The sequence below is a fragment of the Pseudoalteromonas xiamenensis genome (assembly GCF_030994125.1).
GTDB classification, from domain to species: domain Bacteria; phylum Pseudomonadota; class Gammaproteobacteria; order Enterobacterales; family Alteromonadaceae; genus Pseudoalteromonas; species Pseudoalteromonas xiamenensis_B.
In genome coordinates this window covers 2,560,001-2,675,343 of the sequence record NZ_CP099917.1, presented here as the reverse complement: position 1 = coordinate 2,675,343, position 115,343 = coordinate 2,560,001, and the positions used below count along the sequence as shown (strand labels likewise).

The window sequence follows — 115,343 nt, the reverse complement described above, 5'->3', positions numbered from 1 at the left end:
CCTTTGATGCCATTTTCCAGCCAAAAAGGAAACGTCAACGACGTATGATGTGGTTGTGACAACGCACTTAAACGATGTATTTCAGAAAGTTGAGGAATATAGGGAACCAGCCATTCCAGCAAAGTACCAGGGGAGCTATCAAGTAAATGGACTTGCTCATCCGACAATTGCAACAGTGCAGGCTTTAACTCTGGCCAAGGGATATCATCACAGGCGAACGCAACTTGCTGCCAATACGCTTGTGTTTCATGGAGTAATTCATCTAATCGGGAAAAACGCGCGGAAAATGGCATTGTCTTAGCCTACACAAAAGGCGATAGTTTACTAAGCATCTTCAAAACTACAAAGCACTAGAAGGCAAAGTAATAATTTTAGCATCACAACTATTTTGGCTATTCATGCCATTTTGAATAAAGTCTTTAATTACCCCTTCATGGTTCAATGTCATCATTGCAGCATCAAGCTGAGGTAACAAGGATTGATGTTTTCGGTGTACATAATGATAAACCTCCGTTGTCAAAGTCAGCTCTGGTCGATAATAAAACGTGCGATAATGAGAGTTACACATCACGGTTCGCGCAATCCAATCTGCAGACAACAACACATCTCCAACCCCAGAGCCAATCGTTTTAAATGCCGATTCATCATTGTTAACCGGTAAACACGTCAATCGGTGGGTGTCGCAAAACTCGGTTAATAACCTACTGCCTTTTGGCACAATAAACACCGTATCTTCATCAAAGTTTTGACACGCTTGCTCTTTTAAACAGTAGTAACCTACGGTGAGTTCAAGCAATGGTGTTTGTACTTGAACTAAGTTGGGATAACTCGACGCCACCGTATCAACCCTTGCCGCTTCAGCATCCAGCTCACCGCTGTTAACCATTAGCATGCCTCGTGAAGAAGGGAGCATGACAAAACGAGGCGTTATATCGATTCGTGCATAGAGCGCTTCGAGTAGCTTAATAATGACGTCTTTGGCTTCAGGGGATGCAACACTTTCAGAAATATTAATGGTATAGGGTGGTTCTTCTGACGCGAGTACATGACCGCCAATCAACCCAAGCAACACACAAATTGCAGATTTTGTCATTGCCGCCTCATTAATTTGTATTTTCGCTGCTTAAAGAAAATCAGGTAGATATACATTGGAATTGAAACAATGGTCAGAACTACGGCGGCAATCAGCATCCAAGACCAAACTGGCTTGTCTAACGGTCGAGAGTACAACAAAAAACCAGATAAAGAACGGCCCGAGGTATCACGGTCAAAACCATACAAATCCGCTATCCATTCCCACTTATTTAAGGTCATATTGCCAATCGGCACACCGGGCACAGAGATATAACTCGAGAGTTTTTCCGCTTCATAAGCAAGTTGTTCCATGGTTTTATCTTTTGCATAACGCGAATGCGTGATAGTTAGCGCTTCTTGTAGGTTGAGTAATGCATATCGCCAACCTCTCAAACTCGCTTGTAAAAACCGCTCTGCAAGTTCTGGGTTGTTTTTAAGAAGCTGTTCGCTCGTGAAGAGAATATCTCCGTAGACATTTAATCCGTAACGTTTGGGACAAATAAGCCGCACGTCGATACCAAGCTGCGCCATTTGAAAAGGCTCGTTAGTTACATAAACTTGTAGAGCATCAACGATACCACGTTGGAAATCTCGAATAGGATGTAAGCCAGCATACAAGGCAAGGTCTTTAGCCTCTACCCCAGCGCGTTCGAGCATGACCAGCAGCTCCGCATTTTCGCTGCGACTAATATGACTCACTCGTTTATTCACGAAATCTTTTGGGCCATTAATGCCACTTTGCGCTTTAACCATCCAACAATACGGTGACGACTGTAAAATCGCGGCCATTGCGACAAGGGGCTTGCCTTCTAAACGTTGCTGCAAAATACCTGAATGTGTAAGACCAAATTGCGCTCGACCTGACAAAACACTAAAAAAGGTATCAGGATTGCTCGGATCTGCGGGGACGATATTAACGTGCAGGCCCGCTTCTTTGTAAAATCCTTTCTCTTTCGCAACATAATACCCAGCAAATTGGAATTGGTGAGTCCATTTTAACTGTAACGTGACGTTTTCGATGGCTGTACTTTGAAATGAAAACAACAGTAAACCCAAAATCAGGCCTATTTGGCGAACGAGCGAAACCTTGCGCGCTGCTTTCATCTGTGAGCTCCGTGCTTTTCTATGAGCTAACTATAGAAAAGCACGTTAAATTTTCAAGCTATCCGGCCTTTCGAGCAAGACTTGGTGGTGTTTTCAAATATTGGCGAAAACATGGATTCTCCGTTTCATCTTGATATTGATAACCAAGTCGCGCCAAATGCGCATCAAACTCTTCATACTGTTGAGGTGTGATGTCAAATCCAGCCAATACATTACCTTGTGCGGCACCATGATTTCGGTAATGGAACAACGTAATATTCCAATTGCTGCCCAACATTTCTAAAAAGCGCGCCAACGCGCCTGGATATTCGGGGAATTCGAAGCGCAACAAGCGTTCTTGCAATGCGACGGGCGGTTTGCCACCAACCATGTAACGGATGTGGAGTTTTGCCAGTTCGTTATCGGAAAGATCGTCAAAATGATAACCATCTTGAACCAAACCAGCTTTCAACTGCTCAAGCTCAATTTGCCCATTGCGTAAGCCCACACCGACGAATATCTGAGCATCCCCTTCTCCCGCATAACGGTAGTTGAATTCGGTTATTGAGCGACCACCTAATGCCTGACAAAAACGTTTAAAACTCCCTTTTTCTTCTTTAATGGTCACACCTAACAGCGCTTCGTTCTTCGCCCCGAGAGCGGTTCGCTCAGCGATGTAGCGCAACCTATCAAAGTTCAAGTTCGCACCCGACAGCACCGCTGCAAGGTTCAAGCCCCTCACCTGATTGTCTCGGCACCATTTTTTTAATCCCGCAGTCGACAACGCCCCTGATGGCTCAGCAATGGCACGGGTCGCAACAAAAATGTCTTGAACAGCGGCACAAATTTCGTCAGCCGTTACTGTGACCACTTCATCACAAAACTTTTGCGCCAAACGGAACGTCTCTTTTCCTATAAGCTTTACGGCAACGCCGTCCGCAAAACTTCCGACGCTGCTGAGCTCCACTGGGTGCCCTGCGTCTAGCGCGGCTTTTAAACATGCACTGTCTTCAGCCTCTACACCTATGATCTGAATGTCGGGACGAAGCGATTTGATGTATACCGCCATCCCTGCGAGTAACCCACCACCGCCAACAGGAATAAAGACGGCATCCACTTCATCCAACTGCTGCATTAATTCGCGCGCAATAGTGCCTTGACCAATGATTACGTCTTTGTCATCGAAAGGCGGCACAAATACCGCTCCCGATTTTTCACAAAGAGATAAGGCATGGGCGTTTGCAGCATCAAAATGATGTCCAAACAACACGACTTCACCACCCAATTTACGCACCGCATTAACCTTAATTTCGGGCGTTGTAACAGGCATAACGATGGTCGCATGATGACCTAAATGGGCTGCTGAGAGCGCAACACCTTGAGCGTGATTACCCGCAGAAGCCGTAATCACGTTGCTACCCTGAGGAAGCTGTCTAAGCTTGTTAAATGCACCGCGCAACTTAAAGGAATACACCGGTTGTTGATCTTCACGCTTAAGCCAAACCTGATTACCTAATTGCTCCGATAACGCCGCCATTTCGCTGACTTCAGTGACCTTGGCTAATGGCTCCATATTGGCTTGGATGATAGCCCGAAAATAATCGAGTTCTTGAGCAACCATTAGCTGAGTTCCTCTAGTTTACTTAAATCTCGAACAGCTCCTTTATCTGCACTCGTGGCAAGCAATGCGTAGGCTTTCAAAGCAGGACTAACAGAACGCTCACGATCAAGTGGCTTATAAGCCAATTTACCACGCGCTAATTGCTTTTCATGCCGCGCTGCAAGTTCACTCTCATCGACTAATAAGTGGATACCACGATTTGGAATATCGATTTGAATGCGGTCACCGTTTTCGACCAATGCAATCACCCCACCACTTGCAGCCTCTGGTGATGCATGACCAATCGATAAACCTGATGTTCCACCAGAGAAGCGTCCATCGGTTAATAAGGCACAGTATTTATCTAAGCCCATAGATTTAAGATAGCTCGTTGGGTACAACATTTCTTGCATACCTGGGCCACCCTTTGGCCCTTCATAGCGAATGACCACGACATCGCCTTTTTTAACCTGTCCGCCTAAAATACCTTCGACAGCATCATCTTGCGATTCAAACACAACTGCCGTTCCCGTGAAGTTCAACATTTCATCCACTACACCGGCGCTTTTAACAATACAGCCATCATCCGCTAAATTGCCTTTTAACACAGCCAAACCACCATCTTGGCGGAACGCATGTTCTACACTGCGAATACAGCCCTGTTGACGGTCTAAGTCGAGAGATTCCCAGCGATAAGATTGACTCATAGCTTGTGTTGTACGGATCCCCGCAGGTCCTGCTCGGTAGAAGGTTTGTGCTTTTTCATTTGATTCATCGGCTGCATCCCAACGGGTTAGCACCTCACCTAGAGTACCACCTGCGACATGGCCTACTGACAAGTCAAGTTTATCTGCACGCGCCAATTCATTAAGGATTGCCATGATCCCACCTGCACGATGAACGTCTTCAATGTGATACTGTTGTGTTGCGGGCGCAACTTTACATAAGAACGGCGTCGCGCGCGATAGACGGTCAATGTCATTCATATCGAATGCAACTTCACCTTCTTGCGCGGCGGCTAATAAATGCAGCACTGTATTGGACGAGCCTCCCATTGCGATGTCGAGTGTCATCGCATTCATAAACGCCGCTTGATTCGCGATATTGCGCGGTAGGACAGCCTCATTGTCCTTGCCATAATATTCATCGCAAAGCGCCAAAATACGTTGACCAGCAGCCACGTACAATTGCTTGCGATCCGAATGCGTAGCAAGGGTTGTCCCATTGCCTGGCAACGCAAGACCTAGCGCTTCAAGCAAGCAGTTCATGGAGTTGGCCGTGAACATGCCGGAACACGAACCACACGTTGGGCACGCAGAACGTTCAACTTGCTCTGAATCGGCATCTGACACCGATGGGTCAGCACCTTTCACCATCGCATCAACCAAGTCTAGTTTAATATCAATGTCAGCCAAACGTGTTTTACCTGCTTCCATGGGACCACCTGATACAAAGATCACAGGTATGTTTAATCTCAGTGCGGCTAACAACATTCCAGGGGTAATTTTGTCACAGTTTGATATACACACCATGGCATCGGCACAATGCGCATTAACCATGTATTCAACTGAATCCGCGATTAAATCGCGCGATGGCAATGAATACAACATGCCTCCATGCCCCATGGCGATACCGTCATCGATCGCTATCGTATTAAATTCTCTTGGCACACCACCCGCATCACGAATGGTTTCCGCCATTAATTCACTCAGCTGATTAAGGTGAACATGACCCGGTACGAATTGCGTATAAGAATTCACAACGGCGATAATTGGCTTGTGAAAATCTGCATCAGTCATACCTGTTGCGCGCCAAAGCGCGCGAGCGCCTGCTCGTTGTCTGCCTTCCGTTGTTGTTTTGCTACGTAATTTAGCCATGTTCTACCCTTATTTAATTTGCGTGGTGACGACCACGACTTTCCTCATTCCCAAAACTTTCTATAGCTGACAAAGTGCCAGCCCTGCATAAATAGCGCGATGCGCTTATTCGTTAACGTAATCCAACCTACCGCGTTGATCTTCAGAAGAACCTTTAACTAAATCGAAATACGCCTTTTTTAGCTCTACCGTAGTGAATAGAGTGGCTCAACACGCGAGTTGTCGCTTGATCACATGGGGTTATTTCGCCATTGTGCCAAACAAAATATGATTTTTTTGTCATCTGCTCATACCTTATTGGTAATCTCTTTTAAATAGCCTGTTGCTTTAAGGTATGCAGTTGTACATCTTTTACTTCAACCAATTTACTAAGTTGGGTTGTCAGTAAATAGATAGGTCTATCGCTATCTACCGTCATCTTTACATGGAAAAGTTCGTCGTTTGTAGCGCCTTCAAGTTCTAGATTCGTCAATGCAAAACCACGATGACGCGCCACGCGCAAAAAACGCTCTATCGCGATACTGTGCTTTTTTACTGCAAGGGTCAATTGGTGTTTCATTTCGCGTTCTCCGTCATCATTTCATCGTTTGCAGCCCCTGGTGGTACAAGTGGCCATACGTTTGCTTTGTCATCTATACACACATGAAGTAGATAAGGGCCCGGCGATGACACCAATGCTTCAATTGCTTTATCTACCTCTTCACCACGAGTGATGGTTTGCCCTGGAATCCCAAAGACAGCAGCCAGTTGAACGAAATCGGGATTGTCAGATAGATTCGTTTCACTATAACGACCCTCAAAAAACAATTGCTGCCACTGTCTAACCATACCCAGTCTTTGGTTATCTAAAATCAGAATTTTTACAGGAAGGTTGTTACGACGAATTGTCGCCAATTCCTGAATGTTCATCATAATAGAACCATCGCCTGATACAGTAAGTACCAAGTCCTCAGGACGGGCGATTTGCGCACCAATTGCAGCCGGCAGACCAAATCCCATGGTACCCGCTCCACCACTACTTAAATGATTTGAAGGGTGAGTAAACTTCATGTGTTGAGCAACCCACATTTGATGTTGCCCAACATCACAACACACGACTGCATTGTCGGGAAGTTGCTGACTCAATTGATTCAAAAGCCTTGGTGCATAAACCTCTTCACCAGGAAAATCATAGCGCCATGTATGTGTACTCATCATATCTTGCACATGTTGTTGCCACGCCTCAGAAGAGAGCACGGGTTTAAGTGCGGGCAAGGACGCTTTCAAATCCGCATGTAACATTGCCGCAACGGGTTTACGTTTACCTATTTCAGCCCGGTCGATATCTAGGTGGATTACCTTTGCCTTTGCCGCAAACTTTGCCAAATTTCCCGTTACACGGTCGTCAAATCGCGCACCGATACACACCAAAAGATCGCATTGTTGGACCGCTAGATTCGCCGCTTGTCCACCGTGCATGCCAAGCATCCCCAAATCGTATTCATAACTTGGCAGTACGCTGCCAAGCGCTTTCAACGTAGACACTGCTGGCATTTTGGAGGCGTTAAGAAACGCCATTAATTCGCTTTGTGCATCTGCGCTTTGTACGCCGCCACCCACATAGGCCACAGGACGCTGTGCTTGTGCTAAAAGTTCGTTGGCTCGTGCCAATTGCGTCTCACATACTGTGGGGTGTTCATCAAACTCTTCCGCTAGCCATGGATGAAAAGGTACTTGCGCCATCTGAATGTCTTTCGGAATATCAACCAAAACGGGACCTGGACGACCACTTTGCGCAACGTGCATTGCTTCTTGTAATACTTGAGCGAGCTCGTCCACATGCTCAACCATGTAACTGTGTTTCGTGCATGAAAGCGACATACCTAACACGTCCACTTCCTGAAATGCATCAGAACCGATGGCAGCCGTAGGCACTTGTCCTGTAATCGCAAGTAGTGGCACCGAATCCATCATGGCATCAGCAAGTGCCGTGATTAGGTTTGTCGCGCCAGGACCAGAAGTAGCTAGGCATACGCCAAGTTTTCCTGTGCTACGTGCATATCCAACCGCGGCAAACCCTGCACCTTGCTCATGACGCGTTAGGTAATGTTTAACTGGCGCACCGTAGAGGGCGTCGTAAATTGGCATAATTGCACCACCAGGATACCCAAATACCTCTTTAACCCCTTGCCTCGAAAGCAACTCTACTACCAACTGTGCGCCTGTCATTCCTCATCCCCATTCGTAACGTAAAATTAAATTTTGATCCTAAAACGAAGAAGCCCCCGAACTTTTCAGTGCGGGGGCTTCTCTAAATGCTTTTCAATTTTCTTCAAGCATTAGCCAGCCCCCGCGGTAATAATAATCACCACGTTGATAATCACGACTAGGACTAGCTTTGCTGTTAACATTTTCGTTTCTCTTAAACCGAATTCTTTTAGTCAGGTAGCCATAGCGAATTTGCGCTGGCTATCCATCAATCTACCTTTTCTATTAGTACATACGGGGACAGGCTTCGTCAAGCATAAAAACAATGCAAATTACAAATAAAAAACCACGAAAAACAAAATTAAAATCCAATAAAGACTCACATATTGAATTATAAATTCAACCTATCTTTAAAGCATAACTTCGACACCTCAAAAACACGCTTTCATCGAACGATTAAAACTTTGTTCGAGCAGACATTAAATTTTTGTGATTTACACTGGGAATTGGATATGATCTGGTAACAACTACATCTCGGACTGACCAACATGTCATTTTTGCATTTACTACGCCCCATTTTTCTCCTCTGCATTTTTTGCTTTTCGGCTGTCTCTTTTGCTGAGCCTGGTCTTTGGCAAATTAAAAAAAACCACCATACATCTTATCTTTTCGGTACGATCCATGTGGGCGATAGTAGCATGTCAGCATTGCCTGATTCGGTTATTGATGGATTGGAAAAATCAAACGCCGTAGTGGTTGAACTGGATACAACTACCCTCACCCCCGAATACCTGCAAACTCATATTTACCCATTAATGACGTTGCCAAATTCGGCGTCGCTCAGTCAACGCTTAAAACCAGAGCTATACCAGAAACTTGCAAAAGCATTACAGGAAAACGGTCTGTCGATAACTCAGTTTGAACACATTAAACCTTGGGCCGTTTCGATTAACTTAACGGCCATGAGCTATCAAAGAGCTGGATACCTTTCAAACTTTGGGGCAGATATGCAGGTGCTTGGTTTTGCGAAGAAAAAGCAACTTGAGATCATCGAGCTTGAATCGGCTAAAGAGCAATTTGGCTTTTTTGACCAAATAGACCAAGATAGCAACTACCTCCTTAGCGAAACACTTAAATCAATGGACGACGCGGCCACTTACATACACCCACTTGTCAACGCGTGGAAAGCAGGTGATTTAAACAAACTAACCGACTACTACCACTTGTCATTTGACGGCTCACCACTCAGTCAAGCTGCGGAAAAGGTGATTCTTAAGGACCGAAATGCTCGCTGGACCAACACGCTTGTTCCATTACTAGAAAAACGTTCCTTATTCATCGCGGTTGGTGCTTTGCATCTGCCCACAGAACATGGACTTATCGCACTATTCAAAAAAAATGGCTTTGAAATAAAAAAATTAACTAAGACTTTAAACCTTTTCATTCGCGATAAACGTCAAATAAGAAAATACAGAACAACAGGACATTGATAATGAAACACACACTCCTTGCTTTGACATCCGCTTTGGTTATCAGCCAAAGTGTTTTTGCAGATGAACAACGCTCTATTAGTAAAACATTTTCTCAAGGTTCTTCACACGAACTCGCGATTGAATTTCCGGTTGGTCAACTGGATATACAAACGACTGAAGGGGAAAACATCGAGATCAACGTAGTACTTAAACCGAAAACAGACGACAGTTGGTTCAGTAAAAACGTCGAGTTAGATACAATAGAGATTGAATCGAAACAGCGCGGCAGTGAATTATATCTCACTATCGATAATGATGAAATTCAACAGGAATGGTCAGTGAAAGTACCAAAATCAATGGCACTCGATATTGAGCTTGGCGTTGGCAATGTCGAAGTAGAATCCCTCGCGAATTCTGCTGACATCGAAGTTGGCGTAGGGAAAGTCCGCATTAATAGCCACGAGGACGATTTTCGTTCAATCGCCCTTGAATCCGGAGTGGGTAAATCGCATATCAAGGGCTTCGAGAACAACATTGAGTACACCAAAAATATGGTAAGTTCGGATATGAAGTATCGAGGTCAAGGCAAATACACGATTAAAGTTGAGATTGGCGTTGGCGATGCAAAATTTGAAAAAATATAGAATTTTAACGACTTTTAGCATCATTTAAATTCACTTTAACGCAAAATGCAGCATATCAACGTGCTGTTTTTTGCGCTTCCCTCAACCATCACCAAATCACTCCATTCTTGCTATTAAGTTAAAAATATACGCTTGACACCTAGACGGCTAAAATGTTTCAATGCCGCCTCACCCGATTTTTGCTAGGTGTGAACGTTGATTCACAATCTAGATATGTCGAACCATTTTTCCTAAAAAAATGGTCGATATTATGGGCTGGAAGAGGAGCGTTATTCAGGTAGTTGACTGGAGGGGAGCAAACCCCATTGAACGTCAGCGAGGGGAAATAACGCCGAGAAGTATGTGTGTTTTGCTACTGCGTATTTCGGACGTTTGGGCTGAATCCCAACGTCTGTCACCAATTTTGGTTTTGGTGGAGAGCTTCTGGTCTTGAAATTATTAGGCCAGATGTGTCTATTTTTTTAAGTCCATTGCTCTTCGAATTTTAATCTGTTCGGAGTCTTGGATCCTGCCAATACACCGAACACTTTTAAGTTCGGTAGAGATGAAAACATCATTCAACTTATCAGACTTTCCGTTATGGACGGCTCTAGTTACGCCTTTTGACACGCAAAATAACGTTGATTTCGATACGTTAGCACGGCTGGTCGAAGAGCAAGTCGAGGCCAATAACGGCATTTTACTCCTTGGTTCCACCGGCGAAGGGCTCGCGCTTACGCTTGATGAACAAAAACGTATTGTAGAATTTGTGTGTGATTTATCGCCCACCGTGCCTCTTATGGTTGCCGTTGGCGGAATAAATTTACAGACTCAATTAGATTGGGTTTCGTATTGCAATGACTTGCCAATTCACGCGTTTTTACTTGGTACCCCACTCTACGCAAAGCCTGGTGTTGTGGGTCAGACTCACTGGTTTGATGCGTTATTAAGAGCCACATCCCTGCCTTGCATGTTATACAACGTGCCTGGCCGAAGTGCGGTTGCCATTGCGCCGCAAGTGCTTTCTAACCTCCAACACCACGATAATCTTTGGGCATTGAAAGAAGCCTCTGGTGATATCAGTAAATTTGAAGCCTTTCGAAAAGCGGCGCCAAACGTGGCCGTGTACAGTGGCGACGATGGACTTATCCCTTATTTCGCCCAAGCTGGCGCTGCTGGATTAGTGAGCGTGGCTTCCAATGCGTGGCCGCAGCAAACCGCCGAGTTCGTGCGTCGTTCACTTGCAGGCACATTCCCGAACTTATTCACCACATGGACAGATGCCGTACATAGCCTTTTTGAAGTTGCAAGCCCTGTACCCGTCAAAGTGCTTATGCATCAACAAGGGCGTTTAGGTACCCCGAATTTGCGTCCACCGTTGACTCATTTAGAACTGAATAACACCGTAGCCCTCAGTGCTGCAAACGATACGATTTTAGCTTGGAATTAAGGTAGTAACATGAGCTGGTTAGATTTATTAAACGATTTAGAACAAGGCAAAGTACGTGCAGCAACTCAAGATGCAAATGGTCAATGGCACGCAAACGTCGAAGTTAAACAAGGCATTCTTGAAGCATTTCGTCATGGCGTAAACACAGAATATCCGGGTGGTTTTGTTGATAAAGATAATTTAGCACCGCGTGGCTTCGCTAGTGAGCAAGGTGTACGTATGGTCCCCGGTGGAAGCAGTGTACGTCGTGGTGCATACGTCGCATCGGGCACCATCATCATGCCACCAGCCTACATCAACATCGGTGCCTATGTGGATTCTGGCACCATGGTTGATAGTCATGCCTTGGTGGGGTCATGTGCGCAAATTGGTAAGAATGTTCATCTTAGCGCTGCGGTGCAAGTCGGTGGTGTCTTGGAGCCTGTGGGGGCAAGCCCAGTGGTGGTGGAAGATGGCGCTTTCATCGGTGCAGGCTGTGTATTAGTCGAAGGTGTGGTCGTGAAGAAAAATGCAGTACTCGCGCCTGGCGTACGTTTATCAGCCTCCATTCCCGTTTACGACTGTGTAAATGAACGCATGTTAGATAAAGGCGAAGCGATCCCTGAAAACGCGATAGTGATCCCTGGCTCGCGTCCCGCATCAAGCGAGTGGGGCCAAGCCCAAGGGCTTAGCATGTCCTGCGCACTTATTGTTAAATACCGCGACGAACAATCTGATGCGTCGTTGTTACTTGAAGAGGTGCTGCGTTAATGACGTTCTTGAGTGCGCCTGTTCGCGAAACTTTAGTCTCTCTGTGCCATGAACAAGAAACACCCTTTTTTGTTTATGATTTAGATAAGCTGAGCCAGCATCTCCAATTGCTGACGAAACAAGACATCGTTAAGCTATGGTATGCCGTGAAAGCGAATCCTCTGTCTGAAATCATCAAATGTCTCGACCAAGCAGGATTTGATTTTGACGTTGCAAGCAGTGGTGAGCTAGAGCAAGTCCTTGCGCAAGGTGTCGACGCGACTCGCGTACTCAACACGGGACCGGCTAAATCAAAACGCCAAATCCAACACTTTCTTAAACGTGGTGTGACCACGTTTGTTGCTGAAAGTATCAATCAAGTGCTCTGGTTACAAGAAGCAGCTCTTGATCACCATGTGAACTTACGTGTTTTACTGCGTGTTCAGTTACGCTGGCCTGAAGGAGATAAAAATCCGCTTGGCGGGGATACGCTCACTCCTTTTGGCTTGGGTGTTGAAGAGTGGCAACATTTGAACCTTAAAGACTACCCTCACTTGAATTTTGTGGGTCTCCATATTTTTCAATGGGGCAATATGCTCTCGACGGATAAACTCGCTTCACTTTGGCAAGCAATGGTGACGCCATTGCAACAATTGTCCCACCGTTTAGGCATGCAACTCGACGTGCTTGATTTGGGCGGAGGACTGGGGATCCCATACTCTCCTGACGCTGAACACCTTGATTGGCAAGTACTCTTAACTGCTCTTGATGACATAAAACGCGCAGTTGGTGTCAAAGAATTATGGATGGAGTTGGGCCGCTATGCTGTTGGTGAATGTGGTTACTACGCCAATCCTGTCGTCGAGCAAAAAACCAATTACGGCATAAAGCAACTCATCGTCTCTGGCGGTGTAAATCATTTACTGCGCCCGGCAGTGACGGGACAGGCATTTCCGTGCGAACGACTTCGTCAAGATGATACACCGTTCGCCCAATTCGCCATTCATGGCCCACTTTGTACTGCACTGGATAGCCTTGGAAGCCATACACTTCCTGAAAGTACAGACGAAACCGATTGGCTTGTTTTCAGCCAATGTGGTGCCTATGGTTTTACCGAAAGCATGCCTTACTTCCTTTGCCATGAGTTACCTGCTGAATATGTGATTCAGCAAGGAAAGGTGCAATGTGTTCGTCAGGCCGAGTCTGCCCTTTATTATTTGAGATAACGTGCGCATGTTGAATTCGATTATTCAAGAAAACATCCAAGTCGGTGAAATAGCCAATGGTCTTCCACTGACCATTCCCGTGTATCGGCTCAAAGGCTCAGGGGCTGGCCCATCGGTCTATATTCAAGCCAACATGCACGGTGCCGAGGTACAGGGCAATGCGGTGATTTACCAATTGCTTGAACTGCTAAAGCACATCCCATTGAATGGCGATATTACGCTGGTTCCTTACGCCAACCCGATTGGCTGTAATCAAAAATCAGGGGAATTTACGCTTGGTCGCTTCGATCCGATTACGGGCACAAATTGGAATCGAATGTACCATGATCACACCGATTTAATTCCTGCATTTGTTGAAACCCATCAGACGCTTGATGACGGTGCATTAAAAGCGGCGTTTAAATCAACGTTGTTAGAGCAAACCCATGCTTTACTCGATGGCGATGCTTATCGTCTCACCACGGGCAAGCGGATCGCACTCAATCTGCAAGCACTGGCTCACCAAGCTGACTTAGTGTTGGACCTTCATACCGGTCCCATTTCGGCAAAACACCTTTATTGTCCGATGTACGCCAAAGAAAGTGCCCGTTATTTTGATATTCAAAATGTCCTCCTTATCCCTGAAGGATTTGGTGGCGCGATGGATGAAGCAAGCTTCTGTCCGTGGTGGCAATTATCTCAAGCGCTCGCACAACGAAATCGTGAATTCCCAATCATGGTAGAAGCATTTACGGTTGAACTTGGCTCACAAGAGACGATTGATCTCGAAGAAGCCAAACAAGACGCCAAAAGCATATTAAGTTATTTGAATCACAAAAAGGTAATTGATTCTAATGAGTATCAGCCGACTCGAATGGCTCGTTACGCATGTTATTTAAAAGACTACTTGGCTTTCTACGCCCCAATGGGTGGCATGGTGGAATACACCGCCCCGCTCGGCGAGCCAATCCCAGCAGGGACCACTATCGCTAAGATCCTACGTATGGAGCAGTACTTAAGTGAACAACCGCTTCATGACATTACTTTAAAGGTTGATGCAATTCCGATTCTTCACTTTGCTTCTGCAAGCGTAAACCAAGGTACTGAACTTTATAAATTTTTTACTCATTATTTTGAGCTGTAAACGATTATTGCGTGAGAGTAAGTATCCACTTTCATTGAAGTTATTGAAAATGGACTACTTACAAGGTGAGGCGGCACATGCCGCCAGCCTTTTTACCAAGACCTCACTGTCCGGCTAGCACTTCCATGTTCTCTTGTTCTGCGTACTGGTTTTGTCACTCCTGCACATAAAATCGACGCTTTTTTTGTTATAAACTGCTTGGGATGAGAAATTCAGGAAAACTTCATACGTTATGCGTATACTTTCCCTATAAAAATTAAAGGGATCTCTTTCATGCGTATCACAACGTGGGTATTTTCGTCGCTAGCCACACTCTTCGCTTCAAGCTACACACTCGCCGCTACGGAAACACAACAAGAACCAGATGAAATTGATCTGATTAAACAATGCGTGTTAAATGAGGTGCTTGCTGGTGATAAAAATCGTACGGTTGGTGAACTGAGAGCGTTTTGTTCACAAATGGATGCCGCCAAGAACGTTAGCCAACTTGATAAACGTGTTGCTCGTGAAAGCGTTGGCGCAAAGAACCGCAACGTATTAACGCCACATCAACGTAACTATATTTTACCCGTTTCTTATGTTTCTCATCCGAATAGTCGACCGTTTGATGGCTTTTCCGAATTGACTGACGAAGGCGAACCGCTTGACCATTTAGAAGTAAAGTATCAACTGTCACTAAAAGTCCCAATTTACACTGGTTTCTCGGACAAAGACCAAGCCATTTTTATGGGTTTTACCTTGCAGTCCTTTTGGCAGTTTTATAACAAAGAAATTTCCTCACCATTTCGAGAAACCAATTACGAGCCCGAACTTTTTTGGATCAACTTTTTAGATGATGACCATGTTTTGTGGGGCGATGAAATGGCCTTTGCACTGGGTATCTCTCATCAATCCAACGGCCGCAGCCAGCCTAATTCACGTTCTTGGAATCGGGTTTACGCCAACTTCATTTGGGAAAATCGTGGTTTTGTATTCAGCCTAAAGCCTTGGTATCGCATTCCAGAAGACAGCAAAGAAGACTCGCTTGATGCAAAAGGCGACGACAATCCTGATATTCACAAGTACATGGGTTACTTCGAGTTTTCCGGTGCTTATCGCTACGAAGAACATGAATTCAGCTTTATGTTGAGAAACAACTTAAACAACGACAACCGTGGCGCAATCCAACTTGATTGGTCATTTCCAGCTTGGGGGAAATTACGTGGCTACGTTCAATATTTCAACGGCTATGGTGAGAGTATGATTGACTATAACGCCGACATCGAGCGGATTGGCGTTGGTATACTACTTACCGATTTACTCTAACATATACCCTGTGGGCGCTATGCGCCCATTTGGGCTTTAATCCAACGGCAAAAATGGACGACTTTTTGCCATCGAAAATGATTTTCAGGCGCGGCGATAAAGTATTTAAACAAACAGTCCATTTCAAAATCCGTAACCGCTTCAAGTTGGCCGAGTGCCAACTGCGGCTCGATTAGTCGTCTTCGGACCATCGCAATCCCTTGTCCAGCTTGCGCCGCTTGAACAACAATTGCCGCATTATCGATGGACAAGAACTCTGGTGCTTCATGCTTTTCAATGTCATGTAAATCGAAGAAACACTGCCAAGCACGTTCAGCATCTGGACAAATGTCCATAATCAGCTTTTGCGCCAGAATTTGCGCTCGAATGGGTTTGCTTTTATCAATTAGTCCCGGCTTACAGGCCAGTAAAATACTATCCGCAGCAAGCAGTTCTGTGTGTAAATTAGGATAATGACCTTCACCAAATCGGATCCCAATATCCGTTTCACCTTCGTCAAAATTAGTGAGCTTGTCACTGGGTTCCAAACGGATTTTGATATCGGGGTGCTGTTTTTGAAAGTCACTTAAACGAGGTAATAGCCAGCAGTGAGCAAACGAGCCAAGCACCGACAAATTTAAGGTATCCGGCCTAGGGTCTTGTCTGAGTGCTTGTACGCCTTTTGCCAAACTATTCATACCGGTTAGGACATAGGGCAAAAGCTGCTGCCCAGAGGACGTAAGTACAACTTGACGAATCTTACGCTCAAACAACAAGCAATCTAAATGCTCTTCGAGCAATTTGATCTGCTGGCTAACCGCAGCCTGCGTCACATAGAGCTGCTCAGCAGCCGCTTTCAAGCTGCCGAGTTCGGCAACATATTTAAAATAAAGCAGACTTTTAAGTGGAGGAAGCTTCATACAATACATTAGTTTTTCTTAACTATGAGTAAATATTACTCGTTTGTCAGCAAAGCGCAACCGAACAATACTAACTCTCGAAAGTTCACGACTCTGGAGAGACAAAATGAAAAACATTCTATTAATTAGTTTACTTAGCTTCGCTTTTCCGTCATTGGCAGCATCAACGATGGCGCAAGAACATATTGATACTGACGAAGGGTTTCCATACAAAAACTTAATTATGAAAGCAGACCGTGTGGAATTAAGTTACAAAGAGCATGGGGATGAAGTGGAGTGTCGAGTAGCTATCATTACAGCAAACAACACACATCAAGGAACACCTAAAACAACCAAGGCGAAAAATCTACGACATAAACCAATGGCAGCCTGCCTGTCACGTGACGAAGCAAAGCAATTTTTAGCTCAACTTTGAAAAGAATTTGGGGGCACCGTTGTTGCACGCCCCCATAACTTTGAGACTAGGACACCCATTCACGTACGCATTAGGTCTATTCAATGATGTGGCCAGATGCAATGACTGAAATTCAGGGATAACCGAGTGCCTCCAATCTAACTGCAATGTTAGAGCCTGTTGAGTTAAGTAATCACACTACAGCCATGAAATATCTCTTATCCATTTTTGCATATGTGGATACCCCTTCTCAGGATGAGTCATTTCCCATGCACCGAGCAAGGGAAAACCAAAACCTCCTCCGTCGGAAAAGGCATCGATTAGGTTTTTGCTCCACCCTCGATAACCCTTCTCATGAAAGACTAAGTCAAGCGGCAACCCTAAATGCGTGACCGCTGCAACGGCCCATGCTGTTGCCGCCATTTCCTCACCATGCATATGTTGGGCTTGTCGGCCATTTAACAAACCATTTTTAAAGACATCTCCTTGTAAAAAGGGACGCGCTTTCGGCTCACATATTGCGATGTGACCTGCTTCATGCAGGATGTCGCCTGGAAATTCTAATTTTTCGAGATCTATCTGAAGCACGCCAAAGTGCAAATGCAGCCCAGGTAAAAATGTGTTTTGCTCAATCGTTGTCAGTTCGAATGGCACACCAATCCCAGTCAAAAAATCCATGATTTGTCCGGCAATCGTCTTATCCATTTCGTTATTCCTTTCTTACTAACCCTAACATCACGTCATACCTTCTCGCATTGTGTGACGTTTTTCAATTAAACAATCGGGTTATCATCCTGTTTCGATGGATCTCGCTCAGATTCTTCTCTACGTTCTTGCGCCATTCGATATTCTTCGGCAAGTGATTCTTGCAGTTGAGACATTTTCTCTTGGAATTCTTCTTGAGTCACTACGCCCTCGGCATAGAGAGCCAACAGTTCATCCATTTTTTCACGGATTTCATCGATCTTTTCTTTGTTGACGCCCAATCGTCCAAACATGACCGCTTCACGTGCTTTCTCCAAAAACGTTTGCGCCGAGGTATAAGGGCTCACCACTTTCATCTGCATTTGTTGGCTAAAGTCAGATTGAGTCGATTTCATGTCAGTCGCGGCAATGGCCTGCCCCAATTGCGAGCTAAAGTCGGCAAATGGCATTTCTTTGTCGCCTTTCGGTTGATTGAGTGTCGGCGTTTTCTCCATTGTAGCGGGTGTTCGCTCGAGCATTCCTTTAAAAAACATCATACAAAACTCCATGTACTTCGTTTAAACAAAATGAACACTTAACTAAGCAGTTTGTATGCCAAAAAGGTAATTATGAAGACTCTATTTGATTGACATTTAATTAAGGAAAGGAGATGGGAAAGAGACATTAGAAACGAAAGGACTTCTCGAAAGTCCTTTAAGGTATTAATTAAGTTCCAATTGTTTATTAAACACTTTAAAAATTCCGTGCGTTATAAACGAGCCTTCAACAGTGTAAATACATAACATTTCAACACTGCCTTTGCCCTCAGGGAAGTTTCGAACAATATGCTCATGGTCAATAACGACATTCCCGTATGTCTCACGGCTTAGCACGGTTGCTTTTAAATCTGGTTCGAGAAAACGTGCGGCTATGTTTGCTTGGATTGCTTCTCGCCCCCTCGCAAGCACCGCTCCTTCAGTGGAAAGTTGCATCGCATCTTCTGCATAGGTGGCCGCCCATGCCTGTGCGTCTTTTTCGTTATACGCACGTAATTGACGCTCAACAACCTCTATGATTGAATCACTCATTATGCCCTTCAAATTGAATAATAAAATAAAGGGCGAGTAGCACACTGAAGCCACTCACCCACATATCGACTATCGGACGACAACAAACGTGCCTTCAAATTTAGCAACAAGCACATCACCATCGTAGACATTAACCGGTACAAGGTATTTGGCTTTTCCTTCGCTTTCAAGTTCCATAAGCTCTCCACGACAATCTGCAATAACCACTGTTGCCGAAGGAGCTGTCGTCAGCGGCTTGAGGTATTTCATATTGGCATCAGCCAGCACGATACTCCCTTCAAGATTTTGCTCACGAAGTGCTAAGTAGGTTGCCCCCCAACCAGTCAGCGTAGCCATTGAATAAATCGAACCGGCAAACATCGAATTGTGAAGATTGAGGTTTGCTTTGAGATCGGCTCGCGTTGAAAACTGCCAATCGGTGTAGCTCTCAACCTTTATCCCCATTGCATCACTGATAGGGATCGATTCACGCCATGTATCTTGCAGCACCTGAGTCCAGTCTGGACGACGGAACCAACCTGGCTCACTTGGTTTACGCTTCACCATCTTCCAATGTTGAATTTCATCATAAGCAAGATGTGCTTTTTCGACGACTTCATAGCCATGACGCTCGTAAAAGTTAAGCGCGCGCTCCCGCGCATACAACACTAATTCCTCCGCGCTTTGCGACCAGGCAATTTTTTCCATTTCATGTAACAAGCGACTGCCTAGATGTTTGCCTCGATTGCCCTCGGCAACAGCCATATATCGCACTTGCGCCTGTTGCTGGTTATTGAAATGCAAACGCGCAACGCCAAGCACTTCACCTTGGTTATTTTTGATAAAACGATGTTCTGCTTCTTGTTCTAAATCGTCTTGCTCTGAACCACGAGGCTGCGACCATGGCGCTCTAAGTACCTGCCAACGAAGATGATAATAGGCTTGCCAATCCTCACTACTTTGAGGGGTTGTGACTTGAAACATGTCGACTCCTGTTGAATGCCGCAAATTGGATTTCTTTTCAGCCACTCTACAAGAAATTTCGATGTTAAGAAATAAGACCAAAGCGCAATTCAAGCAAACCGCATAAATATCGGTTGAATTTGGCTAAAATCAATTTGTTAGCTATTCTGATGACACTATGCAAGAGTTTTTAACCCCGGATGGGATGATTGCCAATGATTTCGTACGCCAAAGCCACCAGCTTGGGCACCTCCTCTATTGGCATAAACAAGGTAAGATTAGCGTGCAAGTCAGGCAAGACAAAATGCTGCGCTGGCTTCTAATTAATGATACTTTACAATCCGTTATCGAAATAAATCATCCAGAACATCTGTTATTTCCTCACCTTAACATTCTCGCTAATTTATTTGAAAACAGTCCTTCCCCTTCGTCCGTGTTGGAACTGGGCCTTGGCGCCGGAGCAATCCGTGATTATCTAAAATCACGATACCCAGATGCCTACGTGACCTCTGTTGATAACAATCCAGATATTATCCATTGCTACAAACGTTATTTTGGCGGCGACCCTATGTGTGCACTGAAATGTGATGATGTGATGCACATTCTTGAACAGCCCAAGAAATACGACTGGATAATTTTGGACTTGTTTAGCGATTTAGATGCACCGCTGTTTTTATTCCAACACAAGTTTTATCATTTGTTGCGCGCTGCACTTAATGATGGCGGTACGCTGTACATTAATTTTCTCGCCGAGCATGATTCTCAACTCAAACAGCTGACGCATTTGCTAATTGCGAACTTTGGCAAAAAACCTATCATGCACGCCGTTCCTGACTATGCAAACCACATTATTGCCGTCAGCAAATAGCAGCCTAATGAGTAATTAACTCGGAGCTGCGTTTAACCTGTCTAAACCTGTAAATGGAACGTCACCGGTCCATCATTGCACAATGAAACGTGCATATCCGCTGCAAACTGCCCGGTTTGAGTGACGATGCCGCTGCTACGTGCTTTATCAATAAACTCAAGATACAAATCATTCGCTTGTTGAGGTGTACCTGCGCTGGAGAAACTCGGTCTCATGCCTTTTTTAGTATCTGCTGCTAAGGTAAATTGTGACACCACTAGCAACTCACCATCGATATCTCTAAGACTTAAGTTCATTTTTCCTTGTTCGTCTGTAAAAATGCGGTAGTTGCTAATTTTATGAAGCATTTTATCGACGTGTTCATTCGTGTCGCTTTTTTCCACACCAAGGAGCAACAAAATTCCTTGGTTTATTTGACCAACAACTTGGCCTTCCACTTCTACTTTTGCATGTTTTACACGTTGAATAAGTCCAATCACAGTGCTTTTTTCTCTTAATGATCTAGTTTTATTTGCAGCAAATCTGCCGCCCTTAAAATGGCCTCCGAATATACGCTATTTTGAATACTATGCCCAACGCCATCGATGATGAGCATTCTCGCTTTCATACGCTCCGATAAAGATAAAACGGGTGAAAACCGACATATCAGATCATGACGACCATGAATAAACCACGTGGGAATTGAACGTAAATGTTCTGCCTTGTCGGCAATCTCAGACTCAGCGATGAAGCACCGATGCGTAAAATAATGCAACATGATTTGAGCATAACTGAGTTCTTGGTGTCGTTCGACCAAAGACAGCGTGAATGTTGTCCCTGCATTTAATAACAAAGATTCCCAACTTAGCCATTGTTTGGCAGCATGGTATGCTGCTATATCGTCTTTCCCCTGAAGTACGGCATGATACTCCGCCAGAAGATGTTTCCACTTTAGTTGGTCAGGATTAAATTGGGAGTACGCTTCTGGATAAAACTGTGCACCTGCCCCATCTGCGCCATAAAGCCATTCAAAATCAGATTCGGTTGCAAGGAAGGTTGCCCAAAGCAATAGACCTTTAACAGCGTTAGGATGCGCTATTGTATAAAGCAGAGCAAGCGTTGCACCCCATGAACCTCCTGCCAGGAGGATCTTTTCAAGCCCAAGGTGCTGACGTAACATCTCAATATCGCGTACAAGATGCTGCGTCGTATTGTGTTCGATACTGTGAGGTGTTGAGCCTTTGCAGCCTCTTTGGCTGAAGAAAATAACGCGATAGCGGTCTGGATTAAAGAATTGCACCATTGAGGTGCAGCTTCCAAAGCCGGGACCTCCATGGCAAACAAAAACGGGCAAACCGGCTTGATTTCCCCATTCTTCTACAGACATTTGATGCCCATCTCCAACAGCTAGATGGTACTGACGAAAAGCTTCGGTGTGCTGATAAAATCGTGACATACCAACTCCATCAAGGCATGCCACTCGATAAATTTATTGTTCGACCAATGGGGTTGGACGACGACTACCTTGAAGGCATACGGTAAACTCTGCACCGAGTAATACCACAATCCAAGATACATACACCCACACAAACAAAATAGGAACCGTTGCTAAGGCGCCGTATATCACTTCATAAGACGGGAAATGGCTGATGTACATCGCAAATCCTTTCTTACATAGTTCGAATAAACAGGCTGCAAACAAGGCTCCCGGCAACGCTGCTTTGAGTGGCACGCGCGTGTTCGGTACTAAAGTATAGAGCATGATGAAGCCAACCATGGAAATTCCGTATGGTAATAGCTTTAATAAAAAGCCGCTAAACCCAGGGATCCCCTCATCAGCGAATGACACTAACGAAACAATATACGATGTCACCCCGATACTTGCGCCGAGAAATATAGGGCCAAGCGTCAGCACCATCCAATAGATTGCGAATGAAATAGTCAGTGGGCGCTTGTTCTCTACCCGCCAAATCTTGTTAAGTGTCATGTCCACATTGCGGATCAGTAACAGCGCGACACCTGCCAAAAAGCTGATCCCAAGTGCAGTCATACGATTGGCATTGCCCGTAAAGGCGCTGATGTGTTCTTTGATCACATCCGTTGACGTTGGGACAAAATTGGTAAAAATAAAATTTTCTATTGCTATTCGGATAGATTCAAATCCCGGAAACGCAGAAAAAATCGCAACCCCCACCGCAATGAGAGGCACGAGTGACAACAACGTGACGTACGCCAAATAACCTGCGTTAACCGTGATTTGATCTTCCATACAACGTTTAAAATAACGCCGCCACCAAGCAGGTTGATGACTTAAAAATACTTTGGCATTAGAAATAAAATCAGCTTGCTCAGCGTGCATAGGCATCATAATTTAAAATTGCTTTTGCACATCATAACAATCAATTACATAATTAACAGCAATTGCGAATTTAAAGGACGCCTGATGAAACGTATATTTATCCCTTTGGCACTCGCTTTCTCTTTGTCGGCTTGCCAAACCGCCTACTACTCTGCCATGGAAAAAGTGGGCGTACACAAACGCGACATCCTGATAGACCGTGTTGAAAACACCAAGGAATCTCAAGAGGCTTCACAAGAACAATTTCAATCTGCATTAGAGCGGTTAACGCAACTAATCCAATTTGATGGCAAAGAGTTGCAAGCAGTCTATGAGCAACTCAACGATGACTATGAGTCCAGTCATAAGGCCGCTGAAGCCGTCAGCAGTAACATCAATAAGGTGGAAGATGTGGCAACGGCTTTGTTTGAAGAGTGGGAAGACGAATTACAGCAATACAGCAACCCCAGTTTGAAACGAGAAAGTGAGAAGAAACTCAGCCAAACTAAACGTCAGTTTGAAAAACTACTGCGTTCCATGCGCACGAGTGAAAGTAAAATGGATCCCGTTTTGGCCTCTTTAAAAGACAATGTGCTTTATTTAAAACACAATCTGAACGCCCAAGCGGTCGCCGCGATCCGTGGAGAGTTTACGAATTTAAAACGCGATATTCAGACCTTGATCACCGACATGAACCGCTCGATTGCTGACTCGAATCGCTTTATCGAACAAATGAATAAAGGATAATATCAGCGTATTCAAGGCACTGATGTAAGCACGCCCTTACTAAACGCTGACGAAAAGACATAAAAAAACCCGCCAAAAGCGGGTTTTTTATTCAGCAATCGATTAGTCTTTCGGTTGACGTGATGCGCGCTTACGCTCATTTTCTGTCAGTAACTTTTTACGAATACGGATATTCAAAGGTGTTACTTCAACTAGTTCGTCGTCGTCGATGAACTCAAGCGCTTGCTCTAGAGACATGATGATTGGTGGCACAAGGTTTTGTGCTTCATCAGTACCCGCAGCACGAACGTTCGTTAACTGCTTCGCTTTCAACGCGTTAACTGTAAGGTCATTGTCACGGCTGTGAATACCAATCACCATACCTTCGTATACTTCCACACCATGACCGATGAATAGACGACCACGCTCTTGAAGGTTGAATAGTGCGTTAGTTAGCGCTTTACCTGCTGCGTTCGCAATTAGAACACCGTTCTTACGTTGACCGATGTTACCGCCTTTGTGTGGGCCGTAATGCGAGAACGTGTGGTAAAGAAGACCAGAACCTGATGTCAACGTCATGAATTCAGTTTGGAAACCGATAAGACCACGGCTAGGCATCATAAAGTCTAAACGTACACGACCTTTGCCATCTGGACACATGTCTGTCATTTCAGCTTTACGTAAGCCAAGCTGTTCCATCACTGAACCTTGGTGTTCTTCTTCAAGGTCAACCGTTACTGTTTCATACGGCTCTTCAAGCACGCCATCCACAGTACGTAGAATTACTTCAGGGCGAGACACCGCAAGCTCATAACCTTCACGACGCATGTTTTCAATTAGGATACCTAAGTGAAGTTCACCACGGCCTGACACACGGAAGCTGTCAGGGTTTTCAGTGTCTTCAACACGAAGTGCTACGTTGTGTACGAGTTCTGCTGTTAAACGCTCACGAATGTTACGTGACGTAACAAACTTACCATCACGGCCAGAGAACGGTGACGTGTTTACAGAGAACGTCATTGTTACTGTTGGCTCGTCAACTGACAGAGGAGGAAGCGCTTCTACGTTGTTTGGACAACAAATCGTATCAGAGATCTTTAATTCGCCAAGACCTGTAATTGCTACGATGTCACCTGCTGTTGCAACTTCAACTTCGTGACGGTCAAGACCCATGTAACCTAATACTTGGCCTACTTTACCATTACGTTTCGTGCCATCAGCACCAACAACCGTAACCTGTTGGTTTACTTTAACTGAACCACGCTTGATACGACCAACCCCGATTACACCTACGTAAGAGTTGTAGTCAAGCTGAGAGATCTGCATTTGGAAGGCACCAGCTGGGTCAGCATCTGGAGCTGATACACAGTCAACGATAGTTTGGAACATCGCTTCCATGTTGTCTGATGGCTCGTCTAGATCAAGTGTTGCCCAACCGTTGATTGCCGATGCATAAATTACTTTGAAATCTAACTGTTCGTCAGTTGCACCTAAGTTGTCGAATAGATCGAAAACTTGATCCATAACCCAATCAGGGCGAGCACCTGGCTTATCAACTTTGTTGATTACAACGATTGGTTTCAAACCTTGAGCAAACGCTTTTTGCGTTACGAAACGCGTTTGCGGCATTGGACCTTCTTGAGCATCAACGAGAAGTAATACCGAGTCAGCCATTGACAGTACGCGCTCTACTTCACCACCGAAGTCGGCGTGTCCCGGTGTGTCTACGATGTTGATACGGTAGTCATTCCACTTGATAGCTGTGTTTTTTGCTAGGATTGTAATACCACGTTCTTTTTCAAGATCGTTCGAATCCATAACACGTTCGTCATTGCCGCCACGTTTTTGTAACGTGCCAGATTGCTCAAGTAGTTTGTCAACCAATGTCGTTTTACCGTGGTCAACGTGCGCGATAATTGCAATATTTCTTAACTTTTCGATGCTCATATTCTTACTCAAAGAAGTTTTAATCCCAGTGATCCTAGTCGATCCGCACAAAATTGCGCGCCCGAGATGCCCAATATGGTTATAAAAGGTCGCGTATTATCCCCTATAACGCGAATGGATGAAAGTTTATGCAAGATTATTTTTATATGACACGCCAATTCATTTAGAAATAGTGTGCCAAACATGCGCTTTTTCGTTGCTGAATTTCAAAAGTTAACTACCCTTGTGTAGCACCTTTTAAAGGTCAGAAAACGCATCAATTGTTGCACCAAAAAATTGCACCTTAGCACCATTTTGGTGCATTTTGTTGTTTCTATATTTTAACATTTAAAATAAACACTTATTAATCATAGCATTACAACCTTGGCACAAAACAAGCTTACTAGTTGGCAAATGCAGTACAAAATGCAGCAAAAATTAACCCCATTCCCATCGGAGGACACATGTCACAATCGGTTTTAGATTTTATGAAAGAGCATGACGTTAAGTTTGTTGACTTACGTTTCACGGATACAAAAGGTAAAGAACAACACGTATCTATTCCACATCATCAAGCCGACGAAGCATTTTTCGAAGATGGCAAGATGTTTGATGGCTCTTCAATCGCTGGTTGGAAACACATTAATGAATCAGATATGGTTCTTATGCCTGATCAAGCGTCAGTAAAATTAGACCCGTTCTCTGAAGAAACAACAATGATCGTACGTTGTGACGTTTTAGAGCCAGCAACGATGCAAGGTTACGAGCGTGACCCACGTTCAGTTGCAAAACGCGCAGAAGAGTTCATGCGTTCAACAGGTATTGCTGACACCGTTCTTTTTGGCCCAGAGCCAGAGTTTTTCCTATTTGACGACGTAAAATACAAAACAGACATGTCTGGTTCAATGTACAAAATCGATGCTAAAGAAGCAGCGTGGAACTCAGACCGTGATTACGAAGAAGGCAATACAGGTCACCGCCCTGGTGTGAAAGGCGGTTACTTCCCAGTTTCACCTGTTGATTCATCTCAAGATTGGCGTTCAGCAACGTGTCTTGTGCTTGAAGAAATGGGTCACGTAGTTGAAGCGCACCATCACGAAGTAGCTACAGCGGGTCAAAACGAAATCGCTTGTCGTTTCAATACAATGGTATTGAAAGCGGACGAAATTCAAGAAATGAAATACGTCATCCACAACATGGCTCATTTATACGGCAAAACAGCTACGTTCATGCCTAAGCCTATCGTTGGCGACAACGGTTCAGGTATGCACTGTCACCAATCACTCGCAAAAGATGGCAAAAACCTATTTGCTGGCGACAAGTATGGCGGTCTTTCTGAAACTGCACTTTACTACATTGGCGGTATCATCAAGCACGCTAAAGCAATCAACGCATTTACAAACCCTGCGACTAACTCATACAAGCGTTTAGTACCTGGTTTCGAAGCACCTGTAATGCTTGCTTACTCTGCGCGTAACCGCTCTGCATCTATCCGTATCCCAGTTGTTCCATCTGAGAAAGGTCGTCGTATCGAAGTACGTTTCCCAGATCCAGCTGCAAACCCATACCTAGCATTCGCAGCACAGCTAATGGCTGGTCTTGACGGTATCCGCAACAAGATCCACCCTGGCGATGCAATGGACAAAGATTTGTACGATCTACCTGCAGAAGAAGCAGCTGAGATCCCAACTGTTGCTGCATCACTTCAAGAAGCACTAGATTGCCTAGACGCAGACCGTGAATTCTTAACTCAAGGTGGTGTATTCACTGACGACCTAATCGATGCATACATCGGCCTTAAGTCAAAAGAAGTGGAAAAACTGAACATGACGACTCACCCTGTTGAGTTCGAAATGTACTACAGCGTATAACCTCCATCATACGTTGTAGTGTTGTGCCGCTCATTATTTGAGTGCACTCACTCTTAAATCATATGTGTTCTCAAGCCCGCTTTTTGCGGGCTTTTTTATGGTAATTTGAGTCGTTCTAGACTACAGTTAACGATGCAATGTTAATCTAGGTATATTATGGACTTACGATGGTTTTTAGTGCTGTTACTGTGTGCATCAAGCGCAGCACTGGCAGCTACGTCGAAAAAAATTTATCGCTGGAAAGATGAGAACGGCAATTGGGTATTTTCTGATGTGCCACGTAAAGGCGCCGAGGAAATTCGCCTTCAGCATAATTCACTGAACATGCCACAAGAAGACATCAGTGTCCTTGACGTTGTCGACCCCCCAAAAGCGATAAATTACAGTGTTGCTATTACCTCCCCGACAAACGAGCAGACGATCCGTGAAAACACCGGTTCGTTGTACGTCACCGGGAGAATTGAACCTCGATTTATGCCAAACATGCAAGTACAACTGTTTCTAAATGGGCAAGCCGCATCCGAAAAACAAAACAGCGCTGCATTTGCCTTGCGTGACATTCCTCGTGGTGAGCATTCTTTGCAAATCAAACTTTACGACGAAACAGGTAAGATGATAGCTGTCAGCAAGCCATCAGTGTTCTTTTTACATCGTGCAACCAGCATTAAAAAATCCTAAAACAATACTGCACCACATTGGTGCATGGATGACCCATGATTGATCACACCTCTCCTTCTAAGCTCCAATCGATATGGCAAAATCTCTCTACCGCTGTGTTATTACTTGATAAAGAGATGCAAATTGTCGAAGCAAATAACAGTGCGAGCGAGCTATTTGGCCTAGGCCTAAAGCGCCTTATCAACCAGCCTATCCATTCGCTATTTCATCACCACAATTTGGATTTGGAACGCATAGCCCATTATGCGCTCGATGATGGGGTAGATTGCCAGCAGCACAGAGTAGACGTAGTGTTCGTTGATTCTCGACACGCGACTTTGGCGGTTTACGCAAGCCGAGTTGCGCTCGAATCACAACGGTATATTTTATTGGAATGCCGCCGTACAGATGATGAAATTCGCTACGATCAAGCATCACAACAGCATCATCAATATCAAGCCGCTCGTAATCTGATCAGAGGTCTCGCGCATGAAATTAAAAATCCTTTAGGTGGGATCCGCGGAGCGGCGCAATTATTGCAGTACGAGGTTGATCAGCAAGAACGAGAAGAATGCGCTGCGCTTATAATTGAACAAGCCGACCGTTTAAGTGAATTGGTAGATAGATTACTTGGGCCAAATCAACGCCCAAAAACTGCACCGTGCAACATTCACCAAACTCTGGAGTCGGTTATAAAATTAAGTGCTTTTGATAATGCGATCCCTATCAAAGTGGTCAAAGATTATGATCCGAGCATTCCTGATATTGTGATTGATGCAGCTAAAATTCAGCAAGTGTTACTCAACATCATGAGAAACGCGCAACAGGCACTCCACGACACGGAAGAAGCGACGATTACAATTAAAACGCGTATCAAACATCGCTTGAGACGAGGCGATAGAATGATGAAGAAAGCGCTTCTGATCCGAATTACTGATAATGGTCCAGGGATAGCGCAGGAGTTAAAAGAAACGCTGTTTTACCCCATGATCACGAACAAAGATGGGGGATCCGGACTTGGCTTATCGATTGCTCAAACACTCATTGAACAACACAATGGCATGATTGATTGCGATAGTTGGCCTGGATACACCGAATTTAATATTTATTTGCCATTTGACAACCAGTAAGGCAGGAGCAAACGATGAAATCAGTGTGGCTTGTAGACGATGATGCCTCCATTCGCTTTGTCCTTGATAAGGCGCTGACGCGCGCAGGATTTGAAACGGAAACCTTTGCCAACGCGCAGGACGTCTTAACGGCGTTGACCTATGGTCAGCCAGCCGTTCTCGTTTCGGATGTACGTATGCCTGGAATCGATGGGATGGCGCTCCTTGAAAGCATTCACTCTGATTATCCTCAACTGCCCGTGATCATTATTACGGCTCATTCAGATCTTGATTCCGCCGTCAATGCCTTTCAAAAAGGGGCCTTCGAATACTTAGCAAAACCTTTTGACCTAGAGGAGGCGGTAAGCCTTGTCGAGCGAGCCTATCGTGCGTCAAATGAAAGTAAAAAAACGAAACGCAAAGTAGAACCGCAGTCACGTTCAGAAATCATTGGCGAAGCACCCGCGATGCAAGAGGTTTTCCGTGCAATAGGTAAACTGTCGGCCTCGAGCATGAGTGTACTCATAAATGGCGAATCAGGTACCGGCAAAGAGTTGGTGGCCAGTGCCCTTCACAACCACAGTCCGCGAAAAGAAAATCCATTTATCGCGCTCAATATGGCTGCTATTCCAAAGGATTTAGTGGAGTCGGAGCTCTTTGGTCATGAAAAAGGCGCGTTTACAGGCGCGGATACGATGCGTCGAGGCCGTTTTGAGCAAGCCGATGGTGGCACATTATTTTTAGATGAAATTGGCGACATGCCATTAGATGTACAAACCCGCTTGCTACGCGTACTGGCCGATGGCGAGTTTTACCGCGTCGGTGGCCACAACAGTGTCCGCGTTAACGTTCGAATTATCGCGGCGACGCACCAAAATCTTGAAGACCGAGTGAAAAAAGGCCAATTTCGTGAAGATTTATTTCACCGTCTCAATGTTGTGCGTTTGCGTTTACCACCATTACGCGAACGCACCGAAGATATTCCTAAATTAGCGGCGCACTTTCTCGCCACCAGTGCCAAAGAACTGCAAGTTGAAACGAAAGTACTGAACAAAGAGGCGCTTAAAGTACTGCAAGCATATAATTGGCCTGGCAACGTGAGACAGCTCGAAAATACCTGCCGTTGGCTCACGGTTATGGCGCCTGGCGAATTAGTGAGCCCACCAGACTTACCAGAAGAATTGCTGTCGAGCGAAATTGAAGAAAGCGAAATTCAAGGAGATTGGCTCGATGGATTTCAACATTGGTTAACCGCTGAGTTAAAACAAGGCAAAGAGCACATTTGGCCAGCCATTCAAGATGAACTTGAAACTCGCCTTATCAAAACAGCACTTCAAGCATGCGGTGGGCATAAGCAAGAAGCGGCCTTAAAAATCGGCTGGGGTCGCAATACGTTGACCCGAAAGCTGAAAGAGCGCAATATTCAGGATTAATCGCCGTTTTAGAATCTGTTATATGCGTTTATTAGAAAATATACCGCTGATTAAGCAACTTGAGATAGTGAATCGCCTGAGCTTTTTTAAAGAGTTTAGTGTCAATGAACGCCAAGTATTACTCGAGTCGTTTAGTAGCCTTTATCTAATAAGCGCAAATCGCCATGCGTTTAAACGATTAGAGCGCGATGACAAACTCTATATCGTCTTAAGTGGTGAGTTGAGCATCTACAGCAAATCTGAAGACCACGAACTTGGCCGTGTTGAACCCGGTGAATTTATCGGCGAAGGCGCGTTTATTTCCCACCGCGAACGCTCTACCAGCGCCAAAGCACTGCAAGATACCATCGTGCTGGCCATTACGTCGGAAGCCCTTACCCGTTTACCCAACGTGATCCGCGAGAAAATTAAAGATCAGCTGATTTTAGGCATGAGTGTTCGCATTACCCGCTTAAATGAACGGCTGGATCAGCATTAATTTCAACAGGCAGCAACTCTTTTGAATAGCTCATTCAGCTTAACCAAACTACCATGTTGCTCTTGTTCGACTAAGTGATATGCTTTTTCGAAGACATAATACTAGCAGTGGCTAATAAGCATCCAATAAGAACGCCAGCCGCACTAAACATTAACCCAGCTTCTTGCCCTGTAAGAGCGCCTGATTGTAACTGTGTGAAAACTGGCGAAAGACCGAAGTAAGCACCGATAGAACAGCCCAAACAACTGAATAAAATTCCGAATTTAGTTCCTAGTTTCATTTTATACACTCCTTGTTACTTGAAGATCCAACTTACCAAACGCTCTCTCAATTAACAAATGCAAGGTGAGGGTGCACCCAAGCTTGTTATGAACCGCAACCTGCAGGTTTGACTTCTTCAATCGCTATTGCCATCGGCACGTCATTCTCCAATTTGTATACAGAAACTTTACAGGATTGGAAAGCTACGCCTGTCCACAAAGCTGAAATACCTTTACCACCAATACGCTCATTAACTAAAACATATCTACCACCAAGTTCAGGTGTAAAGCTTACAAAAGGCCAGCATGATTTTTCCCAACCTGAGTTGTGCCATTTTATAATTGACGTCAATATAATAGGCGCATTTGCAGCTACCGTAATTTTTGTATTTCTCTCGGTTTCGCTGAAAGTTGTTTTCAGGCCAGAAGTAGTGCAAATAACAGGCTCTCCGTTGAAAGGAACTCCATCTTCTGTTTCATACTTTTTATCCGCACTAAATTCTATGGTTGCAATATTTTGATCTTCTGAATTGTTATATTGCGCAAGCTTTGTACCAAAGGCTTGTTCTGATAATGAAGTAGTAGCACAACCTGCAAGTGCTAGAAGTAGAAATACAACCATCAATACTTTAAATTTCACAATTATCTCCTGATAGATTCATAACACCTACACTAAGGGACTGATAATACTTAGCTAAATTTGTGTGGCTAAGCCAAACTGAACCAAGTATTGGAGAGATTTGGGGTCAGATCTAGAACCGTGCAAAGCCTGCAAAAAGCAAGACCTGACCCCATAATTCTGTAATTCTGTAATTCTGTAATTCTGTAATTCTGTAATTCTGTAATTCTGCATAATTATGCATGATATAACCTAGTCTCAACTCGGCTTACCGCGTTAATGGGCAATCCCAATGGCCAATGTTGCCCTACTTATCAATGCTGTATAAGATAAAACCGCCAAGCATCGACGAGGAAAGTGAGCATGTCTGATCGAAATGTGACAGTTCAAGGAAGCACCCATAAAAGCATCATCATCACAGGCAATAATAATCAAGTTGGCGGCCAAGCAGAATTTAATATTCCGCTTACGTGTTATCACCATCAAACCAAAAGACGCCGCAGTAACAAAGCCCGCTCTAATGTATTAGACATACTCAACGCACAAAATAGGGCTGTCGAGCTATATGGACGAGAGTCGGAGCTCAAAAGGCTGACTGATTGGCTCGATGATGACGCTGACATATCAGTGTTTACGCTCATTGCCCCCGCAGGTAGTGGTAAAACCCGTTTAGCCATAGAGCTGTGTGAAATCACTGAGCGAGACAACAATTGGGCCTGTGGCTTTGTGCGCCACATTGATTTGGATGAGCTGGCGCGCGCTTTTAAATTTACACACTTTACTTGGTCGCATTCACTTTTATTGGTGGTTGACTACGCGGCGGTAAATTATCAAGGTTTAGCAGATTGGCTCGACGCCCTGTCACAACTTGAAGAACTCGCTCCAAATATCAAACTTAGAATATTGCTTCTTGAACGCGAAGCGAATAAAGATATGGGGTGGTGGAAGCACTTAGTGGGTTCATCACTCAATAGCCACCAATCAAGGCTTGATTTTTTTTACCACCTTGAGCCGTACCCGCTCGCCGGTTTATCGGACCTAACGGTGCGCCATGCCCTTATACACGCCGCATTTAATGCAACAAAGTCATTGTTTGCCGACTCGCAAGCCCACCCACCGCCCAAAAAAAATATGAACCCTGAGTTTGACAAGGTGCTGAGTCGCGCTCAATTTACCAACCCGCTGACCTTAGTCATGGCGGGCGTATTGTGCCATGACATGCCTTTGCTCCAGGCACTCAACCTCAATCACTTAGAAGCTGCGCAAAAGATTGCGCTGCGTGAAATTGACCGCTTTAACACTTATTTTAATCAAGGCAACAATACTGAACTTGAGCACGGCTTATGCTTTCACTTACTGACCGGCGGCTTACGCCTTGAGGATATGCGTCAAGCACTCAACGATGAGTTTGAAAGCATGGGATACACCCGGAACAAAGTAAGTGACGCACTTGTTTCCCTGCAGCAGACATTTTCCTCAACGACACCTCAAAATGAGGGCCACGAAGAATTAAGATTAACAACCATACAACCCGACCTTATCTCTGAGGCCATTTGTGTGCAACTACTCAATAACAATTCTGAACGCAAGGTCCAAGCCGCTAATATTGTTGAACGCGCTTTACGCTACGGCAATACCCATGCCGCAAGTATGTTAATACGCTTACTGCAAGACTTCGCCAGCTCGTTAAACACAAAAACGGCCGGACAAAGAGACGTTCAAGTGCAACTGCAAAATTGGGTTACACAGCTCATTACAGATAACCAAAATGACCTTAACTTTTTAAGGCTTATCGAAAGCGTGCTGCCAGATAGCTCCGTGACACTGGCTGGCATTTCATGTCACTTATTAGCAGCAATATGCCACATATTTAGAGAGCGTGTTGCAAATGATGAAGACTTTCAGCCAGACTTCGCAATGTCCCTTAATAATTTGGCAAGCTTTCAAAGCGAACTCGGTCATCGTGAAGCAGCCCTTGAACACGCGCTAGAAGCCGTTCAAATTTATCGTAAACTGGCTGAGGCACATCCTGATACCTTTTTGCCTGACCTCGCAATGTCCCTTAATAATTTGGCAAGCTTTCAAAGCGAACTCGGTCAGCGTGAAGCAGCCCTTGAACACGCGCTAGAAGCGGTTAACATTCGCCGTAAACTGGCTGAGGCACATCCTGATACCTTTTTGCCTAACCTCGCTGGGTCCCTTAATAATTTGGCAAACAGGTTAAGCGAACTCGGTCAGCGTGAAGCAGCCCTTGAACACGCGCTAGAAGCCGTTCAAATTTATCGTAAACTGGCTGAGGCACATCCTGATACCTTTTTGCCTGACCTCGCAATGTCCCTTAATAATTTGGCAAGCTTTCAAAGCGAACTCGGTCAGCGTGAAGCAGCCCTTGAACACGCGCTAGAAGCGGTTAACATTCGCCGTAAACTGGCTGAGGCACATCCTGATACCTTTTTGCCTAACCTCGCTGGGTCCCTTAATAATTTGGCAAACAGGTTAAGCGAACTCGGTCAGCGAGAAGCAGCACTTGAACACGCGCTAGAAGCGGTTAACATTCGCCGTAAACTGGCTGAGGCACATCCTGATACCTTTTTGCCTGACCTCGCAATGTCCCTTAATAATTTGGCAAACAGGTTAAGCGAACTCGGTCAGCGAGAAGCAGCCCTTGAACACGCGCTAGAAGCGGTTAACATTCGCCGTAAACTGGCTGAGGCACATCCTGATACCTTTTTGCCTAACCTCGCTGGGTCCCTTAATAATTTGGCAAACAGGTTAAGCGAACTCGGTCAGCGAGAAGCAGCACTTGAACACGCGCTAGAAGCGGTTAACATTCGCCGTAAACTGGCTGAGGCACATCCTGATACCTTTTTGCCTGACCTCGCTGGGTCCCTTAATAATTTGGCAAGCTTTCAAAGCGAACTCGGTCAGCGTGAAGCAGCCCTTGAACACGCGCTAGAAGCCATAGAATCCTTAATCATGCACTTTTTAAACTATCCAAAAGCCTACAGTAATTGGATGGAGGCTCTGTTGAGAAATTATCTAAAATACTGCGAGCAAACCGAAAGTGAGCCTGATGCGAGGCTACTGAGCCCAATTATTGAAGTATTAAAACAAGGAGAACGCAAATGACAGCAATACGTAATGTTAATATAGGCGGTGATGCCCATGGTGCGATTATTAACACTGGCGATAACAATACCGTTTCTGCAAACATCAATGTTGAGGTGCCAAATGCCGATACTGTTGATATACAGCTCGCTTTTACAGAACTAAAAGACGCATTACAAGCCTTACACATTCAAAAGCCAACCAAGTTACACAATGCCATCGCTGAGGCAGAAGAAGAGCTTGGTCAGCCTCAACCCGATAAGAGTGAGGTGGGTGAGTCACTCGCGCGAGCCGCAAAATATGTAAAAGAGGCAGAAAACTTTACCAATCACTGCGACAAGCTAATCGAGCGCTTTACCCCTGTCATCGGCTGGCTTGGCCCACACGCTCAGCGTATTACCGAGGCGTTAGGGATTGCGCTTTAGGTAGCGCTTTTTATTAAATCATTCGACCAGGTGCACGTTAATAGGGTTTTGTAGGTTGTGCTTTAACGCAGCAATTGAAACAAACGGGGTCATATCCTACCATTTGCACGCTTAAGCAAGTTTTTAAGGAAATCTGCAGCACGCCATTAGAACAAAGACTGGGGTCAAGTCTTGCAACGTGCACAAGGTAGGTTGTAACTGAATGCTTTTCGCTCATTCTCGACATAACGAGGTGTCCAGCCAAAGAATTGCGAGGGGTGACCCCTCGCCAAGCACAATTAAAATCACAACAAATAACGGAACTTCAAAATCACAGTATCTTGTTGCGGCTCGCTCCAAAGCGATTGAATACCCGACAACCACGCATCGCCGCCTTGCCCTTGAACAAACAGCTCGCCCGCTCGGTTATAGACAAAAGACACATCCGAATACGCGCGCAATTTATACTGAGCGGTGAAGCGCTTATCTTCAAAGTTGGTGTTTTTTGCCAGCCAGCGCACCAGTTGATTATTAACTACCGTAAACACATTTTGACTACGTGCATCGATTACAACCCATTGGAAGTTAAAACTCATTTCGATATTTTGCTATGCAAACCAGATGATAATGAATATGAAGCTTGTAGCCTCTGAAGAAGGGTAATGATGGGTAGATTGAACATGGAAGCGGTGAACGCGTTTAGCATATCAACCGCTTCTTATATTTTACGCAAATTAGCGCTTAAGTAGGACGCTCAATCTATCAAACAAGGTCGCCAGTTCGTCAATGGTGTTGTAATGCATACAACCAATACGCACTACACCACCTTTGTCCATTACACCAAGTTGTTCGCACAACCCTTGTGCATAGAAATTACCGTCCCACACGCAGATGTGGTGCTCACCTAAAAACTCTGACACCGTGCGCGGTTCAATACCTGCAAAGGTCAATGCAAACGTAGGTGTGCGCTCTGCCAAACGTGTTAAGTCGTTGATGCCATAAAGGGTGATCTCAGGGAATTCTGCGATACGCTTTAGCACATACTCAGACAAGGCCATTTCATGGGCTTTGGTTTTAGCAAACGCATCGATTAAACGCTCACGACGTGACGCGGTTTTAGGCAAATCGCTAAGGCTGGCAATATAGTCAATCGCCGCAATCACACCGGCTAAGCCTTCAAAGCTTTGCGTACCGGTTTCCCAACGACCGGGAATAACGTCTTTCGCCGGCTCCACTTTATACGGTATAAAGCCTTCTAAGTGCACTTTTTTACCGTACACTATCCCAACATGCGGACCAAAAAACTTATAGGCCGAGCAAGCTAAAAAGTCACAATCGAGTGCTTGCACATCAATCAGCTCATGCGGTGCGTAGTGAACGGCATCCACGTAAACCAACGCACCAACTTGGTGCGCCATCTCAACAATGCGTTTTATGTCGTTGATTGAGCCTGTGGTGTTTGACGCGTACGTCACTGCAACCAGCTTAGTATTGCTGTTTAATAAGCTCGCGTAGTGTTCTAGATCCAAGGTGCAATCGGCTTCATTGATACGCACGGCATGTACTTTTGCGCCTTTATCTTCTGCCGCTTGGCGCCAAGACGACACATTCGAGTAATGATCTGCATTGGTGACAATCACTTCATCATCTGCTTGCCAATCACGTGAAATCGCACGGCTAAAGCTAAACGTGAGGCTGGTCATGTTTGCGCCAAAAACGATTTGCGATTTGCTTGGTGCATTGAGTAAATCCGCAACTGCCTGACGTGCGTCATCCATCAAAGACACGGTTTTGTGACTTGAGAAAAACGCCCCACCGAGGTTTGAATTAAAGTAACCAAGGTAAGCGGACATAGCGCTTAATACCGACTGAGGTACTTGCGAGCCACCTGGGCCATCCAAGAAAATCGGTGCAGTGCCATTAATTGATTGCATTAACGCAGGAAATTGACGACGAATTGTTTGTAGTTCCATGATGCTCACTTATGCTGTAAACACAAAACAGTCTAGGTATCCGATTTCATCGGCCTTGATTTTATTCATTGGTGTTGCGTTGTGCCAAACTTGACGGTCATTGACGAGTGCAAACAAACCATCTTTGATCTCCATCTTGAAACACGGATCTGCATCTTTAGTTTCATAGACAAGCAATTCGCCACCTTGAATATTCTCATGAGACACACCACACACACAAACATGGTCAAATCCATCTTGGTGGATCCCTTCAGGCGCCGGAGGCGTATCACTTTCGATCGCTAACATTCTAAATTGGTGTACTTCAATGTCCGACTCTTTATCTATGCCGGTCATTTCTTGGAACTGAGAAATGAGGTGTTTAAAGCCCTCTGTTTCCAGCAAACTTTGTTCTAAGTTCTCATACACTCGCTCAACATTACCTTGGAAGGTATTAATTGAATCATCTTGAACAAACGCTTTGGTGGGTTGAAGTTTAATCGCCCCATCAGTCAATTTGATAACGGAATAGCGGCGTTTACGAAACGCGCCATCAGCGTAAGGATTATCTGGCAAGGCATTAAATGAAGGTTTCACTTCATCAACGCGTGATTGTCCGATAAAACGCAATTGCAATAAATTCTGGTTGTTGTTGGTAGTCATCAGTTACTTCGCCTATTGATGATAAACTGATGCGGATCATATGCTATTCAGATGGAAAATTTTGGTTTGTTTTAACTTAAAAATAGAAAAATTAGGAATGAATAAATCAATAAACAAAAATTATATGCATTTTCTATTTGAATTTTTAGAATAAAAAAAGGCCAGCTTAAGACTGGCCTTTTTCAACTATTGGTACATTTAAACCGCTTGTTGGATGATCACAGTATCCGCTTTTTTCGTGTACTGTGGCATCTTGTGGAAGTTCAAGTAACGGTATGTATCAGACGCCGTTGCGTTGATCTTCTCTGCGTACTCTTGGTACTCAGCTGGTGTTGGTAGTTTACCAATGATAGCTGCTACCGCTGCTAGTTCAGCAGATGCTAGGAACACGTTTGCACCTGTACCTAAACGGTTCGGGAAGTTACGCGTTGATGTAGAAACAACCGTTGCTTTGTCTGCTACGCGTGCTTGGTTACCCATGCACAGTGAACATCCCGGCGTTTCGATACGCGCACCAACGCGGCCGTAAATACCGTAGTAACCTTCGTCCGTTAACTGGTCGCGGTCCATCTTCGTTGGTGGAGCAATCCACATACGCGTTGGTAACTGACCTTTGAAGTTGTTTAACAACTTACCAGCAGCACGGAAGTGACCGATGTTCGTCATACAAGAACCGATGAATACTTCGTCGATTTTCTCGCCTTGAACGTCAGAAAGAAGACGTGCATCGTCTGGATCGTTTGGCGCACAAAGTACTGGCTCTGTGATTTCCGCAAGATCGATGTCGATGATGTGAGCGTACTCTGCATCCGCATCCGCTTCCATCAACTCTGGATTTGCTAGCCACTCTTGCATCTTACCGATACGACGCTCGATAGTACGCACGTCACCGTAGCCTTCAGAGATCATCCACTTCAGCATTACGATGTTAGAGTTTAGGTATTCTGCGATTGACTCACGCGAAAGCTTAACTGTACAACCAGCTGCTGAACGCTCTGCAGACGCATCTGATAGTTCGAACGCTTGCTCAACCGTTAGGTGCTCAACACCTTCGATTTCAAGGATACGACCAGAGAATTCGTTTACTTTACCTTTCTTCTCAACCGTCAATAGACCTTGTTTGATTGCGTAGTAAGGGATTGCGTGTACTAGGTCACGTAGCGTGATACCTGGTTGCATTTCACCTTTGAAACGAACAAGGATTGACTCTGGCATATCTAGAGGCATAACACCTGTTGCTGCTGCGAATGCGACTGCGCCAGAACCCGCTGGGAATGAAATACCAAGTGGGAAACGTGTATGCGAGTCACCACCAGTACCTACTGTGTCTGGAAGCAACATACGGTTTAACCATGAGTGGATAACACCGTCACCAGGACGCAGTGATACACCACCACGGTTCATGATGAAATCTGGTAGTGTGTGGTGCGTTTCAACGTCGATTGGTTTTGGATACGCAGACGTGTGGCAGAAAGACTGCATTGTAAGGTCCGCAGAGAAACCTAAACACGCTAGATCTTTAAGCTCGTCACGCGTCATTGGACCTGTAGTATCTTGTGAACCTACTGTGGTCATTTTTGGTTCGCAGTATTGACCTGGGCGAACACCTGCAACGTTACATGCACGGCCAACCATCTTCTGCGCAAGCGTGAAGCCTTTGCCAGAATCTACCGGTGCTGATGGCTTACGGAAAATCGTTTCTGCTGGAAGACCTAGTGATGCACGCGCTTTATCAGTTAGACCACGACCGATGATCAGTGGAATACGACCACCAGCACGTACTTCATCAAGAATTACGTCTGATTTTAATGAGAACGTCGTGATAACTTCATCTGTACCATGACGCTTAACCACACCTTCAAATGGGTAGATGTCGATTTGGTCGCCCATGTTTAGGTCGTCAACTGGTAGTTCGATTGGTAGTGCGCCAGAATCTTCCATTGTGTTGAAGAAAATCGGCGCAATTTTACCACCAAGGCACACACCACCAACGCGCTTGTTAGGTACGAATGGGATGTCATCACCCATGAACCAAAGCACAGAGTTAGTCGCTGATTTACGAGAAGAACCCGTACCAACAACGTCACCTACGTACGCAAGTGGTAAGCCTTTCGCTTTTAATTCTTCTAGTTGAGAAATAGGGCCGATTTCGCCTGCTTTCTCTGGCACGATACCATCACGCTCGTTTTTAAGCATAGCCAGTGCGTGTAGTGGAATATCAGGACGTGACCATGCATCTGGTGCTGGTGATAGGTCGTCTGTGTTTGTCTCGCCCGTTACTTTAAATACAGTAACCGAGATTTTTTCAGCAACGTTTGGTCTTTCTAAGAACCAATCTGCATTTGCCCAAGACTCAACGACTTTTTGAGCATTTGCGTTACCCGCTTTTGCTTTTTCTTCTACGTCGTAGAACGCATCAAACATAAGTAATGTATGTGACAGACCTTTTGCAACAACAGGCGCAAGCGCTTCGTCGTCTAGTAAGTCGATCATAGGCGCAATGTTGTAACCGCCAAGCATAGTGCCTAGCAATTCTGCTGCGTACTCTTTAGAGATAAGTGGAGAGCTCGCTTCGCCTTTTGCCACTGCAGCTAAGAAGCCTGCTTTGATGTAAGCAGCGTCATCTACACCTGGTGGTACGCGATTTACAAGAAGATCAAGGATGAACTCTTCTTCACCTGTTGGTGGGTTTTTTAATAATTCAACTAAATCTGCTGTTTGTTGAGCGTCTAGAGGCTTAGGCACGATGCCTTGAGCTGCACGCTCTTCAACGTGTTTACGGTATTCTTGAAGCACAATATTGCCCTCTTGGTGACGTGAAGTGCAGGAAAGCGCGATGTGTAACTCGGTATCCCTACACCTAGAATATATCGCTATAGATTATAAGGCCTTTAAGTATAGATGAAAATGACACAACAGCGAGTAAACCTTATAGTGACTATAAATTTGATGAATAGTTAAATAATTTTCCGCCGTTAATGTGAATAATACCTATTCCCTTTATGTTTAGGTTGCGTTGAGTGCTGCTTTCGATGGCATTTTGCAATTCCATGGGACACCTAAACAAAGATAGATTCTATGCAAATGCCCTTCTTAAATGCCTTTATTTTGTGACAGCCTCCGGACAATTTAAAGCCAGCGAAGTAGCCTGCTCTTTCAGCACGGTATTGTTTAACGTCGTTATCTTTACAAGCACTTCTTCCATCTTCGTTTTCAACGTGTATTTGAAAAGTAAACTCTCTTTATCAGCAGTAAAATAGCAATAATCAGCAAACAGCCCCGTGTACATCGCTTTTAAAACGTCGGGATGCTTTATCTCGGCGGACTCGAGTATTTTGACAAACCCAATGCGCTGCTCAGCAAACCCTAACTGCACACGCTCCAGAAGATTCATGAGTATCGTGAATAAAGCGCCCAATAAAAGAACCAGACATGTTAAAACGAACAGTCCTTTTTTCATTCGGGAAACTCGTTGTGTTGGTTGGATACGATTCACTCATAGCTCCTTGCATAGCGACAAAACGGATTTTATTTAAGTGATATAAGTCAGAATCAGAAGCGCAAAAAGTTAACTGATTTGTGCTTTAAAAACCACCGTATCAGAATTATAGGGTCTGCGGTAGAACAAAACGTCAATGCAAGAATGAGCTAAAAACGTGTGTAACTAAAAAGGAAAAACTTGAAGGATCGTAAGCATAATCAATTTGCGGAAAATAAACATCAGTAGCATTAAAGTGTATATCTGCGGATTAGGTGAAAGAGCATCCCATCAAGAACCACACCCTCAGAAATAAAAAAGGCTTCCAAAACTGCGACTATTGGCATTTCTGGAAACCTTTTTTGTACACTAAACGTTAATTAATACTAACGCTTATTTACGTTGTACTTTCACTTTTTCAGTTGATGTAACCTGCGCTTCAACACGGCGGTTTTCGGCATGCGCTGCACGCGTATTCGCGGTGTTTTTCAAACGCTCTTCACCGTAACCTACCGTACTGATACGAGACTCAGCCACACCGAGTTTAACAAGTTGTTTTGCAACAGCATCTGCACGCTTTTTAGACAACCATTGGTTGTATTGAGCAGCACCAACCGACGAAGCGTGACCTTCAAGCACAACAGTAGCATCGCTGTGTTCAGCCATAAATTCTGCTACAGCTTTAATGTCAGAAAAATACTGTTCTGTTACTTTTGACGCATCGTGAGGGAAACGTACCAATAAATTCACAGAAACTTGCTCGTCACGGTATAACGTACAGCCCTTGCTATCAACCGCGTCAGTCATCGGTGTATTTGCACATTGGTCGTCAGCATCCATGACACCGTCTTGGTCTGCATCTGCTGGCGCTGCAACTGGTGCAGGTGTTGGCGCTGCTTCAACTTTCTCTGCGCTTGACGATGAGCCAAATAGGTAGCTCACTCCAAGTTTTGCATTGTAATCTGAATAGCCTCGGTCGATACCTTGGTAAGCAAGCGCTTCAAGGTTCACTGACCAGTTGTCTTTATTCAGTAGCTGATAACCCGCACCTAAGTTAGCAAATGTCATGCTTTCAAATGCATCGATCGATTTAATACCGAAGATACCGTAAAGTGGACCACCGTTGATGTGGTATAAACCGTCAATACCAAAACGGCTACCAGATAGACTGTCTGTACGCGCACCAGATAGGTCAAAATCCATATCTGCGTATTCTAAACGTGCAGCCCAGTACTTATCGAATTTATAACCCAATTCAACACCCCATGATGTTGACTTGTCGACATTTACACTCGCGGCATCGCGAATGTTTTGCCATTCTGATTTGTAATAATCACCGAAAACGCCTAAAAATACGCCTTCGTCGTCCTGTGCGTGTGCCGCTCCTGCAGCAACTAGTAGCGCAATGCTCAATGCTTTTAATTTCATGTTTCTTCCCGTCTTTACGCTTGGCGAACGTATTCGCACCTATTGATGACCACAATCATAGTAGTCAATTTATTAATTAATACTTAACGTACACTAAAATTATTAAGTAAATTTAGATCATTATAGCTGATGTCCAAACAAAGTTTGATATAAACCCTTCTCTTCTAATAAAGAAATATGATCTCCTGCCTGACTTACCTGACCATCATCCAGTACATAAATGACATCCGCTTGACGAATCGCACTTAAACGATGTGCAATGATTAAGGTTGTACGACCTTGCAAAAAATGAGCTAAGTTGCGATGGATTTTGGCTTCCGTTTCGACATCAAGTGCCGACGTAGCTTCATCTAGTATCACCACTTTTGGATCAGCCAACACCATTCTCGCTATGGCGAGCCGCTGACGCTGACCACCAGATAGGCGCACACCATTGCGTCCAACCAAGGCGTCTAATTGACCTTCTATCGATTCAACCGTCGTTTTTAACTCTGCAATTTCCAATGCTTGCCAAAATTGTTCTTCGGTAAATGTTTTCCCCATCGATAAATTGTCACGAATAGATGCGTTGAACAAGATGGGTTGTTGAAGCACAGTGGCAACATGCTCACGGATTAAGTCATATCCGACCGATTCAACCGCGGTATCATTGATAAAAATTGCCCCTGATTGCTTCTCATAAAGACCGAGTAACAACTGCACGAGCGTCGATTTACCACCACCTGAAACAGCAACTACAGCCGCTTTTTTTCCTCTAGGGATAGTTAAAGACACATCTTGTAGAATAGGTTGCTCAGGCTTATACGCAAAATTGACCTGCTCAAATCGGATCTCAATATTTTGAGCCGTTTTAAACGGATCGACCTTCGATTCGAATTGTGATTCGGTCTCATAGGCAAAGACATCGTTGAGTCTTTTAAGCGCTGCACTTGCGCCGTAATAGGCGTATTGAATACCGAGCAACTCTTGAACTGGGCCCATCATAAACCACAAATAACCAAATACAGCGAACATCTGTCCGATTGAAAGGTCTGAAAACACGACCATCAACATGGCAACCGCACGGAATACTTCAAACCCGAGTAAAAACACGGTAAAACTCAATCGATTTACAGCATCCGTTTTCCATTGAGCGTTGACCGACTGGGTTTTCAAATGCACCGCAGCGTCTCTTACTTGGAAGAAGTAGTTTTGCTCTCGACGACACGCTTTTAATTGCGTAATTGCATCCAGCGTTTCCACTAAAGCAGTCTGAAATGCTTCGAAGGCCGCATTCTCATCTCGTTTAAGTGTTTTGACGTGTTTCCCAAAACGGCGAGAAAAATAAATTACCGCTGGGTTTAAAAACAGAATAATGGCGCCAAGTACAGGATGTATCCATAGCAATACAGCAGCTGTGCCAACAACGGTTAAAATGCCTAACAAAAACCGAGACAGCGTTTGACTAATAAACTTATCGATTGTTTCGACATCCGTGATACAGCGAGAACTGATAGCCGCCCCACCTTCGGTCTCAAACGTTTTTAGATTCACCAATGGCAAGTGTTTGAGCAATCTCACTCGAATAGACAAACTAATGTCTTTGCCAATGATGGTGAATTGTCTCGATTGCCAAACACCTAAACCCAGTGCACAGAGCCGCATGAACATCACGGTAAATAAAATGCATAGCACATATCCGATTGGTCCATGCCATTGCTCAGGAAGGAGCTTATTTAACCAATCGATTGCAGCGCCTGGCTTGTTTAGCAACACTTCATCAACCAACAGCGGCATCATCATCGGAATGGGCACACTCACAAGCGTCGCGAAAATAGCAATAACGTGTGCCAAAATGAGTGTTTTTTTATGTTCTAATACTTGTTTAAACAAGGCCTTAAAAGAAAGAGAAGGCACATTAATGGGTTTCATATCATGCTCGCTTAAGTGCCACAAAAAGTACGGTAGCCAACACCACCATCTGCCGCGGGTTGAACATATTGTTCGGGAACATTGTCGTAGTCATAAGGAGTGGAGAGCGCGACCATCCAATCCGTGATAAATGTTTTATCACCTTGTTTGGTTGTTGAAATTGCATGCTCCACCAAGTGATTTCGAGGGATCAACGCAGGATTCATTTGTAGCATCAAAGGCAACGCATACGCTTTATCGACACAACGTGCCCATTTCGCCTGCCAGTCAGCCAAAAGTTCGGGCAATTCATAAGGCGTAAACGTCCCCTTTGTCAGGCTCATCGTTAACGCAGCAAAGGTGTTGGTGTAATCGGCTTTCGTTTTTGTTAGTAGCGCTTTAAATTCTTCCACCAACGTTTGATGTTCAACCTTCGTTTTATTCAAACCCAGTTTATCGAACCACAATTGATCGTAGCCCTCATTAAAAACAACAGCAAATGCAGAAAGCGCCTCAGATAGCTTGCTCACCGCAACTTGCTCATCAGCAAAAAGCGGTATTAACGATTCAGCGAGCCGAGCACAATTCCAATTGGCTATGGTTGCTTGCTGACCAAAGGCGTAACGCCCTTGTTTATCTATTGAGCTAAACACGGTATCTAGGCTGTAATTTTCCATCATGGCACATGGGCCATAATCAATGGTTTGACCACTCACGAGTGCATTATCCGTGTTCATCACTCCATGCACGAAACCGATACGCAACCAGTGTAGGATTAATCTAGCTTGCTGTTGACAGACAGCTTCCAAAAATTCAATCACGCGGGCTTCACCGATTGATTTGATGCCGGTGTAATGCCTCGAAATTGCTAACTCCATCAAGGCGTTTAGTTTTTCAATATCGTGCTGCATTGCAACATATTGAAAACTCCCTATTCGAATGTGGCTGTCCGCAATGCGTACACTTAGACCTCCGGCTTCTCGCTGTTGGCGATACACCTCATGATGAGTGTCTAAAACGCCCAAGCAATGTGTGGTTGGTACACCTAAATGCCACATAGCATCACTCATGATGAATTCTCGAATGACGGGACCCATTGCACTTAATCCATCACCTCCACGAGAAAATCGGCTTGGTCCACTTCCCTTTGTTTGCACATCCACACCACCATCAACACTCTCTAATTGAGCAACTAACTGGGCGCGACCATCTCCAAGAGACGGGTTAAAGTGGCCAAATTGATGCCCACAATAGGCGAGAGAGACAGAAGGCCCACTCGATGACTGGTTTTGCCCTGAGAATAACGCCAGTGAAGACGGCAAATCTAACGGCCATTGATAGTGGTTTGCCACGCGTTCATTCCAAAGCAAAATAGTACTTTGTGTGAATGTGTAACGCGGCGTTGGCACGGCGAACTCATCGCCTAAAACGGTATATCTGAAGGGTTGAAAATCCACGCTAAGCCTCATCGTTGGGCGAATTTTAGTCGACCGATTAAATTTTCACAAAAAGGGACGATATTGCACTATATTCAAAAGCATGCTTTCTAAATCGATGCGATAACATGGTCCGTTCATTTTTTGCTTTGCTGTGTTCTTTATTTAGTATCGCAAGCTTTGCCCAACATGTGAACATCGCAACGGGTCATTGGCCTCCATTTATGGATGAAAACGACCCAGATAAAGGCTGTGTTGCCAAACTACTTCGTGATGCGTTGAGACTGGAAAACATTGAAGTACGTTTTGAATTCATGCCATGGCAACGCGCCTATATCGAAGGTCAAAAGCCACGTTATGCTGGAACTGCCTACTGGTATTTCAGTGAAGAGAGAGCGAACACGTACCTCTATTCTAAGTACCCCATTACGTATGAAGTCAATTTGTTTTACCACCTTCAAGACAACCCGATGACGGCAAAAAACTTCAATGATTTGGAAGGAAAAATCTTGGTGTTAACGAAGGGGTTAACGTATCCAAGAAATCTTTTAGATATCATAGCGCAAAAGAAAATTAGCGTGATTGAAACAACTTATACAACACAAAACCTACCACTCGTGCTTGCCAAACGCGGCGACGTTGCCATTTTGAATACCCAGACAGCAGACGCCTACCTACAAACACTATCGGATGAAGAACGCAATCAAGTCGTCGCTCACACAACTCCCGCTTTCACAATGTCTGGATACATGCTGTTTAACCATCAAAATAAAGACATTGCTGAAAAATTCGATAGCGCAATGGAGCGGCTGTTTGAAAATAAGGCTTATTTGGAAGAGTATCAAAAACGCTGCCCTCCCTTGCCATCATCACCGCCACAAAAACAAGAAGCGAGCGTGCTGTAAGGTTAGCGCATTTAAAGCGTTTGGCGGCAACTGTGGCGCCGCCTAGCTGTTCGGAATTACTTTTGATTTGGGATGATTTGGATTTCCACGCGACGGTTCATCGCTTTACCCTGCTCCGTTTGATTGCTCGCAACAGGTTGCAACTCGCCCATGCCTTGAGTTTGTAACCGTACTGCCGCAACTTGGTTAGCGACGAGATAATTACGTACACTCATCGCTCGTTGCTCTGAAAGACGTTGATTGTAATCACTCGCGCCAGTTGAATCTGTGTGTCCAATAATCGTGAGCCACGTTTTGTCGTATTTATTCATCACCTTCGCAACACCGTTTAGTGTGTTGTAAAATTCAGGCGATATTGAAGCTTGGTTTGACGCAAAGGTAATGTTGGATGGCATGACCAACGTCATGTTATTTCCTTCACGAACGACATCGACTCCCGTGCCTTCAAGTTCACGACGAAATTCGGCTTCCTGTTTGTCCATATAGTCACCAATAGCCGCACCCGCTATCGCACCAATGGCGGCACCAATGAATATGCGTTTATCTTTATGATTGCCAGTCGCTTTACCGAGTACGGCACCAGTCGCCGCGCCAATCGCTGCACCTTGACCCGTATTGGTCATTTGACAACCTGACAGTGCAATTACCGTGGCAAGGGAAATAATGAGTGGTTTCATTTTCATAACCAATCCTTTATGAATGCTTTTATTGTTCTATTTTGGCAAACAAAACTGAATAAAGCATGAAAGCCCTCATAGGAAATAAACGGATTGCCCTAAATTAGCTAAATTTTGGGAATGATCTCGAGTGGGATTGGGGGCAACTGATAAGGCGCAACAAGCTGCGATAGCTGATTTGAAAGCGCGAGTGACATCATGCCATCACGAACGCGCAACCCAGCGTAAGAATGAGCAAACTTAAGACTCATCGCCATGTTGCCATAAATTTTCTGCGTGTAACGAAAGTCCACTTTTTTCAGTTGATGACTCGGTTGGTTTAAAATACTCATCGAGTGGTCGGCCGTTTCCTCAACCGCGATGACCAAGTCCACTCGATTCTTTAATAGAAGGTCTATGGCGACTTTCTCTGTATTGACCGAGACTTTATTTAACTCTCTATCTTCATCAAAACGCGGGAAGAAAACGCCACCACGCATTACTGCAATACGCTTGTTATAGAGATCATCGTAATTTTCGACAACCAGCTCTGAATCGGCTCGCTTATAGAAAACAAAAGAAGATTGTAAAACCATGTAAGGCGGTTCGACAAACGACATTATTTTTTGACGTTCTTTGGTGTTAATGAGTCCCCCCATGATGTCTATCTCGCCTTGCGACAACATTCTTACACAACGAGAAAAAGGACATGCGATGGGTTGAATATCGTATTCAGCTGATTGAGGTAACGCATAAAGAATATCAAGAATGAGGCCCTGAATATTACCATCATCGTCAATACGACTGTATGGAGGAGCATGATCAACCCCAACCAAAATCGTCGATTTGGCAAAACTTGGCGCAATGAAGAGCAATAAACTTAGCAACACAATTCTTGGCATAGAACCACAGTACTCACTTTAAGGTGGTTAGCATAAGTGTAGTTGTATGACTAAATAAAACACGAATAATCTGGCCCAAAGTCTGCTCTTACTTTATTTGCGATTACCAGTCATAATTTGGACATTCTATTGCCATAAACTTAACGGTCAACCAAAAGTTTGAGTCAAAAATGTTAGTGCATATTTTTTATCAGTTTTTTTTATTAGGTTGTACAAGTTTCGGTGGGCCTGTTGCGCACATTGGTTACTTTCGACGTCATTTTGTCGAACACTTAGGCTGGATTAAACCTGAACGTTTCGCAAATATGATTACCTTGTCGCAGGTGCTTCCAGGCCCAGGTTCCAGTCAAGTTGGGTTTGCGATTGGGCTTGAGAAAGCAGGCTGGCTTGGTGGGCTTGCTGCATTTGTCGGTTTCACTCTACCATCCTTTTTAATTATGGTAATGCTGGCGTTCGGCGCATCAACGCTACAATCAAGTATGGATGGTGTGATTACTGGTCTAAAGCTCTTTGCGGTGGTCATCGTTGCCGATGCGGTGATCAGTATGGCGAGAAACTTTTGTAAAACAACACCGCTAAAAGTAATCGCCACGTTGGTCGCTGTTTTCCTATATTATCTCCCTACACTCAACACGCAACTGCTCGTACTCGGATTTGCCTTTTTGATTGGGTGCGTCGCTCCTCTTAGCAGCATCCCAGACGCTCCAAATAAATCGTTAAACCGCTTTGCATGGCTACCCTTTTCTATGGTCATCATTGGGTTTGCGATGTGTCTGAGTCTTTTCAACGACACACTTTTCGCGCCATTCTATCAAGCTGGAAGCTTAGTGTTTGGCGGTGGGCATGTCGTGCTGCCGCTGTTACAGGCGAGCCTACCAAACATTAGTGATGAAACATTCCTAACCGCTTATGCAGCCGCACAAGCAGTGCCGGGCCCTATGTTTACTATCGCAAGCTATCTAGGTGCATTCTGGGATGGCTCTCCGGATATTCTCAATGCGCTAACCGCCACCTTGGCGATATTCTTACCAGGCTTACTCTTAATCGGGGCATTTTTGAATCATTGGCAAACATTACAAAACTTACCGCGTTTTGCACACATCATTGCAGCATTAAACGCTGCCGTTGTCGGTATTCTATTCGCGGCATGGTTAAACCCTATCATTCCAAGCGCGGTCCATGAGGTATGGCAGTGGCCGGTCATCGTGTTAGGGTATTTCACACTATCAAAGTTTAAGCCGCCTATCTGGGTTTTGTTAATCGCGTTTGCAGGCATCGGTCTGATAGCTGCACAATAAAAATGTGGCCTAGGCCACACTTTTATCTCATACGCAATTCAACACCTTAGAGTTTAAGGCTGCATAATGCCTGTGATGCTTTGGTAAGGACGTAAACCAAATCGAGGGAGTTGTGCCAGCAAGTAATCATACAGGTCGGCTTGCAGATGCTCGTAAAAAACCCAAGATGTGTTACGGCTAAAACAGTAAATCTCGATAGGCAAACCATGATTTAACGTTTGCAGCTCACGCACCATCGCTAGGCAATCGTTGCTTACGTCTGGATGCTGATTGATATAGGCTTCAGCATAGCGGCGGAATATGGCGACGTTGGTGCCTTCTTGCCACAATGACACATCCATTTCTTTGAGCAGCGGCTCTTGTTTTAAGTTTGTCGTTTGCTCCGGTGTTAACTGAGTCACAGAGTGAAGATCTAAGTAGAGAGCTCGCGTAATTCGCCGCCCAGCCGATTCTTGCATTGCTCGCCAGTTTTTGAATGACCCAGCAATTAAAGCGTACGTAGGAATTGTCGTCACCGTATTGTCCCAGTTGCGCACTCGCACGGTGTTTAATCCCAAATCAATCACTTCACCGTTGGCACCGTATGTATCCATTTGGATCCAATCACCCATTGTGACTAATCGATTGGCCGCAATTTGAATGCTCGCCACAAACCCTAAAATGGTGTCTTTGAACACAAGTAGGGTAACGGCTGCAATAGCACCAAACCCGGACAAAATATACGTCGGTGATTTGTCTAAGATAATACTGACGACCAATATCAAACAAACGATAAACGTAACGAGTTTTGCAACTTGCACAATACCTTGGATTGGCACTTCTTTTGCGAAACTAAACTGGTTGTATATCCCATGAGCTAACCCAATGATACTGCTCATTAAAAAACCAGACATGATGACCAAAAAAACCTGACCGCCGGTACGGCAAAGTTCCATACCCCAATCTGGTAACACAAGGATCTGCTCGAAACTGGCCAAAAATGCAACGATGGTAATTAGCATCGCAAGGCGACGATTTGCTTTATTAAGCTGACCACTTAAATGCCCTATCCGAGATGGAGACAATCGCGTCATCAAAGATTGAATACTTGGCAGCATCAAGCGTCGAGTAAACCCGTAAAGCACCATCAACAGTACAACACCAACACCATTTGAAATTAAGGCGCTGATCAATTCGCCCTGAGGGAAACGATCAAACCAAGGTTGAAGCGCGGCTTGCAATGAAGTAGACATCATAAAGAATTGATTTCCTCATGGAGTGTAATCGATTTGAATTGCAACGTTGGTTCATAACTGCCAATCCGATCGTCTTTCCCCTGCCAAAGGCGATTCACGTATTGTTGGAATTCCACACGATACGCCTTGTCGTCTTGATAATTTCCCAGTGGCACAGAACTCATCGCATTCACTTCTATATCCACATAGACCCCTTTTAAACGACCCTGCATAAAGCTTCGGCAGATGTGAATATCGGGAGTGTCATAAACTAAGGTAGTATTTAGAATCGCATCCAATTGCTCAGACAGCACTTCGAGGGCGAACGCAGTACCGCCAGCCTTCGGCTTCAACAAATGACGAAATGGGCTTAATTGTTTTGCTTGCTTTTGCTTTGTAAAACGTGTGCCTTCGACAAAATTAATAATGGTCGTTGGGTAATCACGAAATGCGCGACAACTCGCTTTCGTGCGCGCCACGTCCATCCCTTTCAGCTTAGGATTTTTGGCAATTTGCGCTTTGGTCGCTCGCTTCATAAAAGGCATACCTAGAGCCCAAGCCCCAGAGCCAATAATCGGCACATATTTCAATTCATCTTTTAAGAAAAACTTTGGAGCAGGTAGTCGGTCAAGAGCACTCAAAACAACAATGTCTAACCAACTTAAATGGTTTGAAACAAGTAAGTACCAACCTTTATCCGAGATCTCTCCCGACACATGTAGCTGAACGTGCTCACACCCAATCTGCAATGAAATGGCGTTACCACGACACCAATTACGGTAACTCCAGTTCAGTAAGAGCGTGATCAGCTGCATTGGGAAGATAAGTTTAATAACGCCCAAACATAAAATCAGCAGGCCCCACAATAGCGTGTTGCCCAATAAAAAGGTCGTAGCAATCAGACCAACAAACCAATTAGGTAAGACTCGCTTTAACATTCTACACCCTCTCAACATGTTCAGAACGGTTGTGAAGCTCAACCAATTGCTGGTCTTTTTGTAGCCAAACTCGGTTGAGTTCCGCCTGAAACTTTACCCTAAATTCATTATCGCTTGAATAATCGCCGCACCAATTATCCCCAGCAGGCATGACCTCTACCTGAACATCGATTTGAGGTACGTGCCCTGACACGAAATCCATAAACGTAGGACGACCTTTTGGGTAGTGTAAAGTGACATTTACCACCTTCTTAATTTGTTCTCCCATCGCCTCCATAACAAAAGCCACTCCGCCTGCTTTGGGTTTCAATAAATGTTGAAATGGGCTGTTCTGTCTTGCATGCTTTTGTTCCGTGTACCGAGTCCCTTCAACAAAATTAACGATGCTAACGGGCATTGTTTTAAATTTCTCACAGGCCTTTTTCGTGGTCTCTAAATCTTTGCCTTTTAGTTTTGGGTTTTTCTTTATTTGGCTTTTGGAACTTCGTGCCATAAATGGAAAATCCAATGCCCACCAAGCAAGTCCCAACAAAGGTACATAAATAAGCTCTTTTTTCAAAAAGAAATTAAGAAACGGGATACGACGATGCAAAACTCGCTGCAACACCAGAATATCAACCCAGCTTTGGTGATTGGCAATAACGAGATACCAATCTTTGTATTTGAGTTCTGGCACCTTACTTACGTTAAACTTAGTCGGGATCAGAAGCGATTGATTCAGGTTGTTACATGCAACCCAGAAGCTAGCACAGGACTTGGCTATCGCACTCACCATGGTTTGCCATGGTTTGATAGGAATGAGCTTTAAGAAGCCACATAGGAAAATAGGAATACACCACACGACGGTATTCACAAAATACAACACCAATCCCAACACTGCGCGAATAAACGACATTGATTCTCCTTTTTTTACCAAACGGATGCGACCAATCACATTTCGTTCACTATATTATCATTAAACTCTACAAGAAAACGTCACCTATCTGTGGATATGACCTAAAATCCGAGGTCTAAGCACTTTGCGCTTTGGCATTCACCAAGACAAATTGCCCTTGCTTGGCTAAAATTGATTGAGCTCATCGCCTCTGGCTGGCACAATTTCCCATTATTCTTTATTTAGTGTGATTGACGACATGGCAAACTTAGAAGCAAACCGTTGGTTTACTGAAATCAGTGACAGAGATGGCAGTGCATTTTCACTGCGTGTTAAACGTAAATTAGACGAAAAACAGTCTCCATTTCAACTTGTTGAAATGTTTGAAACAACTGACTTTGGCAACTTAATGATTATCGATGGTTGCACGATGGTCAGTACCCGCGAAAACTTTTTTTATCACGAAATGATGAGCCACCCAGCGCTTTTCTCGCACCCAGCGCCTAAAAATGTCGTCATCATTGGTGGTGGCGACTGTGGCACATTACGTGAAGTTCTTAAGCACCCAGGTGTCGAAACGGTAACGCAAATTGACATCGATGAGGTTGTCACTGAGATGTCACTTAAGTACTTTCCTGAGTTGTGTGAGTCGAACAACGATCCGCGCGCAACCGTGATGTTCGATGATGGCATCAAGTACATGAAAGAAGCGGCGCCTGAATCAATCGATGTGGTTATCGTCGACGGTACTGATCCGGTAGGCCCAGGTGAAGGCTTGTTTAACCACGCGTTTTACAAAAGCTGCTTGGCTGCGCTTCGCCCTGGTGGCATCATGATCCAACAAAGTGAATCGCCACTGATGCACATGCCTCTTCTATGTGAAATGCGTGATGCGATGCTTGAAGTCGGTTTTGCTGATCTTATCACGATGCCTTTCCCACAACCTATTTATCCAAGTGGCCTGTGGTCTGCAACAATGGCTCGAAAAGGCGAAGCCTTTAATGGTTTCCGTGAAGAGGAAGTCAACGCTGCAACGTTCCAAACCGAATACTATAATTCAGGTATCCACAAAGGTGCGCTTGCAACGCCAAACTTTATGAAACGTGCTTTTGAGAAGAAATAAGCACGCTTAGACAAATCACTCGGCCGCCATTGCGGCCGTTTTTATTTATCGGCCCGAATAATCGGAGACTTATCGCAAGCAAATTTGCGCTCAGATTGGTTCATGCTAAAAATAATGTTCAAATAAATAAAAGAATCACGCAATGAAAGTTACCCACTCACTTCTGTTTGCGACATTGCTCAGCGCACCAACCCTTAGCTTTGCCAGCAAACCTTTGTCTTTCAAAGACGTTTTTGACTTCAAACAAACCAATAATACCCTGCTTTCAGAGGATGGTCAGTTGCTCGTAACCAGTGCAAAGCCCTACCGCGGCGACCCGACAGGTTTGGTTTATCAATTAGAAACAAATGCGTTACTTGCATCTGTACCACGAGGTTCTAAACCCGTTATCAATAAGTCAGCAACTTGGGTCGCATTTACACAGGATGCCGATTTACTCAAAACAGAAACAACGAAAAAATCCGACCGGAAAAAACTTAAAAAGAATTTAGTGCTAGTACACGCAAAAACGGGTGAACAAACCGAGTTTACTGACGTGAAAGATTACCAATTGTCTGATGATGGGCTGTGGTTGGCCTATCGTAAAGACGTTGATAAAAAGAAAGAAACAGCGAAAGAAGCGCCTCAAGAAAGCGACAAAGACGACAATGCAATCAAAGCCGATAAAAAAGACACGTTGCTGCCGTTGATACTGGTTAGCCTCAGCGACCTAAAAGAAGTCACTTTTGATTCGGTGAACAGTTATGCGGTTTCGAATTTTGGATTAATTTGGCAAGTTGGTTCGGACAATGGCAAAGACAACCGAATTAGCTTTCGCAATTTCCAAGAAAATGAGGCGGTGAATCTACTGAGCGAGCCGGGTATTACCGTGTCCACCTTTAGTTGGCATCCAACTAAGGCGCTGGTTGCATTTAGTGAGGGTAACTATGTAAACGAAGACAGCCGTCGTCGCGATTACCACATTCGCTTATGGGATGCGGATAAAACGCAATTAAGTACAATACCAAACCAAGATGGCTGGTTCAGCGCCAAAACGGCGAAACTTCAGTGGTCTGAAAAAGGTGAGCGTTTATATTTTGGTAATAGCCCGTTTTTAGCCGCTAAAGCACCGGAACTCAAATATAAAGACGCAAACTCTCTTACCGACTTTGACACGATTCGAGCCCAAAAGGGGCTTAAAGTGTGGCATCCAAACGATGCTGAAATAAAGCCGCGTGAAATCAATCAATGGAACAAAGAAAACAAGCACAAGCAATATCAAGCGGTTTATCATCTTGCGAGCGACAAAGTCGTTCAGCTCACCACACCGAGTTTGCCAAATCTTACGCTAAACACGGAAGCAACGACGCTGCTAGCAAATGATGACTCTGCATACCTGAGTCAAATCACCTACAATGGTTTTTACAGCGACTACTATAGCCTCGATATTTCATCAGGAAAAAGTCAGATAGTTGTCAAGAAAAGTCGTTTTGTGCCTAGCGTTTCCCCTGCCGGCCACTTTGCCGTCTATTTTAATGACGGTGAATATTGGTTCAAAGATTTACCTTCGCAAAAAGTAAAACCACTCACTCGGGCCGTTCAAAATGTGCTTTTTGCAGATGATAAACACGACTATCCGAGCGAGCAACCAGGCCAAGGTATTGCGGGCTGGAATCTCGATGAAAGCCAAGTTTTGGTGTACAGCAAATATGATATTTGGTCATTTGACACCAAAACGCTCCGCGCGACACCACTGACACAAGGTAAACCAACTGACACCATATACCGAGTGGTGACGTTGGATAAACAGTGGCAAGGCTTTTCGTCAACCGATACATTGCTCTTACAAACCTTCAATCTAAAAACGAAAGAAAGTGGCATCGCGACGCTCAATCTTGAAACCAAAAAAGTGACGCAAGTCCTTGATGGCGAAGCTCGATTTGATTTGATTGCCAAAGCAAAGCAACACGATAAGCTCATCTTCACCAAACAAAGCTACCAAGAATTTCCCGATCTTTGGCAAACCACATCGACATTTAAAAAGTCACAGAAAGTAACGGCTGTCAATCCACAACTGAATGATTTCGCTTGGGGCGGAAAGCCCGAATTAGTTCAATATAAAGGATATGATGGTGAAGACTTACAAGGCGTATTAATTAAACCAGCAGGGTATCAAGCTGGCCAGAAAGTCCCTGTCGTCATTTACTTCTATCGTTATATGACGCAGCGTCGTTATGACTTTCCTAAAATGGAGCTGAATCATCGACCTAATTTGCCCATGTTCACCTCAAATGGCTATGCGGTATTCCTACCTGATATTCGTTTTGAAATCGGTCATCCCGGCAAATCTGCAACAAAAACGATGATGAATGCCGCACAAAAACTGATCGACATTGGTGTTGCCGATCCGAATAATATCGGCTTGCAAGGTCACTCTTGGGCCGGTTATCAAAGTGCGTTCATGATCACCCAAACAAATATGTTTAAAGCCGTGATTTCTGGTGCGCCTGTATCTAATATGACTTCGGCCTACAGCGGCATTCGTTTAGGTTCGGGTCTTGCGCGTCAATTCCAATATGAAACAGGCCAAAGCCGCATAGGTAAAGCGCTTTATGAAGCGCCAGAACTATACATTGAAAACTCCCCTGTCTTTTTCGCTGATAAAGTCGAAACGCCTATTTTGATCATGTTTGGCAATAAAGATGACGCTGTGCCATACAATGAGGGCGTACAGTACTATCTAGCGCTTCGAAGAGCAGGTAAAGATGCTATCTTCCTAGAATACGAAGACGAGCCACATCACTTGAAAAAGTTTCCAAATCAGGTCGATTTCTCGATTCGAATGATGGAATATTTTGATCATCACCTAAAAGGCAAACCGGCACCTGAGTGGATGCAAAAAGGAATTCCTTTTATTGAGGAGTAATGTCGACATTTGGTGCTCGTCACTTCTAGTAAAGTAGAGCATCAACCACCGGAAACAACGTGGTTGAACAGAAATAAAAAAGGAGCGTTAAGCTCCTTTTTCTCGAATAGCTCTTACTACGATTTATTTGGCACTTAGCTCTATTGGGTTTGGCTTGGAGCCACGATTAAAAAGTCGCCCTAGTTGCAAAATATCACGATTCAAGATTAGAACAGTAATCATCATCAGATCGACCAGAGTTCCTCCATAACCAAATATATCCCACAGTATCCAAGGTGTTCTATTACTGTAAATATCGACATCAATATGCATGCTTAAATAAAGTAATGTGCTAATGCTCAATCCACCAAAAACATAATACGAAGCTGTATTAAAAGGCAATTTGGCTACTTTTAAGGTAGTGAAGATGAGCGTAATCGTTACCAAATCGAAAATAGCCCAGTTGAGATAAGCATTTGGTTGAACCGTAAGTGAAGCTAAATCATCAGAAATAAAATAGGAAAGAAAAACATAAAATGAGGTAACTATTGTTGGCATCAATTTATGCTTGGTAGTGAAGTGCATCAATACATTTATAAGGAAAGCCATGAGAAAGCCCCAAACGATCAATGCACCTAATGTAAGTCCAAATATATCTCGTAGTAACACTCTTATACTTTTTCTTTTTGTTCGGGCTCTGGAGTGATGCGTGGGCCAGCACCAGAAACCATTGCCAACATTTCACTTGTAAAAACCACCTTACCAGACAAAACAGGTGATTGACCAGCGAATTTAGTCGAACGGTTTTTTAGTGCCATCTTTTTGATCATATTTAACATTTTGTTTTCCCTCAGAGAGTAAAGTTCTTCTTATTCATCACAATCCCCTAAAAAATTGGGGTATTGCAAAAATGTGAGGGATCAATATCAAGTACTATGCCAGATCTTCGAAATTCAGATATTTTTGTTAAAATTTGATTAACAAACAAACTAAAGGCAAGAAAAAACCACCGCTTGGGTGGTTTATTATACGGATTACTCAAAAATCGTACTGGGGCTCACGACGTACAGGTGAGTCGTCGTTTAGATCTCCGAGTCAAATTTTTGGCAAATCGTAACTGTCTGATTACTTTGTATTCTCTGCGGCAATTGCTGCTTTTACTTGCGGCAATGAGGTGCCTCCAAGCGCCTTTCGGGCGGCAATACATGCATCAATTTCAAGCACTGGATAGACATCATCGGTAATAACATCACAAACCGCTTGGAACTGAGGCAAACTGAGCTCTTCTAAGTTCTTACCTTCACTAATCGCCAACTGCACCAACTGCCCCACAATATGGTGACCTTGTCGGAACGGGATCCCTTTAGCGACTAAATAATCTGCCAATTCAGTCGCATTTGCATGCCCACCTTTTGCTGCGGCTAAGGTTCTTTCGCCATTCACTTTTACGCCGTTGATACACGCTTGCGCCATATGAATGCAGGCCAGCCAAGTCGCTAACGCGTCAAATAGCCCTTCTTTATCTTCTTGCATATCTTTGTTATATGCCAACGGCAATGCTTTGACCGTCATACACATGGCGCTTAACGCACCAAACACCCGCCCAGTTTTGCCACGGATGAGTTCAAGCGCATCAGGGTTCTTTTTTTGTGGCATCAACGACGAACCGGATGTCACAGAATCCGACAATTCAATGAAACCTGCTTCTCCACTGTTATAAAAAATCATGTCTTCAGCTAACCGCGATAAATGCAGCATCGAAATTGATGCGGTGCTGAGTAGTTCTAGCACAAAGTCTCTATCTGATACGGCATCAAGGCTGTTTCTCGTTGCACTATCAAAACCGAGTTCTTTTGCAAGCGCAGTACGGTCAATCGCATACGCAGTCCCGGCCAACGCGCCACTACCAAGAGGACACTGATTGAGACGAGCTAAAGCATCAGTTAATCGTCCAGAGTCACGGTTCAGCATTTCAACATAAGCCATACACCAATGGCTAAATAGGACTGGCTGAGCTCGCTGCAAATGGGTATAACCCGGAAGTATTGTTCCAAGTTCTTTCTCTGCCAAAGTCAAAAAAGCCTGCTTAAGATCCGCTAAGGCTTCTAAAATAATTTGCGCTGTTTTGCGGCTCCAAAGACGAAAGTCCGTCGCAACTTGGTCATTACGACTACGACCTGTGTGCAGTTTTTTACCCAGGTCACCTACTTTTTCAATTAGCTTACTTTCAACATAAGAATGGATGTCTTCATCACCTGCCGTCGCAATGGCCTCAGGATCCGCTTGAACCTCTACTAATAACTCATCCAAAGCCGCCGTTAACGTTTGCAATTCCGACGTTGTTAGTACGCCAACACTGGCTATCGCTTTTGCCCATGCTTTAGATCCAATAATGTCTTGTTCTGCTAGTTGGAAATCGAAAGGTAATGAATCATTGAACTGTTTGAATGCCGAATCTGGCCCCTCAGAAAAACGACCGCCCCACAATGCCATAGTTATCTCCTAGAATACGAATTAGAAGGCAAGTACATAACCTTGCCTTCGAGATCTGCACGTTGATTTATTTTGCTTTGTTAAGTGCAGCAATACGGCTTGATAAAGAGTAAAGACGAATAAACCCTTCTGCATGAGCTTGGTTGTAAACGTCATCTTCACCAAAGGTGGCGAAATCTTCACTGTAAAGGCTGTTCGGTGAACGTTTCTGAACAGGCATCACTTGGCCTTTATACAGTTTTAACACCACTTCACCGGTTGCGTATTCTGAAAGCGCTTCGGCCCCGGCTAAAACCGATGCCTTCAATGGTGTAAACCAACGACCGTCATAGACTAAATGAGCAAACTCATTGCCCAGTAATTCTTTCCACTTACGACTCGTTTTATCCAACACCAATTCATCAATAGCCTGCAACGCAGCAACCATAACGGTGCCGCCAGGGGTTTCGTAACAGCCTCGAGATTTCATACCAACAAGTCGGTTTTCAACGATGTCGATACGACCTACCCCATGAGGCGCCGCTATCTCATTTAATTTCACCAAACACTCGTAAGGAGAGTAACGCTCACCATTCACCGCCACGATTTGACCTTTTTCTACTTGCACAGAGACGTATTCGGCTTTATCTGGTGCTTGTTCTGGTGATGCTGTTATGGTCCATACTTGTTCACTTGGCTCATTCCAAGGGTTTTCTAGCTCTCCACCTTCCGTTGAAATGTGCCATGCGTTTGCATCTCGGCTGTAGATTTTCTTAAGAGATGCTGAGCAAGGAATGTTACGCTCATCTAAGTAATTAAGGAGTGATTCTCGACTGGTTAGGTCCCACTCACGCCATGGTGCAATTACTTTTAAATCCGGTGCAAGTGCCGCAAAACACGATTCGAAACGAACTTGGTCATTTCCCTTACCTGTACAACCATGCGCTAACGCATCAGCTCCCACTTTTCGTGCTATTTCAACCTGTGCTTTGGCAATAATAGGGCGTGCCATTGATGTACCAAGCAAGTATGTACCTTCGTAAATACAGCCTGTTTTTAAGGTTGGGTAAATGTAATCCGCTACAAACTCTTCTTTCAAATCAACAATGTGGCATTCAGATGCCCCCGACGCAATCGCTTTAGCTTCTACGCCCTCAAGTTCAGCGTCACCTTGACCTACATCGGCCACGAAACACACGACTTCACAGCCGTAGTTTTCTTTTAACCATGGCACGATCGCCGAAGTATCCAGACCGCCAGAATAAGCCAATACTACTTTTTTAATTTCGCTCATTGTTCATAATCCTTAGAGATAACTTGGGTTCAACAAACTGACGAGAAGCGCATTTTGCGCGTGCATGCGGTTTTCAGCTTGCTGCATAATTCTTGATTTCGGACCATCCATCACTTCAGACGTAATTTCATACTCCCGATGTGCAGGTTGGCAATGTAAAACGGTTGATGCCCCAGTTTTTTCAACAAGCTCTTGGTTGATTTGATAAGGCATGTAAGTATCAACAACTTCTTTAAGTGGCGTTTTATCACCCATTGACACCCACGTATCAGCATAGAGCACATTTGCACCGACTGCCGCTTCAATACGATCACTAATTGAGACTGAAGCGCCATTCGCAGCCGCGAGTTGCTCTGCTTGTTTGAGAATTTGCGCGTCAGGTGAATGCCCTTTTGGACACACCGCAACGAAATCGGTACCGAGGGTCGCTGCGAGCAACATCAATGAATGCGCGACATTATTCCCCTCCCCCAAGTAAGCGAGTTTCAGCTCTTTCACGTCACCATACACTTCTTGCAGCGTCATGAAATCCGCCAATGCCTGACATGGGTGATATAAATCACACAAACTATTGACGACTGGCACACTGGCATTCTCAGCCATGCAAGTTAATGTGTCGTGGCGCATCACTCGAGCCACAATAGCGTCAGCCCAAGTCGAAATATTGAGGGCGAAATCTTTGACTGATTCACGGCTACCCATTGCGCCATTTTGTTGATCTAAGTAGACAGCATGACCACCTAACTTATTGATACCAACATCGAACGAAACGCGTGTGCGCAAGCTTGGCTTTTCAAAAAGGGTAACGATTGATTTCCCTGCCAACGCTTGTGCGTAATCAGCAGGGTTTTGTTTCATTTTGATCGCAAGATCGAGTAGTTGCTTGAGCTCTGCTTTTTTAAACTCAAGGCCGTGAATATAATGCTGCATTATGGATTCCTCTAAGGCGTAATTTTGGTACCTACGTGCTCGCCGGCTAAAAGCGCGGTAAGGTTTTCTGGCTTTTGCCAGCTAGAGATATAAACGCCTCGTCGTAATTGTTCGGCGGCGGTTAGGCTCGTTTTCACTTTTACCTCCATTCCACCCACAATTACCTCTTCTTCGATTAGTTTCGCGATTTGATCTGCATTTAATTCATGAAGTGGTTGCTTATTCGCATCAAGCACAGCTTCCACATCAGTCATAAAAATAATTTCCGCTTTAAGGTGCGCAGCAATCGCAGCAGCCGCTTCGTCGGCATTCACGTTATACAGCGACCCGTCTTCGCCTAGACCAATTGAACTCACGATTGGTGTAAAACCTGCATTCAACATCGCTGGGATAACCCCATCTTGAGTGCCATCACACTCACCAACCTGGGCTAATACTTTCAATTTTTGTTTGACCAAAATGCCAGCTTCGAACAACGACAAACCGATCGGTTTCATGCCACTGACTAATGCCGCCCCCATTAATTGTTTGTTCGCCGTACCTGCGAGCGCACCAACGATATACGGCATTTGTTCACGAGGCGAAATTCGAAGACCTTGATGTTTTGCCGTAGCAAAACCCGCATCTTTAAGCCAACTGTCAACCAATGCGCCGCCACCATGTACAACCACAAAATGAAAGGCTGTTTGTACTTTCATTACTTCGAACAATGCTTTCGACGCTTCTTCAGAATTTAACACCGCGCCACCGAGTTTAATTACCCAAATTGGTTTTGACGTACTCATGATTAAGCTCCCTTTAAACCCAATTCTGACGGCCAGTGGCTCGCAATATTCATACACTGCAACGCTTGCCCTGCAGCACCTTTTAATAAATTATCAATCGCAGCAACGACAATCAGCTGCTGACCTTGTTGTTGCCAGCCAATATCTACAAATGGTTGATTAGCAACACCTTTAATCGAAGGCATAACTTTGCCTTTCAAACGAATTAGAGGCTCATCGGCAAGCACTTGATACGCAGCTTCGACTTGCGCTGCTGTTACTTCAGGCTTCAGCGTCACGTAAATCGTTTCAAGAATGCCACGTGCGAAATTCCCCAAATGAGGTGTAAACAGGACATCGTGCCCCAGATATTGGCTAATTTCTGGAGTATGGCGATGATTAAAAAGTCCATACGGCGCTAAGGACACTTCACAAAAATGCGTATTAATTGCAGCTTTGCGACCTGCGCCTGTAACGCCAGAAACCGCATTAATGATGATCGGCTGGTCCGCAACCAATCCAGCTTCTTTCAAAGGTTTTAACGCATTTAACGCCGCTGTTGGATAGCAACCGGCAACTGCAACCAATTCAGCATCAGCAATAGCGTCTGTGTACCATTCAGCAAGACCGTATTGAGCTTTCTCTAGCCATTCAGGATACGGATGGGCAAAACCATAATAACGGTCGTAGTCACTTGTTTCATGGAGCCGATAGCCACCTGACAAATCAAACACTTTTTTGCCTAGCGCAAGAAATTGGGGAGCAAGCTCAACACTTACATGGTGATCTGTGCAAAGACATACGTAATCGGCGTGTGCACCAATTGCTTTGAAAGCAGCGTCAGTTAACGGCTCAAGCGAAATATCCAATAGCCCAACATGCTCAGGATAAAGCTCACTTAATTGCTTGCCTTTATCTTGGCTGCCTTCTGATACATAAACACCCACAATATTAAGGTGCGGGTGCTTAGCAACCAAACTCGCCAATTCAACACCGCTATACCCACTCGCGCCAACAATAGCCACGTTTTTCATCTTCTGCTTTACTCGCCTTATGAACTTGCTACAGTAATCAAACCACCTAGTACCCTATCAAATGATAGACGATGATAGTGCACTTGGAATATTCACACTTATTTAGACTATTTATGCTAAAAAAGTGAATTGATATTCATGCTAAACACATTTACAGTGTGATGCAATACGCCAGTCAAAATATTTTGAGATTTTTATGTCCACACCAAACTTTTTATCGATGTATCAACAGCTCATTGCCAGCCCGTCGGTGAGTGCGCTTGACCCCCAACTTAACCTGACAAACAAACCGGTCATCGACTTATTAGCAAGTTGGTGTGAGGCGCTCGGTTTTACGGTTGAGATCACCGAGCTTGAAAGTGCTCCGGGCAAATTCAATCTCGTTGCAAAACGAGGCGAAGGCCAAGGTGGTTTGATGTTAGCGGGTCACACTGACACTGTGCCATTCGACGATAGTCGCTGGAGCAAAGATCCATTCAAACTGACGGAACAAGACAATAAGTTATACGGACTTGGTTCTATCGATATGAAAGGTTTTTTTGCGTTTGTATTAGAAGCACTTAAAGAATTGGATGAACTGCCACAACAACAACCTATTCTTATTCTTGCCACAGCAGATGAAGAAACAACGATGGCCGGTGCAATTGAAATTGCGAAGAAAAGCACCATTAAACCTGCTCGCTGTGTGATAGGTGAACCAACTGATATGGTGCCGGTTTTTACGCATAAAGGTCATATGTCAACAGCAATTCGAGTTATTGGTCGCTCAGGGCATAGTTCGGATCCTGCACGTGGGTTAAATGCAATTGAGGTAATGAATTTAGTTATTTCAAAACTATTGCAATTACGTGACGAATTAAAGAATAAATATTCAACACCACATTTTGCGATTCCTTACCCTACGCTCAACTTGGGGCATATTCATGGTGGCGACAACGCAAACCGTATTTGTGGTTGCTGTGAATTGCACATTGATATGCGCCCCCTTCCAGGGCTCAGTATTAAAGAATTACAGGCATTACTTATCGATGCAATAACACCGATAAATACCCAGTATCCAAACGCTGTGGAAGTTATCGACTTGCATGACCCAATTCCAGCTTTTAGCGGTAATACCGACAGCGCTCTGGTCAAACTCGCAGAGAAAATTTCTGGCGAAGCAGCTGTTGCTGTAAATTACTGTACTGAAGCGCCATTTATTCAACAGCTTGGATGTGAAACCATCGTTATGGGCCCAGGTTCCATTAATCAGGCGCATCAACCCGATGAATACCTAGCAATGGATAAAATAAAACCGTCTCAGGCAATTATTACGCAACTGATTAAAGCCAGCTGCTATTAACATCAAATGAGCGGCGTATTGGCTTCGTACCAATAAGCCGCTCTCCTCATTCATAAACACTTCTTTCACTGGCTATTTTTTGCTTTCGTGGGCTCGGGAAAGCCGCTAAACTAGCGACGTATTTTCAGTGTTCTAGGTTTTCATTGCATGACTTCTCATTTAGGTCGCCGAGCGTTTTCCCCGATGGAACTGCATGCACTGTTTCATGGCTACATATACAGCGACGAAAAACAAAAAAGAGAACAGCCTAAGCACTGGCATTTTTGGCTTCCACTGTTTGCCTATTATACGGGTGCATACAGTGACGAAATTGGTCACCTCACGTTAGACAATTTGGTCACAAAAGAGGGAGTAGAGGGTTTCGAGTTTGGAACAAATGAGAAAATCTTGCCGCGATTTATTCCCATTCACAGTGCACTATGGCAAGCCGGACTGGAAGAATACCTCGAGTTTTTGAGCACCCACCATCACGAACGCATCATGTTTGATTTACCAAGTAAAGTGAATCGTTACAGCGAGAAAGTTCGCATTTGGTTTTCTGGTGAAGGCGAGCGCCTTGGTTACCTACAAAAATGTGGTTTGCCCAATGTTGATCAAAATGGACTTAAAACCGCCATTAGCAGTCTGCGTTTGAATTTCGAGCAGCAACTGCGGATCCACGCTGTTCAAGCAAATCAAAAAACATCGTTTTTTTACTTACTCGGGTTAAAAAATGACGAGCAGGAAATGGAACCTCAACCCCTTGCTTTGCAACAGGTGATTGAACCTTTGCGAAACATAAACGCGAAAGCACACTGGCAACGTTTTTTACAGCGGCACTCAACCTAACAAAACGTAAAGCGATGTTTTAAACACCGCTATACACAATAAATGAATACCAACTTAGTTTGTTTGCGTAAAGTGCAGCAATGAAAGCGCAATACTCCACATCATGATACACACTAAGACGTCTAGGACTTTCCACGCTTTTGGATTTCTAAATACAGGCGCTAATTGTTTTGCACCAAAACCAAGTAACATAAACCACGCGATCGAGGCGCTAATGCAGCCCAGAACAAACCATAGTTTTTGCTGCTCGGCAAATTTACCAGCCACCCCACCTAAAATAACCACCGTGTCCAAATACGCATGAGGATTAAGCAAACTTACTGCCATCGCCGTTAAAATAGCGCGTTTTCGAGTCGCAACTGAACGAGCCTCACTCTCCAATTGCTTACTAGACAACGCAGATTTGAGTGACATCGCTCCATACACACTCAAAAAGGCAATCCCCGCCCACGTCGTGATTTGCAATAGCAATTCGCTTTGTTGAATAAGCGCTCCGACACCTAAAACCCCCAATGACACCAAAAAGATATCGCACAGCGACACGGTCAAAATAACAGGCAGAGTGAATTTTCCACTCAAGCTCTGAGATATGACAAAGGCGTTTTGCGCACCGATTGCCGCAATTAAACCCAAACTCAAAAAGAATCCTTCAAACCACACCATTAAATACCCCAAACCTATTCACCCCCCTCAATTTGCTCGCACTTTGATAGACGATTGAAGGTAAACCTGACCTTGTGAGGCAGTGTAACAACGTGTATTTTTGAAATATAATTAAACAAATTTAAATATCATTAGATATATTTATAATCATGCTGGCAAATAAACAATTACAAGCTTTCTCTGCCGTTGCGAAATTACAAAACTTTGAACTCGCCGCGCGTCATTTACACATTACCCAGTCCGCCGTATCACAACGGATCCGTCATTTAGAAGAGTACGTTGGGCAGACGCTTATCGTGCGTACCACCCCTCTTCGCTTAACTGAAGCAGGCTTCAAAGTGTTGCAGCATGTACAAAAATTGGAGCTTCTTGAAAATCAACTTGAGCGAGATTTAAATTTTGAACATAAAAGTGGACCAATCAACTTTACGATTGGCGTCAATGCTGATTCTCTGTCAACGTGGTTTTGGCAAGCACTTGAGCCACTGCTAAAAACGTATCGCTACACCTTCGATTTAGTTAAAGCAGATCAAGACCAAACCATCAATTTGATGAAACAAGGATTAACTCAAGCCGTTATCACGACCCACCCTACACCGCTGCAAGGTGCAAAATCTGTATATTTAGGCAAGATGATTTATATGTTAGTTGCCAGTCCCGCGTTTATTGAACAGTTTTTCCAAAAAGGAGTGACCAAACAAACACTCAAAGTTGCTCCGACCGCAATTTATGACCGAGATGATGACCTAACCTTTGATTTTATGGAGAAATATTTCGACATTAGCCAAGAACACGTCCCGTATCATACGTTTCCTTCCGTTGAATCGTTTGAACGTCTTGTGCTGGCTGATGCAGGCTACGCGTTGATCCCGGAATTGCAAGCGGCACGTTATTTAGCGTCTGGAGAACTCGTTTCTCTTGCCCCAGAGAAAACCATGCCCGTGCCTTTTTATCTGCACCATTGGCAATTAAACAATGATGAACTGAATCATGTGATCGAAGCGATCACGCATGCGGGGCGACGGCTACTGATTTCCTAACCCAAATGGCAGCGAGCTTTGACGCCTTTTACCAATTTTATCGAAAATTTAGCAGCGTCTAGACTCGGTTGATTTTAACATTGTCGCTATAGTGTAGTTAGATAAGAAAAAAATCAGCGATTTATTTATGTTTGAAACGCTACTTGCGCCTCGCAGTACTAAGCAAAGTTACGCCATGTCAGCAGGCATCGTGCTGATTTTTTCTGTTGTGGCTATTTCCCTTGAAGCCCTTTTTTTACCTAAAACGGGTGTCTTGCTTATTCTGCAAATGGCCGTAATTATTGTCTCAATCACTGCGAACCGCGTTTCTGCGGTAATTGCGAGTATTATTTGTGCTTTAGTATTTAACTACTTCGCGACAGAGCCTTTATATTCTCTGCACATGGCGGATATAGAGGACATCTTGAACACGTTGATTTTCTTAACGATTGCCTTAACCACCAGTGCATTTGCCGACCATTATCGCGAACAAAGTGAAGCGCTCAAACAAGCGGAAATCCGCTCTGGTATATTACTGAGTGTGTCACACGATTTGCGCACACCACTGGCGACCATTATTGGTTCCTTATCAACCTTTAAAGAATACCAAAATAAGATTGATAAACAGCAACAAGCCGAATTAATAGACGATGCTTTAGATGAAAGTCATCGACTGCATCACTATGTAGAAAACCTTTTACAAGCGACAAAATTAAGCCACAAAGCCATTTCCTTAACAGTCAGCCCTCAATCCGTTTGGCCGATACTAGAGCGAGTTGCCCAACGACTCAATACGCCCCGTATCGCACTGTCTAAACTCGGTGCACTTAAGCCGGTAGAGATCCAAGACAGCTTACTTGAGCAAGCCATTTATAACTTGGTCGATAATGCCTTAAAGTATTCACCGAAAGACAGTAAAGTGACGATTGAAGCGCAAAGCACAGATAAATCGACAGAAATTAATATCATCGATTTGGGCGCTGGGATAGCTAAAGACAAACAGCAAAAAGTGTTTGAGCTGTTTTACACCACCCGTTCTGGTGATTCAGGGGAAGGTGGCTCAGGGATTGGTCTCAACGTTGCGAAAGGCATAGTAGAAGCACATGGTGGTACCTTGCAGGTAGTAGAAAGTCAACGTGGCTGTACGATGCAAATCGTGCTGCCGACAATGGAGCGTAACGCATGAACAAGAAAATATTAGTCATTGATGACGAACCAAAAATTAGAAGCTTTATCCGAATTTCTTTGCACGCGGAAGGCTTCACTTGCGTTGAAGCAACTACCGCCAAAGAGGGCCTGCAAATGTTCAATGATGAGAAGCCCCACCTCATCATTCTCGATTTAGGTCTGCCGGATCAAGATGGTTATCAAGTGCTTCGTGAACTTCGACAAAGTAGCCGTGTTCCTGTTCTAGTTTTAACGGCACGCGATGAAGAGGCGCAGAAAATTAAGCTACTGGAAGGTGGCGCGAACGATTACTTGAGCAAACCTTTTGGTGTCAAAGAACTTGTCGCTCGCATTAAAGTACTGCTTCGAGATATTAACTACCAACCTACTCCGTCTATGCTGCATTTTGAAGGGATCAGCATTGATACGCAGGATCAAAAAGTAACTATTGACGGCGTAACAACCAGTTTGACAAAAAAAGAGTTCGCCTTGTTGATCCGATTGGCACAAGCACCGAATCAATTGTTAACGCAAAATCAGCTACTTAGCGAAATTTGGGGTCAAAGCCACACTGAAGACTCTCATTATTTGCGTGTACTAATTACGCAATTGCGCAAAAAGTTAGATGACGATGCAGATGCTCCTCGATTTATTAAAACCGAACCGGGAATTGGCTATCGGTTTGTTTGCCAAGCGTTGACGCCACAAAGCGAGGCTTAATGCTTCACACCAAAATCACGCTACGATTATTGGCGATGCCCATTTTATGGATGGGGGTCGTCCAATTTATCTTCGCGATGCTTTCAATGATGGTTTTCGTCGATGACGTGATTGGGGCTTTTTTGATGCCATCGTTGTCGATGCTGATTGTAGGTGGCTTAATTTTCTATAACTATCGAGGGCTTGATTTATCCAAAGCGAATTTTCGTGATGCGTTAATTTACGCCTGTGTGACTTGGTTAGTGGCAGGTATTTTAGGTGCCTTTCCTATCATGTTAGTCACCGAAATCAGTTTTACCGACGCGGTTTTTGAATCCATTAGCGCCTTGACTACGACGGGCGCTACCGTACTGTCCGGCCTTGATGAGATGCCTCAAACGTTTTTACTGTATCGGCAATTTCTTCAGTGGATGGGCGGTTTAGGTATTGTTATTTTCGTTGTCGCAATTTTGCCGATGCTTAACGTCGGGGGAATGAAACTGCTAAAAGCAGAAACCCCAGGCCCGATGAAAGACGACAAACTTTCACCGCGTGTTGCACACACTGCACACTATTTATGGAGTGTGTATATCGTTATCACCATTGCTTGCGCAATCGCGTATTACCTTGGTGGTATGACCGCCTTCGATGCTATCGCCCATAGTTTAACTACGGTTTCTACGGGCGGTTTTTCGACTCACGATGCCAGCATGTGGCACTACGAAAGCCATTTATTGCTTTGGATTTCTAATGTTTTTATGCTCATTGGTGCTATCAATTTTGGCCTACATTTTCGTGTGGTGTATCAACGAAATTTACGTGGCTATATTCGCGATGAAGAAACCAAAATATTTTTGCTGATTGTCTTATTTTTATCCATTGTGCTCGCTATCTTTTTGGTGAAAAAAGACATTTACAGTTCATCACTTGAATCCTTTAGCTTTTCAGCGTTCCACGTTATTTCGTTTATTACCAGTACTGGCTTTGGTGCGGCAGGTTTTACTGATTGGCCGGTTGCTGCCGGATTTTTCCTCATTTTCGCGGGTTACTTGGGGGGCTGTGCGGGGTCAACGGCGGGCGGCAATAAAATCATTCGCAATATTATTACCGCTAAAGTGATCAATAAAAACCTCAAACAATTGGTTCACCCTAGAGCGATTATCACCATAAAATATCAAGGCAATGCGGTCACCGAAGATGTTCGCTACGCCGTCATGGCATTCATGTCTTTCGCAGCAGCCTCCAGCTTAATTTTGACGATGATGTTGATGGCAACTGGTTTGGATTTTTGGAGTGCATTTTCCGCTGTCGCCGCGTGCGTTAACGTGTTGGGTCCGGGTTTTGGTCAAGTGGGCGCCAATTTCGAGCCAGTGTCAGACTTAGGCACTTGGTTTTTATCTGGCGCTATGTTGCTCGGCCGCTTAGAGTACTTTACCGTTTTTGTGCTTTTCTCTCGTACGTTTTGGCGGAGCTAACTGACAGAACAGGTCAACTAACGAAGTGACCATGCCGTTTCTAACGCGTCTATTCCTCGGATCCCCCCTTTCACCGGTTTACTTTCCAAGGAGAGTATCGTAAACGCTTTCGCATAATATCGCTCCACAAGCTGCTCTGAAATGGAAAATGGTGGTCCTGAAAAACGCGATTGATCGTATTCGAAAGTGATAAGGAGTTGTTTTGCTTGTTGTGTGACGTGCAGCAGATGCGCACAGTAAGCCGCTCGCATCGTCTCTGGTAACGCCACCAGCGCGGCGCGATCATAGACCACATCAATGTATCCAACGTGTTCTGGGGTCAACTTGAAGAAATCCCCGACGTATACCACTACATTTGGCGCACTAAATCGAACTAATTCACCAACCGCAATCACGTCGGGTGCTTGACCCAGCTCGTCGAACAATTGGCAAACAGCCGCTTCGTTTAATTCAACCCCCACAACATGCTGTTGTTTTTTCAAAAACCAAGCTATGTCTCGAGTTTTTCCGCATAACGGAACGAAAACCGTTTGAGCAGGCTGTATATTAAGCGTACTAAAATGTTTTTCAAGCAATTGATTTACTTCACCTTCATGAAAACCAATTTCGCCTTTTGCCCACTTTTGATGCCAGAAATTCGCTTCCATCACTTCCTCCGACTGTTTCTGTCAAAACCATACACCGAATTTGGGGATTGATCGAATCTAGTTGTACCGACGACGGAGGTATGGATAATCAACGAAAAGAATAAAGTCAAAACAAGGTAATGTATGAAATATACACTGATAGGCTTAGCGCTCGCGGCTGTTTTTAGCCAACACGTTCTCGCCGATGAAGGGCAATGGCAACCACATCAACTTCCTCAACTCCAAAAACAACTAACAGAAAAAGGTATTGAGATTTCGGGCGAACAGTTGGCGGATTTAAATCAATATCCAATGAATGCCATAGTCAGCCTCGGCTATTGCTCTGCCTCATTCGTGTCGCCGAAGGGGCTTGTCGTGACCAACCACCACTGTGCGTATGGCATGATCCAAAACAATTCAACCAAAGACGATAATCTGATCGAGAAAGGCTTTTTAGCAAAAAGTTTAGACAAAGAACTGCCGGCTGGTCCTCAAGAGCGTCTTTATATTACCGAATCGGTTACCGATGTGACTGTGCAAATATCAGGTAATTTAGCCGCTGAGCTCACGGGAGCTGCGCGTTTTGACGCGATTGAAGCCAACCGCAAGGCGCTTATCAAAGAATGTGAAACCGATGAAAACTACCGCTGCTCAGTCGTCAGTTTCCACCACGGTATGGAATATTTTTTGATTAAACAATTGATGATCCAAGACGTCCGCTTAGTTTACGCGCCACCAGAATCCGTGGGCAACTATGGTGGTGACATCGACAATTTTGAATATCCGCGTCACACAGGTGATTACTCGTTTATTCGCGCCTATGTAGGAAAAGATGGTAAGCCTGCACCTTATTCCGAAGACAACGTACCTTACGAACCAAAAAGCTTCTTAAAAGTTAATGCGGATGGCGTGAAAAAGGGTGACGGTATTTTACTCGCGGGCTACCCAGGCCGCACAAGCCGTTACCGCCTAGCAAATGAGATCCAGTTTGCAGCCGACTGGCAGTATCCAGCGATGGTAAAAACGTACACACAAATCATCAATACCATTGATGCATTGAGTGCCGAAAACCCTGACATCAAGGTAAAATACGCGTCTCGTGTTAAGAGCTATAACAACCGCATGAAGAAACTCCAAGGCCTTTTAGATGGCTTTAAAGTCACCGATATTCATGCCATTAAACAAGCCCAAGAAGACGCGCTATTAGCTTGGATTGCGGCTAACCCGGAACACCAACACTTCAAAACTGCCATCGATGGGTTACGCGTTCAGCTAGAAAAAGAACATGCGTTTACGCGCCAAAACTACTATTTTGCTTTTGCCAGAAGCAGCGATCTCCTCACAACCGCAATGCGTTTATATCGTCTGTCTGTTGAAAACCAAAAACCAGATAGCGAACGAAAAATTGGCTATCAAGAACGTGATTTAAAGATGTTCGCGGCGCGTTTAACGCGTATGGATAAGAGTTTCCATCCAACCATGGACGTAACGATGTGGGCGGAACAATTAGCTGAATATTTAGCTCAACCAGCGCAGACGCGTGTCACCGCGCTTGATAGTGCACTTGAGCTCGAAGCGAATCAATCCAAAGAGACACTGATTACCAAACTGTCTCCTATGTACGGTAAAACCTCATTGACAACGAATGAAGGTCGTTTAGCGTGGATGGAAAAAACACCGGAAGAATTCCAAACCAGTGACGATCCGTTTATCAAAGTTGCCGTCGCTCTTTTTGACACTTCCATGCAGTTAGAAAAACAGGAAAAAGATCTGGAAGGCGCCATGTCTGTCGTTCGTCCAGCATACATGAACGCCATCATTGCCTATAACAAATCGCAAGGTAAGCCAGTGTACCCTGACGCCAACAGCACATTGCGTATCACTTACGGTTCGGTAGATGGCTATGAAGCAAAAGATGGCGTTTACAAAACCCCATTTACTTCCGTTCGCGGCTTAATTGCGAAAAAAGGTCCATTCCCTTTCAATGCGCCTGAGGACATCGTTGGTGCGTATCAAGAAGGTAAAACAGCGGGTTACTTCTACAATACATTAGAACGTCCAGCAGCACAGTCGTTTGCTTGTAAGATCTTCGGATGCGAAGTGACGAAGCCTGTACCGTTCAATTCCGTTCCAGTAAACTTTTTATCAAGTGCGGATACAACTGGCGGTAATTCGGGTTCTGCTGTTATGAATGGAAAAGGTGAATTAGTGGGTCTTAATTTCGACTCTACTTACGAATCTATTACGAAAGATTGGTACTTCAATCCAGAGATCACGCGTGCTATTCACGTAGACATCCGTTATGTCTTGTGGCTAATGGAACACGTTCATGGCGCACACAATTTATTGAGTGAAATGGACATCGTTCACGACGCTAAATAACTGTTGATAAAAGCCAACCCATGTATAAATGGGTTGGCTTTTATGTACTCATAACAACTAGCGCTTACGTGAGTTCCTCACTTAACATATCGATGAAACGTCTTACTTTGGCCGACAGATGTTTACGACTAGGATACAGCGCGTAAACAGAGACTTCTGGTCGTTCAAAGTCCTCAAACAAAATTTCAAGTTCGCCCTTGTCTAACGCCTCTTTGAGATAAAATTTGGGTAGCCGCGAAATCCCAAGCCCGGAGCGCACCATTTGTGTTTCCATTTGACCATTGTTACATCGAATTTTTTGTTTCACATTTACGTCAAACGTCTCACCGTTTTTATGCGTAAACAACCATCGTCCAGGTGTTTTTAAGTTGCTGTAACAAATGCAGTGATGCTGAGATAATTCTCGCGGGTGGTGCGGCCGTCCAAAACGTTCTATATAGCCTATTGAGGCTACGGTAATAATTTCCGTGGCATATATCTTTTTACATATTAAGCTCGATTCCGGCAGTTGTGCGGTCGCTCGGATGACCAAATCATAGCCTTCCGCAATCAAGTCGATGTGTTTATCACTTAAGTCTAAATCTAGGCTGACATTTGGGTACTTATGTAAATAGTTGGCGAGGATAGGTTCAAGGTGTGAATGTGCTAAACCAATTGGACAACTTATTTTCAACTCACCTTTAGGTATTTGATCTTCTTGATTTACCAAATTCAATGCGTTTTCTGCTTCTTGCATTAACAACAGGCATTGCTGATAAAACGCTTCACCTTCCGGCGTCAATGCCAAAGTGCGGGTGGTTCTGTTCATCAATCTGACGCCCAAACGCCCTTCCAGCTTGTTGATGGTTTTACTTACGTGTGAACTGGAATATCCCAACACGTCGGCAGCAGCACCAAAACCTCGGCTTTTAACAACTTGAACAAAAACCGGAATTCCCTCAAATAGATTATTAATAGTCATATGGAAATAGTGAGTTACCTTTTACTCTATTAATAACCATTAAACACTAATGTAGACTGTATTCCAACAACTTGAGGAGAACACCATGAACGTATTAACTTTTGCCGCAACCAGTAGTCGTCAATCTATCAACAAACAACTTGCAACGTACGTCGCCTCGCTGATTCCGAATGCCAATGTCGATGTCGTAGATCTTAACGATTTTGAAATGCCAATTTACAGTTCAGATCGCGAGACTGAATCTGGGATCCCTGAACAAGCCCAGCGCTTTTTCAATAAAATTGGCGAAGCGGATGTCATTGTGGTGTCTTTCGCTGAGCACAACGGCTCGTATACCGCGGCGTATAAAAACATTTTTGATTGGGCATCACGCATCAACCAAAAAGTATATCAAAACAAGAAAATGATTTTGTTATCGGCATCACCAGGCCCTGGTGGTGCAAAAAGCGTTCTAGCCCAAGCCGTTGGTTCAGCCCCCTTCTTTGCAGCTGACGTCAAAGCGTCTTATTCAGTACCAAGTTTTTACGACAACTTTGATGTCGAAAAAGGTGTAGTAAGAAATGAGACCATCAAAGAAGAGCTTAGTGCGTTAATTAGTAACCTTTAACGCCATGCAAAGAGGTCCGTTTAGGGGACTAACGTTTTCGTCATGAAATATTTTTGTCCATTGAGTGGGTATTGCGTTTGAACCCACTCAACCTGATAACCATGGCGCTCATAAAACGGTTTTGCCTGAAACTCGAGCGTATCCAGCAGTGCAAACCGGCATCCTCGTACAATTGCTTCATCTTCAACAATTTGGAGTAATTCCGAACCGATTCCCTGTCCTCGTAAACTATCACTCACCCAGAGCCGTTCAATGTGCAACCAGTTACCAAAAGTCATGCCTGACAATCCGGCAATAATTTGTTCCTGTTCATCGCGTAACGTGGCCGAGATGGCTTCTTTGACGGTGACGTCCCAATGAGCACGATTGAAGGCAATGAGTTGCTGACTTAGAAAGGAGGCAACCTCATCAGTGTGATGTTCTAAAGTAATTTTTTTCATAGGATAAAACATGAGAAAAGGGAGTACCTCAATTGTACTCCCTGAACAAGCAAGTTAGAAAACAAAGTCTACGCCCACACTCAACAATTTTGCGTCATTGTGGTAACTAAAGTCATACCATGGCGATCGGTCGCCTTGATCTTTGAAATCATCCAATTGCAGTTTTAGTGACGCATTTGGGTGGAAGTTGTAACGGATACCAACCGTGATCATACGATGTTCTTCCGCGTCTCCTGTCCCAAAACCATCAAAATCCTTTTTAATCTTACCAGCCGCCTTTGTGTAGCCGATATAAGGCTGCCATGTATCATGGTTATAGATTGCAGTGATTAGGTAAGTAGGAAATTCAAAGGAATACGCGTCGTCATATTTCACCAAATTGTAATCAAAGAGAAGCGTGGCGAAATCGAAATTAAAACTACCACTCAACCCCAAGAATTCGAGATCAAACTTCGTCACGTCCCAAGAGCCTGAACGAATAGGCGTACCATCTTCGTTTCGCGAACGCTCAATCACTTTATCTGGAATACCATCGCCATCGGTGTCAATTTCGTCGCGGAAGAAAACATCGGCGAACGTTTCATATTGTGTCGTGAAATAGGAAAAACGAAGGTCAATCCAATCATTAGAAGCATTTAGATTTACCCCCAAAATATCACTCCACGTGACGTCTGCCGTACCTGAGATATAGGTACCTTCCGGTGGGAAATAGTACCCGCCGCGGTTTCGCCAGTAGTCATGTGAACGGATGTCCTCTCGCTCTTCACGTCCTGCGAACATACTGACGGTTGCCGTCCAATCACTCCAATTCATTTGGTGCGCAACCGTCAGACCGTTAAATTGAGTGATCTCCCACCAATATAAGTTTGCTGGCGGTCGGATCCATGGATACGCGTAGCCAACTTCCATGTACTCGGAAAAGTAATACATCGGTAAGTTTCGACGCCCAGCCATGACATACCAATCGTCATTAATATTGTAAGTGAGGTACAGCCAATCAATATCAGGTTTAAAGTCATCGGCACCCTTTGCTACCAGCTGCCCAGTAAATACCAAGCCATCCGTTACATCCATCCGCGCCTGCAGCGCAATCATGGTTTCGGGTTTTAATTTAAAGTCCTCGGTGTAAAAAGCGTAATCGTAAAAGTCGACAGGGAATTCGATTTCGCCACTCGGGTCCTCTTCCCCACTAATGACCTTACCACCAACTATTGAACCATAACCACTAAACTGAATTTCAGCCTTTGCTGCGATAGATAAAAAGCCAAGTAATACGCAGAAAAATAAACTCAACTTCGTTTTCATTGGTTGCAACTCCTAGTACTTCTTGATGACTTTAACCGCATCGCTTATCGCAGACGCGTCAACATAGCCAATAGTGCTCGGATTTGAAGACACCAACTTCACCATTTCGTCTTGCGTAACTTCTTTTGGTGGCGTTCCTTTACCCGTAAAAACGAGTTTGGACCAATACGCTTTTAATTGTGCATCACTTTTTTCAAGTGCGGTTTGATTGAAGTATGTTCGACCCTCTCCCCCTCTTCTAAATTAAGCGGGATGGCTTCCGAACCGTCAGGAAAGGTTTTTTTCTTGCCAAGGTAGAGATTTTTTAAGTCAGAATCACTGAAGGTATTGCTATTGGATGGATGAACGATGATTGCCACTTCTGCTATCGTAGTTGCAGAAAATAAAATTGTAGCGGCAAAGAGTAAGCGTTTCATGGAATTACTCCTTATGTTGATTACCCTTATTAGCGTAGTTCAATCGACGAAAAAACCACCAATTAAAAATAAATTTAATAGACTCATCTGCAAATTATTTAAATTAGGAACACCTTGTCTCCAATGAAAGATGGTGACTTAAATGTTTCAAAAAAGAGTAATACAAGCGAAACATGATATTGAGATAGTACTCGCGTTGACATACTCCCCATTTGTTTACATAGTAACTTAACAATTTGTAGAGCTCTTCTTGAGCTCTTTTTTTATGTCGTGATCTCTCCCCATTTGCTAACATAGCACTTTATTTGCAACGCCCTTTTTAGAAGTCAAACAGGTGTACACAAGTGGATAAACAACCGAACAACCCATTGCATGGTCTTACACTCGAAAAAATTCTGACATCCTTGGTCGAACATTATCAATGGTCAGGGTTGTATGAACGCATCAACTTAAACTGCTTTTATAACGATCCATCTATTAAATCATCGCTGAAATTTTTGCGTAAAACACAATGGGCTCGTGACAAAGTTGAAGCACTCTACATTGAAACATTTGCTAATAAACCAAGCTCTATTTGGGATAGCGTGACGCTTAAAAAGGATGATTACGCACTCATCAAACAAGGAATAGTAGTGCTCAATTTGGTTAAAGGGACTTTATGATATTAAGTGATGCCCAGCGAACCCACTTCGTCGAAAAAGGGTTTCTCGTCCTGAAAAACGCGATATCACCGCAGTTACTAAGCCACTTGCAACAACTCAGTGCCGACTTAATTGCAAAGAAAACGCAATCCCCGTTATCGCCAGATGAATTGCCCGCTATCGCCCTTGGTAAAAGAGGTACACAACAGTATCTCACCCGCATCAACAACTTGTTTCAGTTTCAGCCTAAGCTTGGAATTTCGTTAGCACAATCCTCATTACAGGCTGTGATTGAGCAACTATGCACCACACCTGTACTTTCAGTTTATGAATCCTTAGTGGTCAAACACCCTCTCGATATCCACGGATTTGACTGGCATCGAGATATGAATGCGGCAAGAGAGGATTTCGTGGTAACAGTTGGGATTTACCTTGATGATTCACAAGCAGGTCAAGGTGCGCTGGAAGTACTATCTGCGTCACATATAAATGACCAGTCTGTATGCGATTACAAGAACGCGTTAAGGAAAGGAACCGTTACGTCGTCGGACGTCGAAGCTGACGCTGGAGATGTGGTTATTCACAACGTAAATCTCGTCCATCGTTCTCTCCCACAAACACAGGATAGCTATCGTCGTACGATTTATTTTGAGTTTAGAAAAGCCTCGCTCATTGAAACGTATCCAAATTTTAGTCCGACGTGGATACAGCACCGACAACAATTAAATCACTTTCTTACATCCGAAGAAACGATGGGGCAGCAAGCGTTCACCCATTTCGTCAATACCATACTTTACCGTGAACCCGTGCGTTTTGAAGCCGGTGAATATTGTTACGAACCGAACGCGACGTAATTCTCAATTATGTTTGAATAAGCAAACAGAGGTTCACTTGGGTCGGCGCAACGCTCGTCCTGGCTCACAATTGAAAACAGATCCATCGATTTTTAGTCAGTCATAGCGATAATAAACACGTATTCAAGGTATGTGCCTTATCTATTGAGCAAACTGGACAAGTACGAGTCCTCCACAAAGTAAAACGCCATATAACACAGCAGCAAGTAAAAAAGGTTTTTTACCTACTTGGCAGACAGCGCGAAGGTTGGTTCTCAGCCCCAACGCTACCATTGCCATCGTCAGTAATATTTGATCGACCATTAATAACCATGAACGAAGCAAATCGGACACAAAATCCAGAGAATTGACCGCGCATACGGCAATGAACACAAAAGCGAACCAAGGAATGACCACTTTTCTCGTTTCATCCCCTGTACTTCGTCCGACGATACTTGAAAGCACCATTAATACCGGCGCCAGCAACATAACTCGTACCATTTTTTCGACTACCGCCATGTCTGCAACATGTTCGCTAATTGAAGAACCGATAGCCACCACCTGTGCGACTTCGTGTACGGTAGCACCGACAAATAGTGAGAATTGAGTATCCGTTAACGACAGTGCATGATAGGTTGCGGGGTAAACAAACAAACTAAGCGATCCAAATGTTACCACCGTCGCGATTGCAACAGACACTTTATGTGGCGCGCCTTTAACGACGGGTTCCGTAGCCAGAATAGCAGCCGCACCGCAAATAGCACTGCCTGCACCTATCAACAACGACGTTTGCGCATCAAGCCCCAGCGCTTTTCGCCCAATGAGCATCGCAAGGCAAAGAATGCTGACCACCACCACAATATCGATGACCACACCAACCACCCCGACATCCGCAATATCTGAAAACGTAAGACGCAGACCAAAAAGTACAACGCCCAAACGCAGTAACGGGCCCTTGGCAAAATCCACACCGTCCAAAACAGGGGCTGATAGCGTGTGAAGGAGTGTATTACCAATCATGACACCAAGCCCAATACCTAAGGTGAGAGAACCAAGTCCCAACGACGTAGTGAGTTTACAGCCCCCTAGCCACTGTGAGATAAGAGCCAACACCAACACGATCACGACCCCTTTAAGCTTGTACAGGAGCAATTCATTACGGGCAGGTTGAGCTAGTTTGTCGAGGAGCGTAGGCATGGAAAATTCAGCGGTAATTAAAACTTGCAATCACTTTAAAAAATGACGCAACATAACTCCAATACATTAATTTCATTACTCCATTACAATTAGTTATGCAATTAAACCTACATCTACTGCGCTTGTATTTCGAAGTGGTTCAGAACAATAGTTTCACGAAAGCAGCCACCTTATTGTGTATTAGCCAGCCGGCGGTTTCAAAAGCCGTCAAAGAACTGGAGCATTTGCTCGATACAACGCTCATTGACCGTTCTAATCGAAGTGGCACTATCGTGCTCACTGAAAGTGGAGAATTACTTTATCAACATGCCAGAGGCATATTCGCGATTGAAAAGTCCGCACTTAAAGACATTGATGCCGTCAAGCAATTAGGTAAAGGGACGCTAACACTCGGAGCAAGTACCACCGTCGCGGGTTATTGGTTGATCCCCTATCTCGCCGAGTTTAAAGAACAATACCCAAATATCCACATCAATATGGTGGTGCATAATACACATGACATAGAAGAGGCCATGCTAGATGGTCAACTTGATTTGGCGCTGGTTGAAGGAAAACCGGAGCGTGACTCGCTGACGATCACACCGTGGCAGGAAGAGGCCATGGGACTGTGGATTAAAAGCAACACGACGTTTTCTCCCACACAATGTACATGGTTACTTCGCGAACAGGGGTCGGGTACGCGCGACGTCACAGAACAGTTTATCCAATCCCAGCAATGGCAAATTCATTCAACTATTGAGCTTGGCAGTAATGAAGCCATTGCCCAAGCAGTTTCATTTGGTTTGGGGGCCGCGTATTTACCCAATGTTGTTTGCAAAGAACTCGCGGAACTCGGCCGCATTCAACCGGTCACGACTTTGAATGCAAGCACGCGTTCGCTATACCTACTTGAGCTTCCCCTCCGCCCACTATCGGCCGCTGCAACTGCATTCAAAATTATCTTATTTAATTAAAACGAAGCAAACGGTGCTGCTTACAGCACCTAACTTACTGACTAAATTCACTTTCCCGTGCCCCTCAGAATGAGTGCAGAGGGGAGACAAAAAAAGGTGGTAATAAAATAACAAGAGCGGATGTTATCGCGATTTCTTTCATTGTACACTGACAAAAAAGTAATCGTTCATCGTGATCGCGGCTGCGAGTATTACTCACATGATTACCGTGACTTGATTAAAAAACACACGTTTGTGTAGCGACAATAAAGTTTGCCCGTAAGAGCAACTTAGAACAATTAAGTTTACCCACAGAGTTCTATTGGCCAATTTTTTCTAATATTGTATAAGCACTCTAGTGAAACACTCTTAACGGTTCGTAATTTATCACTTAACAAAAGCTCATAATGTATGCCTTTTGTTACGCAAAAAGCTTCTTGCAAAGCAAGCTTTTCAGCAGTTCTATAACGTATGGCGTCTTCCGGTTGCTTCACCGGAAATGCGGCTTGATAGCTTGTTTCAGCTTCTAAATCATACATATCACACATGAAATCAATTGTTTGAATTATGGGTGTTTTTGTACCTGGATATACAGGATGCTTAACTCCAATAAATTCAGCTGATGCTAGGGTTTCTTCAAGCGGGAAGGCATATTGCTCATACACTTCAATAACAAGCGGATTACGAATTAATTCTAAGTAGGCCCACAGCTCATTTTGTGAAAGTAAATGAACGATACGATAAGGTATTTCAAAGTGTGGTATTTTGGTTTTCACACCAAAACTTGGAATGTCTTCGGTGCGCCAAAATGGTTCATAAATTAGATCATTCCACTCGATACTCTCTCTATGCGCGATGTACCAATTTCGTTGCCTAGCTAGTGTTACGTTTTTAAGCCTCTTGCCCATGCTTTATTTCCAGCTCTTAAACAATCTTCGTGGAATAAATAAAGCCAACGTAAAGGTAACTTATTTGTCTCATTTCAACTTGCATCCTAATCGATATTTACGATTAAAGAATAAACAAAGAAACGCAAACGCCAACTAAAAATACCAAACAAAATTAAATACTTAATATATTGAAAATATAATAAATGGCAAAAACCAATATGTTTTTTGTCATTTAAAAAATGACATAATTTGTAAGTGATTATTTTCTAAAAAATAATTAAAAACCGCTAACGACTTAATATTTAAGTAATTAATAAAATGGCAATGGAAATTTCCGTAATTTTCTCATATCCTAGTCATATTCAATGCATGAGAAACACCCATGAATGATGAAATAATGACCATTCAAGAGGTCGCCTTGTACCTAAAACTAAATGAAAAGACCACCTATAGACTAGCAAGTGAAGGTAAACTTCCTGGTTTTAAAGTAGGTGGGAGTTGGCGCTTTAAGCGGACCGATTTAGAAAAGTGGATTGAAGAACAAAAAGCCATAACAAATAAGTAAAAAGGAAATTGAGTAATAAAACCATCAACAATTTTACTTGATAAAAATAAATTTCCCCAGACCTTATCTGGTACAAAGATTATATTCACCCCATTCGATTCATAGATAGGAGCGGTTAGGGTACAATGCTAAACCGTCGAGACAAGTCGTTGTAATAACGCATTTATTCATTTATGTATTTGGTAGCAAAAAAATGATAACGAAAGAAGCACAAATTGAACAAGCGCTCATAGATAAGCTGGGCGATCTGAAGTATTCATACCGTGATGATATCCGAACAGATCGAGCCTTGAAGCAGAACTTTCGTAAAAAATTTGAGGCCTTAAACTTCGTCAACCTTACTGACAATGAATTTGAGCGTTTGTATCAAGACATCATTACGGCTGATGTATTTGAAGCTGCTCAAACGCTACGTGAACGTGGTTACTTTCAGCGTGAGGATGGCACACCGCTGCATTACACCTTAGTGAATATCAAAGACTGGTGTAAAAATGAGTTTGAAGTTATCAATCAATTGCGCATGAATACGGATGAGAGCAATCACCGTTACGATGTGATTTTATTGATCAATGGTGTGCCTACGGTGCAGATTGAGCTGAAGAGTTACGACATTGTGACTCGTCGAGCTATGGAACAAATCGTTGATTACAAAAACGATATTGGCAATGGCTATACCAATACACTGATGTGTTTCATTCAGATGTTTATTGTTAGCAATGAACACCACACTTATTACTTTGCTAACAACCGTAATGAGCATTTTAGCTTCAATGCTGATGAGCGCTTTTTACCTGTTTATCAACTAGCTAATGAGAATAACCGTAAAATCTCGCACTTACATGACTTTGCCGATGCCTTCTTAGCGAAGTGTACTCTTGGTCAGATGATCAGTCGCTATATGGTACTGGTTCAATCGGAACAAAAGCTTCTGGTTATGCGTCCGTATCAAATCTATGCGGTGGAAGCTATTGTTGATTGTATCCATGAAGGGCGAGGAAATGGCTATATCTGGCATACAACAGGATCAGGAAAAACACTAACGTCGTTTAAAGCGTCAACGTTACTTAAAGATAATCCTGATATTGAAAAGTGTTTGTTTGTCGTCGACAGAAAAGACTTGGATCGTCAAACCCGAGAAGAATTTAATAAGTTTCAAGACGGCTGTGTGGAAGAGAACACCAATACAGAAACGTTAGTTCGTCGTATGTTGTCAGAGGACTATGCTGATAAAGTCATCGTTACAACGATCCAGAAACTCGGCTTAGCGCTAGATGAAAACAGCAAGCGCAACCAGAGTAAACTGAAAGAGGGTAAGAAAACCTTCAAAGAGCGATTAGAGCCATTACGAGATAAGCGTATTGTTTTTATCTTTGATGAGTGTCACCGCTCTCAGTTTGGTGAAAACCATAAAGCGATTAAAGAGTTTTTCCCTGAAGCACAATTGTTTGGCTTTACAGGTACTCCTATATTCGAGAAAAACTCAACGTATACTCAAATCGATGGCAATGTGGGTTCCTTTAAAACCACTGAGAGTATCTTTGAGCAAGAGCTACACCACTATACGATTACTCATGCAATTGAAGATAAGAACGTTCTAAGCTTCCATATTGACTTTTTTGGCAAACATTCTGCGAGCAAGCAACTAGCAGACGCCAGCAATGATGAAGCTGAAGCCACGGTGACAAGAGTTACACCTCCACCACGGGCTGTCGTTCAAGAGATACTAGAGAAGCATGATGCTGTGACGAATCACCGTCGATTCAATGCCATTCTAGCAACGGCTTCTATCAATCATGCAATTGAATACTTCGAAGAGTTTAAGATCCAGCAAGAGCTTAAAGCCTCAGAGTCTGAAGACTATGTTCCGTTGAATATTGCTTGTGTGTTTTCGCCGCCAGCACAGCTAAGTGATAAGGATAAAGAAGATTCAGATTTAAATACACTCGCTCGAAATGTGAAAGATATCCAACAATTACAGGAAGATCTCCCACAAGAAAAAGCCGATAACGAAGTAGAGCCTGAGCGTAAGAAGCAAGCTTTAATCGATATTATTAATAGCTACAACCATCAATATTCAACGAATCATACTATCAATGAATTTGACCTTTATTACCAAGACGTTCAGCAGCGGATTAAAGATCAGCAATACGACAATGCTGATTATCCACATAAAAACAAGATCGATATCGTCATCGTCGTTGATATGTTATTGACAGGTTTTGATTCCAAATACCTGAACACTCTATACGTGGATAAGAACCTAAAACACCATGGTCTTATACAAGCATTTTCACGTACTAACCGTGTATTGAATGATAGTAAGCCTTGGGGGAATATTTTAGATTTCCGAGGTCAAGAAAAAGAAGTTAATGAAGCGATTAAACTTTTTTCTGGTAAAAAAGAAGAAGGTGCTGAACAGGTTTGGTTGGTAGATCCTGCGCCTGTAGTTGTTGAAAAATATAAAGAAGCGGTTGATAAGCTAGAAGTTTTCATGCAAAAGCAAGGCTTAGCATGTGAGCCTTCAGAAGTGACAAACCTTCAAGGTGACGCGCAAAGAGCTTCTTTTATTAATCACTTCAAAGAAGTACAAAAATTTAAGAACCAACTAGAGCAGTACACAGAACTCGATGACGAACAGAAAGTTCAGGTTGCAGAGACATTACCAATCGATACCTTGCGTGGTTTTAAAGGTGCGTATTTAGAAACAGCCAAAGACTTAAAACGGAAGCTAGACACGAATAAAGGTACGGGAGACTTGCCTGAAGAAGTCGAACAGCTAGAGTTTGAGTTTGTGTTGTTTGCATCCGCTTTAATCGATTACGACTACATCATGGGATTAATTGCTAAATCGACTCAGGGAACAAGTAAGCAAAGCATGACTCGTCAGCAACTCATCGATTTAATCTGCTCGCAAGCGAATTTGATGTCTGAGCGCGATGAGCTGATTGCTTATATTCATAGTTTACCTTCTGGTGAGGCATTAGATGTGTCACAAATTCATGCAGGCTACCAAGCATTTAAAATGAAAAAGGCTACCAATGAACTCAATGACATGGCTATAAAGCACGGTTTAGCTACAGAAAGTTTACAGGCGTTTGTTGATGGAATTATGGGACGAATGATTTTCGATGGCGAGAAGCTGGGGGATCTGTTAGAGCCACTAGATCTTGGCTGGAAAGAACGTACGAAGAAAGAGTTAGCATTAATGGAAGATTTGGTTCCTTATCTACATAAACTAGCCCAAGGGCGTGAAATATCCGGGTTAGCAGCTTATGAGTAAGATTGAGTATCCAACTTTAGTACCTGAACTAAGGTTCCCTGAATTTGTAGAACAAGATGGATGGAAGCCTAAGATATTGGAAGAAGTCTGTGATCTGCAAGCTGGAAAGTTTGTTAAAGCTGCCAATATCAAGAGTGAAAAGGACGATAGTTTGTATCCTTGTTATGGTGGTAACGGTTTACGTGGTTTCACTGAATCATTTACACATAATGGTAACTATTCTCTTATAGGTCGCCAAGGTGCGCTGTGCGGAAACATTAATTTTGTATCTGGAAAATTTCATGCGACCGAGCATGCTGTAGTCGTGGAACCCAAGGAAGGAGTTGATAACTCATGGCTTTATTACGAATTATGTAGGTTAAATTTAAATCGGTTTGCGACAGGACAAGCTCAACCGGGGCTATCTGTAGATAATTTGTATAGAGTTGATACACATGTCCCTCTAGTAGAAAAAGAACAGCAAAAAATAGCTGATTGTCTTGTCTCGATAGATGGCTTGATTACAACAAATACGAAAAAATCAGATTCATTAAAATTACACAAAAAAGGCTTGATACAGAAACTCTTTCCAGAAGAGGGAAAAAGGGTGCCTGAATTGAGGTTTAGTGATTTTGAGGGCGATTGGAAACCTGCATCGATAGCTAAAATGGGGATGGTAGTCACAGGGAGTACTCCAAGTACTTCGCATAGAGAATACTATGGTGGTGAGCACTTATTTGTTTCACCCGCAGATATTTCTGAAAATAGATTTATTGAAACAACAAAATCAACACTTACAACAGAGGGGATTCGTAAATCAAGAGTAGTGCAAAGTGGTAGTGTTCTTTTTGTTTGTATTGGTTCAACAATAGGAAAGACCGCTCAAGTTAAATACGACTGTGCTACAAACCAACAAATAAATGCCATAACTGCTTTTCCAGGATATGATGATGATTTTTTATATTATTTGCTAAGCTTCCATTCGCTAACTATATCTGAGCTAGCAGGAAAGCAAGCTGTGCCTATTATCAATAAAGCTACTTTTTCCAAGGTCGTACTGATGGTTCCTGAAGAAAAAGAACAAAAAAGAATAGCAGATATATTGTCTTCTATTGATGAGTTGATAAGCGCACTAAATAAAAAGATAGAAGCTCTTAAAGCTCATAAAAAAGGCTTGGTGCAACGTATATTTCCTTATTTAGAGAGAGTTAGTGAATGAACTTAATGGAAGTTGCAAATAAAATAAGCGATATGAAGGAAGCGATCGTTCTTATTTATGCTTTTAATGGGACTGGTAAAACTCAGTTGTCAGTGGCTTATAAAAATGTAACCAAAGAAAATAATGAGGGTCAACACGCTGGAGTTTATTATAATGCCTATAGTGAAGATTTATTTCACTGGGATAATGATGAAGATAATGATGGGTTTAATGTTAAACTCTCATTATTACCAAGCAACCTTAATCAGTTTCATAGTTTTATTTCTGATGACCCTAAAGTTATTGAGAGTAAGTTGGCGTTATATAATGCTCGATTTAAGTTTGAATTTAATTTGTTCGAGGATATTGAAAAAGGCATTGAGTCTATAAGTTTCTATACTTTAGATGATGTAGATAAGAATAACCCTATAAAAATTTCTAGAGGAGAAGAAAGTATTTTTATATGGTGTTTTTATCTGGCGTTGCTTGATGTTGATGGCTGGGCTGATAAACAGGATGCTCATCTTTTTATTGATGATCCTGTATCTAGTTTAGATGAAAATAACATATTTATTACGGCAGACACTATTTTTGAACAAATAGAATCTCACTATGAAAAGAAAAAAATAATAATAACCACTCACCATATAGGCTTGTTTTCTATTTTAGCTAATCGTTTGTTTAATGGTGAAAAGAGTGGGCGTTACAGAAACTTGACGACATGTCGAGTATTAAAGCGTTCAGGTGGTGATATAGTGTTGGAGGAAACAAAAAGAAATGTTTTTCTTTATCATTTACACTTACTCCAAGTTCTTAATGAAGCTATAAATGAGCAACTTTATACCTATCATTTTGCGTTACTTAGGCAGCTTTTGGAGAATATTTCGTCATTTCAGGGAAGTGGTAGTTCGGGGCGAGTTCTCGGAAAGTTAGGATTTGAAGGTGTTGAATCATTAATGGAGCTTGTTAATACACACTCACACAAAACACCATATTATTATCAGACTGAAATGATGAATGAGACTGAACAGTCTGATTTTAAAATGATATTCAGTAAGTTGATTGAAATGTATCATTTCAAATTTTAGGCGGGAAAGTTATGACTCAAGAACAATTAAACAAGTTAGGTAAAACTCTGTGGGATATCGCGGACACTTTGCGTGGTGCAATGAATGCCGATGATTTCCGTGACTACATGCTTTCTTTTCTATTTTTACGTTACTTATCTGATAACTTTGAAGCCGCAGCTAAGAAAGAGTTAGGAAAAGACTACCTAGACTTACCTAAAGATGTTCTCAGGGATTTAAAAATGTCTAACCCATTGGAAGTGTGGTATGACGAAAACCCTGATGATATCTCGTTTTTTGAATCGCAAATGCGCCGGAAGTTGCATTACATTATTAAGCCTGAGCATTTATGGTCAAGTATCGCTGAAATGGCAAGGGTTCAAGATGATGAGTTACTCAAGACGTTAGAAGAAGGATTTAAGTACATTGAAAATGAAAGCTTTAATAGTAGCTTTCAAGGCTTGTTTTCCGAGATCAACTTAAACTCAGAAAAGTTAGGGAAAAAACCATCAGATCGTAATGCAAAGCTATGCACAATTATTCAAAAGGTTTCCGATGGTATTGCTCAGTTCTCTATAGATACTGATACGTTAGGTAATGCGTATGAATACCTTATTGGAGAATTTGCTGCGAATGGCGGTAAAAAAGCAGGAGAGTTTTATACTCCCCAGCCAGTATCAACAATTCTGTCAGAAATAGTAACTCTAGATAGTCAAGAGCCTAGAACGGGTAAAAAGAAAAGTTTGAATAAGGTTTTAGACTTTACTTGTGGATCTGGTTCGCTACTACTCAACATACGAAATAATATTGTTAAGACTGGTGGTAGTATAGGTAAGATTTACGGACAAGAAAAAAATATTACCACCTATAACTTAGCTCGTATGAACATGTTACTCCATGGGGTAAAAGATACTGAATTTAATATTTTTCATGGGGATACACTATTAAATGATTGGGAGTTGCTGAATGAAAAGAACCCAGCTAAAAAACTTAAGTTCGATGCTGTAGTCGCTAACCCACCATTTAGTTATCGATGGGAATCAGACAGAGCTGAGTTTAAAGAAGATTTCCGTTTCAAAAATCACGGTATAGCTCCTAAATCTGCGGCTGATTTTGCTTTTCTATTGCATGGTTTCCACTTTTTAAGTGATGAAGGCACGATGGCTATTATTTTGCCTCATGGTGTCTTGTTTAGAGGTGGGGCGGAACAACGTATACGCAGCAAGCTATTAAAAGATGGGCACATTGATACTGTTATCGGCTTACCTTCTAACCTGTTTTTCTCAACGGGTATCCCTGTTTGTATTCTCGTACTAAAAAAATGCAAGAAGTACGATGATGTTTTGTTTATCAATGCTAGTGATGAAGAGAACTTCGAAAAGGGTAAACGCCAGAATAAGCTTCGCCCAGAAGACATTCAAAAGATAGTCGATACCTATAGATTTAGAGATCAAGAAGAACGCTATTCTCGCCGAGTCTCAACGGAAGAGATCGAGAAGAATGATTTCAACTTGAATATCTCAAGATATGTAAGTACGGCTAAAGCTGAAGCTAAGGTGGATTTACAAGCAGAGCATAAGAAGCTAGTTGATATTGAAAAAGATATCAATGAAGCCTTAGACAAACATAATAGCTTCCTCAAAGAACTTGGTTTGCCTTTGTTGCCCAGATAACTATAGATTTTATATATTAATTTTCATTAACAATAAAATGATGACAATATTTAAGGCTTAACTTTCAATAAATTAAGCCTTTTTAGTACATGGTTTACTCGGAGATTGTCTTCTGTGTGATTTCAATTGTCTTCGTTTTAATTAACTCAAATCATTAACAATACTGTCCACAGCACCAACCACTGCTCCACGCATATTGGAAATTATACCCGCCTAACCAACCGGTTACGTCAGTGACTTCACCAATAAAATAAAGTCCTGGTGCTTTTTTGGCTTCAAAGGTTTTGCTAGAAAGCTCATCGACATCGACACCTCCAAGCGTTACCTCAGCGGTGCGATAGCCTTCTGTGCCATTTGGTTTAATTTGCCACTGATGAATCGTTTGGGCAATTTGCGCCAACTCCGCATGATTGAGTTGATTAAGTGCTTTGTCGGGGATTTCCTGTTGCTCTGTAAGAATTTCCACGAATCGCTTTGGTAATAACGTCGCAAGTGCATTTTTGAATGACTTTTGTGGGCTTTGAGCTCTCCATGCCGCTATCAACGCTTCAATGGAATTATCAGGCAGTAGATTGATGGTGACAGCCTGTCCAGCTTGCCAAAAACTGGAAATTTGTAAAATGGCCGGACCCGATAAGCCTCTGTGCGTAAATAAAATATTTTCACGGAAAGACACGCCCGATTCACTGCTAACGAGACTGTCAATACTCACCCCCGACAATCCTTCAAACCGTTGCTTATCATGGTCATGAAGTGTGAGAGGGACCAAAGCGGCTGTTGTAGGGTGTACTGTTAAACCAAACTGTTGAGCGACTTGATAGCCAATGGGTGTTGCTCCAAGCTTTGGCATTGTTAGACCACCAGCCGCAATCACAAGAGAAGCGCAACCTATCTCCCCTTCAGACGTTTTAAGTGTGTAACCTTCGTCTGTTTTGCTCACCGACAGCACTTCTCGTCTCAAAAGCAATTCAACGCCTGCCCACTCACATTCAGTCAGTAAAATATCCACGATGTCTTGCGCGCTGTTGTCACAAAACAACTGACCCAAGGTTTTATGATGGTAGGCAAGTCCGTGTCGGTCCACCAGCTCAATAAAATCATGCTGAGTGTAGCGACTTAGGCAACTTTTAACGAAGTGAGGATTTTGGCATAAGTAGTTGGCTGGAGTGGCATTTTCATTGGTGAAGTTGCAACGACCACCTCCACTGATGAGTATTTTACGTCCTGCTTTCTTACCCATATCTACTACCGCTACTTGTCTTCCACGATAGCCAGCTTGCGCTGCACACATTAATCCTGCAGCGCCTGCGCCAAGAACCACAACATCAAAATTCAATTTATTGACCTACATCTAGTTACTTTTAATACTAGCGTAGTATAACAGAGTCTAAAGTATTTCCTTATCGCCTGTTTTGTTTACATCCATTCACAAACTGAACAAAACATAACCTATCGAATTTTATATTCCATCATGGATTGATTTAACATTATTTTAATAATTATGAGATAAGCTAACCCGTCCTTTTTCATTAACTCTAAAAAAACCTGTAAATTTAGACATTTAGAAGTCTTCTTATACTCATTTACATATGACTAATAACTAATCTTTCCTTGGTTAAATTTAACACTGAATTTACTTTGTTTACCTTCTCGCAGGGTTTGACCCTGATAGAAGTACAAAACAACAATCTAGGGAAAATTATGATAACAGCAAAACAACTTAAGCTTGGCGCACTCAGCCTTGCTATTGCAGCAACATTCCAAGCGCCAGCGATTGCGGCAACAATGACAGTGAACGACATTGCAGCAAAAGTGGCCGCTCAACCAACTCGCGGTACTCAATTCATCATTAAGTACAAATCAGCAAAAGCGGGTGATTTCTCAACGCAAAATGCGGCTGACATGAATGCGCGTGCAAAGCAATTCATCGACGGTTTCGCAAGCTCAAAAGCACATGCTAAAGCGAAATATGTACGCTCAATGGCGTTACAAAATCACCACGTGGTACAAGCGGGTAAAAAATTAAGTCCAGAAGAAGCGCAAGCGTTTATGGATGAAATGGTTGCTACAGGTAACGTTGAGTACATTGAAATTGACCAAATGCTTAAGCCTTTCGCTACGCCAAACGATCCACGTTACAGCGACCAATGGCATTACCATGAAGCAACGGGTGGTTTGAATCTGCCTTCTGCGTGGGATAAATCAACCGGTGCGGGCGTCGTTGTTGCGGTTCTTGATACAGGTTACCGTCCTCATGCGGACTTAAACGCAAACATTCTACCGGGCTACGACATGATCTCGGACACCTTCGTTGCGAACGATGGCGGCGGTCGTGATAGCGATGCAAAAGATCCGGGTGATGCTATCGCTAAAAACGAATGTGGCGATGTCCATGATGCTCAAGATTCAAGTTGGCACGGAACACACGTAGCTGGCACAATTGCAGCCGTTACAAACAACAACGAAGGTGTTGCGGGTGTAGCTTATGACGCGAAAGTAGTACCAGTACGTGTACTTGGTAAGTGTGGTGGTTTAACGTCAGATATCGCTGACGGTATTGTTTGGGCTTCAGGTGGTTCAGTGTCAGGTGTACCATCTAACGCAAACCCAGCAAGCGTAATCAACATGAGTCTTGGTGGCAGTGGTGCATGTAGTTCTGCAACACAATCTGCAATTAACACTGCTCGTGCAAACGGCACAGTTATTGTTATCGCCGCGGGTAACGACAACGACAACGCGAACAATTACAACCCTGGTAACTGTAGTGGCGTTGTGAACGTTGCGTCAGTAGGCCGCAACGGTGGTCGTGCATACTACTCTAACTACGGCACATCTATTGACGTAGCAGCTCCAGGTGGCGCGCAAAGCTTTGCTAATGATCCACAAGGTATCTTATCAACACACAATGGCGGTTCATCAAGCCCGTCAACGGATACATACCATTACATGCAAGGTACTTCTATGGCGGCACCACACGTTGCGGGTGTCGCTGCGCTTATCAAACAAGCTAAGCCATCTGCAACGCCAGATGAAATTGAAAGCATCTTGAAAACAACAACGCGCTCTTTCCCAGCGACATGCAACAACTGTGGTACGGGTATTGTTGATGCAAATGCTGCAGTACTTAAAGCCATTGGTGGTCCAATCACGAATGAGCTTCAAGATGGCGTGGCAGCGACTAACCTATCTGGTTCTAAAGGCAGCCAAACTAAATACACTTACAACGTCGTTTCTGGTGCGTCAAAAGTAACCTTTACGATGAGCGGTGGCACGGGTGATGCAGATATGTACGTGCGTGCAGGAACAGAGCCTACTACGTCAGTATTTGATTGCCGTCCATACGAAACAGGCAACAACGAAGTATGTACAATCAATAACCCAACATCTGGTACATACCATGTTATGTTGAACGGCTATGCGGCATACAATGGCGTAAGTTTACTTGCTCAAACAACCGGTGGCACCACAACTACACCAACGGGTGGAGAAAGCACGGTAACTGACATTTCAGCTTCATCTGGTACGTGGAAATACTACACCGTAGATGTGCCTGCTGGCATGAGTTCACTCACTGTAACGACTTCGGGTGGTTCTGGTGATGCGGATATGTACGTAAAATTTGGTGCTCAACCAACAACATCTAGCTTTGACTGTCGTCCATATGAAAACGGCAATGCTGAAACCTGTAATATCACAAGCCCTAGTGCTGGTACTTATTACATCGGTTTAAATGCTTATAAGACTTTCTCTGGTGTAACACTTAACGTGAAATATGTTCCTTAAGTGATGTTCAATCTACTTAATTACTGTTGAGAACTGCCCAGCATTCACAAACAGAATGTTAATTAACGTAGATGAACACTACACCCCCAGTGAAACAAAGGTCAGCATGTGCTGACCTTTTTTCTTTATGCTCGCCGAACTTTACAGCCCCAAACTGACTCGTATTTTTTCCATCTGTTGGTGAAGTCGTGCTTGGATATCCGTCACTTGGGCATTCGAGCTATCAACCTGACGTTTCATGTTAAGCATCGATTCGCTGAATGAACTGAGTAAGCTATTTTGTTGATCCGCCAAACCTTTAGCACTATCGGCTACTCTATTCGCCTGTTGTGCTCGCTCCGCGACCGCAGAGGAATTCGACCTAAGCTCTTTTGCATGAGCGGTTTGCATTTCGGCGTCTGACGCCAAAGCTGAGATTTCATTCGAGACTTTACTAGAGTTCTCACTGAGGATTTGCAATTGTTGGTTAATATCCGCCAGTGAATTCTGCGTTTGTTGCGCCAATTTTCTCACTTCGTCTGCAACGACCGCAAAACCGCGCCCATGCTCACCCGCCCTCGCCGATTCGATTGCAGCATTCAATGCAAGTAAGTTTGTTTGCTCTGCAATGGTTCGGATCATTTCAATGACTTTGCCAACATCAGAAACGCCCACCAGCAACTCATTCAAACTGCTAAGGCCTGATTCGACTCGACCTTGCGTGTTCGAGCTCGCTTTTAGCATGTCTTCAGCAAATCCAACACTTTGACTCATCGTTTGCAACGTTGAGCGTGCATTTTCAAACACTTCATTATTGATGTCATCGACTTGTCCGCCCAGTTCTTTGATGTCTTCCAACATACCTTGGGTTTGCTCAACTTGTCTTGACGTATGCTCAGATTGCTTGCTGATGTCGGTCAAATTAACGCTCATCTCTTGCATGAAATCATTCACTACCGACAGCATTTCTTGTCGAGCTTCATTTTCTGCTTGCTGGCGCTCTAGTAAGCGATTGAAATAATTAGCAATTTCACCAACTTCTGTTTTTGCATTGAGGTTTTCAATACGCTTCAATTCATTACTTTCAAGCAGATAAGCAAAACCGCTCCTTAATTGGCGAAGCGGATTAAGCACCTGATTACGTTGTACAAAATAAACGCCTGCAGCCAACATAACTAACAACCCAATCGCCGTGCTAAAGAACCAAAGTACGTTTAGTTTTAAATCATTTTGTTCTTGTTTTAATGCCTGCTCGGCGCTGAGGATGGTATTGGAAATTCGTTTTATATCGGCTCTTAATGATTCAATACCAATACGGCGCTGCTCCGTTTGCTCAAGCGTGTTAGCTAAATCTCGTTCAAATCGCTTAGGCCAACTCACCAACTCCGATTTAATATTCAGCGCTTTATCTTCAGCTTCTGCACCAAAGAAAGCTTCATCTTCATCCAGTGCTTCCATCACACCCAAATTATCTAATTGCTCTATTTTGGCCGCGATTGACAACAACTCTTCAACGCTATGATGTAAATTTTGTTTCGCCGTTTCACTGGCGTTCATCACTTGGGTATACGTGTAAATTGATAGGTTTGTTACTTCGATAAAGTAGTCTTTGCTCGCCTTTAGGTATGTTGGCGCAAGCGGATGGTCTTTTGCTTCTAATGCGTAATTGACCATTGATGATGCTGAGCCCGTCATCTGTCTGAGCGCATTATCAAGCAACGCAAGTTCATTGCCCGAGAGCTTCCCAATTGCTCGATATTTACCTTGAATATCGGCGCCAAGCGCTGTCAATTGGGTACCCAATTTGCTTGATAAATCGCTAGGTAAATTTGGCAGTGATTCTTTTTGAATTTGTTGAATAATTTCAGAGGCTTTAGACAAATACTGGCTGTCTCCAGCACTTAAATAATCTTCAATCGTACCCGACAAATCAACTAATACTTTATTCTTCAATGCAGAATAAGTGGTATTTTGTTTGTCGAGTGTACTGAGTACTTGGCTCGCCCAGAACAACGTAGCTGCTAGCATGATACTTGCTGCTGTGAGTAATATTGCCAGTAATCTAGTAAAAGAAGACACTCGCATACGTCAAAACCCCCTTGGTCATTTGCAGGTGGTAGACTATTAAACTTTTATGACAGTTTAATGTATTTGTACGTCTAGACGTAAAAGCAGACTTTTTTCTTAGTCCCTTCAACCTGAACAGTATAGGCAATCACACACAGCTTGCATCAAAGGGACTTAAAAAAAGCAAAAACAGAATCGAAATGAAAGAGTAAAGACAATAAAATCAAGGAATTAAAAAAGATCTAACGTTAAGCGGCAAAACAGTAAATCGTACGTTTTCCTTATTAGATTTACTCTGCCCCACTACAAACGTATGAATAAAAAGTATGAGTACACCACACTGACGAATTAACGCATTGCGGCTTTAACATAAACGTCAAATCGATTTTTCTTCGTCTCAATCTGCATACTGGGCTTTTGCTCATTCAGGAAGGGGGCATAATCTGGGCGTTTTACCACAACACGTTTTGATGCAAGTGACATTGCAAAAGGCAGTAACGCATCGGCATCATCATCTCCGCCAACGAGCGTTTGAAATACGCGCATCTCTTTTTTCACTAACGCTGATTTTTCTCTATGAGGGAACATCGGATCAAGATAAACGACATCAGGTTGAAAAGCGCTCTCTATTAATAACTGATGACTCGTACCAAATGCCATTTTCATGTGTGTTTGCATCCATTGACCAATTTCCGCATCCGAGTAAGCGCGCTGCAATCCGTCGAACAGTAACGCAGCAACAACCGGATGACGCTCATGGAGCATCACTTCACAACCAAGCGCTGCCAATACAAATGCATCGCGACCTAGTCCTGCGGTTGCATCTAATACTTTTGGTGTTGCACCTTTATTTAAACCAACCGCTTTCGCAATAGCCTGCCCCTTTCCTCCACCGTATTTACGCCGATGAGCGGCGGCTCCTGTGACAAAATCAACGTAGACAGCACCAAGCTTGGGTTCATCACTTTTAAATAGTTGTAACCCTTTTTCATCATAAACAAGTCGATATCTTTCATGACTATCAGACCAAGCTTGCAATTCGAATGCCGATTCAAGTTCATCTAAGTAGGGTCTATTTTCTGAAAAAGGGGTGTGGATAACCAAGGCGCTCTCCTATATCTCGCTTAGCGTGATTATACCGACGCCTTGGCTATTACCAAATTAAAATAACTCGATGTCCGTTTGGGCCGGAACGTCCTCCTCGCCCCAAGGTTTTGCAATGCGGTTTAAACTTTCGATCAATTCGTGACGAGCTTCTGTGATTTCAGTGAGTTTATATTTAATAATCGACAATTCGTCATTTAAAAATGAGAAGTGTTGGAACAGCTTTTCAAATTCATCAATTTGCTCTTTGGTAAGTGGTTGCTCCACAAATTCCCTCGCCTTGGCAATTTCCGCCTCAAATGCGACTAGCTTATTGGTTTGGTGGTCACTAATGCCAATCAATTGATCGGAAAGTTCTTCAAACACAATGCCGATTTGCTCCACTTTACTCAGAGCTTCCTCACTGACTTCCATATCCTTGATTTTGGCGTTGGTCGCTTCAAGAATATGCGGTAATAAATCCTTATAGCGGCCATACATCGCTTCATCATCTACAGGCATGTTTTTAATGAGTAAAGAAACTTTTGGATAATTGATGATGGTTCGACGGCCAAAATCGACAAATCGGCTGCCTTCCCTATTTTGTTCAAGTAACTCTTGCTCAATAGGTTGAATTGCGCCTTCACCTGCCAAAAACACCGCACTGCTGTGATACCAAAACGCAACCGCAACATCGAGTTTTAACGGTAAGAAAAACTCAAAAAAGTAATCTCCCAGTGTGCGCAGATCATGGGCATGGTAAGATTGACCCACATAGCGCATGATCCGACCCATGTCGCCCGAGTCTGTCATCGCAATTTCCGCGGTCATTTGTGCACGCTTAATGTCTTGGCTCAAGCGTTTGGAGTGCTGCATGTAGTTGTACAACACTTTAATACGTGCCTTGAGTTCATCCGCTTCAAACGGTTTTACAATGTAATCTGACGCACCACTGTTGTAACCCCGCATTCTTTCATCTAGCTCTTTTCGCGACGACAAGAACATGACGGGAATATCCGCAGTCTGTTTACATTTTTTGAGTTTTTCACACACTTCGTAGCCCGACATGCCAGGCATTTCGACGTCAAGTAGAATAATATCAGGATGATACTTTAAAGCTTGGCGGATCCCTTCATCGCCATTTTTCGCATGGATCAACGTGCAAAATTGCGAAAGCGATTCATCTATTATGTGGTGCACTAAACGATCATCGTCGATAGCCAGGACCAGTTTGGACATACAGCTTTCCCTATTTATTCATTACTTTAGAAAGCATAGTCAGTGTAGAAATTTTTGCTAACGAAAAAGCACCACAAGTGGTGCTTTTATAATCAACTTAACTCATAAATTGCGCTAAATCATGCTGCTTGCGTTTCAATTCCACTGTGACGCAATAGCGCATCGACGGTTGGCGCTCGGCCACGGAAACGTTCAAACAAGACCATCGGAGATTCAGATCCACCTTTTTCGAGAATGTGCTGCATAAAATCGCGACCCGTGTTCGCGTTAAAGACACCTTCTTCCTCAAAACGCGAAAACGCATCAGCAGAGAGTACTTCAGCCCATTTGTATGAATAATACCCCGCACTATAGCCACCAGCAAAAATATGGCTAAAACTGTGTTGGAAACGATTAAACTCAGGCGCTTTTACGACTGCGGTTTTCTCGCGCACCGAGTTTAAAATGGTTTGGATATTACAGCTTTCAGAAGGCGTATAGTCCGCGTGAATATGGAAATCAAAGAGCGCAAATTCAATCTGGCGCAACATCATCATAGCCGATTGATAATTCTTCGCGGCTAATAGTTTATCCAGTAGCTCTTTAGGCAACGGTTCGCCCGTTTCATAATGCCCAGAGATCAAACTTAACGCTTCTTCGTCATAACACCAATTTTCTAAAAATTGACTTGGTAATTCTACCGCATCCCATGCAACCCCATTGATTCCAGCGACCGAGCCAGCATCAACTTGCGTTAGCATATGATGTAAACCGTGGCCAAATTCGTGGAATAATGTTGTCACTTCATTATGCGTAAACAGGGCCGGCTTACCGCCAACCGCTTTATTAAAATTACACACAAGATACGCCACTGGCGTTTGTAAACGTCCATCAGAAAGATGACGACGACCAATGCAATCATCCATCCATGCACCGCCACGCTTTTTCTCACGAGCAAATAAATCTAAATAAAATTGACCGCGTAGGACGTCTTGACTGTCATAGATAGAGAAAAAGCGTACATCTGAGTGATAGACATCTAGACCTGACTCTTCGACAACACGAATCCCAAATAAACGATTTACTGTTTCGAACAAACCATTAAGCACTTTGTCGGCTGGGAAATAAGGGCGTAGTACTTCATCTGAAATGGCGTATTTAGCCTGCTTTAACTTTTCACCAAAATAGCCATAGTCCCAAGCTTCAAGTGACTCAACGCCATATTGTGCTTTCGCAAATGCTCGAAGTTCATCAACTTCAAGTTGAGCTTGGCCGCGCGATTTGTCGGCTAAGTCATTTAAAAATGCAAATACTTGTGCCGGTGATTCTGCCATTTTGGTTGCTAATGATTTATCCGCATAGCTTTCAAAACCCAGCAATTGAGCTAATTCATGTCGCAGCGCAAGCTCTTCTTTCATGATGTCTGAATTATCAAATTCACCCGCATTAGGCCCTTGATCGGATGCACGTGTCACGAATGCGCGATAGGCCTGTTCACGTAATTTTCGATTATCCGCATACGTCATCAAAGGCAAATAGGACGGAATATCAAGCGTAAATACCCAACCTTCTAATTCTTTACTCTCGGCGGTATGAGCCGCTAAAGCTAATGCCGATTCAGGCAAACCAGCAAGATCGGCTTCATCCGTTACATGTAATTGCCATGCTTGCGTCGCATCAAGTACATTATTGGAAAACTTCATGGCCAAATCAGACAATCTAACTGCTATTTCCCCATATCGCTTTTGTTTTTCAGCAGATAGAGCAATACCCGACAACGCAAAATCACGCAGTTCGTTATCGATGGTTGTTTGTCGAGCAATATCCAGTTGAGCAAATGCGTCACTGTCTTTAATCGCTTTAAATGCTTTGTAAAGTGCCTGATGTTGACCTTTGAACGTGTAGTATTCAGAGATAATAGGCAAACACGCTTCGTATGCTTCTCGAAGCGCATCATTGTTCATCGTCGAGTTTAAGTGGCTTACTGGTGACCACATGCGTGATAGTTTGTCGTCCGCTTCTTCCAGTGGTAAAACGAAATTTTCCCACGTAAAGTGTTCTTGTTTTAATACGTTATCAATCGTTTCGCGACAGTGGGCAATCGCAGATTCAAGCGCTGGCACGACGTGCGCAGGCTCAATTTTTGAAAATGGCGGTAGACCCGAAAGTCCAATTAGTGGATTACTCATATCAACTCGCTTATAGGCTTTTACTTATAAAGGTTGAAATTGGGGCAAATGCCACAATTACAAGGTAATCGGAAATTTTTTAAAATGGTAGCGGGTCATTGTTCACTCGCCAAGGATTGTCTCAAATGAGATAAAAACCGCATTGAGACAGCATTTATGCATCCATTTATTTAGGAGTAAACATGACTCAACATTTTGATTATATCGCCATTGGTGGTGGTAGTGGCGGTATCGCATCAGCCAACCGAGCAGCAATGAGAGGCGCAAAAGTTGCGCTGATCGAAGCCAAACACATGGGTGGAACTTGTGTAAATGTGGGCTGTGTACCAAAAAAAGTAATGTGGCACGGCGCACAAGTCGCAGAAGCCATTAAACTTTATGCACCAGATTATGGTTTTGATGTTGAACTCAAAAACTTCGATTGGGCAAAACTCGTCGAAAGTCGAGAAGCATACATCGGTCGAATTCACCAAGGATACAATGGTTATTTAGCTAAAAATGGCGTAACGGTGATTAATGGCTTTGCTCGTTTTGTCGATAACCACACCGTGGAAGTAAATGGCGAGCGCTATACGGCGGATCATATTTGTATTGCCGTAGGTGGCAGACCATCCATTCCAGCGATTCCTGGCGCAGAGTATGGTATCGATTCAAATGGATTTTTCGAACTCAACGAGCAACCTCGTCGAGTGGCAGTAGTCGGTGCAGGCTACATTGCCGTTGAGCTTGCAGGCGTGCTACACAGCCTAGGCACTGAAACCCATCTGTTTGTTCGACAGCATGCCCCACTTCGAAATTTCGATCCTATTATTGTCGACACGCTCACTGAAATCATGGGCAAAGAAGGGGCCAAAATTCACCCTCATTCCACACCAGAGAAGATCACGAAAGAAGCGGATGGCTCTGTGACGCTGCACTTAACTAATGGTCAATCGCATAACGTTGATCAAGTGATATGGGCAATTGGCCGTGAGCCCGTCACCGATCTCATCAATTTACACGCGACTGACATTGAAACAACTGAACGTGGATACATCAAAGTTGATGAATTCCAAAATACCACTGTTAAAGGGATTTATGCGCTGGGTGACATCATGGAAGGCGGCATTGAATTAACACCCGTTGCGGTTAAAGCGGGCCGTATGCTTGCTGAGCGCCTGTTCAACCCTGAAATGCCCGATGCCAAGATGGATTATGAACTCGTTCCAACAGTCGTATTTAGTCATCCTCCCATTGGTACAATTGGCCTGACAGAGCCACAGGCAAAAGAAAAATACGGTGAAGACCAAGTTAAAGTGTATACCTCAACATTTGCAGCAATGTACACTGCGGTCACCCAACATCGCCAGCCTGTACGCATGAAATTAGTGTGCGCCGGTCCAAATGAACAAGTCGTCGGATTGCATGGCATCGGTTTTGCTGTTGATGAAATGATCCAAGGGTTTGGAGTCGCAATGAAAATGGGTGCAACCAAAGCAGACTTCGATTCGGTGGTGGCTATCCATCCAACCGGTTCTGAAGAGTTTGTTACTATGAGGTAACTAATTGATAAATAAACGCTGTGTTAAGAGCAGCGTTTATTTATAACGAATCTGATTTGGCTAAAAAGAGCCGATAAGTCAGCGCGAGAATCGCGCTCAGTACACCCGCTCCCGCTAACACCCAGTAGCTAAAAAGGGAGAACAAACCTGCACCGAGCGTGCCTCCAACGATGAACCCAACGATTAACGCTATGAATAATCGCGCTTTTCGAGTATCGATGGCTTCGCCTCGAAATCGCGCCCCAATCATAAGCCCAACGTCCGTCAGAACTCCGGTGAGGTGAGTGGTTCGAACAATCGCTCCGCTGTAGTTTGTCACCATCGCATTTTGTAAACCACACGCCGCCGAAGCGAATAAATACCCTCCGCCAAGCTCTAAATACAGTAAACCACCCGCAATTAAAAGAAAAAAGGCTTCAACAAATAACAACGTATCGTAATGGCGACCGAGTTTCGCTTGCGTCCCTTTGAGCAAAGTCCCCGATATGGCTGCCCCGACTAAGAAGGCTATAAGTACCGTCGTTAAATTCCATACGAGTGCTAGGTCACTGTGAAAAGGATTTAATGCAATGCCGAGTTGCGTTGCATTACCCGAGACATGAGAAACCGCTTGGTGGGTAAATCCTAAAAAGCCTACCGAGTTCACCATTCCTGCATTGAGAGCCAATACAAATGCGCCCGACACTATCCATCGAGGTAATGTGTGCATCGTTACTTAAACAACCACAACGCAGTTACGACCAGCTCGTTTTGCTTGGTAAACGGCATTATCCGCTAATTTCAATGACTGGCTAAATGGTTGCTGTAGCTCAACTTCACACACACCAAAACTGGCCGTTATCTTCAAGCGCAGTGCTCCATGCTTGATAACCAAGGCTTCAACTGCCGCCCTCAAACGTTCAGCAACCGTTGCCGCATCGTCTAATTTTGTTGCGGGAAGCACAGCGAGGAATTCTTCCCCGCCTAATCGGCACAGGCAATCTTCTGTTCGTAGAATTTGCAGGCAACATTCTGAAAACTGACGTAACACCACATCACCTACATCATGACCATATTTATCATTGATGCGTTTAAAGTGATCCAAATCGACCATCACCGCCGACAACGTAGACCCATTGCGTAGATGACGACTAATTTCCCTGCGCGTGAAATCCATTAGATAGCGCCGGTTTTTTAAACCGGTTAACGCATCTTGGAATGCAAGTAAGCGTAACTTTTGTTGCAGTTGCCAGAGCTCTTTGACCAAGAGTCGTCGGCTACAACAATCCGCAATCATCTCGGCATAGGCAACTTCTGTTTCACTCCATTCACGAACACCACCCCGCCCTTCACAGCAGACAACGCCAAGTGGGATACCGTTCTTAAAAATGACGGTATCCAACATGGTGGTTATGCCATTCGGTTGTAAGTAAATCCCGTTGAACTCTAAAGTGCTTTCATCCTGCTCGGCATCATTCGCCGCGATACTCACACCAGAGGAAATGGCTGAAAAATAGATTGGGAAATCGGTGTATTTTAAAGACGGGTAAAAGGCAAGCGGGTCTTCTTCATCTTCAGTCTGGAAATGACTCGGTACTTGCCCTGCAGGCCAATCGGTATTGGCGACATTGATCAATTTAACGGGGTGATTAATATCGTCAAATAACCAAACGGAAATGCGATCGATACCTAAGGATAGCTGTCCTTCATGGATGATGTCAGACAAAAAACTAGGATACTCCCCAGACACATCCACTTCTTCTGAACTGATGCGACGCAGACGCTGGGTCAATTCTGACAATCGGTTTTGCATGGTTCTCTTTGATAGTTACAACGAAAAGGCAACAGCCTCCATATCATACATTAAGAAAACCACGAAATAGGTAAGCCGTCAAGAAAATGTAAACAGCCACTTAATTGACGACAACCATATCAGCTACATGTATTTCGACAAATACTTTTTGAAGACAGGATCTGTGTTCATCAGCTGCTTTTGCTCAGCCAATATTTCATGCAAAATCGTTTCTGAGGTTAGAGGATTTGCGAGTACAACCCGGAACACAACCGTCGGTTGATTCTGATATTGGACAGGTGTTAAACGCGTACGAGAAACAAAAGAACGACCCGCTTCACGTTGTCGCTTTTGCATGCTGGCAGTGAATCGATTTAATGCCGCATAAATCTCTATTTTTTCTTCGTCGCTTGCTTTAGCAATCGCGTCTTTAATGGCTTTGGGCACTAAACGGTACGTCAGTAAGCATAGTTCAGGTTCTGAAATCAGTTCAAAATCTTCATCCGCTTTAATCAAATCAGCAAAATATTTGGCTTTCGAAATACTTTTATCAATCAGCATTTCATAGCCTTTGCGACCGATCACTCTTAAGCACGCATGGACTAACATCGCCATACCTGGACGGCTGCCCTCTAAGGTGTGACTACCTAAATCTTTAGACCCTTTACGTAGAATATACTCAGCATGATGCTCAATCGCGTCTGTCGCCGCAGGATCTTTAAAAAGCACTAACCCAGCTCCCATCGGCACATACATTTGTTTATGCGCATCGATCGTGATTGAATCAGCTCGTTCCACACCTTTAAGTAAATGACGATGTGTTTGGGACAGTAATGTTGCCCCACCCCATGCAGCGTCCACATGAAAATGACAGCCTAACTCTACCGCCAAGTCCGCCATGTCCTCTAAAGGATCGATATTGCCCGTTTCTGTAGTCCCTGCGACCCCTACCAGGGCCATCACTTTAATGCCTTTAGCTTCAAGTTCTAGCGCTTTTTGGCGCATTAAATCTACACGAACACGGTTGTTGTGGTCGGTTGGAATGGCCACAAAGTTGTCTCGGCCAATGCCCAGTACGTCCGCAGCCTTGCCCAACGAGTAGTGGCCACGTTCAGACACGAGAACCGCAAGTCCTCGATAACCATAATGCAATAAACCAGCCACCATCCCTTGCGCTGAAATGCCAGTAAACTCACCATCAGGCTTTAAGAGTCGGTTTCGTGCAATCCAAAGCGCTGAAATGTTTGCAATGGTGCCGCCAGAGCAAAATGCGCCAAGTGCGGTATTCGCGCTGTGCATACATTTATTGTAGAACCCTTTGCTTTCGCCGAAGGCCAAGTGATGCATCATCCCAAGCACCTGACGCTCTAATGGCGTAAACGCTTTGGACGTCTCAATTTTTACCAAGTTTTGGTTAAGACCCACCATCAGCTTCGATAATGGCAGCACAAAGTGTGGTAATGCAGAAGTCATATGACCAATAAAGCTAGGAGCAGCAGTATGCACTGAATGGGCGACTAACTGGTCCATAATTTCTTGCGCATAGTCGGAAACGAACATTGGCTCTTCTGGTATCGCTGCTGACTGAAAATCTTTCTCGATTTCATGCAGCGGCTTTTCTACAGCAGCAATATTCTCTTTTAAAAATCCAGCCAAATTGCTCGAAATTTCTAGCTCGATTCTGCTTAAAGTCGACCCTGGCGCTTCAGGAACAGTAAATATACGCATAAGAGTATCTTCAGAAGCGACAGCACAACGCTTTTGGTCCATAACCTACCCGTTATCTAACCTTATAACTGCAAATAGCGGCATAATCACACCAATCTAGTTGCATACTTGATAAAAAGAAACGGCTCACTTTACTGGAAACGACAAGAAAAGTCTTCTATCTCCTTTAGAAAAGTGTCGCAACCATGACTTTTTAATGAAATATCCAAGACATTTATACCTTGGCGTTCTACACTTGAGAAGCTTTTGTCTTATCCTTTCGCTCGTTCATCCGAGTGAGGTTGAGCTAAACAACTACATACGGATAAAATAAAGGAACACTAGCAAAAGGATACTGCTAATGAAAACCCTTAAGCTTAAAAACATCCCCAATTTGTGGCTCATCGTCGGCGCCGTGCTTTTTATCTCAAGCCTCGTCGCGTATGTCTATATCTCCTATAAGACCACGCGTGAAGAAATCATGTCTGAAGTTGACGCTAGGCTTTTACATGCAGCGCGTACTGTCCCATTAATTCTAGGACGCGATTACCACGACAAGCTTAATCAACTGACAAACGAAGATTACCAAGCTGCAAGCAATAAGCTCTCAGAGTTGGCTAAAGCCCTTGATATGACATATGTCTACACAATGATATACGATCCACCGTCGGTGCGATTTACAGCGTCAAGTTTCACTGAGTACGACCATAAAATAGGCCGAATTAGTCGGTTTAAAGAAGCCTATGCCGAAGCAACCACGGTTAATGTCCAAGCATTTTCCTCTACAACACCGCTTTTTGAAGTGGCTCACGACCGTTGGGGCAGTTTTAAATCTGTTTTCGTGCCTTACATCGCTCCTTCTGGTCAGGCTTATATTGCTGGGGCAGACATCGCGCTCGCCGATTTAGAAGCACAGCTACAACAAAGCGCACGGCAAGCAATTCTGACCGCGAGTTTCTTTTTCTTTATCGCCGCACTTGTCGGATTTTTGTACTTTGTTACTTATCGACGCACCCTAGAATATGACCCTTCGACTGGCTTTCCGGCTCGCGTTGCGCTTATGACGAAATTACGTCGCAAGCAACATTTACATTGGAGTTTGGCTGTAATTTGGGTGAAGGATTTAGAGGACATTATTGGATTTTACGGAATAAAAGTTGCTGAAGACGTGATGCAAAAACTAATGGATTTTTTCGCTTCTCGCACCGCTCCTCACTCCGTTTTTCGCCTCGCAACGGGAAAATGTGCGATTTTGTTTGAAGAAGGCGATGAATCTCAACTGGTTGATCTGATCCGTAGCTTTCCGGTATACAGCCCAATTATTAGCAATCCTCACGTCTGTATTCATCTTCACGCAGGCATCGCAACCGGCAATGCACAGATGGTGCTTGAAAACGCCTACGTAGCCTGCCGCCAAGCAAAACAGCAAGGCGAGTTGTTACGTGTTTACAGTTATGAGAATCTGTCGGGACACCTTGATCATAAAAACCATCTTTTGCTCACGAACAGTATCCATCGGGCCATACAAAGCCAACACATTCAGCCATTTTATGAGCCTCGTTGTGAACCTCATTCTAATTTAATCAACCAAATTGCGTGTACTGCACGGATCTTTAACGAGTTTGGACAACTACTCGTTGCACAGCGACTCGACCCTATTTTGTTTAACTCCGGCTTATCAAGCCAGCTATGCCAAATTTTACTTAAACGCTGCATTGAACGGTTTCGTAAAGAGTCGCTCCATTGGAGTATTGTGGTACCATTTGCAGCGATGTGCGATCCCCATTTTCTCGATTTACTCAAAGGAGAACTTCGCCGTTATCCGACACCTCACCGAATTACCTTTGAAGTCGATGAACAAGATTTATTAAGTAATTATTCCGTCGTTGCAGCGTTCATCACGCAAGTCAAAGCCAAAGGTGTCAAGGTGCTCATAAACCATGTTAGCAGCGGTTTAATTACGGTTACACGGGTGATCAGGCTAGACATTGACGCCATTATGCTTGCACCTCACATCACAGAGCATGTTTGCGATGACTGCCATGTTGCGGAATACGTCCACCATATGGCGGTACAATGTGATGTCGCGAAAGTTAAACTTTGCGCAATGGATGTTGAAAGTGCTGAACAATATGACAAGCTCGTTGAGCTCGGCGTACATTCTTTGCAAGGACGGTTTGTCGGCTCTTCGAGTCCACAAGTGCCACAACAACTATTAAAGCATCCTCGTCAAGCGAGTGCTTAACTGACCTGATGCCCAATATTTACGCTCAAAAGGCGTAATCGGCTCGTTGCTTTCATAGGGCTCTGCGCTTGTGGGGAAACCAGCAAGTGTAAGAGCAAAGGCAAATTCTTCAACATACGTGGACCAGTTACTTCTGACTTCGAGTTGCCCACCCAATTTTAACATATAAGGAAATACAGACCCGCCATGCCAGCGCCGTTTAATATGCTTAGCCTTCGGCCAAGGGTTTGGATACAGCAGATAGTGATGGGATAATTGCCAACCGGCTTCCACCGCTAAACGCCAAAAGTCGTTTAAATCCGCACGAACAAGCAGATATTGCCCAATTTCAGATTGCCGATACTCGACATCATGCTTATTTAATCGATGCGATGATTTATCAATGCCAATAACTAACGCTTGAGGATGTCGCTTGGCAATATTCGCTGTACTTTCACCAACGCCGCAACAAGAATCGAAAACAAGTGGACCGGTAAACGCGTCCACATGTTTTTTTACGACCTCAAAAGCGACGTGAGTATGTGTCGCAATTGGCTTTAAAAAGGGCGATCGCAAATGCGTCGTTACAATATCTTCAAGCTTGTCATGCATGCCATCTTGATTACTTATCACGCATTTTGAGTTTGCCATTACCATTAGTGTCTTAGCCCTGTACCTCGCTTAATCAACGTAAGAGCTAACGTGAACATGGCAACAATCAAAGCACTCAACACACCAAACGCTACACCAATATCGATGTCCGAAACGCCAAGAAAACCATAACGGAAGGCATTCACCATGTACACGATAGGGTTGGCCTTAGATACCATTTGCCAGACATCGGGTAAAAGGCTTATAGAATAAAATACGCCACCCAAATAAGTGAGCGGAGTCAGCACAAAAGTCGGAATGATGCTGATGTCGTCAAAACTATTTGCGTACACGGCATTAATAAGACCCCCGAGCGAAAAAACCGCGGACGTCAGAACTACAGTGGCAACGATAATGCCGATGTGATGAATTTGAATATCAACGAACAATAAACTAATACACGTCACTATCGCACCAACTAATACACCCCGGGCCATCCCTCCTCCCATGTAACCAAGCACGATGATGTAATTCGGTACTGGGGCGACGAGCAGTTCTTCAATACTCTTTTGAAATTTGGTGGAATAGAAGCTCGACGCGACATTCGCATAGGAATTAGTGATAACCGACATCATGATGAGACCAGGTACGATAAACTCCATGTAACTGAAGCCGCCCATCTGACCAATACGCGAACCTATTAAGCTGCCAAAAATAAGAAAATACAGCGTCATCGTAATAGCCGGTGGAACAAGCGTCTGCACCCAGATCCGTAAAAAGCGAATACACTCTTTTATCCAAATACTTTGTAGTGCAACCCGATATTTTAGTAGCCCCATTAGTCTCGCCCTTGTTCTAATAGACCAACGAACAGCTCTTCTAAGCGATTGGCCTTATTGCGCATACTTAACACTTGAATACTTTGCTCATTTAGTTGCAAAAAGACATTATTAAGCCCTTGGGATTTCGCCACTTCCACTTCAAGAGTATGGTCATCCACTTGGCTAAAGCCATATCCGTCTAATCTTATCGCCTGTGTCGTTGGACTCAGGTCTAAAATGAACGTCTCTTTGTCCAATTTTGCGAGCAATGCTTTAATGGTCGTATTTTCAACGATGACGCCTTTATCGATAATCGCGATATTGCGGCAAAGCAATTCGGCTTCTTCTAAATAATGCGTCGTTAAAATGATAGTGACACCTTGTTGATTTATTTTGCGCAAAAATTCCCACATCGAGCGGCGTAGCTCGATGTCTACACCTGCAGTAGGTTCATCCAAAATAAGCAGTTTTGGCTCATGCATTAATGCTCTAGCAATCATGAGACGTCGTTTCATGCCCCCAGACAACGTTCTAGCCTGTTTGTCCTTTTTCTCGTAAAGTCCTAGCTGGGTTAGTAACTTATCTGACCGTTCTATTGCTACTGCTCGCGGCACACCATAGTAACCAGCTTGCGTCACTAGGATTTGTTCTAGAGTTTCAAATTGACTAAAGTTGAACTCTTGCGGTACGAGCCCAAGATCAGCTTTTGCAGCCTCCAATGCGGTGTCTATCGAATGGCCAAACACCTTTACGTCACCCGAGGTCTTATTTACCAAAGAGGAAATGACGCCGATCGTCGTTGACTTTCCCGCGCCATTTGGACCAAGCAAAGCAAAGAAATCCCCTTGTTTGACGGTCAAATCAATGTTTTTTACAGCCTCAACGCCATTGCTATAAACTTTGCGAAGCCCCTTTATTTCGAGCGCATTCATTACGATTTTTTCTCTCCGTATCCCCAACGCTCAGTAAGCGTATGCGTTATCCCCAAATGATCTAAAATACGTGAAACCATGAAATCGACGAGATCGTCAATCGACTTTGGTTGATGGTAAAACCCTGGTGCAGCAGGCATCACAGTGACGCCTAACCGACTCAGTTTGAGCATATTCTCAAGATGGATTTCGCTAAAAGGCGTTTCTCTAGGCACGACAATCAACTGACCTCTCTCTTTAATGACGACGTCAGCCGCACGCTCGAGGAGATTATCAGATGCACCTTGCGCAATCGCTGAAACGGTACCGACACTGCAAGGACAAATAACCATTTGCTTTGGCGCGGCAGACCCTGATGCGACGGGGCTAAACCAGTTTTCCTTTCCGAATACTTTGATTTGACCTTCCTTCGCGTCGAAGCGTGCTGACAATTGCTCCGCTGCTTTTTCCTCATTTGCCGATAGTTTTACATTTGACTCGGTATCTAATACAACGCGAGCTGCACTTGAAATAAGCACAAAAACTTCGTAATTGAGCGCGACCAAAATCTCTAGAAGTCGTAAACCATAGGGTGCGCCTGACGCTCCACTAAAGCCAAGCGTAATCGCTTGTTTATAGTCAGCCATTAATGTTTTCCATTTTTAGAAAGTGCGTCCAATAATTTGGTATGAATACCATCAAATCCACCGTTACTCATCACAAGGATATGCTGATTCGGCACCGACTTTTCAACCACTGTACTGACAATTTCGTCTATTTGTTTGCTGCAAAATGCGCCATACTGTTTGGCTATCTCGGTCACAGACCAATTCAATCCATCAGGCTCATACAAATAAACGGCGTCTGCAGTATCTAATGATTCGAGTAGTGTCTTTTGGTGTACACCCATTTTCATGGTGTTAGAACGCGGTTCTAATATTGCAATAATTGGTTCACTACCCACTTTGGCTCTTAGCCCTTCAAGCGTAGTTTTAATTGCCGTTGGGTGATGTGCAAAGTCATCGTATACGGTGACGCCATTGACGCTCCCCCGGATTTCCATGCGACGTTTTGGACTAATAAACTCGGCTAGTGCGTCAATCCCCTGTTCGATTGGGACACCCACATGCCTCGCAGCTGCAAGTGCAACTAATGCATTATGCACATTGTGCAGACCAATAGCGCTCCACTTTACCTTTCCTTTAACACTGCCTTCAAAAACTACATCGAATTCGCTGCCGTCAGCCTTGATAAGGTTATACGTCCATTCCTTCCCGATGGATTCACGTTCACTCCAACATCCGCGTTCAAGTACCCTCCCTAATGCTTCATCATCTAATGGATAAACCACTTTACCGGTTGACGGAAGTGTGCGCATCAGATGGTGGAACTGGGTTTCAATGGCGTCTAAATCTTTGAATATATCCGCGTGGTCAAACTCTAGATTATTTAGAATTAGTGTCTTTGGTAGGTAATGGACAAATTTACTGCGTTTGTCGAAAAATGCCGTATCGTATTCATCGGCCTCAATAACAAAGAATGGTGTTTCAGTAACGCGAGCCGATAGACCGAAATTTTGAACGATTCCACCGATTAAAAAACCAGGATTCAATCCTGCGTACTCTAATATCCAAGCAAGCATACTTGAGGTGGTTGTTTTTCCATGAGTTCCTGCAACCGCTAAAACCCAAGCATTTTGTAATACGTGATGTTTAAGCCACTCTGGCCCTGAGGTATAGGGGATATGATTATTCAATACATATTCCACACAGGCATTACCACGACTCATTGCATTCCCAATGACAACTATATCTGGCCGAGGGTTCAATTGAGATACATCATAACCTTGGATCAATTCAATGCCTAACGCTTCGAGTTGAGTACTCATTGGCGGATAAACGTTGAGATCAGACCCTGTTACTTTGTGACCAAGCGCTTTTGCTATAGCCGCAATACCACCCATGAAAGTGCCACAGATACCAAGAATATGTACGTGCATTCCTTAATTACCCCAAGGATCTACGAAGAGAGAAAGCGTAACTATGCCAAATTTAGGCTGTCGTTACCATGAATAATCATTGAAGAAGTTACAGTTATGGCGGTTTTGATTTTAGACTAGACTAATGGAGAGAGGTCGTCTGTGTTAAATTTCAAATTCTATTTATTTCAAACTATTAATAAATTTTAAAGCTGAATGGCTCGACGAATAGTGGTTTTCTCTTTAGTTGGTTTTCGGCGCCAAAAAGCAAAAAAGCCCGACTCTTTCAGATCGGGCTTTCTTTAATTAAGAGTCGGGGACGCCTAGTCGGGGGCGCCCAGCCTGGCGATGTCCGGTCTACGGCCAGAGGCCTTCGACGTTCAAAGCCAGTGAAGCAAAACTGTTTGCTTCCCTAATCGACTTTTCACCCTACTTTCACGTAGCACATCCCTAAACACGTAATAAATAAAAAGGCCTCTTCTTTCGAAGAGGCCTTTTTATTTAATTAGAGCCTGGCGATGTCCTACTTTCACATGGCAGCTGCCACACTATCATCGGCGCTGTTGCGTTTCACTTCTGAGTTCGGCATGGGGTCAGGTGGGTCCACAACGCTATTGTCACCAAGCATAAGCTGGTCGTCTACTCGCTACCGCAAGTAAACTAAATCTGGAACGCTAATATTAATGTCTTTTACTTCGTCGTTGTCTACTTTAGTCAATACTTAACTTCTAACAACTAAACCACTTTGGCGTTGTATGGTTAAGCCTCACGGGTAATTAGTACAGGTTAGCTTCACGCCTCACAGCGCTTCCACACCCTGCCTATCAACGTTGTAGTCTCCAACGGCCCTTTAGTGGAGTTAAACTCCAAGTGAGAACTCATCTCGAGGCTCGCTTCCCGCTTAGATGCTTTCAGCGGTTATCGATTCCGAACGTAGCTACCGGGCAATGCCATTGGCATGACAACCCGAACACCAGCGGTTCGTCCACTCCGGTCCTCTCGTACTAGGAGCAGCCCCTCTCAATTCTCAAACGCCCACGGCAGATAGGGACCGAACTGTCTCACGACGTTCTAAACCCAGCTCGCGTACCACTTTAAATGGCGAACAGCCATACCCTTGGGACCGACTTCAGCCCCAGGATGTGATGAGCCGACATCGAGGTGCCAAACACCGCCGTCGATATGAACTCTTGGGCGGTATCAGCCTGTTATCCCCGGAGTACCTTTTATCCGTTGAGCGATGGCCCTTCCATTCAGAACCACCGGATCACTATGACCTACTTTCGTACCTGCTCGACGTGTCTGTCTCGCAGTTAAGCTTGCTTCTACCATTACACTAACCGAGCGATGTCCGACCGCTCTTAGCAAACCTTCGTGCTCCTCCGTTACTCTTTGGGAGGAGACCGCCCCAGTCAAACTACCCACCAGGCACTGTCCGTAACCCCGATTAGGGGCCAACGTTAGAACATCAAACATACAAGGGTGGTATTTCAAGGACGGCTCCACAAGAACTAGCGTTCTTGCTTCAAAGCCTCCCACCTATCCTACACATGTAGGTTCAATGTTCAGTGCCAAGCTATAGTAAAGGTTCACGGGGTCTTTCCGTCTAGCCGCGGGTACACAGCATCTTCACTGCGATTTCAATTTCACTGAGTCTCGGGTGGAGACAGCGTAGCCATGATTACGCCATTCGTGCAGGTCGGAACTTACCCGACAAGGAATTTCGCTACCTTAGGACCGTTATAGTTACGGCCGCCGTTTACCGGGGCTTCGATCAAGAGCTTCGTCCAAAGACTAACCCCATCAATTAACCTTCCGGCACCGGGCAGGCGTCACACCGTATACGTCATCTTACGATTTTGCACAGTGCTGTGTTTTTAATAAACAGTTCCAGCTACCTATTCTCTGCGACTCCCGTCTGCTTACACCGCAAGGGCTTAACAGACAAGAGCGTACCTTCTCCCGAAGTTACGGTACCATTTTGCCTAGTTCCTTCACCCGAGTTCTCTCAAGCGCCTTAGTATTCTCTACCTGACCACCTGTGTCGGTTTCGGGTACGATTCAATATAAACTGAAGCTTAGAGGCTTTTCCTGGAAGTAGGGCATCAACAACTTCACACCCGTAGGTGCTCGTCTCGTATCTCAGCTTTAGCGACCCGGATTTGCCTAAGTCACCAGCCTACATACTTTCACATGGACAACCAACGCCATGCTTGCCTAGCCTGCTCCGTCCCCCCATCGCATTCATATCAAGTACGGGAATATTAACCCGTTTCCCATCGACTACGCTCTTCAGCCTCGCCTTAGGGGTCGACTCACCCTACCCTGATTAACATGGGATAGGAACCCTTGGTCTTCCGGCGTGCGGGTTTTTCACCCGCATTATCGTTACTTATGTCAGCATTCGCACTTCTGATACCTCCAGCATACCTCCCGGTACACCTTCAACGGCTTACAGAACGCTCCCCTACCCCGCAGATAAAATCTGCAGCCGCAGCTTCGGTGGTATGTTTAGCCCCGTTACATCTTCCGCGCAGGCCGACTCGACTAGTGAGCTATTACGCTTTCTTTAAAGGGTGGCTGCTTCTAAGCCAACCTCCTAGCTGTTTTAGCCTTCCCACATCGTTTCCCACTTAACATACACTTTGGGACCTTAGCTGGCGGTCTGGGTTGTTTCCCTCTTCACGACGGACGTTAGCACCCGCCGTGTGTCTCCCGGATATTACTTACTGGTATTCGGAGTTTGCAAAGGGTTGGTAAGTCGGGATGACCCCCTAGCCTTAACAGTGCTCTACCCCCAGTAGTATTCGTCCGAGGCTCTACCTAAATAGATTTCGGGGAGAACCAGCTATCTCCCGGTTTGATTAGCCTTTCACTCCAATCCACAAGTCATCCCCTACCTTTTCAACGGGAGTGGGTTCGGTCCTCCAGTCAGTGTTACCTGACCTTCAACCTGCTCATGGATAGATCACCGGGTTTCGGGTCTATACCCTGCAACTAAGCGCCCAGTTAAGACTCGCTTTCGCTACGGCTACCCTATTCGGTTAACCTCGCTACAGAATATAAGTCGCTGACCCATTATACAAAAGGTACGCAGTCACACCACGAAGGTGCTCCTACTGCTTGTACGTACACGGTTTCAGGTTCTATTTCACTCCCCTTACAGGGGTTCTTTTCGCCTTTCCCTCACGGTACTGGTTCACTATCGGTCAGTTGGGAGTATTTAGCCTTGGAGGATGGTCCCCCCATATTCAGACAAGGTTTCACGTGCCCCGTCCTACTCGATTTCACTGTGTATAAGTTTTTGTGTACGGGACTATCACCCTGTATCGTTACACTTTCCAGAATATTCCACTAACTACAACACAGCTTAAGGGCTGGTCCGCGTTCGCTCGCCACTACTAACGGAATCTCGGTTGATTTCTTTTCCTCGGGGTACTTAGATGTTTCAGTTCTCCCGGTTCGCCTCCTATGGCTATGTATTCACCATAGGATACCTATAAATAGGTGGGTTTCCCCATTCGGAAATCCTAGTCTCAAGCGCCTCTTACTGGCTCAACTAGGCTTATCGCAAGTTAGTACGTCCTTCATCGCCTCCAACTGCCAAGGCATCCACCGTGTACGCTTA

General features: G+C 44.0%; 98 protein-coding genes, 2 rRNA genes, 2 pseudogenes and 1 riboswitch (2 of these 103 running past the window's edge). Of the genes and pseudogenes, 40 read left to right on the top strand and 62 right to left on the bottom strand.

Going from position 1 to position 115,343, the window contains the following annotated elements; genetic code table 11:
* From NI389_RS12450 to ilvG, 8 genes are all read right to left on the bottom strand, one after another.
* Positions 1–293 carry the beginning of a methyltransferase gene (locus NI389_RS12450; RefSeq protein WP_308360214.1) on the bottom strand. The gene continues 892 nt to the left of window position 1, outside the view, so 293 of the gene's 1,185 nt are visible here — the first part of the coding sequence; the start codon lies at positions 291–293; its stop codon lies beyond the left edge, outside the window.
* 47 nt (positions 294–340) lie between these two features.
* Positions 341–1,093: a hypothetical protein gene (locus NI389_RS12445; protein ID WP_308360213.1), complete on the bottom strand. Its 753-nt coding sequence runs from the start codon at positions 1,091–1,093 to the stop codon at positions 341–343.
* Positions 1,090–2,178, bottom strand: a complete 1,089-nt coding sequence (locus NI389_RS12440; protein ID WP_308360212.1) for an ABC transporter substrate-binding protein — start codon at positions 2,176–2,178, stop codon at positions 1,090–1,092. The genes NI389_RS12445 and NI389_RS12440 overlap by 4 nt, the downstream gene beginning before the upstream one ends.
* Positions 2,179–2,236: 58 nt before the next feature.
* Positions 2,237–3,778 (bottom strand): threonine ammonia-lyase, biosynthetic, encoded by a 1,542-nt coding sequence (gene ilvA, locus NI389_RS12435; protein ID WP_308360211.1) that lies wholly within the window; start codon positions 3,776–3,778, stop codon positions 2,237–2,239.
* Positions 3,778–5,634 carry a dihydroxy-acid dehydratase gene (gene ilvD, locus NI389_RS12430; protein ID WP_308360210.1) on the bottom strand — a complete coding sequence of 619 codons (1,857 nt, stop codon included), beginning with the start codon at positions 5,632–5,634 and terminating at the stop codon, positions 3,778–3,780. The genes ilvA and ilvD overlap by 1 nt, the downstream gene beginning before the upstream one ends.
* Before the next feature lie 154 nt (positions 5,635–5,788).
* Positions 5,789–5,917 (bottom strand): hypothetical protein, encoded by a 129-nt coding sequence (locus tag NI389_RS12425; RefSeq protein WP_308360209.1) that lies wholly within the window; start codon positions 5,915–5,917, stop codon positions 5,789–5,791.
* Positions 5,918–5,944: 27 nt separating this feature from the next.
* The gene (ilvM, locus tag NI389_RS12420) at positions 5,945–6,193 is read right to left on the bottom strand and encodes an acetolactate synthase 2 small subunit (RefSeq protein ID WP_308360208.1); all 249 of its coding nucleotides are present in this window, start codon (positions 6,191–6,193) and stop codon (positions 5,945–5,947) included.
* Positions 6,190–7,842 carry an acetolactate synthase 2 catalytic subunit gene (ilvG, locus tag NI389_RS12415; protein ID WP_308360207.1) on the bottom strand — a complete coding sequence of 551 codons (1,653 nt, stop codon included), beginning with the start codon at positions 7,840–7,842 and terminating at the stop codon, positions 6,190–6,192. The genes ilvM and ilvG overlap by 4 nt, the downstream gene beginning before the upstream one ends.
* 527 nt (positions 7,843–8,369) lie before the next feature.
* Here ilvG and NI389_RS12410 point away from each other — a divergent pair.
* From NI389_RS12410 to NI389_RS12380, 7 genes are all read left to right on the top strand, one after another.
* Entirely contained in the window at positions 8,370–9,311 is a 942-nt protein-coding gene (locus NI389_RS12410) for a TraB/GumN family protein (protein ID WP_308360206.1), read from the top strand.
* Positions 9,312–9,313: 2 nt separating this feature from the next.
* The gene (locus NI389_RS12405; RefSeq protein ID WP_308360205.1) at positions 9,314–9,937 is read left to right on the top strand and encodes a hypothetical protein; all 624 of its coding nucleotides are present in this window, start codon (positions 9,314–9,316) and stop codon (positions 9,935–9,937) included.
* A 251-nt stretch (positions 9,938–10,188) separates the two neighbouring features.
* Positions 10,189–10,368, top strand: a riboswitch (Lysine riboswitch).
* 113 nt (positions 10,369–10,481) lie between these two features.
* On the top strand, positions 10,482–11,366 hold the full coding sequence (gene dapA / locus NI389_RS12400) for a 4-hydroxy-tetrahydrodipicolinate synthase (RefSeq protein ID WP_308360204.1): 885 nt from the start codon (positions 10,482–10,484) through the stop codon (positions 11,364–11,366).
* A gap of 9 nt (positions 11,367–11,375) precedes the next feature.
* Entirely contained in the window at positions 11,376–12,116 is a 741-nt protein-coding gene (locus NI389_RS12395; RefSeq protein WP_308360203.1) for a 2,3,4,5-tetrahydropyridine-2,6-dicarboxylate N-succinyltransferase, read from the top strand.
* The gene (locus NI389_RS12390; RefSeq protein WP_308360202.1) at positions 12,116–13,321 is read left to right on the top strand and encodes a PLP-dependent decarboxylase; all 1,206 of its coding nucleotides are present in this window, start codon (positions 12,116–12,118) and stop codon (positions 13,319–13,321) included. Before NI389_RS12395 ends, NI389_RS12390 begins: the two co-directional genes overlap by 1 nt.
* Positions 13,322–13,328: 7 nt before the next feature.
* Entirely contained in the window at positions 13,329–14,444 is a 1,116-nt protein-coding gene (locus NI389_RS12385; protein ID WP_308362553.1) for a succinylglutamate desuccinylase/aspartoacylase family protein, read from the top strand.
* Between the two features lie 273 nt (positions 14,445–14,717).
* Complete coding sequence (locus tag NI389_RS12380; protein ID WP_308360201.1) at positions 14,718–15,749, top strand: phospholipase A; 1,032 nt, start codon at positions 14,718–14,720, stop codon at positions 15,747–15,749.
* 17 nt (positions 15,750–15,766) lie between these two features.
* Here NI389_RS12380 and NI389_RS12375 read toward each other — a convergent pair whose 3' ends face one another.
* Positions 15,767–16,657 (bottom strand): LysR substrate-binding domain-containing protein, encoded by an 891-nt coding sequence (locus tag NI389_RS12375; protein ID WP_308360200.1) that lies wholly within the window; start codon positions 16,655–16,657, stop codon positions 15,767–15,769.
* A 97-nt stretch (positions 16,658–16,754) separates the two neighbouring features.
* Between NI389_RS12375 and NI389_RS12370 the strand changes: the two genes are divergently transcribed.
* Entirely contained in the window at positions 16,755–17,063 is a 309-nt protein-coding gene (locus NI389_RS12370) for a hypothetical protein (protein ID WP_308360199.1), read from the top strand.
* A 177-nt stretch (positions 17,064–17,240) separates the two neighbouring features.
* Here NI389_RS12370 and NI389_RS12365 read toward each other — a convergent pair whose 3' ends face one another.
* The 4 genes from NI389_RS12365 to NI389_RS12350 form a co-directional block, all read right to left on the bottom strand.
* Positions 17,241–17,747, bottom strand: coding sequence for a hypothetical protein (locus tag NI389_RS12365; RefSeq protein WP_308360198.1), 507 nt, complete (start codon positions 17,745–17,747; stop codon positions 17,241–17,243).
* A 68-nt stretch (positions 17,748–17,815) separates the two neighbouring features.
* Entirely contained in the window at positions 17,816–18,283 is a 468-nt protein-coding gene (locus NI389_RS12360) for a hypothetical protein (protein ID WP_308360197.1), read from the bottom strand.
* A 165-nt stretch (positions 18,284–18,448) separates the two neighbouring features.
* The gene (locus NI389_RS12355) at positions 18,449–18,814 is read right to left on the bottom strand and encodes a nuclear transport factor 2 family protein (RefSeq protein WP_308360196.1); all 366 of its coding nucleotides are present in this window, start codon (positions 18,812–18,814) and stop codon (positions 18,449–18,451) included.
* 69 nt (positions 18,815–18,883) lie between these two features.
* Positions 18,884–19,777 carry a bifunctional GNAT family N-acetyltransferase/hotdog fold thioesterase gene (locus NI389_RS12350; RefSeq protein WP_308360195.1) on the bottom strand — a complete coding sequence of 298 codons (894 nt, stop codon included), beginning with the start codon at positions 19,775–19,777 and terminating at the stop codon, positions 18,884–18,886.
* Positions 19,778–19,934: 157 nt separating this feature from the next.
* Here NI389_RS12350 and NI389_RS12345 point away from each other — a divergent pair, with 157 nt between their 5' ends.
* Positions 19,935–20,624, top strand: a complete 690-nt coding sequence (locus NI389_RS12345) for a spermidine synthase (RefSeq protein WP_208842286.1) — start codon at positions 19,935–19,937, stop codon at positions 20,622–20,624.
* 41 nt (positions 20,625–20,665) lie between these two features.
* Here the strand turns inward: NI389_RS12345 and dtd are convergent, their stop codons facing one another.
* Genes dtd through NI389_RS12330 form a run of 3 tightly spaced genes read right to left on the bottom strand, consistent with a single transcriptional unit; the run spans position 20,666 to position 22,962 of the window.
* Positions 20,666–21,103, bottom strand: coding sequence for a D-aminoacyl-tRNA deacylase (gene dtd / locus NI389_RS12340; RefSeq protein WP_308360194.1), 438 nt, complete (start codon positions 21,101–21,103; stop codon positions 20,666–20,668).
* Between the two features lie 14 nt (positions 21,104–21,117).
* A complete protein-coding gene (locus NI389_RS12335; protein WP_308360193.1) occupies positions 21,118–22,059 on the bottom strand; it encodes an alpha/beta fold hydrolase in 942 nt (313 codons plus the stop codon).
* A gap of 33 nt (positions 22,060–22,092) precedes the next feature.
* Positions 22,093–22,962, bottom strand: a complete 870-nt coding sequence (locus NI389_RS12330; RefSeq protein WP_308362552.1) for a virulence factor BrkB family protein — start codon at positions 22,960–22,962, stop codon at positions 22,093–22,095.
* Positions 22,963–23,046: 84 nt separating this feature from the next.
* Here NI389_RS12330 and NI389_RS12325 point away from each other — a divergent pair, with 84 nt between their 5' ends.
* Entirely contained in the window at positions 23,047–23,688 is a 642-nt protein-coding gene (locus tag NI389_RS12325; protein ID WP_308360192.1) for a DUF2959 domain-containing protein, read from the top strand.
* 102 nt (positions 23,689–23,790) lie between these two features.
* Here NI389_RS12325 and typA read toward each other — a convergent pair whose 3' ends face one another.
* Positions 23,791–25,614: a translational GTPase TypA gene (gene typA / locus NI389_RS12320; RefSeq protein ID WP_308360191.1), complete on the bottom strand. Its 1,824-nt coding sequence runs from the start codon at positions 25,612–25,614 to the stop codon at positions 23,791–23,793.
* A 443-nt stretch (positions 25,615–26,057) separates the two neighbouring features.
* Here typA and glnA point away from each other — a divergent pair, with 443 nt between their 5' ends.
* From glnA to NI389_RS12295, 5 genes are all read left to right on the top strand, one after another.
* Complete coding sequence (gene glnA / locus NI389_RS12315) at positions 26,058–27,464, top strand: glutamate--ammonia ligase (RefSeq protein ID WP_308360190.1); 1,407 nt, start codon at positions 26,058–26,060, stop codon at positions 27,462–27,464.
* Positions 27,465–27,620: 156 nt separating this feature from the next.
* On the top strand, positions 27,621–28,142 hold the full coding sequence (locus NI389_RS12310; protein WP_308360189.1) for a DUF4124 domain-containing protein: 522 nt from the start codon (positions 27,621–27,623) through the stop codon (positions 28,140–28,142).
* 35 nt (positions 28,143–28,177) lie between these two features.
* Positions 28,178–29,251 (top strand): nitrogen regulation protein NR(II), encoded by a 1,074-nt coding sequence (gene glnL, locus NI389_RS12305; RefSeq protein ID WP_308360188.1) that lies wholly within the window; start codon positions 28,178–28,180, stop codon positions 29,249–29,251.
* Positions 29,252–29,265: 14 nt separating this feature from the next.
* Complete coding sequence (gene glnG, locus NI389_RS12300) at positions 29,266–30,663, top strand: nitrogen regulation protein NR(I) (protein ID WP_308360187.1); 1,398 nt, start codon at positions 29,266–29,268, stop codon at positions 30,661–30,663.
* 22 nt (positions 30,664–30,685) lie between these two features.
* On the top strand, positions 30,686–31,141 hold the full coding sequence (locus NI389_RS12295) for a Crp/Fnr family transcriptional regulator (protein ID WP_308360186.1): 456 nt from the start codon (positions 30,686–30,688) through the stop codon (positions 31,139–31,141).
* 70 nt (positions 31,142–31,211) lie between these two features.
* Here NI389_RS12295 and NI389_RS12290 read toward each other — a convergent pair whose 3' ends face one another.
* Complete coding sequence (locus NI389_RS12290) at positions 31,212–31,421, bottom strand: hypothetical protein (RefSeq protein ID WP_308360185.1); 210 nt, start codon at positions 31,419–31,421, stop codon at positions 31,212–31,214.
* A gap of 86 nt (positions 31,422–31,507) precedes the next feature.
* The gene (locus tag NI389_RS12285) at positions 31,508–32,041 is read right to left on the bottom strand and encodes a hypothetical protein (RefSeq protein WP_308360184.1); all 534 of its coding nucleotides are present in this window, start codon (positions 32,039–32,041) and stop codon (positions 31,508–31,510) included.
* A 342-nt stretch (positions 32,042–32,383) separates the two neighbouring features.
* Between NI389_RS12285 and NI389_RS12280 the strand changes: the two genes are divergently transcribed.
* Both NI389_RS12280 and NI389_RS12275 read left to right on the top strand, forming a co-directional pair.
* The gene (locus tag NI389_RS12280) at positions 32,384–35,149 is read left to right on the top strand and encodes a tetratricopeptide repeat protein (RefSeq protein ID WP_308360183.1); all 2,766 of its coding nucleotides are present in this window, start codon (positions 32,384–32,386) and stop codon (positions 35,147–35,149) included.
* Positions 35,146–35,553: a hypothetical protein gene (locus tag NI389_RS12275; protein WP_308360181.1), complete on the top strand. Its 408-nt coding sequence runs from the start codon at positions 35,146–35,148 to the stop codon at positions 35,551–35,553. Before NI389_RS12280 ends, NI389_RS12275 begins: the two co-directional genes overlap by 4 nt.
* A gap of 284 nt (positions 35,554–35,837) precedes the next feature.
* Here the strand turns inward: NI389_RS12275 and NI389_RS12270 are convergent, their stop codons facing one another.
* The 8 genes from NI389_RS12270 to NI389_RS12235 form a co-directional block, all read right to left on the bottom strand.
* Positions 35,838–36,128, bottom strand: a complete 291-nt coding sequence (locus NI389_RS12270; protein WP_308360179.1) for a hypothetical protein — start codon at positions 36,126–36,128, stop codon at positions 35,838–35,840.
* Positions 36,129–36,266: 138 nt separating this feature from the next.
* Positions 36,267–37,505, bottom strand: coding sequence for a cysteine desulfurase-like protein (locus NI389_RS12265; protein ID WP_308360177.1), 1,239 nt, complete (start codon positions 37,503–37,505; stop codon positions 36,267–36,269).
* A gap of 9 nt (positions 37,506–37,514) precedes the next feature.
* Positions 37,515–38,147, bottom strand: a complete 633-nt coding sequence (locus tag NI389_RS12260; protein ID WP_308360176.1) for a 2OG-Fe dioxygenase family protein — start codon at positions 38,145–38,147, stop codon at positions 37,515–37,517.
* A gap of 198 nt (positions 38,148–38,345) precedes the next feature.
* Entirely contained in the window at positions 38,346–40,943 is a 2,598-nt protein-coding gene (gene acnB, locus NI389_RS12255; protein WP_308360175.1) for a bifunctional aconitate hydratase 2/2-methylisocitrate dehydratase, read from the bottom strand.
* Positions 40,944–41,250: 307 nt separating this feature from the next.
* On the bottom strand, positions 41,251–41,643 hold the full coding sequence (locus NI389_RS12250; protein ID WP_308360173.1) for a hypothetical protein: 393 nt from the start codon (positions 41,641–41,643) through the stop codon (positions 41,251–41,253).
* Positions 41,644–42,018: 375 nt separating this feature from the next.
* Positions 42,019–43,053, bottom strand: coding sequence for an OmpA family protein (locus NI389_RS12245; RefSeq protein ID WP_308360171.1), 1,035 nt, complete (start codon positions 43,051–43,053; stop codon positions 42,019–42,021).
* A gap of 120 nt (positions 43,054–43,173) precedes the next feature.
* Positions 43,174–44,964 (bottom strand): ABC transporter ATP-binding protein, encoded by a 1,791-nt coding sequence (locus NI389_RS12240; RefSeq protein ID WP_308360169.1) that lies wholly within the window; start codon positions 44,962–44,964, stop codon positions 43,174–43,176.
* An 11-nt stretch (positions 44,965–44,975) separates the two neighbouring features.
* Positions 44,976–46,400 carry a protein adenylyltransferase SelO family protein gene (locus NI389_RS12235; protein ID WP_308360167.1) on the bottom strand — a complete coding sequence of 475 codons (1,425 nt, stop codon included), beginning with the start codon at positions 46,398–46,400 and terminating at the stop codon, positions 44,976–44,978.
* A 107-nt stretch (positions 46,401–46,507) separates the two neighbouring features.
* Between NI389_RS12235 and NI389_RS12230 the strand changes: the two genes are divergently transcribed.
* Positions 46,508–47,284: a substrate-binding periplasmic protein gene (locus NI389_RS12230; RefSeq protein WP_308360165.1), complete on the top strand. Its 777-nt coding sequence runs from the start codon at positions 46,508–46,510 to the stop codon at positions 47,282–47,284.
* A gap of 56 nt (positions 47,285–47,340) precedes the next feature.
* On the opposite strand, the gene NI389_RS12225 is transcribed toward NI389_RS12230, so the two are convergent.
* Together NI389_RS12225 and NI389_RS12220 are read right to left on the bottom strand one after the other, a co-directional pair.
* Positions 47,341–47,967: an OmpA family protein gene (locus tag NI389_RS12225; protein WP_308360164.1), complete on the bottom strand. Its 627-nt coding sequence runs from the start codon at positions 47,965–47,967 to the stop codon at positions 47,341–47,343.
* Positions 47,968–48,068: 101 nt separating this feature from the next.
* Positions 48,069–48,842 (bottom strand): substrate-binding periplasmic protein, encoded by a 774-nt coding sequence (locus NI389_RS12220; RefSeq protein ID WP_308360163.1) that lies wholly within the window; start codon positions 48,840–48,842, stop codon positions 48,069–48,071.
* A 170-nt stretch (positions 48,843–49,012) separates the two neighbouring features.
* On the opposite strand from NI389_RS12220, the gene chrA reads away from it, so the two are divergent.
* The gene (gene chrA, locus NI389_RS12215) at positions 49,013–50,140 is read left to right on the top strand and encodes a chromate efflux transporter (RefSeq protein ID WP_308360160.1); all 1,128 of its coding nucleotides are present in this window, start codon (positions 49,013–49,015) and stop codon (positions 50,138–50,140) included.
* 53 nt (positions 50,141–50,193) lie between these two features.
* Here the strand turns inward: chrA and NI389_RS12210 are convergent, their stop codons facing one another.
* The 3 genes from NI389_RS12210 to NI389_RS12200 are packed head-to-tail and all read right to left on the bottom strand — an operon-like array spanning position 50,194 to position 53,187.
* On the bottom strand, positions 50,194–51,375 hold the full coding sequence (locus NI389_RS12210; protein ID WP_308360158.1) for a mechanosensitive ion channel family protein: 1,182 nt from the start codon (positions 51,373–51,375) through the stop codon (positions 50,194–50,196).
* Entirely contained in the window at positions 51,372–52,292 is a 921-nt protein-coding gene (locus NI389_RS12205) for an acetyltransferase (RefSeq protein WP_308360157.1), read from the bottom strand. The genes NI389_RS12210 and NI389_RS12205 overlap by 4 nt, the downstream gene beginning before the upstream one ends.
* Position 52,293: 1 nt before the next feature.
* Complete coding sequence (locus tag NI389_RS12200; RefSeq protein ID WP_308360155.1) at positions 52,294–53,187, bottom strand: acyltransferase; 894 nt, start codon at positions 53,185–53,187, stop codon at positions 52,294–52,296.
* A 238-nt stretch (positions 53,188–53,425) separates the two neighbouring features.
* Here NI389_RS12200 and speE point away from each other — a divergent pair, with 238 nt between their 5' ends.
* Positions 53,426–54,289, top strand: coding sequence for a polyamine aminopropyltransferase (speE, locus tag NI389_RS12195; protein WP_308360153.1), 864 nt, complete (start codon positions 53,426–53,428; stop codon positions 54,287–54,289).
* A gap of 142 nt (positions 54,290–54,431) precedes the next feature.
* Positions 54,432–57,194, top strand: a complete 2,763-nt coding sequence (locus NI389_RS12190) for an alpha/beta hydrolase family protein (protein WP_308360152.1) — start codon at positions 54,432–54,434, stop codon at positions 57,192–57,194.
* 123 nt (positions 57,195–57,317) lie between these two features.
* Here the strand turns inward: NI389_RS12190 and NI389_RS12185 are convergent, their stop codons facing one another.
* The 7 genes and pseudogenes from NI389_RS12185 to argC form a co-directional block, all read right to left on the bottom strand.
* Entirely contained in the window at positions 57,318–57,782 is a 465-nt protein-coding gene (locus tag NI389_RS12185; protein WP_308360150.1) for a hypothetical protein, read from the bottom strand.
* 62 nt (positions 57,783–57,844) lie between these two features.
* Positions 57,845–58,012 (bottom strand): hypothetical protein, encoded by a 168-nt coding sequence (locus NI389_RS12180; RefSeq protein ID WP_308360149.1) that lies wholly within the window; start codon positions 58,010–58,012, stop codon positions 57,845–57,847.
* 289 nt (positions 58,013–58,301) lie between these two features.
* Positions 58,302–59,666: pseudogene (argH, locus tag NI389_RS12175) on the bottom strand (argininosuccinate lyase); the annotation flags it as partial.
* 67 nt (positions 59,667–59,733) lie between these two features.
* Positions 59,734–60,939 carry an argininosuccinate synthase gene (locus NI389_RS12170; RefSeq protein ID WP_308360148.1) on the bottom strand — a complete coding sequence of 402 codons (1,206 nt, stop codon included), beginning with the start codon at positions 60,937–60,939 and terminating at the stop codon, positions 59,734–59,736.
* 12 nt (positions 60,940–60,951) lie between these two features.
* Entirely contained in the window at positions 60,952–61,869 is a 918-nt protein-coding gene (locus NI389_RS12165; protein ID WP_372588600.1) for an ornithine carbamoyltransferase, read from the bottom strand.
* 11 nt (positions 61,870–61,880) lie between these two features.
* A complete protein-coding gene (gene argB / locus NI389_RS12160; protein ID WP_308360147.1) occupies positions 61,881–62,654 on the bottom strand; it encodes an acetylglutamate kinase in 774 nt (257 codons plus the stop codon).
* 2 nt (positions 62,655–62,656) lie between these two features.
* Positions 62,657–63,667: an N-acetyl-gamma-glutamyl-phosphate reductase gene (argC, locus tag NI389_RS12155; protein ID WP_308360146.1), complete on the bottom strand. Its 1,011-nt coding sequence runs from the start codon at positions 63,665–63,667 to the stop codon at positions 62,657–62,659.
* Between the two features lie 196 nt (positions 63,668–63,863).
* Here argC and argE point away from each other — a divergent pair, with 196 nt between their 5' ends.
* Entirely contained in the window at positions 63,864–65,009 is a 1,146-nt protein-coding gene (gene argE, locus NI389_RS12150; RefSeq protein ID WP_308360145.1) for an acetylornithine deacetylase, read from the top strand.
* Positions 65,010–65,156: 147 nt separating this feature from the next.
* The gene (locus NI389_RS12145) at positions 65,157–65,837 is read left to right on the top strand and encodes a hypothetical protein (RefSeq protein ID WP_308360144.1); all 681 of its coding nucleotides are present in this window, start codon (positions 65,157–65,159) and stop codon (positions 65,835–65,837) included.
* Between the two features lie 54 nt (positions 65,838–65,891).
* Here NI389_RS12145 and NI389_RS12140 read toward each other — a convergent pair whose 3' ends face one another.
* A complete protein-coding gene (locus NI389_RS12140) occupies positions 65,892–66,500 on the bottom strand; it encodes a LysE/ArgO family amino acid transporter (protein ID WP_308360143.1) in 609 nt (202 codons plus the stop codon).
* 149 nt (positions 66,501–66,649) lie between these two features.
* Between NI389_RS12140 and NI389_RS12135 the strand changes: the two genes are divergently transcribed.
* From NI389_RS12135 to NI389_RS12120, 4 genes are all read left to right on the top strand, one after another.
* Positions 66,650–67,540 (top strand): LysR family transcriptional regulator ArgP, encoded by an 891-nt coding sequence (locus tag NI389_RS12135; RefSeq protein WP_308360142.1) that lies wholly within the window; start codon positions 66,650–66,652, stop codon positions 67,538–67,540.
* Positions 67,541–67,667: 127 nt separating this feature from the next.
* Complete coding sequence (locus tag NI389_RS12130; RefSeq protein ID WP_308360141.1) at positions 67,668–68,705, top strand: sensor histidine kinase; 1,038 nt, start codon at positions 67,668–67,670, stop codon at positions 68,703–68,705.
* Positions 68,702–69,406: a response regulator gene (locus NI389_RS12125; protein ID WP_208842258.1), complete on the top strand. Its 705-nt coding sequence runs from the start codon at positions 68,702–68,704 to the stop codon at positions 69,404–69,406. Before NI389_RS12130 ends, NI389_RS12125 begins: the two co-directional genes overlap by 4 nt.
* Positions 69,406–70,860 (top strand): TrkH family potassium uptake protein, encoded by a 1,455-nt coding sequence (locus NI389_RS12120; protein WP_308360140.1) that lies wholly within the window; start codon positions 69,406–69,408, stop codon positions 70,858–70,860. Before NI389_RS12125 ends, NI389_RS12120 begins: the two co-directional genes overlap by 1 nt.
* Before the next feature lie 17 nt (positions 70,861–70,877).
* Here the strand turns inward: NI389_RS12120 and tmpT are convergent, their stop codons facing one another.
* A complete protein-coding gene (gene tmpT, locus NI389_RS12115) occupies positions 70,878–71,507 on the bottom strand; it encodes a thiopurine S-methyltransferase (RefSeq protein ID WP_308360138.1) in 630 nt (209 codons plus the stop codon).
* 123 nt (positions 71,508–71,630) lie between these two features.
* Between tmpT and NI389_RS12110 the strand changes: the two genes are divergently transcribed.
* Positions 71,631–73,868 carry a S46 family peptidase gene (locus tag NI389_RS12110; RefSeq protein ID WP_308360137.1) on the top strand — a complete coding sequence of 746 codons (2,238 nt, stop codon included), beginning with the start codon at positions 71,631–71,633 and terminating at the stop codon, positions 73,866–73,868.
* Positions 73,869–73,932: 64 nt separating this feature from the next.
* On the opposite strand, the gene NI389_RS12105 is transcribed toward NI389_RS12110, so the two are convergent.
* Complete coding sequence (locus NI389_RS12105; protein ID WP_308360136.1) at positions 73,933–74,829, bottom strand: LysR family transcriptional regulator; 897 nt, start codon at positions 74,827–74,829, stop codon at positions 73,933–73,935.
* A gap of 85 nt (positions 74,830–74,914) precedes the next feature.
* Here NI389_RS12105 and NI389_RS12100 point away from each other — a divergent pair, with 85 nt between their 5' ends.
* Positions 74,915–75,436, top strand: coding sequence for an NADPH-dependent FMN reductase (locus NI389_RS12100; RefSeq protein ID WP_308360135.1), 522 nt, complete (start codon positions 74,915–74,917; stop codon positions 75,434–75,436).
* A 20-nt stretch (positions 75,437–75,456) separates the two neighbouring features.
* Here the strand turns inward: NI389_RS12100 and NI389_RS12095 are convergent, their stop codons facing one another.
* The 3 genes from NI389_RS12095 to NI389_RS12085 form a co-directional block, all read right to left on the bottom strand.
* Positions 75,457–75,876, bottom strand: coding sequence for a GNAT family N-acetyltransferase (locus NI389_RS12095; RefSeq protein ID WP_308360134.1), 420 nt, complete (start codon positions 75,874–75,876; stop codon positions 75,457–75,459).
* Between the two features lie 54 nt (positions 75,877–75,930).
* The gene (locus NI389_RS12090) at positions 75,931–77,181 is read right to left on the bottom strand and encodes a hypothetical protein (RefSeq protein ID WP_308360132.1); all 1,251 of its coding nucleotides are present in this window, start codon (positions 77,179–77,181) and stop codon (positions 75,931–75,933) included.
* A 173-nt stretch (positions 77,182–77,354) separates the two neighbouring features.
* Positions 77,355–77,597, bottom strand: a complete 243-nt coding sequence (locus NI389_RS12085) for a hypothetical protein (RefSeq protein WP_308360131.1) — start codon at positions 77,595–77,597, stop codon at positions 77,355–77,357.
* A 344-nt stretch (positions 77,598–77,941) separates the two neighbouring features.
* Between NI389_RS12085 and NI389_RS12080 the strand changes: the two are divergent.
* Positions 77,942–78,160 (top strand): annotated as a pseudogene (locus NI389_RS12080) (VF530 family protein); the annotation flags it as partial.
* Between the two features lie 95 nt (positions 78,161–78,255).
* The gene (locus NI389_RS12075; protein ID WP_308360130.1) at positions 78,256–79,092 is read left to right on the top strand and encodes a phytanoyl-CoA dioxygenase family protein; all 837 of its coding nucleotides are present in this window, start codon (positions 78,256–78,258) and stop codon (positions 79,090–79,092) included.
* 141 nt (positions 79,093–79,233) lie between these two features.
* On the opposite strand, the gene NI389_RS12070 is transcribed toward NI389_RS12075, so the two are convergent.
* Positions 79,234–80,268 carry a YeiH family protein gene (locus tag NI389_RS12070; protein ID WP_308360129.1) on the bottom strand — a complete coding sequence of 345 codons (1,035 nt, stop codon included), beginning with the start codon at positions 80,266–80,268 and terminating at the stop codon, positions 79,234–79,236.
* 95 nt (positions 80,269–80,363) lie between these two features.
* On the opposite strand from NI389_RS12070, the gene NI389_RS12065 reads away from it, so the two are divergent.
* Entirely contained in the window at positions 80,364–81,221 is an 858-nt protein-coding gene (locus NI389_RS12065) for a LysR family transcriptional regulator (protein WP_308360128.1), read from the top strand.
* Between the two features lie 284 nt (positions 81,222–81,505).
* Here the strand turns inward: NI389_RS12065 and NI389_RS12060 are convergent, their stop codons facing one another.
* On the bottom strand, positions 81,506–82,108 hold the full coding sequence (locus tag NI389_RS12060) for a TnsA endonuclease N-terminal domain-containing protein (protein WP_308360127.1): 603 nt from the start codon (positions 82,106–82,108) through the stop codon (positions 81,506–81,508).
* 364 nt (positions 82,109–82,472) lie between these two features.
* Between NI389_RS12060 and mads1 the strand changes: the two genes are divergently transcribed.
* The 5 genes from mads1 (at position 82,473) to NI389_RS12035 (ending at position 89,852) form a co-directional block, all read left to right on the top strand.
* Positions 82,473–82,655: a methylation-associated defense system helix-turn-helix domain-containing protein MAD1 gene (gene mads1 / locus NI389_RS12055; protein ID WP_262792915.1), complete on the top strand. Its 183-nt coding sequence runs from the start codon at positions 82,473–82,475 to the stop codon at positions 82,653–82,655.
* Between the two features lie 193 nt (positions 82,656–82,848).
* On the top strand, positions 82,849–85,935 hold the full coding sequence (locus NI389_RS12050; RefSeq protein WP_308360126.1) for a type I restriction endonuclease subunit R: 3,087 nt from the start codon (positions 82,849–82,851) through the stop codon (positions 85,933–85,935).
* Positions 85,928–87,133 carry a restriction endonuclease subunit S gene (locus NI389_RS12045; RefSeq protein ID WP_308360125.1) on the top strand — a complete coding sequence of 402 codons (1,206 nt, stop codon included), beginning with the start codon at positions 85,928–85,930 and terminating at the stop codon, positions 87,131–87,133. The genes NI389_RS12050 and NI389_RS12045 overlap by 8 nt, the downstream gene beginning before the upstream one ends.
* Positions 87,130–88,200 carry an AAA family ATPase gene (locus NI389_RS12040; protein ID WP_308360124.1) on the top strand — a complete coding sequence of 357 codons (1,071 nt, stop codon included), beginning with the start codon at positions 87,130–87,132 and terminating at the stop codon, positions 88,198–88,200. Before NI389_RS12045 ends, NI389_RS12040 begins: the two co-directional genes overlap by 4 nt.
* Positions 88,201–88,211: 11 nt before the next feature.
* On the top strand, positions 88,212–89,852 hold the full coding sequence (locus tag NI389_RS12035; protein WP_308360123.1) for a type I restriction-modification system subunit M: 1,641 nt from the start codon (positions 88,212–88,214) through the stop codon (positions 89,850–89,852).
* Positions 89,853–90,006: 154 nt separating this feature from the next.
* On the opposite strand, the gene NI389_RS12030 is transcribed toward NI389_RS12035, so the two are convergent.
* A complete protein-coding gene (locus NI389_RS12030) occupies positions 90,007–91,188 on the bottom strand; it encodes an NAD(P)/FAD-dependent oxidoreductase (protein WP_308360122.1) in 1,182 nt (393 codons plus the stop codon).
* A 365-nt stretch (positions 91,189–91,553) separates the two neighbouring features.
* On the opposite strand from NI389_RS12030, the gene NI389_RS12025 reads away from it, so the two are divergent.
* On the top strand, positions 91,554–93,635 hold the full coding sequence (locus tag NI389_RS12025; RefSeq protein ID WP_308360121.1) for a S8 family peptidase: 2,082 nt from the start codon (positions 91,554–91,556) through the stop codon (positions 93,633–93,635).
* 141 nt (positions 93,636–93,776) lie between these two features.
* Here the strand turns inward: NI389_RS12025 and NI389_RS12020 are convergent, their stop codons facing one another.
* From NI389_RS12020 to prlC, 4 genes are all read right to left on the bottom strand, one after another.
* On the bottom strand, positions 93,777–95,699 hold the full coding sequence (locus tag NI389_RS12020; protein WP_308360120.1) for a methyl-accepting chemotaxis protein: 1,923 nt from the start codon (positions 95,697–95,699) through the stop codon (positions 93,777–93,779).
* Between the two features lie 330 nt (positions 95,700–96,029).
* Positions 96,030–96,785 (bottom strand): class I SAM-dependent methyltransferase, encoded by a 756-nt coding sequence (locus NI389_RS12015; protein WP_308360119.1) that lies wholly within the window; start codon positions 96,783–96,785, stop codon positions 96,030–96,032.
* A 57-nt stretch (positions 96,786–96,842) separates the two neighbouring features.
* The gene (locus NI389_RS12010; protein WP_308360118.1) at positions 96,843–98,003 is read right to left on the bottom strand and encodes a response regulator; all 1,161 of its coding nucleotides are present in this window, start codon (positions 98,001–98,003) and stop codon (positions 96,843–96,845) included.
* Between the two features lie 119 nt (positions 98,004–98,122).
* Complete coding sequence (prlC, locus tag NI389_RS12005; RefSeq protein ID WP_308360117.1) at positions 98,123–100,171, bottom strand: oligopeptidase A; 2,049 nt, start codon at positions 100,169–100,171, stop codon at positions 98,123–98,125.
* A 182-nt stretch (positions 100,172–100,353) separates the two neighbouring features.
* On the opposite strand from prlC, the gene gorA reads away from it, so the two are divergent.
* Entirely contained in the window at positions 100,354–101,712 is a 1,359-nt protein-coding gene (gene gorA, locus NI389_RS12000; RefSeq protein WP_308360116.1) for a glutathione-disulfide reductase, read from the top strand.
* 40 nt (positions 101,713–101,752) lie between these two features.
* On the opposite strand, the gene NI389_RS11995 is transcribed toward gorA, so the two are convergent.
* The 3 genes from NI389_RS11995 to panP form a co-directional block, all read right to left on the bottom strand.
* On the bottom strand, positions 101,753–102,421 hold the full coding sequence (locus NI389_RS11995) for a YoaK family protein (protein ID WP_308360115.1): 669 nt from the start codon (positions 102,419–102,421) through the stop codon (positions 101,753–101,755).
* Positions 102,422–102,427: 6 nt separating this feature from the next.
* Positions 102,428–103,504: a sensor domain-containing diguanylate cyclase gene (locus NI389_RS11990; RefSeq protein WP_308360113.1), complete on the bottom strand. Its 1,077-nt coding sequence runs from the start codon at positions 103,502–103,504 to the stop codon at positions 102,428–102,430.
* A 123-nt stretch (positions 103,505–103,627) separates the two neighbouring features.
* Positions 103,628–105,253, bottom strand: a complete 1,626-nt coding sequence (panP, locus tag NI389_RS11985; protein WP_308360112.1) for a pyridoxal-dependent aspartate 1-decarboxylase PanP — start codon at positions 105,251–105,253, stop codon at positions 103,628–103,630.
* Positions 105,254–105,551: 298 nt separating this feature from the next.
* Between panP and NI389_RS11980 the strand changes: the two genes are divergently transcribed.
* Positions 105,552–107,435: an EAL domain-containing protein gene (locus NI389_RS11980; protein WP_308360111.1), complete on the top strand. Its 1,884-nt coding sequence runs from the start codon at positions 105,552–105,554 to the stop codon at positions 107,433–107,435.
* Here NI389_RS11980 and trmB read toward each other — a convergent pair.
* The 7 genes from trmB to NI389_RS11945 all read right to left on the bottom strand — a co-directional run.
* The gene (gene trmB, locus NI389_RS11975) at positions 107,406–108,071 is read right to left on the bottom strand and encodes a tRNA (guanine(46)-N(7))-methyltransferase TrmB (RefSeq protein WP_308360110.1); all 666 of its coding nucleotides are present in this window, start codon (positions 108,069–108,071) and stop codon (positions 107,406–107,408) included. The two genes, NI389_RS11980 and trmB, sit on opposite strands and share 30 nt — an antisense overlap.
* Complete coding sequence (locus NI389_RS11970) at positions 108,071–108,844, bottom strand: ABC transporter permease (RefSeq protein WP_208842236.1); 774 nt, start codon at positions 108,842–108,844, stop codon at positions 108,071–108,073. Before NI389_RS11970 ends, trmB begins: the two co-directional genes overlap by 1 nt.
* Positions 108,844–109,758 carry an ABC transporter ATP-binding protein gene (locus tag NI389_RS11965; RefSeq protein ID WP_308360109.1) on the bottom strand — a complete coding sequence of 305 codons (915 nt, stop codon included), beginning with the start codon at positions 109,756–109,758 and terminating at the stop codon, positions 108,844–108,846. The genes NI389_RS11970 and NI389_RS11965 overlap by 1 nt, the downstream gene beginning before the upstream one ends.
* On the bottom strand, positions 109,758–110,384 hold the full coding sequence (locus tag NI389_RS11960; protein ID WP_308360108.1) for a flavin prenyltransferase UbiX: 627 nt from the start codon (positions 110,382–110,384) through the stop codon (positions 109,758–109,760). Before NI389_RS11960 ends, NI389_RS11965 begins: the two co-directional genes overlap by 1 nt.
* Positions 110,384–111,736, bottom strand: a complete 1,353-nt coding sequence (mpl, locus tag NI389_RS11955; RefSeq protein WP_308360107.1) for a UDP-N-acetylmuramate:L-alanyl-gamma-D-glutamyl-meso-diaminopimelate ligase — start codon at positions 111,734–111,736, stop codon at positions 110,384–110,386. The genes NI389_RS11960 and mpl overlap by 1 nt, the downstream gene beginning before the upstream one ends.
* Positions 111,737–112,225: 489 nt before the next feature.
* Positions 112,226–112,340, bottom strand: a 5S ribosomal RNA gene (gene rrf, locus NI389_RS11950).
* A 130-nt stretch (positions 112,341–112,470) separates the two neighbouring features.
* Positions 112,471–115,343, bottom strand: a 23S ribosomal RNA gene (locus tag NI389_RS11945) (it continues 11 nt past the right edge of the window).

Coding starts and splice junctions, on each gene's coding strand:
- NI389_RS12445 (WP_308360213.1), bottom strand. CDS start 1,093: ATGACAAAATCTGCAATTTGTGTGTTGCTTGGGTTGATTGGCGGTCAT.
- NI389_RS12440 (WP_308360212.1), bottom strand. CDS start 2,178: ATGAAAGCAGCGCGCAAGGTTTCGCTCGTTCGCCAAATAGGCCTGATT.
- ilvA (WP_308360211.1), bottom strand. CDS start 3,778: ATGGTTGCTCAAGAACTCGATTATTTTCGGGCTATCATCCAAGCCAAT.
- ilvD (WP_308360210.1), bottom strand. CDS start 5,634: ATGGCTAAATTACGTAGCAAAACAACAACGGAAGGCAGACAACGAGCA.
- NI389_RS12425 (WP_308360209.1), bottom strand. CDS start 5,917: ATGACAAAAAAATCATATTTTGTTTGGCACAATGGCGAAATAACCCCA.
- ilvM (WP_308360208.1), bottom strand. CDS start 6,193: ATGAAACACCAATTGACCCTTGCAGTAAAAAAGCACAGTATCGCGATA.
- ilvG (WP_308360207.1), bottom strand. CDS start 7,842: ATGACAGGCGCACAGTTGGTAGTAGAGTTGCTTTCGAGGCAAGGGGTT.
- NI389_RS12410 (WP_308360206.1), top strand. CDS start 8,370: ATGTCATTTTTGCATTTACTACGCCCCATTTTTCTCCTCTGCATTTTT.
- NI389_RS12405 (WP_308360205.1), top strand. CDS start 9,314: ATGAAACACACACTCCTTGCTTTGACATCCGCTTTGGTTATCAGCCAA.
- dapA (WP_308360204.1), top strand. CDS start 10,482: ATGAAAACATCATTCAACTTATCAGACTTTCCGTTATGGACGGCTCTA.
- NI389_RS12395 (WP_308360203.1), top strand. CDS start 11,376: ATGAGCTGGTTAGATTTATTAAACGATTTAGAACAAGGCAAAGTACGT.
- NI389_RS12390 (WP_308360202.1), top strand. CDS start 12,116: ATGACGTTCTTGAGTGCGCCTGTTCGCGAAACTTTAGTCTCTCTGTGC.
- NI389_RS12385 (WP_308362553.1), top strand. CDS start 13,329: ATGTTGAATTCGATTATTCAAGAAAACATCCAAGTCGGTGAAATAGCC.
- NI389_RS12380 (WP_308360201.1), top strand. CDS start 14,718: ATGCGTATCACAACGTGGGTATTTTCGTCGCTAGCCACACTCTTCGCT.
- NI389_RS12375 (WP_308360200.1), bottom strand. CDS start 16,657: ATGTATTGTATGAAGCTTCCTCCACTTAAAAGTCTGCTTTATTTTAAA.
- NI389_RS12370 (WP_308360199.1), top strand. CDS start 16,755: ATGAAAAACATTCTATTAATTAGTTTACTTAGCTTCGCTTTTCCGTCA.
- NI389_RS12365 (WP_308360198.1), bottom strand. CDS start 17,747: ATGGATAAGACGATTGCCGGACAAATCATGGATTTTTTGACTGGGATT.
- NI389_RS12360 (WP_308360197.1), bottom strand. CDS start 18,283: ATGATGTTTTTTAAAGGAATGCTCGAGCGAACACCCGCTACAATGGAG.
- NI389_RS12355 (WP_308360196.1), bottom strand. CDS start 18,814: ATGAGTGATTCAATCATAGAGGTTGTTGAGCGTCAATTACGTGCGTAT.
- NI389_RS12350 (WP_308360195.1), bottom strand. CDS start 19,777: ATGTTTCAAGTCACAACCCCTCAAAGTAGTGAGGATTGGCAAGCCTAT.
- NI389_RS12345 (WP_208842286.1), top strand. CDS start 19,935: ATGCAAGAGTTTTTAACCCCGGATGGGATGATTGCCAATGATTTCGTA.
- NI389_RS12335 (WP_308360193.1), bottom strand. CDS start 22,059: ATGTCACGATTTTATCAGCACACCGAAGCTTTTCGTCAGTACCATCTA.
- NI389_RS12330 (WP_308362552.1), bottom strand. CDS start 22,962: ATGCACGCTGAGCAAGCTGATTTTATTTCTAATGCCAAAGTATTTTTA.
- NI389_RS12325 (WP_308360192.1), top strand. CDS start 23,047: ATGAAACGTATATTTATCCCTTTGGCACTCGCTTTCTCTTTGTCGGCT.
- typA (WP_308360191.1), bottom strand. CDS start 25,614: ATGAGCATCGAAAAGTTAAGAAATATTGCAATTATCGCGCACGTTGAC.
- glnA (WP_308360190.1), top strand. CDS start 26,058: ATGTCACAATCGGTTTTAGATTTTATGAAAGAGCATGACGTTAAGTTT.
- NI389_RS12310 (WP_308360189.1), top strand. CDS start 27,621: ATGGACTTACGATGGTTTTTAGTGCTGTTACTGTGTGCATCAAGCGCA.
- glnL (WP_308360188.1), top strand. CDS start 28,178: ATGATTGATCACACCTCTCCTTCTAAGCTCCAATCGATATGGCAAAAT.
- glnG (WP_308360187.1), top strand. CDS start 29,266: ATGAAATCAGTGTGGCTTGTAGACGATGATGCCTCCATTCGCTTTGTC.
- NI389_RS12295 (WP_308360186.1), top strand. CDS start 30,686: ATGCGTTTATTAGAAAATATACCGCTGATTAAGCAACTTGAGATAGTG.
- NI389_RS12290 (WP_308360185.1), bottom strand. CDS start 31,421: ATGAAACTAGGAACTAAATTCGGAATTTTATTCAGTTGTTTGGGCTGT.
- NI389_RS12280 (WP_308360183.1), top strand. CDS start 32,384: ATGTCTGATCGAAATGTGACAGTTCAAGGAAGCACCCATAAAAGCATC.
- NI389_RS12275 (WP_308360181.1), top strand. CDS start 35,146: ATGACAGCAATACGTAATGTTAATATAGGCGGTGATGCCCATGGTGCG.
- NI389_RS12270 (WP_308360179.1), bottom strand. CDS start 36,128: ATGAGTTTTAACTTCCAATGGGTTGTAATCGATGCACGTAGTCAAAAT.
- NI389_RS12265 (WP_308360177.1), bottom strand. CDS start 37,505: ATGGAACTACAAACAATTCGTCGTCAATTTCCTGCGTTAATGCAATCA.
- NI389_RS12260 (WP_308360176.1), bottom strand. CDS start 38,147: ATGACTACCAACAACAACCAGAATTTATTGCAATTGCGTTTTATCGGA.
- NI389_RS12245 (WP_308360171.1), bottom strand. CDS start 43,053: ATGAAATTAAAAGCATTGAGCATTGCGCTACTAGTTGCTGCAGGAGCG.
- NI389_RS12240 (WP_308360169.1), bottom strand. CDS start 44,964: ATGAAACCCATTAATGTGCCTTCTCTTTCTTTTAAGGCCTTGTTTAAA.
- NI389_RS12230 (WP_308360165.1), top strand. CDS start 46,508: ATGGTCCGTTCATTTTTTGCTTTGCTGTGTTCTTTATTTAGTATCGCA.
- NI389_RS12225 (WP_308360164.1), bottom strand. CDS start 47,967: ATGAAAATGAAACCACTCATTATTTCCCTTGCCACGGTAATTGCACTG.
- NI389_RS12220 (WP_308360163.1), bottom strand. CDS start 48,842: ATGCCAAGAATTGTGTTGCTAAGTTTATTGCTCTTCATTGCGCCAAGT.
- chrA (WP_308360160.1), top strand. CDS start 49,013: ATGTTAGTGCATATTTTTTATCAGTTTTTTTTATTAGGTTGTACAAGT.
- NI389_RS12210 (WP_308360158.1), bottom strand. CDS start 51,375: ATGATGTCTACTTCATTGCAAGCCGCGCTTCAACCTTGGTTTGATCGT.
- NI389_RS12205 (WP_308360157.1), bottom strand. CDS start 52,292: ATGTTAAAGCGAGTCTTACCTAATTGGTTTGTTGGTCTGATTGCTACG.
- NI389_RS12200 (WP_308360155.1), bottom strand. CDS start 53,187: ATGTCGTTTATTCGCGCAGTGTTGGGATTGGTGTTGTATTTTGTGAAT.
- speE (WP_308360153.1), top strand. CDS start 53,426: ATGGCAAACTTAGAAGCAAACCGTTGGTTTACTGAAATCAGTGACAGA.
- NI389_RS12190 (WP_308360152.1), top strand. CDS start 54,432: ATGAAAGTTACCCACTCACTTCTGTTTGCGACATTGCTCAGCGCACCA.
- NI389_RS12185 (WP_308360150.1), bottom strand. CDS start 57,782: ATGGCTTTCCTTATAAATGTATTGATGCACTTCACTACCAAGCATAAA.
- NI389_RS12180 (WP_308360149.1), bottom strand. CDS start 58,012: ATGTTAAATATGATCAAAAAGATGGCACTAAAAAACCGTTCGACTAAA.
- NI389_RS12170 (WP_308360148.1), bottom strand. CDS start 60,939: ATGAGCGAAATTAAAAAAGTAGTATTGGCTTATTCTGGCGGTCTGGAT.
- NI389_RS12165 (WP_372588600.1), bottom strand. CDS start 61,869: ATGCAGCATTATATTCACGGCCTTGAGTTTAAAAAAGCAGAGCTCAAG.
- argB (WP_308360147.1), bottom strand. CDS start 62,654: ATGAGTACGTCAAAACCAATTTGGGTAATTAAACTCGGTGGCGCGGTG.
- argC (WP_308360146.1), bottom strand. CDS start 63,667: ATGAAAAACGTGGCTATTGTTGGCGCGAGTGGGTATAGCGGTGTTGAA.
- argE (WP_308360145.1), top strand. CDS start 63,864: ATGTCCACACCAAACTTTTTATCGATGTATCAACAGCTCATTGCCAGC.
- NI389_RS12145 (WP_308360144.1), top strand. CDS start 65,157: ATGACTTCTCATTTAGGTCGCCGAGCGTTTTCCCCGATGGAACTGCAT.
- NI389_RS12140 (WP_308360143.1), bottom strand. CDS start 66,500: ATGGTGTGGTTTGAAGGATTCTTTTTGAGTTTGGGTTTAATTGCGGCA.
- NI389_RS12135 (WP_308360142.1), top strand. CDS start 66,650: ATGCTGGCAAATAAACAATTACAAGCTTTCTCTGCCGTTGCGAAATTA.
- NI389_RS12130 (WP_308360141.1), top strand. CDS start 67,668: ATGTTTGAAACGCTACTTGCGCCTCGCAGTACTAAGCAAAGTTACGCC.
- NI389_RS12125 (WP_208842258.1), top strand. CDS start 68,702: ATGAACAAGAAAATATTAGTCATTGATGACGAACCAAAAATTAGAAGC.
- NI389_RS12120 (WP_308360140.1), top strand. CDS start 69,406: ATGCTTCACACCAAAATCACGCTACGATTATTGGCGATGCCCATTTTA.
- tmpT (WP_308360138.1), bottom strand. CDS start 71,507: ATGGAAGCGAATTTCTGGCATCAAAAGTGGGCAAAAGGCGAAATTGGT.
- NI389_RS12110 (WP_308360137.1), top strand. CDS start 71,631: ATGAAATATACACTGATAGGCTTAGCGCTCGCGGCTGTTTTTAGCCAA.
- NI389_RS12105 (WP_308360136.1), bottom strand. CDS start 74,829: ATGACTATTAATAATCTATTTGAGGGAATTCCGGTTTTTGTTCAAGTT.
- NI389_RS12100 (WP_308360135.1), top strand. CDS start 74,915: ATGAACGTATTAACTTTTGCCGCAACCAGTAGTCGTCAATCTATCAAC.
- NI389_RS12095 (WP_308360134.1), bottom strand. CDS start 75,876: ATGAAAAAAATTACTTTAGAACATCACACTGATGAGGTTGCCTCCTTT.
- NI389_RS12090 (WP_308360132.1), bottom strand. CDS start 77,181: ATGAAAACGAAGTTGAGTTTATTTTTCTGCGTATTACTTGGCTTTTTA.
- NI389_RS12085 (WP_308360131.1), bottom strand. CDS start 77,597: ATGAAACGCTTACTCTTTGCCGCTACAATTTTATTTTCTGCAACTACG.
- NI389_RS12075 (WP_308360130.1), top strand. CDS start 78,256: ATGATATTAAGTGATGCCCAGCGAACCCACTTCGTCGAAAAAGGGTTT.
- NI389_RS12070 (WP_308360129.1), bottom strand. CDS start 80,268: ATGCCTACGCTCCTCGACAAACTAGCTCAACCTGCCCGTAATGAATTG.
- NI389_RS12065 (WP_308360128.1), top strand. CDS start 80,364: ATGCAATTAAACCTACATCTACTGCGCTTGTATTTCGAAGTGGTTCAG.
- NI389_RS12060 (WP_308360127.1), bottom strand. CDS start 82,108: ATGGGCAAGAGGCTTAAAAACGTAACACTAGCTAGGCAACGAAATTGG.
- mads1 (WP_262792915.1), top strand. CDS start 82,473: ATGAATGATGAAATAATGACCATTCAAGAGGTCGCCTTGTACCTAAAA.
- NI389_RS12050 (WP_308360126.1), top strand. CDS start 82,849: ATGATAACGAAAGAAGCACAAATTGAACAAGCGCTCATAGATAAGCTG.
- NI389_RS12045 (WP_308360125.1), top strand. CDS start 85,928: ATGAGTAAGATTGAGTATCCAACTTTAGTACCTGAACTAAGGTTCCCT.
- NI389_RS12040 (WP_308360124.1), top strand. CDS start 87,130: ATGAACTTAATGGAAGTTGCAAATAAAATAAGCGATATGAAGGAAGCG.
- NI389_RS12035 (WP_308360123.1), top strand. CDS start 88,212: ATGACTCAAGAACAATTAAACAAGTTAGGTAAAACTCTGTGGGATATC.
- NI389_RS12025 (WP_308360121.1), top strand. CDS start 91,554: ATGATAACAGCAAAACAACTTAAGCTTGGCGCACTCAGCCTTGCTATT.
- NI389_RS12020 (WP_308360120.1), bottom strand. CDS start 95,699: ATGCGAGTGTCTTCTTTTACTAGATTACTGGCAATATTACTCACAGCA.
- NI389_RS12010 (WP_308360118.1), bottom strand. CDS start 98,003: ATGTCCAAACTGGTCCTGGCTATCGACGATGATCGTTTAGTGCACCAC.
- prlC (WP_308360117.1), bottom strand. CDS start 100,171: ATGAGTAATCCACTAATTGGACTTTCGGGTCTACCGCCATTTTCAAAA.
- gorA (WP_308360116.1), top strand. CDS start 100,354: ATGACTCAACATTTTGATTATATCGCCATTGGTGGTGGTAGTGGCGGT.
- NI389_RS11995 (WP_308360115.1), bottom strand. CDS start 102,421: ATGCACACATTACCTCGATGGATAGTGTCGGGCGCATTTGTATTGGCT.
- NI389_RS11990 (WP_308360113.1), bottom strand. CDS start 103,504: ATGCAAAACCGATTGTCAGAATTGACCCAGCGTCTGCGTCGCATCAGT.
- panP (WP_308360112.1), bottom strand. CDS start 105,253: ATGGACCAAAAGCGTTGTGCTGTCGCTTCTGAAGATACTCTTATGCGT.
- NI389_RS11980 (WP_308360111.1), top strand. CDS start 105,552: ATGAAAACCCTTAAGCTTAAAAACATCCCCAATTTGTGGCTCATCGTC.
- trmB (WP_308360110.1), bottom strand. CDS start 108,071: ATGGTAATGGCAAACTCAAAATGCGTGATAAGTAATCAAGATGGCATG.
- NI389_RS11970 (WP_208842236.1), bottom strand. CDS start 108,844: ATGGGGCTACTAAAATATCGGGTTGCACTACAAAGTATTTGGATAAAA.
- NI389_RS11965 (WP_308360109.1), bottom strand. CDS start 109,758: ATGAATGCGCTCGAAATAAAGGGGCTTCGCAAAGTTTATAGCAATGGC.
- NI389_RS11960 (WP_308360108.1), bottom strand. CDS start 110,384: ATGGCTGACTATAAACAAGCGATTACGCTTGGCTTTAGTGGAGCGTCA.
- mpl (WP_308360107.1), bottom strand. CDS start 111,736: ATGCACGTACATATTCTTGGTATCTGTGGCACTTTCATGGGTGGTATT.